We start from the raw sequence: 108551 nt of genomic DNA, 5'->3' as shown, positions 1-108551 counted from the left end.
TGGCGCGCACCCCGACCGGGTCCACCTGGGCATTGCGGTAAGACTGCTGCGGAGCAGGGCCTTCCGGCCCGGGTTTGCTGCCGGGGCTGTGTTTGCCGCCGTAACGCTGTGCCATCCGCTCAGCCCCCCACAATCCAGCCAGTGCTGAGGCCGAACATCAGGATCAATAGGGCGACATAGGCGATTTTCTGCACGCAAGCTCCCCCAGGAACGGCCAGCTAAGATTAACTGATTGGAAATCTAGGGGATAGCTGGCGCTGTTGCTAGGGGGAAGTCCGCGGTAAATGGCTCAGCGGCGGGGATTCTTGCCGGCGGGGCGTTTACCGCCGCCGCGCTGTTCCGGCCGGGCGCCGCGGGAGGGCGGGGCTTTGCCTGCGGGCCTGCCCGCTTTGCCAGGCGCCTGCGACGCCTGTTTCCCGCCTGGTTTGCCTGCGGGCTTGCCCATCGGCTTTCCTGCCGGCTTGCCGCCGCGCGCGCGGGTGGGGCGGGCGGCCGGTTTTTCCTCTTCCGGCTCCAGCCCCAACTGGTCGCGCACCACGCGGGCGCGCAGTTCCTCGACCTCGCCCGGTTTCAGGTTGCCCAGCTGGAACGGCCCGTAAGACACCCGCAGCAGCCGGTTCACGCTGAAGCCGATATCCTCCATCGCACGCCGGATCTCGCGGTTCTTGCCTTCGCGCAGGCCCACGGTCAGCCAGGCGTTTGCGCCCTGCTGGCGGTCCAGCGAGACCGTCATCGGCTGGAACCTCTCGCCCTCGATCACCAGGCCCTTGCGCAGAGGGGCGAAATCCTCGTCCTTGGGGCGGCCGTTGATCCGCACCCGGTAGCGGCGCAGCCAGCCGGTGGCGGGCAGCTCCAGCTTGCGCTTGATGCCGCCGTCGTTTGTCAGCAGCAAAAGCCCCTCGGAGTTGAGGTCGAGGCGGCCGACCGTCATCACCCGCGGCATGTCCTCCGGCAGCTCGTCAAAGATCGTCTTGCGGCCTTTTTCGTCGCTGTTCGAGGTCACCAGCCCGATGGGTTTGTAATACAGCCACATCCGCGGCGCTTCGGCCTCCGGCAAGGGCTGGCCGTCAACGCTGATCCGGTCTGCCGCGGTCACGTTCAGCGCCGGGCTGTCGATCTTCTTGCCGTTCACCGATACGCGGCCCTCGGCGATCATGCGCTCGGCTTCGCGGCGCGAGGCGATGCCTGCGCGCGACAGGACCTTGGCGATGCGGTCGCCCTCGGGCGCGGCGCCTTCAGGTTTGGCAGGGGCCTTGCGGGGCTGTGATTTCGGGGCCGGTTTGCCCTTGGGGGATGCGGGTGTTTTGCTCATGCCAGTGCCATAGAGCATTCCGCCGCCTTGCGAAAGCGGGCAATCGCGGGCAGGAAGGGGCATGGCATTCAAATCGCATATGGATAAGGCGCTGGACCAGGCGCGGGCGGCGGCAGGGCGGGGCGAGGTGCCGGTGGGCGCCGTTCTGATTGCGCCGGACGGACAGGTGGCGGCGCTGGCGGGCAACCGCACCCGCGAGCTGCACGATCCCACTGCCCATGCCGAGATCCTGACCATCCGCGAGGCCTGCGCCGCCTTGGGCAGCGAGCGGCTCACGGGCTACGACCTTTATGTCACGCTGGAGCCCTGCGCCATGTGCGCCGCCGCCATCGCCGCCGCCCGCATCCGCCGGGTTTACTATGGCGCCTCCGACCCCAAGTCCGGCGGCGTGGCGCATGGCGCCTGTGTGTTCTCCCACCCGCAATCGCATCACGCGCCGGAAGTTTATGAAGGGATTGCCGAAGGCGAGGCCAGCGCGCTGCTCAAGGGTTTCTTCACAGACAAGCGCTGAGCGGATGCCGGTGGTTTTACACCGGGCTTCGAGCGGTTGCGGAATTAGGACATTTGCCCTAAGAGGGATGTAGGTCGATTGTCCTAGGGGTTTGGATGACGCAGGAAACAACCAAAGACCGGATTGCGGAAGCAGCTGATCAGCTGTTCTATGAGCGCGGGTTCGAGGCCACGTCATTTGCGGACATTGCCGCTGCTGTCGGCATCTCCCGCGGCAATTTCTACTACCATTTCAAGACCAAGGACGAGATCCTTGACGCCGTGATCACACGCCGCATGGCCAGCACACGCGCTATGCTGAGCGACTGGCAAACGGCGTCCGCCAGCCCGCTGGACCGGATCGCTTGCTTTATCCGCATCCTGACCGCCAACCAGGCCAAGATCACCCTCTACGGCTGCCCGGTCGGCACGCTGGTGGCGGAACTTGGCAAGCTGGACCATACGGCGCAGGATCAGGCCGCTGCCCTTTTCACGCTGTTCCGCGATTGGCTCTGCCGCCAGTTCGAGGAGCTGGGTTGCGGCGAAGGGGCGGACGCCCTGGCCATGCACCTGCTGGCCCGCAGCCAGGGAGCGGCGACACTGGCGCAGGCGTTTGGCGACGCGGATTTTATCAGCCGTGAAGTGGCGCTGATGCAGGACTGGCTCCGGGATCAAATGCCAACGGATCACCCCGCCTAACACTCATCACAGGAGACACGCATGTATTTCATTTTGCTTTCGTTTGCGGCGCAGAAGGACCGTCTGGCCGAATTTCTGGAGGGCCACAAGGCCTGGCTTCAGCAGGGGTTTGAGGACGGGGTTTTCCTTGCCGCCGGGTCGATGACCGACGGCGAGGGCGGTGCAATCCTCGCTGTGGGGGAAAGCGAGGAGGCGCTGGCCGGCCGCGTCGCGCAGGACCCCTTTGTGACCGGCGGCGTCGTTGAGCCCGAAATCATTGGCGTGGCGCCGACCATGATGGATCCCCGGCTTGATTTTCTGCGGGCAGGGGAATGAGCAGTTTGTTCACCGCCCCCGACGGTTTGCCCCGCTGCGGCTGGAGCGCCTCGGCGCCGGACTTTCTGCGCTACCACGACGAGGAATGGGGCTATCCGATGGGCGACGACATCCGCCTGTTCGAGAAGGTCTGCCTGGAAAGCTTCCAGTCCGGCCTCAGCTGGCGCACCATTCTGGACAAGCGCGAGAACTTCCGCGCGGCCTTTGCCGGGTTCGATTACAACGAGGTGGCCAAGTTCGGCGCGGCGGACGTGGAGCGGCTCTTGCAGGACAAGGGCATCATCCGCCACCGCGGCAAGATCGAGGCGGTGATCAACAACGCCGCCCGCGCGCAGGAGCTGGTGGCGGAGGCGGGCTCGCTAGCGGCGTTCTTCTGGAGCTTCGAGCCCAAGCTTGAAGACCTGCCGGAACCGCAGACCACCTCAACCAGCCCGGAGTCCGTGGCGCTGTCAAAGGCGCTGAGAAAACGCGGCTGGAAATTTGTCGGCCCCACCACGGCGTTCGCTTTCATGCAGGCGATGGGGCTGATCAACGATCACGCCCGCGGCTGCATCTGCCGCGGGAAGGCCGCCACCGCGCGCGCGGCCTTCGCCGTGCCGCAGATGAAACCGGCGGCCTGACGGCCGCCCGCGCCGGGCCGCAGGGCCCGGCGCCCGACCCAACGGGAGCGGATCTGCCCCGCAGATCCGGCGACGGGCGGGAGAACCCCGCCAGCCCGACGCGGCCTCAGATCTCGATCGCCTTCATCACCTCAGGCTCGATCACGTTCACCCCGGGCAAGCCTTCGATCAGGTCCTTGGCGTCCTGCTCCAGGATCGGGAAGCTCTTGTAGTGGCAGGGAATCACTGTCTTGAAATTGAAAAAGCGTTTCGCCGCATAGGCCGCCTGCTTCATGTCCATGGTGAAATGGCCGCCTGCTGACAGGATGCCCACGTCCGGCTTGTAATAATCCCCCATCCAATCCATGTCCGCCATGATCGCAGTGTCGCCGGACAGATAGACCGTCTTGCCCTCCGCCATCAGCATGTATCCCACTTCAGAGCCGCCGGTGCGCAAGCCATCTTCGGTGCTGAAGGTGGAGCTGTGCGACGCCGGCACCATCGCAACCTGCACACCGCCCAGGTCCACCGAGCCGCCCTTGTTGAAGCCGGTGGTCTCTACCCCTTCGGTCTCGCCCCAAAGCCCCATCAGATCGTATTGCCCGATCACCGGCACGTTCAGCCTTTTGGCCAGCGGCAGCACATCGACCACGTGGTCGAAATGCGCATGGGTCAGCAGGATGTGCGTGGCCCCGGAAACCGCCGCCTCGTGCTGCTCCTCAGGCAGCACCGGATTGCCGGTCAGCCAGGGGTCCACCAGCAGCACCTGGCCGCTTGTTTCGATGCGGAACGAGCCGTGGCCCAGCCAAATGATCTTCATCTGTCATCTCCTCCCGGTTCTAATGCCCGCAGCCTAGCAGGCTGAGGCCAAAATGATATCCAGACGTGCCGGAACTGCGGGCGCCGCCGTTTTCCCGGCCGCCGCACGCCGCAGCCGGCTTGCAGCGCAGGCGGCACGGCGGTAAATGCCTATCCAACACCAGATGAGGGTTTCCATGTCGATTGACCAAAGCACCGCCGCCAAGGTGGCCAAACTGGCCCGGATCAAGGTCGAGGATGACGCGCTGCCGGCGCTGGCAGACGAGTTCAACAATATCCTGGGATTCATCGAGCAGCTGAACAAGGTGGATGTCGAGGGCGTCGAGCCGATGACCTCGGTCACTCCGCAGCGCCTCAAGCGCCGCAAGGACGAAGTCACCGACGGCAACCAGCAGGACAAGATCCTGGCCAATGCGCCGGACGCCCGCGAAGGTTTCTTCGCCGTGCCCAAAGTCGTGGAGTGAGAGACATGAGCGATCTGAACAAACTGGGCCTGGCAGAGGCCCGCGACGCGCTGCGCAAGGGCGACACCACCTCCGTCGAGCTGACCGAAGCCTGCCTCAAGGCAATTGATGCGGCTGACGCGCTGAACGCTTTCGTGCACAAGACGCCCGAGATTGCGATGGAACGCGCCAAGGCGGCGGACGACCGCATCAAGGCGGGCGATGCGCCGTCCATGTGCGGCCTGCCGGTAGGCATCAAGGATCTGTTCTGCACCAAGGGCGTGCCCTCGCAGGCGGCCTCCAGGATTCTCGAAGGCTTCAAGCCGGAGTATGAATCGACCGTTTCTCAGAAACTGGCCGATGCCGGCTCCGTGATGCTGGGCAAGCTGAACATGGATGAGTTCGCCATGGGCTCCTCCAACGAAACCTCGGTCTACGGCAACGCCGTCAGCCCCTGGCGCCGCGGCAATGACGACGCCCAACTGACCCCGGGCGGCTCCTCCGGCGGCTCCGCCTCTGCCGTGGCGGCTGACCTCTGCCTGGCGGCCACCGGCACCGATACCGGCGGCTCGATCCGCCAGCCCGCCGCCTTTACCGGCACCGTCGGCATCAAGCCGACCTACGGCCGCTGCTCGCGCTGGGGCATCGTTGCCTTCGCCTCCTCGCTGGACCAGGCCGGGCCGATGACCAAATCAGTGCGCGACGCGGCGATCATGCTGGAAACCATGTGCGGCCACGACCCCAAGGATTCGACCTCTGCCGAACTGGCAGTGCCGGACTTCGAGGCGATGCTGACCGGCGACATCCGCGGCAAGAAGATCGGTATCCCCAAGGAATACCGGATGGACGGCATGCCGGGCGAGATTGAGAAGCTGTGGTCCGACGGCGCTGAAATGCTCAAGGCCGCGGGTGCGGAGATCGTCGACATCTCGCTGCCCCACACCAAGTATGCGCTGCCCGCCTACTATGTGATCGCCCCGGCTGAGGCCTCCTCGAACCTCGCGCGCTATGATGGCGTCCGTTATGGCCGCCGCGCCACGCTGGAAGCGGGTGACGGCATCACCGAAATGTACGAGAAGACCCGCGCCGAGGGCTTCGGCCACGAAGTGCAGCGCCGTGTCATGGTCGGCACCTACGTGCTGTCGGCAGGCTTCTATGACGCCTACTATAACCGCGCCCGCAAGGTCCGCACCCTGATCAAGAAGGACTTCGAGGACGTCTTTGCCGCCGGCGTCGACGCCATCCTGACCCCGGCCACGCCGTCCGCGGCCTTTGGCCTGGGCGAGATGACCGAGGCGGATCCGGTGCAGATGTACCTGAACGACGTCTTCACAGTCACCGTGAACCTGGCGGGCCTGCCGGGTGTGGCGGTGCCTGCGGGGCTCGACAAGCAGGGTCTGCCGCTGGGTCTGCAGCTCATTGGCAAGCCGTGGGACGAGGGCGATCTGCTGAACACTGCCTATGCGCTGGAGAATGCGGCCGGCTTTGTAGCCAAGCCGCAGCAATGGTGGTAAACCTCCGCCTCAGCACTTGAGCAGAGCAGACAGGTAACCCCATGCGCGCATTCGCATCTTACGCCGCCGCAGGCAGCCTTTTGGTGATGGCTGCCTGTTCGCCCCAAGTCCCCGACAGTGCCGCAGGCATTGATGGCGATCCCTTCGCGCCGCCGCCCGCCGCGGGCACGACCATCAACGGTGATCCGCTGGTGCCGCCGGCGCGGGTGTCGACGGAACCGGTGCCGGCAGCAACAGCCCCGCGCAGCCCAGGCTCGGCAGCTGCGGCGGGCACGTTCAATACCGCCAGCACTGCCGCCAGCGGCGCGGACATCGCCCGCGAAACCGCCGCAGCGCTGGCGGCCTCCGGTACCGGCTCCGGCGCTGAGCCGCTGCAGGCAAGCCCCGCGAACCCGGCACCGCAGATGGCCGGCGATGGCCGGATTTCGGACGAGAACGACTTTCAGGCGGTCTCCGCCCGGCAGTCGATCGAGAGCGACGCCGCCCGGCTGGAGCGCCAGCGGGCGCAGTACCAGCAGGTGCAGCCGGTTGCAGTGCCGCAGCGCACGGAGGAGGCAGGCCCCAACATCGTGCGCTATGCCCTCGGCACCAGCAATCCCAAGGGCGTGCGCGTCTACAGCCGCTCCGGCATCAACCTGAAGGCCCGCAACCAGCGCAACTGCGCAGAGTTTGCCTCCCCCGACCAGGCCCAGGTCGCCTTTCTTGACGCCGGCGGGCCGGAGCGCGACCGCAAGGCTCTGGACCCGGATGGCGACGGCTATGCCTGCGGCTGGGACCCGGCACCTTACCGGCTGGCCGTCCAGAACTGATGGCCGCGGATCCGCGCGGGCCTGATCAGCCGGGTGCCCTCTGGCACCCGAGCCCGAACTTCGGGCCCCGCAGGAACGGCTTGAAGCCGTCCCTGATCGTTTTGCACTACACCGCCATGAAGGGCGCGCAGGCCGCGCTTGAGCGGCTCTGCGACCCGGCGGCGGAGGTTTCCGCCCACTATCTGATCGGCACTGACGGCACCCTGTGGCAGATGGTGGCGGAAGAACACCGCGCCTGGCACGCCGGAGCCGGCGAATGGCGGGGGCAGGCGGATATCAACTCCCGCTCCATCGGCATCGAACTCGACAACCTCGGCTCGCACCCGTTCAGCGCGCCGCAAATGGCCGCGCTGGAAGAGCTGATGCGCGGTGTGATGCAGCGCTGGAGCATCCCGGCCGCGGGTGTGATCGGGCATTCCTGCATGGCGCCGGGGCGCAAGTCCGACCCGGGCCCGCGGTTTGACTGGAACCGCCTGGCGCGGCAGGGGCTGGCGGCAGCGGCCGGCAAGGGCCAGGTGCCGCAGGACCCATCCTTTGCGGAGTTCCGCAAGGCCGCCGCTGCAGCCGGTTTCACGGCGCAAGCGGAGGATGAGGCGCTTCTGGCCGCCATCCGCCTGCGGTTCCGCCCCTGGGCGCGCGGCCCGCTGACGCTAGCGGATTTCGCCCCCCTGGGGGCTGACGCGCTTGAACCCTGATAATATGCCAGGCTCTGCCTCGCGCTCCGGGATATTTCCGGCCAGCTGAATAAAGGATCCGGTCTTCATCTGGCTGAAAATATCCTGGGGTGAATTGGCCGTGAGGCCAAGAGGGGCAATGCCCCTGAATCTGCACTATCCGCTTGACGCCGCACGCTTATGTTTCTACGCCTCCAGTCGCGCAGAAGGCTGGACGGCCGCGCGGGGCGCGCAAGCCTCCCTCGAGGAAAGTCCGGACTCCATGAAGCAACGGTGCCGGGTAACGCCCGGGCGGGGAAACCCGACGGAAAGCGCCACAGAAAACAGACCGCCCGCCGGACCGGAGGTCCGCCAAAGGAGCATCCGCGCGGGTAAGGGTGAAACGGTGGGGTAAGAGCCCACCGCGCTGCTGGCAACAGCGGCGGCACGGCAAGCCCCACCGGGAGCAATGCCAAATAGGGCCCCCGCGCGGGCAGGTCCCGGGCAACCGGGAAACCGCCGCTAGGTTCGCTTCAGCCGAGAGGGGCCGGGTTGGCAGCTTGAGCGGCGCAGCAATGCGCCGCCTAGATGAATGGCCGTCGAACCCGGGATTACGGTCCCGGGGGGACAGGATCCGGCTTACAGGCCTTCTGCGCATAAATCCCTTGGGGAATGGGGGCGAATCCTATTGACTTGGGGGCTGAGCCGGGTAAAAGCCGGGCTTCATATAGGAATTTACCGAGAGGCCCCTGCCTTTTCGGACGCAGGAGAAGCACCATGGCGAAGCCGACCACCATCAAAATCCGCCTGAACTCGAGCGCGGGCACCGGCCACTTCTATGTCACCAAGAAGAACGCACGCACCATGACCGAGAAAATGGTTGTGCGGAAGTACGACCCGGTTGTGCGCAAGCACGTCGAGTACAAGGAAGGCAAAATCAAGTAAGCCTTTCCTTCGGGATGATTTCCGGAAACGGGTCGCGCCAGGCGCGGCCCGTTTTCTTTTGCAGCTGCCCAGGCGGCATGAAAATGAATGCCTTTAATTCCCGGTAAAAGCTGTTTTGATTGTCCGCGTCTTCCTGCCGCCGCGGCATCTTCCTGCCGCAATTCTGCTCTAGGCTGACACTTGTGGGTTAATGAGCAAACGGGTGGATGAGCTGTGAAGACATTTGCGATCGCCGCGGCGCTGACAGCGGCCTCGGCACCGGTTTCAAGTTCCTTTGATACAACAGCGGCGGCAGTCCCGCTGCCGCCAGCGGTGACGGCGGTTCACCTGCATTCCGCGCCTTCAGCCCCGGTTCCGGCGGCGGAGCCCGCAGGCCGGGACCACGCTGTGATAGACAGGATCGTGGAGTTCCAGGGACGGGAACTTGCCTTGTGCCTGGTCCGGTCCGGCAGCGCAGGAATGGCAGTGCTGAGCGTGCCTGAGGACAGTGCGGTGCCCAGCCTGCCGGACATCGCCGAAGCGGATTTCCGCGGCCTGGTGACCGGGGCGTCGGGCTGCCGCCTGGAGGGTGATATCCGCGAGGTGGCGAGCAGCCGCGGCACCATTGCCATTTCCACAGGCCTGGACTGCTCCGGCGCAGGGTCCTGAATTCACGGGCCTTAAGCCGTTAACGGGCCTCAGGCGCGCCATTCCGCCATGGTCAGCACCGGCTCCATTCCCATTCCCTTCATCAGCGCGGCTGAGGCGGTGTTGAAGGGCGCATAGGTGGCCGCGATCACCGTGGCCCCGGCGTTCAGCGCGCGGGCCTGCATTGCCTCTACCAGTGCCTTGCCGACGCCCATCCGCCGCCAGGCCTCCGTGACTGAAATATGGTGCAGCATGGCGCGTGTCTCGGCCGGGCGGACCGGCAGGGCAGGGCGCTCCTGCAACTCATAGATCAGATAGCCCAGCAGGGTGCCCTGCGGGCTCTCCGCGGCCAGCGCAAAGACATCTTCCCCGCTCAGCCAGTCCTGCAGCCATTTGGCCAGACCGTCACTGCCCGGTGCCGGAATGTGGCGCTCCGGCTGATGGATGACGTGCAGCGCGTGCAGGTCCTGCAGCATCGGCACCAGGCGCTCGGCCTCTTTGGCCGGAACCTCAATAATGTTCATGGGGAATACCTTGTTTTTGTTGTTGAAATAAGAAGGGGCGGATCTTTGCGATCCGCCCCTTGCAATGCCTGAAATGGAGGTGCGCTTATTCGCGGTTGCCAAGCAGCTGGAGCAGCATCATGAACATGTTGATGAAGTCCAGATACAGGCTCAGCGCGCCCATGATTGCGGATTTCGCCAGCCACTCCTGGTCGCCCGCATGGGCCATCTGCAGGTAGTCGTTCTTGATCCGCTGGGTGTCATAGGCGGTCAGGCCCGCAAAGATCAGCACGCCGATCACCGAGATCGCAAATGCCATGGCGGAGGATGCCAGGAAGATGTTTACAATCGACGCCACGATCAGGCCGATCAGGCCCATGATCAGGAAGGCGCCCATGCCGCTGAGGTCCTTCTTGGTGGTGTAGCCCACCAGCGACAGGCCCGCAAAGGCGATAGAGGTGATCAGGAACACCTGCACGATGCTTTCGCCGGTGAAGACCAGGAAGATCGAGCTGATCGACAGGCCCATCACCGTGGCAAAGACGTAGAACAGCAGCTGCACGCCGGCTGCGGACATGCGGTTTGCGGCGGCGCCGATGCCGAACACAAAGGCCAGCGGGGCAAACATGATGACCCACTTCAGCGGCGAGGCATAAAGCGCATACCCGACGTTGGTCAGGTACTTGTCAGCGCTCAGCTGCGCCACGGCGTTTGCCGGATCGGTGGTGACAGCCAGCCCGGCGATTGCCCAGGCGGCCAGGAAGGTGATGAACGTGCCTGCCGCCATGGTGGCGTAGACTTTGTTCATATGGGCGCGAAGGCCCTCATCAATCTGCGCGGCGCGGGCGCCGGCAGCAGACCGGATGGTGTCAAACTGTGCCATTCTCAATGGTCTCCGTAATCTACTCCCTTGCTGCCCGCGCGCGAACGGAGCCGCGGCCGGCAGCTTTCCCGGTAAATATCGGGCTAACCGCCTTGCGGTTCAAGTATTTCGGACCAAGAAATACATGAAAAAAGCAAGTTAGCGGGCCGCTTTTCGGCAGCCCGCGGGAAAAGGCAGGCAGGGGCGGATTTTCCGCTCAGCGCAGCCAGTGGTCCGGCGCGCTCCAGAACCCGCGGCGGGCTTCGGCCTCGGCTTGTGACCGGGTCAGCCCGATGTCTTTGAGCGCCCGGTCATCCAGCGCTGCCAGCTGGTCCCGCTGGCGCCGGACAGACCAGAGCAGGCGCAGGCGGCTGAACAGCGAATGCTGCGGCTTACGGGCGGTGCAGCTGGCGGGGCATGAGGCTGTTGCATGGGTCATGTCGGCGGATCCTTCAGTTGAGTTTGTGATGTTTACCCTTTGGGTGATCAATGGTATTGATGAATATGGCTCCCTGTGGCATATTTTGAAAACGAATGTTTTTGATACAATGCATCAGGTGTTGTGATGGTAAGAAATCTCGATATCACCACGCTCCGCTCCTTTGCAGCGGTGGCAGACAACGGCGGCGTGACACGGGCGGCGGGGTTCCTGCATCTCACCCAGTCGGCGGTCTCCATGCAGCTGAAGCGGCTGGAGGAGCTGCTGGGCGTGGCGCTGCTGGACCGATCCGGCCGCACCATTGCGCTGACGGCAGAGGGCGAGCAGTTGCTGGGATATGCCCGCAGAATGGTGGCGCTGAACGACGAGGTGATCGGCAGGCTGACCGATCAGGCCTATGAGGGCGAGGTGCTGCTCGGGGTGCCGCATGACGTGGTGCACCCGGTGATCCCCACGGTTCTGAAACGGTTCAACCTCAGCTATCCGCGGGTGAATGTGAATCTTTGCACTTCCAACACCCGTGATCTCAAGACAGAGTTCGGGCGCGGCGCCTTTGACCTGATCCTGACCACCGAAACTGGTGCGGGTGAGGGCGGTGAAACGATCCACAGCATGCCGCTGCGCTGGGTCGGCGCGCCGGACGGGTCGGTCTGGCGGCAGCGCCCGCTGCGGCTCGGCTTCTGCCGCAACTGCAGCTTCCGTCCGGTGGCCACGGCCGCGCTGGATGAGGCGGGCATCGAATGGGAGATGGCGCTCGACAGCGATTCCGACCGGACGGTCGAGGCGACGGTCAGCGCTGATCTAGCCGTTGGCGTGCTGCTCGAGGGCACCCAGCCGGGCTATCAGGAGCTGATCGACCAGGGTTGCGGCCTGCCGGACCTGCCGATGCAGCACATCAATCTCTACGGGGCGGAGCGCGTGCGTGCGCCTTACGTCGAAGAATTGGCCGAGTTCATCCGCCAGGGCTTCCAGGGGCTGTGGGCGGCACCGTTGCGGGCTGCCGGGTGACATGCGGCATCCCCGGCACGGGGCGGATCCGGTTGCCGGGGCATTGAGCACACAGTGACCGCGGAAAAGGCGGCCGCATCTCCCGCGCCCGCAGGCCGCCCTGGCTTTGCCAGCGCGTCCCTAACGGCCTTGGGCCAGGCGAATTGGCAGATGCACCGGCGGCGGGCGGGCGCCTTCGCGCAGGCAGCTGTTCGGCCGTCAGCCCTCCCTTGCAATCAGCTGCCGGTGCCTGTGGTGATTACGACCTTGCCAGTGGATTTGCGGCTGCGCAGCAGCTCCAGCCCTTCACCAGCCTGTTCCAGCGGCAGCACGTGGCTGATGTGCGGCTTGATGCGGCCCTCACCGTGCCAGGCAAACAGCGTCTCAAAGGACCGGCGCACCGCTTCGGGACGGAATTTCATGTAGCCGCCCAGATAGAATCCGATCACCGTCAGGTTCTTCACCAGCAGGTGGTTGGCCGGGATCTGCGGCACCTCGCCGCCGGCAAAGCCCACCGGCAGCAGCCGCGCACCGGGATTGGCGGACCGGAAGGCGGCCTTCCACACGTCGCCGCCGATTGCATCGTAAACAACATCCGCGCCGCCAAGCGCCTTCACCGCACTGCGCAGGTCCTCGCCCGCGTCGATCAGGTGATCCGCCCCGGCGGCTGCGGCCACCTCCAGCTTCTCCTGGCCGCGGGCCTGGGCAATTACCGTTGCCCCCATCAGCTTGCCGATCTCGACCGCTGTCAGGCCGACACCGCCGGCAGCGCCCGTCACCAGCAATGTCTCGCCAGGCTGCAGCCGGGCGCAGTGATCCAGCGCCATATGGCTGGTGCCATAGGCGATCTGCATCGCCGCGGCATGTTCGAAACTCATTTCATCGGGGATCCGGATCAGCCGCGCGGCATCGAACACGCCCGCCTCCGCCAGCCCGCCGCAGCCGCCGAACACAGCCACCCGGTCGCCAACGGCAAATCCTTCGGTTCCCTCTCCCAGCGCCGTCACCACGCCGGCGGCCTCCAGCCCCAGGGTGAAGGGCGGTTCCGGCGTGTCCTGATAGCTGCCCTTCATCATCAGCAGATCGGCAAAGTTCAGGCCGCAGGCCCGCAGCGCAATAGCCGCTTCTCCCGGGCCTGGCTGCGGGCATCCGGTTTCCGTCAGGGCTGCCGGTCTGTCGAAGCCGGAAACTTGGTAAGCCAGCATATTTCTTCCTCACCTTTTGCGGGAATCGGGGTGATTCGAAGCGGTACACTGCCGGGCCTCCGCACCCGGGCACACCTCGCTATTTTTGGGGAGGTACGCGATCTGCAGCCGCTTGGCAATAAAACGTTTATAAAAATGATACATGAAATCATGCGGTTGAGCTTTCGGGCCCCGCCGGGGGCGACGGCAGTCTTGCAATCAACCGCAAGGGTTGTACACTTTTGCTTAGAGGTTGATCTCAGATCGCTCTGATGGGGAACCGTGTTCCGGCAAAGATTTGAAGGCGCCAGAACAGGTTATAGGAATGCAGCGGTCCGGGGTGCAGCCGGATTTTGAGACTAGGAGAAACGCATGGCTCATCCCGTTGACGTGCATGTGGGAAAGCGCATCCGCCACCGCCGGTGGCTGATCGGCATGACGCAGCAGCAGCTAGCCGAACAAGTCGGCATTAAATTCCAGCAAATTCAGAAGTATGAGACCGGTGCCAACCGGGTCAGCGCGTCGCGGTTGTGGGATATTTCCGACGCCCTCGAGGTGCCGGTGAGCTTTTTCTTCGAAGGCTTGCAGGAAGAAGGCAAGGCCCCGGCCGAAAAGACCGCCGTGCCGGAGGATCTGATGGGCGACAAGGAAGCGCTCGATCTGGTGCGGTCCTACTACGCGATCCCGGAAAACCAGCGCCGCCGCCTGTTCGAACTGGCGCGGGTGCTGAGCGACGCCGCCTGAAAGCTGGACGGGTCCTGACGGCCATTGCGGCGCAAAACCGGCTTCGCGGCGGGATTTGCGCTTGCAATAAAACCGGCCGGGTGGCACCCGTTCACGCATGACACAGGCCGCTTTTTCCGATCTCGATGTTGCGCACAGGATGGCAGACGCGGCCCGCGCTGCCATCCTGCCGCATTTCCGCACCACCTCCCTGAACACCGAAAACAAGCTGGCTGGCGGGTTTGATCCCGTCACCGTGGCCGACCGCGCGGCAGAGCAAGCAATGCGCGCCGTGCTGGCAGAGCTGCGCCCTGCGGACGGCATCCTGGGCGAGGAGTTCGGCTCAGAACCCGGCACCTCCGGCCGCACCTGGGTGCTGGACCCGATCGACGGCACCCGCGGCTTCATCAGCGGCACGCCGACCTGGGGCGTTCTGATTGCGCTGGCGGATGAAAATGGCCCGTTCCTGGGGGTGATCGACCAGCCCTACACCGGCGAGCGTTTTTGCGGCGGCCCTGAGACCGCCATGATGACCGGCCCGCTGGGCGAGAGGCCGCTGGAAACCCGCGCCACCGCCGCGCTGGAGGACGCCATCCTGTTCACCACCTTTCCGGAGGTCGGCACCGCCGAGGAGCGCGCCGGGTTCGAGCGGGTGTCTGCCCGCGCCAAGCTGACCCGTTACGGCACCGATTGCTATGCCTATGCGCTGGTGGCCGCAGGACAGGTTGATCTGGTGATTGAGGCGGGCCTCAACGCCTATGACATCCAGGCGCCGATAGCATTGATCCAGGCGGCGGGCGGCATCGTGACAGACTGGCAGGGCAACCCGGCGCATCAGGGCGGCCGTGCCTTGGCCGCCGCCAATCCACGGATTCACGCCGCTGCGCTGGAGCTGCTGCGCCAGGCCTGACAGGCTTGAAACCGGCGGAGCCTGCTTGTAATCTGCGCAACAGGCCGGTTCTTCGCCCGTTTTCCATCGGCCAATCACACATTCCACTGAAGCGGGCTGCCAAAAGGAGTGTGTGACGATGGCAGAAATCCTGATTCAAAATGCCGATACCGTCCTGACGATGGACGATGCGCGGCGGGTGCTGCACGGGGCGGATGTGCTGATCCGCGGCGGCCAAATTGCCGCGGTAGGGCAGGGGCTGGAGACCAGCGGCGAGACCGTCTCCGGCCGCGGCTGCGTGGTGACGCCCGGTCTGGTCAACACCCACCACCACCTTTACCAGAACCTCACCCGCGCAGTGCCGGGCGCGCAGGACGCGCTGCTGTTCGGCTGGCTGCAGCGGCTGTATCCGGTTTGGGCGCAGTTCACTCCTGACGAGATGTTCGTCTCTGCCCAGCTGGGCCTGGCCGAACTGGCACTGTCGGGCTGCACCCTCAGCTCCGACCACCTGTATCTCTACCCCAACGGCTCCCGGTTGGAGGACACCATCCACGCCGCCCGTGACGTGGGCCTGCGCTTCCACCCGACCCGCGGCGCGATGAGCATCGGCGAAAGCGACGGCGGCCTGCCGCCGGACAGCCTGGTCGAAGACGAACGGGCCATCCTGGACGACATGATCCGGGTGGTGGACGCCTTCCATGACCCGGCTGAAGGCTCCATGTGCCGGGTTGGCCTGGCACCTTGCTCGCCGTTCTCAGTCAGCCGGGAGCTGATGCGCGACGCCGCGCTGCTGGCCCGCGACAAGGGAGTGATGCTGCACACCCACCTGGCCGAAAACGACGAGGACATCGCCTATTCCCAGGCGCAGTTCGGCTGCCGCCCCGGCCAATACGCCGAGGAACTCGGCTGGACCGGCGATGATGTCTGGCACGCGCATTGCGTCAAGCTCGACGTGCAAGAGATTGATCTTTTTGCCAGAACCCGAACGGGAGTTGCCCATTGCCCCTGTTCCAACTGCCGCCTGGGAAGCGGTATCGCGCCGGTGCGCGCGATGCGCGACGCAGGCGTGCCGGTCGGGCTGGGGGTGGATGGCTCTGCCAGCAACGATATGGCCAGCCTCAGTGCCGAAGCACGCCAAGCCATGCTGCTGCAAAGGGTCGCCAATGGCGCGGACGCGATGAGCGCCTATGAAACCCTGGAGATCGCCACCCGCGGCGGCGCTGATGTGCTGGGCCGCCCCGACTGCGGCCGCCTCGAACCCGGCAAGCGCGCGGATATTGCGATCTGGGACGCCACCGGCATCGCCTCCAGCGGCAGCTGGGACCCGGCGGCCTTGCTGCTGGCCGGCCCCACGCAGGTCAAACACCTGTTCGTCGAGGGCAAGCAGATCATCCGCGGCGGCGAACTCACCACACTGGACCTGCCGCGCCTGATCGAGCGCCACGGCCAGCTGGCGCAACGGTTGATGCAGTAGAGGATCCGTCCTTCATCTGGCTGAAAATATCCCCGCCGGAGGCAGAGGCGCGCCAGCGCCTCTCCTAAACCCGCTTGCCGCCGATCCAGGTCTCGGCAATGGCGCGGTCATCACCCATCATGATGGTCGGGAACACCGCTTCCCAGACATCTTCGGCCCTATCGGCGCGCTGCGCAATGGCCGGGGTGGAGGCCAGGTCCAGCACCACCAGATCCGCCTCCATGCCTGCCGCGATATTGCCGATCTTCCCATCCATCCGCAGCGCCGTGGCTGATCCTTGGGTCGCCAGCCACAACAGCTGCGCCGCGTGCAGCGGCGTGCCGCGCAGCTGGCCGATCTCATAGGCCGCCGCCATCGTGCGCAGCATCGAAAAACTCGACCCGCCGCCGGTGTCGGTGGCAAGGCCGATCCGCTGCCCCTCCGCCATCAGCCCGGCCATGTCAAACAGGCCGGAGCCGATGAAGGTGTTTGACGTCGGGCAATGGATCAGCGCCGCGCCATAATCGCGCAGCCGGTGCCGCTCGCGCTCCTCCAGGTGGATGGCGTGGCCATAAAGCCCCTTGGCGCCCAGCAGGCCGAACTCCTCATAGGTGTCCAGGTAATCCCGCGCCTGCGGGAACAGCTCCCGGACCCAGGCAATCTCATCTGTCTGCTCGCTCAGGTGCGTCTGCATCAGGCATTCCGGATGCTTGCCCCACAGCGCGCCCATCGCCTCGAGCTGCTCCGGCGTCGAGGTGGGGGAGAACCGCGGGGTGATGGCGTACTCCAGGCGGTCCACTCCGTGCCAGCGTCCGATCAAAGCCTCCGAGTCGTCATAGGCCGACTGCGCCGTGTCCCGCAGCCCCTCCGGCGCGTTGCGGTCCATGCAGGTTTTGCCCGCCGCCACCCGCTGGCCGCGCGCCTGCGCCGCGGCAAAGAACGCATCGACGCTTTCGGAATGGATAGTGCAATAGCTGCAGACCGTTGTGGTGCCATGCGCCGCGGTCAGGTCCAGATAGCGCGCGGCGATTTCATCGGCATAGGCCCGGTCCGCAAACCGCATTTCCTCCGGGAAGGTATAACTGTTCAGCCAGTCGATCAGCCGCTTGCCCCAGCTGGCGATGATCGCGGTCTGCGGGTAATGCACATGGGCATCGACAAAGCCCGCCATGATCAGCTTGCCGCTGTGATCCACGGTCGCCGCCTCTGGCAGAAGCGCCTGCATTTCCGCCAGCGTGCCGGCACCCGCGATCCGCCCGTCCTGCACCGCCACCGCCTCCTGCAGCCGGGCCGCGTATTCCGGGCGCTCCCCGTCAAAAGGCGAGCCGGAGAAGGACAGAACCTGTCCCTTCAGGATGAAACCGGTGGCCATATTTCCAACCCTTTCCTTGCAAATGCACCCCGCGCAGGGTACCCGCCGCATCAGCTCCGGACAGATTATGCCATTGTCATTGTTTTCCGGTAGCGGCTTCTTCTATTTTGCAGGCAAATACTCACAAAATACTCCGGGGGCATCACATGAGCAGCGGCGACAACATCTCCGGCGACCTGTCTCAGGACGACGCCTATGACCTGGACCGCAAGCTGGTGGCCCAGATTCTGGAGGCGGTGGAGCAGGGCGACCAGCAGGCCCTGACTGAGCTGCTGGAAGGCCTGCACGCGGCTGACATCGCCGACCTTCTGGAACAGATCGAATCGGCGGAGCGGACCAGGCTGATCCGCCTCTATGACCGGGAATTCGACGGCGAAATCCTGTCGGAACTGGATGAAAGCATCCGCGAAGAGGTCATCGAAATCCTCAACCCGCTGGTCTTGGCCGATGCGGTGCGGGAGATGGAAAGCGACGATGTCGTCGATCTGCTTGAAGACCTGGAGGTGCCGCAGCAGGAAGCCATCCTGGATGCGCTTGAGGATGCCGACAGGGTCGCGGTCGAACAATCCCTGAGCTTCCCGGAAAACTCTGCCGGCCGTCTGATGCAGCGCGAGGTGGTGATGGCGCCCGAGCATTGGAATGTCGGGCAGGCCATTGATTTCATGCGCAACTCCGAGGACTTGCCGGAGCAGTTCTACCATGTGGTTCTGGTTGATCCGCGCCTCCATCCGGTTGGCAACGTCACCCTGGGCCGGATCATGGCCGCCAAGCGCGAAGTGCCGCTGACCGATCTGCTGGAGGAGACGTTTCAGGTCATTCCCGCCGATCAGGACGAGGAAGACGTGGCCTATGCATTTAATCAGTACCACCTGATCTCGGCCCCTGTGGTGGACGACGAGGGGCGGCTGGTCGGCGTGATCACCATCGACGATGCGATGATCGTGCTGGACGAGGAACACGAGGAGGACATTCTGCGCCTGGCTGGCGTCGGCGAGGAAAGCTCGCTCGCCGACCGGGTGATTGAGACCACCAAGCGCCGCTTTCCCTGGCTGGCGGTCAACCTGGTGACGGCAGTGCTGGCCTCGCTGGTCATCGCTCAATTCGAGGCGGCGATTGCCCAGATCGTGGCGCTGGCCGTGCTGATGCCGATTGTCGCCTCCATGGGCGGCAATGCGGGCACCCAGTCGCTGACGGTGGCGGTGCGCGCCATCGCCACCCGCGACCTCACAGGCTCCAACGTCTGGCGGGTGATCCGCCGCGAGGTTCTGGTGGGGCTGGTCAACGGTGTGATCTTTGCCATCGTGATGGGGCTGGTGGGCCTGGCCTGGTTTGGCTCGCCGATGCTGGGTGTGGTGATCGCCGTCGCTATGGTGGTCAATCTGGTCGTGGCGGGGCTGGCGGGCACCGTGATCCCGGTTCTATTGGAGAAGACCGGAATTGACCCGGCCCTGGCTTCCGGCGCCTTTGTAACCACGGTGACCGACGTGGTGGGCTTCTTCGCCTTCCTGGGCCTGGCCGCCGCCGTACTGCTGTAGGAGACCGCTATGACGGATCTGACCGAAATCAAGGCCGCCGCCCGCAAGGCCGCCTTTGCCCGCCGCAAGGAGGCGCATGCCCGCAACATTCCCGGCGCTGCGGGCCACCTGTCGGAGGTGCTGGCCGGCTACCGGGGCGTGCCGCTGTCAGGTTTCTTGCCAATCCGCACCGAGATTGACCCGGTGCCTGCCATGGCAGAGGCCGCAGCACACGGGCCCGTCGGCGTGCCGGTGATCATGGGCGCGGGCAAGCCGCTGAAGTTCAGCCGCTGGCAGCCCGACGGCCCGCTGCGTGACGGCCCGTTCGGCGCCATGGTGCCGGAGGTTGACGATTTCTTTGAACCGGAAATCCTGGTGGTGCCGCTGGTTGCCTTTGATGCCACTGGCGGGCGGCTGGGCTATGGCGGCGGCTTTTACGACCGCACGCTGGAACTGCTGCGCGGCAAGCGGGCGACGCTGGCGATCGGCTTTGCCTTTGACGCGCAAGAGGCCGAAGACCTGCCGCTGGAACCCACCGACCAGCCGCTCGACATGATCGTGACCGAAAGCCGCATTTTGCAGTTCAAACGCTGACGCCGGCCCCCGGCAGCCAGGATTTTTCTGAAAAATCTTGGCAAAACTTTTCAGAAAAGTTTTGCGCGCCCGCCGCGGGACTTGTCCTGGCGGGCGCATCCGCGTACCACGCCGCAATGCGAATTCTGTTTCTAGGCGATGTGATGGGCCGCGCCGGGCGCCGTGCCGTCACCGAAAATCTGCGGCGGCTGCGGCAGGAGTGGCGGCTCGATTTTGTCGTGGTGAACGGCGAAAACGCCTCCAACGGCATGGGGCTGAGCGGCGAGCACGCCAAGCTGCTGCTGGACGCCGGCGTCGACTGCCTGACACTGGGCGATCATGCCTTCGACCAGAAGGACATGCTGCAGTTCATCGAGAAGGAACAGCGCATCATCCGGCCGCTGAACTTTGCCAAGGGCGCGCCGGGCCGCGGCTTCCGGCTGTTCAATGCGCCGGGCGGGCGCAAGGTGCTGGTGGTGCAGGTGCTGGGGCAGGTGTTCATGAAACGCGCCTTTGACGACCCCTTCGGCGCGGTGGAGGCTGTGCTGAAAGCGCATCCGCGCGGCGGGCTGGCGCAGGCGGTCATTGTCGACATGCATTGCGAGGCGACCTCAGAGAAGATGGCAATGGGCCATTTCTGCAACGGCCGCGCGTCGCTGGTTGCAGGCACCCATACCCATGTGCCGACCGCCGATGCGCAGATCCTGTCCGAAGGCACCGGCTATCTGACCGACGCGGGCATGTGCGGCGATTACAACTCGGTCATTGGCATGGACAAGGCCGAACCGATGCGCCGCTTCCTGACCGGCATGCCGAAAACGCGCTTTACCCCGGCAAACGGCGAAGCGACCCTGTCCGGCGTGTTTGTGGAAACCGACGACCGCACCGGCGCTGCGAAACAGATTCGGATGGTGCGCAATGGCGGGCTGCTGCAGGAATCGGCGCTCTGACCGGCGGCCGCATGTCCTCTTGCGCTGCCTGAGGCGGAAAGTTCGGCCGGAATGGCAGCGAATTGCTGCCAATTTTCCTGATTGGCACCGGATCAGCCCCAGCGGGTGCGGTAATTCTTGCCCCGCCAAAAAGTTTCAGGGAAACTGCGCGATGGCACAGCGCTGTCCCGCGCGCTAAACCCGCCTTAATCAATATGGGCATAGTCACGGCACATGCAGTTTTTCCAACTTGGTGACACCGGCAGCGCGGTCCTGGCGCTTGCAATTGTCCTGGCCATGTTCTTGGCGTTCCTGCGGGAAACCTACCCGACAGAGGTTGTGGCGCTGACCGGCGTGGCGGCGATGCTGGCCACCGGCATTCTCCCCTACAGCGAGGCGCTGCCGGTGCTGGCAAACCCGGCGCCCTGGACCATTGCGGCGATGTTTATCATCATGGGCGCCCTGGTGCGGACAGGCGCCCTCGACGCCTTCACCCAGATTGCCAAGAAGCAGGCGGAGGTGAACCCCAGGCTCGCCGTGGCCTTGCTGATGGCCTTTGTGGTGTCCGCCTCGGCCGTGGTGTCCAATACGCCGGTGGTGGTGGTGATGATCCCGGTGTTCATCCAGATCGCACGGACGTTGAAGGTTTCGGCCTCCAAGATGCTGATCCCGCTGAGTTATGCCGCAATCCTGGGCGGGACGCTGACCCTGATCGGCACCTCGACCAACCTTCTGGTGGATGGTGTTGCCCGGGCGCAGGGCTTGAAACCCTTCACCATCTTCGAGGTCACCCCGCTGGGGCTGATCCTGATCGTCTACGGCATGGTCTACCTGCGCTTCATCGCGCCGCGGCTGCTGCCGGAACGCGACAGCATGGCGGCGATGCTGAGCGACAAGTCGAAAATGAAGTTCTTCACCGAGGCGGTAATCCCGCCGGAAAGCAACCTGATCGGCCGCGAAGTCACCGGCGTGCAGTTGTTCAAGCGCCCGGGCGTGCGGCTGATCGACGTGATCCGCGGCGACGATTCCTTGCGCCGCAACCTCAAAGGCGTCGAGCTGCAGGTCGGCGACCGCGTTGTTTTGCGCACAAGGATGACCGAACTTTTGAGCCTGCAAAGCAACAAGGAGCTGAAGCGGGTCGATCAGGTCTCCGCGGTGGAGACCCATACCGTCGAAGTGCTGATCACCCCCGGCTGCCGCATGGTGGGACGTTCGCTTGGCGCCATGCGTCTGCGCCGCCGCTATGGTGTATATACGCTGGCGGTGCACCGGCGGAACCAGAATATCGGCGTGCAGCTTGATGATCTGGTGGTGCGGATCGGCGACACGCTGCTGCTGGAGGGCGCCCCCGCCGACATCCAGCGTCTGGCGGCCGACATGGACCTGGCCGATGTCTCGCAGCCGACCCAGCGCGCTTACCGCCGCAGCCATGCGCCGATTGCGGTTGTGGCGCTGTTCGGCATCGTTGTGCTGGCGGCCTTTGGCGTAGCGCCGATCCTGATGCTGTCGGTGATGTCGGTATCACTGGTTTTTGTGACCCGCTGCATCGACGCGGATGAGGCGTTTTCCTTTGTGGACGGCCGGCTTCTGGCACTGATTTTCTCTATGCTGGCGATTGGTGCGGCGCTGGAAAGCTCCGGTGCTGTCAGCCTGATCGTCAACGCCATTGCGCCAGCCCTGTCGATGCTGCCGCCGTTCCTGCTGGTCTGGGCGGTTTACCTGCTCACGTCGGTGCTGACGGAGCTGGTCTCCAACAATGCTGTCGCGGTGGTCGTCACCCCGATCGCCATTGGACTGGCGCAGGCCATGGGCGTGGATCCGCGGCCGCTGGTGGTGGCGGTGATGGTGGCGGCCTCGGCCTCCTTTGCCACCCCGATCGGCTATCAGACCAATACGCTGGTCTACGGCCCCGGCGGCTACAAGTTCACCGATTTCCTGCGCGTCGGCATCCCGCTGAACCTGACTGTCGGCATGCTGGCTTCGCTGATCATTCCCTTCATGTGGCCGCTCTGATCAGCGCAAAAGGGACTGAAAGCGGCGGACACCCGCCGGACGTGCAGGTCTTTACGGGAAATTAGCGGCGCCCACCCCATATGGAACAGAGTAAGAGTCCAAAGGGGGTAAAGATGGAGACGAGGAGAATATTTCTGTTTGTTGTGCTGGCTGGTTCGACGGCCATCGCGCTGGCGTCGCAGGTTTGGGCGCCCGATGCCGGTCAGGCGGTTCTGGCTGCATCGCAGGCCGCAAAACCCTTCTGACGGGCTCTGGCCGACCTTCTGAGCAAACGTTCTCCGCCGCCGGCTACAGCGGCCAGAAGACCAGAATGGCCGGGATCGACACCGCGATGACCAGCACCTCCAGCGGCAGGCCCATGCGCCAGTAATCGCCAAAGCGATAGCCGCCAGGCCCCAGCACCAGCGTGTTGTTCTTGTGCCCGATGGGGGTCAGGAACGCCGCGGACGCCGCAACCGCTACCGCCATCAGGAACGGATCCGGAGAGACCCCCAGGGTGTTTGCCATCTCGATCGCCACAGGGGCCGCGACAATCGCCGTGGCGGTGTTGTTCAGCACATCCGACAGCGTCATGGTGACCACCATCAGCACCGCCAGCACCGCCCAGGCCGGCAGCCCCGCCGTCAGCCCGTTCAGCGCATTGGCAATCAGCGCGGTGCCGCCAGAGGAATCCAGCGCCGCCCCCAGCGGGATCATCGAGCCGAGCAAAACCACCACCGGCCACTCAACATGGTCATAGATCTCTGCCACCGGCAGGATCTTCAGCAGCACATAGCCCACAGCGACCAAACCCAGCGCAACCGGCAGATACAGCAGCCCAACCGAGGCCGCGACCACTGCCGCGGCAAACAGCCCGATCGCGGCCCAGGTCTTGTCATTGGCAGTCACCGACAGGCCGCGCGCGGCCAGCGGCAGGCAGCCCAGCCAATCAGCGACATCGGCGCTGCGCCCGCGCGGACACAAAAGCAGCAGGATATCCCCCGCCTCGATCTTGGTCTGGCGGATGTGGTGAGTGATCCGGCGGCCTTGGCGGGCAATCCCCAGCAGCACTGCGCTTTGCCGCCAGGACAGCCCGATGGCCTGGGCGCTGCGGCCGCGGATGCGCGCGGTCTCGGGCACTACCAGCTCCAGCAGCTCCAGCCCTTCACCCGCCGCGGTCAGCTTCTCCTGACGGGCGGCATCTGCAAAATCCAGCTTCAGCGCGCTGCGGAATTCATCCAGCGCTTCCGGCTCGGCCTCTATCACCAGCGCGTCGCCCTCCCGCAGAATGGCAGCGACAGAGCGCCCGTAGCGCCGCTTGCCGTCCCGGATCAGCCCGAGAATGGCGACATCCGCCTTCTCAGCCTCTTCTTCCAGCTCCCCCAGCCGCTTGCCGATGAGATCGGACTCCTCGCCCACCGTCAGCTCGGCGATATAAGGCGCCAGCTGCGCCTCCGAGGCGCCGGCCGCGTTCTCCCGCGCCGGGATCAGCCGCCAGCCGATCAGCGCCACAAATGCCAAGCCCGCCAGCGCCGCCGCACCGCCCACCGGGGCAAAATCGAACATCCGGAACGGCTCGCCCAGGGTTTCCTCGCGGATCGCAGCGATTATGATGTTGGGTGGGGTGCCGATCAGTGTCGCCATGCCGCCCAGGATGGTGGCAAAGGACAGGGGCATCAGGCTCAGCCCCGGGGCGCGGCCCGCCTTGCGGGCAGTCTGAATATCCACCGGCATCAGCAGCGCCAGCGCTGCCACATTGTTCATAAAGGCCGACAGCACAGCGCCGACCCCGCCCATCAGCGCGATGTGGGCGCCCAGGCCGCGGGCGCTGTCCACCAGCGTCCGGGTGATCAAGAACACCGCGCCCGACCGCACCAGCCCGGCCGAGACGATCAGCACCAGCGCCACCACCAGCGTTGCCGGGTGCCCGAAACCGGCAAACGCCTCGCCCGCGGGCACCACCCCCAGCACCACGCCTGCCATCAGCGCGGCAAAGGCCACCAGGTCGTATCGCCAGCGCCCCCACAGAAGCAGGCCAAAGACGGCGGCAAAAAGGGCAAATAAAACACTTTGATCGAATGTCATACCGCCACCTTAGCCGCTCAAAACCGCGGAACAAGGACCAAGACTGGGCGGCAGCGCTTGAAAGCGGGCCGCGCCCAAGGCTATATGAGCGCCAATTCAGATATTCAGCAGCAAGGATGCACCATGGCAGGCCATTCAAAATGGGCTAACATTCAGCACCGCAAGGGCCGTCAGGACGCGGCGCGGTCAAAACTGTTTTCCAAGCTGGCCAAGGAGATCACCGTGGCCGCCAAAATGGGCGACCCTGATCCCGACAAGAACCCGCGCCTGCGCCTGGCCGTGAAGGAAGCCAAAAGCCAGTCCGTCCCCAAGGACGTGATTGAGCGCGCGATCAAGAAGGCCGTTGGCGGCGACGCCGAAAACTACGACGAAATCCGCTATGAGGGCTATGGCCCCAATGGCGTTGCGGTGATCGTCGAGGCGATGACCGACAACAAGAACCGCACCGCCTCCAACGTGCGCTCCACCTTCTCCAAGAACGGCGGCAACCTGGGCGAAACCGGGTCCGTGGGCTTCATGTTCGACCGCAAGGGCGAAGTGACCTATCCGGCCTCTGTCGGCGATGCCGACACCGTGATGATGGCAGCCATCGAAGCCGGGGCCGAGGATGTCGAAAGCTCCGAGGACGGCCACATCATCTATTGCGCCGACACTGATCTGAACGATGTTTCCAACGCTCTGGAAGCGGAGCTGGGCGAATCCGAGTCGACCAAGCTGGTCTGGAAGCCGACCACCACCACCGAGCTGGACCTGGAAGGCATGCAGAAGCTGATGAAGCTGGTCGATGCGCTGGAGGACGACGACGACGTGCAGCGCGTCACCACCAACTTCGAAGCCACCGACGAGGTCATGGCGCAGCTCTGACCCGCCCCGGACCGGACATGCAAAGGCCCGCCTTCCGGCGGGCCTTTTTCTTTGCTGATGATACCTCTCTGGGCCGCTGCGGCCTCTCGGCTGCATCTTTCGGGGCCCTGACACCCCGGACAGAGGCCGAAGTCCGGGAGGCAGCGCCCCTGTGCCTCAATCCAATTTGCGGTACTGCAGGAGATTGCCGCGCGGCAGGAACATCAGCGTCAGTTCCAGATGGTCGACGTAGTCGATGACATAACAGTATTCTTCGCCGGTTTCCTCCTCCCGGGCATAAAGATACGGTCCGCTGCCGTCAAAGTCCTGGCACCATCCGGACACCGACAGATACTCCCGTCCGGCATAGGCGCCGTCATAGGTATTGTCCCGCTCAGCCCCCAGCACGGTGAACTGCGCGTTGGGATCGTCCACTGAATACCAATGTCCCTGCAGCTTGTTCAAAAGCCCGTCATGCTCCGTCCACGGCCGCACGGCCGCATCCCGCAGCACAACATCCGCAGTCCGGTCGTACACGGCCTCCAGATCACCTTCGACGGTCAGCGGTGTTCCGGGATCCAGCGCCTCCATCGCGGCAAAGACAAACTGCGGTGTGCGCCCGTCGTCATAGACAAAGAACTTGGTGCCGCCGGCATGAAAACTGCAGGCCCGCTGCCCGTCCGAATGGCAATCCTGCAAGATCACATTGTCCGTGTAAGGCTCGCCAAAGGTGCCCGGCGCGCTGCCTTGCGGCGCGGCCGGCGGCTGTTCGGCCGGTGCCCCTGCCGCGGCGTTCAAAGTCAGCGTGAAACGGGTCGCGGTCTCGCCGGTGTCGAGCTTGCGGAAACCCTGGGTTTCATAGCCGCGCGCGGCGCAGTTGCTGTCACCGTGAATTGTGAAGGCCTGCGAGGTGGTGCAAAAGCTGTACTCGCCGCTGGCAAACGCCGTGCCCCCGGCATTGGCCCGGTAATAGTAATAGCGTTTCTTCAAATCGCCGGTTACCGGCGTTTTGCACTCCCCTGCGGGAATGTTCCACCAGCCTTCTGAAATCCATTCTTCGCCGTTGGAATATCCGATGGCCAGGCTCAGGCTTTGGCCGGCATTGTTGCAGATTTCCAGTCCGGCCAGTGCCGGCGATGCTGCCAGCCCAATGGCCGCGGTCAGTATAATGCTCTTCATGCAATGTCCCCGGGATGACCGTAGGAGGCAAAGGCCGGTCCGGCAAGGAAAACCCGTTCCCGCGGCGGTCCGCCCGGTCAGTCGGTGATGACCCCGCCAGCCAGCAGTTCGCCGGCCTGAGGGATCCAGAGGCCGCTGAAGGGGACGTCAAAAATACTGCTTGCAAAGTCCGCACGCACGCCTTGCCCGACCAGGAAGGCGCGGTCCTTCTGCTGTTCCTTGCGGATGTCTATGTGCGGCAGCCCGCTGCTGGACTGCAGGGCATAGCTGTGGAACCCAAGCTGCCCTGCCGGTCCCAGGCTGCGGCGGCTGCCGGCTGCAAAGAGCAGCGTGCAGGCGGACGCGCACAGCCCGTCTGCGTAAGTGTTCCAGCCCTGATCCCGGATCACCCGGGCGGCGCCGCGGGCCTCTGCAATCAGCCCGCCGGGGCCAGCAAGCTCCATCTGCTCTATGTCCGGGTGGTCCTGGGCCAGTTGCCGCAGCCGCTTGGTCAGTCCATGGGTGATTTCGCCGTCAAAGATCAGCACCCGGCCATCGCCGGAGACCGCCAGGCTGTATTTGGCCTCGCGCTTCAGCCGCTGCTGTTCGGCATAGGCCGGCTCCGCCACCGTCCGGGCAATCAGCAGCGCGTCCCACCACAGGATCAGCGCGGCAAAGCCTGCAAACAGCAGCACCAGATAGCCGCCCCAGACCGGCATCATCGCCCCGGTGCTGCGCACATGCGCATCAGCGCTCAGCTGAAACGCCCGTGCCTGCCACAGCAGGAACAACCCGTCCGCCGCCATCAGCAAAAAAGCCAGCGGCACCGGCAGCCGGATCCATTGGTTCAGCGCCAGCCACCCCAGCACCAGACAGCCCCGCGGCAGCACGACCTGCAGCGCCAGGCTGCGCGGCAGGGGCAGGGCGGTCACCCGCCCGTTCCCGCAGCCGCCTTGGCACGGACAGCCCGCGGCTGCAGCACAGGCGGCGGTTTGCCTTCAATAATCATTGCGGCCCTTTCCGGCGCGGCGGGTCAGTCTTGCGTCAGGTACTGCCTAGCCGATTTCTGCACGGCGCGGGTGACTTCGGCAAGGGCAGGCGCCATCACCCGCGCCACCTGCCAGGTCAGCGGCACCGGCAGCGTGCTGTCCGGGATCAGCGGCACCAGCCGCCCGGTTCGGATATCCTGCGCCACCATCGCCAGCGGGTTCATGCCCCAGCCCAATCCGGCGGCGGCGGCGTCAATGAACGCCTGGGTCGAGGGCAGGAAATGCGCCGGTGGCGCCAGACCTGGCGCCACATTCCGCTCCAGCCACAGGCGCTGCAGATTGTCCTTTGCGTTGAAGATCATACAGGGCGCTTTTGCAGCGGCCTCGGGCGTCACCCCGTCCGCAAACCAGCGCGCCATGAACGCCGGGCTGGCGGTCGCCGCGTAATCCAGCGTGCCCAGCGGATAGGCCTCGAACCCGGTCACCGGCTTGGAACTGGCAGTCACCGCGGCAGAAACCTCGCCGCGTTTCAGCCACTCCGCGCTGTGGTCCTGGTCATCCACCAGCAGATCGAACAGCACCCCCTCCACCGCCGCCATCGCCCCTATGAACCAGCTGGCCAGGCTGTCGGCATTGACCGCAATCCGCAGCCGCACCGGGCCGTGACCCGCCTCCAGCGCCAGCTCGCGCGCCAGCTGCGCTTCCAAGAGGCCGATGTCCTCCGCGTGTTTGGCAATCCTGAGCCCCGCCGCGGTGCCGGTGCAGGGCGCGCCGCGCAGCACCAGCGCGGTGCCGGTCCGGTCCTCCAGCGCCTTGATCCGCTGGGATATGGCCGAGGGCGTCACCGCCAGCGCATGCGCCGCCGCTTCAAAGCTGCCAAGGCGCAGCACCGCGCTCAGCGCGGCCAGCTGGCTGGGATCCATATTCATTAGAAGCTCTAATCTAGCCTAAGTCTCTTTAACTGGATTAATGGCAGGGCGGGGGTTAGTCAAACTTCGTACGAATACGAGGAGACATCCATGCCCCCCAGCCTGATTGCCGGATTTGCCCTGGGCCTCAGCCTGATCATGGCGATTGGCGCCCAGAACGCCTTTGTCCTGCGCCAGGGGCTGCGGCGTCAGCATGTGTTCTGGATCTGCCTCACCTGCGCGGGCTCGGATGCGGTGCTGATCACCGCCGGCGTCTTCGGTTTCGGCTCCCTGGCACTGGCGGTGCCGTGGTTCGAACAGGCGATGCGGCTGGGCGGCGCCGCCTTTCTGATCTGGTACGGCGCCCGCGCCCTGCGCGCCGCCTGGCAGGGCGGGGAAAAACTGGAAGCGGCGCAGGAGGGCGCAGGCGCCGCGCTGCTGCCGGTGCTCGCCACCGTGCTGGCGCTCACCTGGCTGAACCCGCATGTCTACTTGGACACCGTGGTGCTCCTCGGCTCAATCTCCGCCCAGTACCCGCAGCCGCTGGTCTTTGCTGCCGGCGCCACCATCGCCAGCTTCACCTTCTTCTTCACGCTGGGCTATGGCGCCAGCCTGCTGGCCCCGGTCTTTGCCCGCCCGCGCGCCTGGCAGGTGCTGGACGCCGTAGTCGGCCTGACCATGTGGGCAATTGCCGCCAAGCTTCTCTTGATGTGACGAACAGCGCCTGTGCGCGTCCCGCCCTAACGCCTGCACTGAAATGCGCTACCTTGTCCCTGTAGCCACCGACAGGAGGGAAGGATGAGCTGGAACCCGGCACTGGAACCGCAATGCCCCGATGCGGGCGATCTCGACGCGATCGAAACGGTGATCATCCCGCGCGCCCGCGACATCGGCGGCTTCGAGGTCCGCCGCGCGCTGCCCGCGCCGCGCCGCCAGATGGTCGGGCCCTTTATCTTCTTCGACCAGGCGGGGCCTGCCGAGTTCCTGACCGGGCAGGGCATCGACGTCCGCCCGCACCCGCATATCGGCCTCGGCACCGTCACCTATCTGTACGAAGGCGAGTTCGAGCACCGCGATTCCCTAGGCACCCACCAGATGATCTATCCGGGCGAGGTGAACTGGATGGTGGCGGGCGAGGGCGTCACCCATTCCGAGCGCACCTCCGCCGCCACCCGCCAGGGCGCCAGCAGCCTGTTCGGCATCCAGACCTGGATCGCACTGCCGGAAAGCCACGAGGATGCGCCCGCAACCTTTGAACACCACGGCAAGGAGGCGCTGCCGCTGCTGGAGGGCGAGGGTAAGGCCGCCCGGCTGATCCTTGGCACGGCTTGGGGGGAGAAAGCGCCAGCTACGCTCTATTCCGACACCTTCTATGCAGATGTGGTTCTGCAGGCCGGGTCCAAGCTGCCCTTGCCCACGGATCACGAGGACCGGGGCATCTATGTCACCCAGGGCTCTGTCGAAATCGCAGGCGAAACCTTCGAGGCCGGCCGCATGATGGTGTTCCGCCCGGGCGATGAAATCACCGTGACCGCAGGCCCCGAGGGCGCCCGGCTGATGGCGCTGGGCGGCGAGACGCTGAACGGGCCGCGCTATATCTGGTGGAACTTCGTCGCCTCCTCCCGCGACCGGATCGAGGCCGCCAAGGACTCCTGGGCTGCCGGCGACTGGCAGCACGGGCGTTTTCAGCTGCCGCCCGGCGACGATCAGGAGTTCATCCCGCTGCCGTGACGCCGCAGCGTTTCCGGGGCGGAAAGCGGCCTGCCCAGAGATAATTCACATGTGAAGCCTTGTGCCGCCGCCCGAACGGGTGTTCTGTCACCTCATGAGCCAGACCGCAGACACCGCCCCAGCCCTCCAAAACCCGCTCAAAGGCGTGTTCTGGATGGTGGTGACGGGCCTGTGCTTTGTCGCGGTGACAGCGCTGGTCAAATACCTGGGCACCCGCATCCCGCCCGCCGAAAGCGCCTTTCTGCGTTATCTCCTGGGGCTGGTTTTTCTGCTGCCGATGATCGGCGCCCTGCGCAAGGCGCGCCTGACCCCGCGGCTGTGGGGGCTTTATGCGGGCCGCGGCGTGGTGCACTCCGCCGGGGTGATGCTGTGGTTTTACGCGATGACCCAGATCCCGCTGGCCGAAGTCACGGCGATGAACTACCTGTCGCCGGTTTACGTCACCCTGGGCGCGGCGCTGTTTCTGGGCGAGAAGCTGGCGTTCCGCCGCATCTCAGCCATTGCCGTGGCGCTGATCGGCGCGCTGATCATCCTGCGCCCGGGCTTCCGCGAGGTGTCGCCCGGCCACATTGCCATGCTGTTCACCGCGGTGTCCTTTGGCGCCTCCTACCTGATTGCCAAATTCACCGTCGGCAGCAACAGCCCGGCGGTGGTGGTGGCGATGCTCTCGGTCTTTGTCACCCTGGGGCTTGCCCCCTTTGCCTTGGCCGTTTGGGTGACACCCACCCTGGCAGAGGTCGCAATCCTGTTCGGCGTCGCCTGCTTTGCCACTGCGGGCCACTACACCATGACCCTGGCCTTTGCCGCCGCTCCGGTGACGGTGACCCAGCCAGTCACCTTTTTGCAGCTGGTCTGGGCCACCCTGCTGGGCGCCCTGGTGTTCGCCGAGCCGGTGGACATCTGGGTGGTCTCCGGCGGCGGGCTGATCCTGGCGGCAGTCAGTTTCATCTCCTGGCGTGAAGCCAGGATCAAAAAGAAAGCAGCTACACCTTCGGGTAACCCGGCTGGGCTTTGATCGTCTTATAGATGTTACATGCCCGGGGTAATCTCGCGCCCTTACAGATGTCAGCGGGGGCTGTGAATGGCGTTCTTCCTTTGGCTGCCCGCGCTGCTGCTGGCGGCCCTTACAGATCCGGCGGCCGCCAATGCCGGGACCAGTATCTGCAATGATACCGGTGCCCTGCATCAGCTTGCCGTGAGTGTCCGTACCGAGGGCAGCTGGGTCACCGAGGGCTGGCAGGCTCTGGCGCCCGGCGACTGCATCACTCCTTTGCCGGAGGGGCACCAGGGCCGGTTCTTCTACTTCCGCGCCGAAAGCCCGGGATACCAGTTCCGCGACGACAGCATCCGCTTCTGCACCAAAGCGGGGCCGTTCCGCGCCGGGGGCGGCGATTGTGCAGCCCGCGGTTATCGCGAGCAGGCATTTGCCAGGGTCCGTACCGCTGCGGACGGGCAGGAGATCCTGCTCAGCTCCCGCTCTCAGGCGGCCGCGGCGGCGGAGCACTCGGCCGCCGCCGCGGCAACGCCCTATGCGGCGGATGTGGTTTTCCAGGGCTGCCGCCAGCGCCAGCCAGGCGCAACAGTGGCTTGCCGCTTTGTCGGAGGCGGTATGGAGATCAGGGCCGCCAGCGGCGAAACGGCCGCCGCGCCGGTATTTGCCATGCTGATGGGGCTGCAGCAGGGGGCGCTGCTGGCGGTTGAGGGAGAGTTGACCAGTTTCTTCGGCTCCCACGGAGAGCTGGACCTGCACAGCGCTGCATTGCGCCAGCCCAAACGTCATGACCGGATTTTGCAGCAGATGCAGGGCAAATGGGTGTCAGCAGCAGACCCCGGCGACAGTTTCACGATTGCCGGCGCGGTCCGCCAGGTCAGCTACATGGGCAGCGCGATGCCGCCGGAATTCGTCTCGGTGCAGGACAGCTGCCGCGGTGCGGACGATGCCGGCGATTTCCTGATCGCCCGCGACAGCGAGCGCGGCACCAGCCTGTGCTACCGGATCCATTCCCTGAGCCCTGATGAGCTGACCCTGATCTACCTGCCGCGCGGCAACCGCCTGGTCTACCGGCGCCAGCCGGAGGGCTAGGGGCGGGGCCGCAGCCGTTCAGGGGATCACCAGATCCACCACCCGGTGCGCCGCCGCGCGCGCATCCTCCGGGTTCAGCGCTTCCTCGGATTGCGCCGCCTGAAGCCAGACACCGTCCATATAGCACTGCAGCGCCTGGCGCGCGGTCTCCAGCTGTCCCGCCGGCAGCAGCGCCCGCAGCTCGGCCAGGAAATGGCTGCGCACCCGGGAACGGTTGATTCGGTGCAGGCGGCTGAGGCGCGGCGAATAGGGGGCATTTGCCCAGAACTGCATCCAGATGCTGCACTGCGGAACGGTGAACAGATCGTCGGCAAAGTTCGCATCCATCACCGCATACAGCCGCTCGCGCGGGGTGCGCGCAGTGGCGTAACCTTCGCTCATCGCCCGTCGCAGCTTGCCTAAAAGATGCAGCATCGTGGCTTCCATCAGCCCTTCCTTGGAGCCGAAATAGTAGTTGATCGACGCCGCCGAAGCCCCGGCCTCCCTGGCGATTTCCGCCATGGTAACAACGCCGTAACCGCGCTTGTGCACGGCGACGATGGTCGCTTCGATCAGCTCTTCGTTGCGGATGTCCCGGATGCGTTTCCTGCTCATGACAAAGTTGTGCGGCAATTGGGGCGCCGTTTCAACTGTTGTTCGCGTGAATTGAAATCTTGAATGGTCATTCAAAAAACCATTTGGCCGATCAGCCGGCTGTGTTATGTACCCAATCCATGTCTAAGGGCGGATACCGCCCGGAAATGGGAGGGACAAATGACTTCAATCATCTCATTCGGGATTCTGCTGGCCTTTGCGCTGGTGGCGTTCTGCGTGATCAAGTGGTGGAACGTCCGCAACGTCGGCGTGACCCCCGTTCACCTTTTCACCTTCATCGCAATCCTGTTCACCTCCGGTCTGGATGTGGGCCTGATCATGTTCCCGCTGGCCTGGGACTTCCCGCTTTATGCGGATACCGCGGCAGAGCCCGCCTACGCCTTCACCAACCCGCTGGCGCTGGAGTTCGGCTTCTGGGGCTTCCTGATCTGGGGCTTCTACTTCCTGACCACCTTCTATTTCTGCGTGATCGAGCCGCGGGTGAAGTTCTTCGAGATCCCGCTGGTGAAATGGATCAACAACATCGTGATCATCGGCACCTGCGCCTTCACCGGCGCGCTGTTCCTGATCTACCTGCCGTATTACGCCACCTTCATGGGCGACGGTGAAACCGTGATCCCGGCCTTCTATGTCATTACCTTCCTGGTGATCCTGTTTGCCGCCTTCTCCTCCACCGACATCAAATACGTCCGCATCCTGTCGGTGGGCTCCACCGTTCTGTTCATGGCGCTGATCCTGGGCATGTGGGCCTATGCCGGCATGGGCCTGGGCGCCTTTGGTGATACCGCCTCCAACATCGGCGGCTATTTCTCCAACATCCACAAATTCATCCTGCCGCTGACCGACTATCATGAGTTCTACCTGTTCTGGTGGTTTGCATGGTCGATCATGATCGGCCAGTTCACGTCCCGCTTTGTCGGCGGCCTGCGCACCTGGCAGGTTCTGGCAGCGCTGCTGATCTTCCCGTCGATCCCGCTGGGGGTGTGGTTCTCGGTGCTGTACTACTACCACCTGAACAGCATCGAAACGACGCTGCTGATCAACGTCTCCATGGTCGCGGTGGGCATCATCTTCGTGGTCAACTCCTTTGACTCGCTGATCCGCCTTTACACCGACAACCTGAACCTGACGGCCAAGCGGTTCGGCACCATCCCTTACGTGCTGGGCAACGCGGTTGTGCTCTTCGGCCTCACTCTGGCCTTCCAAAGCCAGTGGCTGCAGATCCAGTGGATCGGCACCATCGTGATCGGCATCTATGTGGCCTGCCTGGCCTACATCATGATCGCCAAGCGCAGCGAAGTGATGAGCATCGACGCCTCGCCCGAGGAGAACATTCTCGACTTCGAAAAGATCAAGACGGCCCACTAAGGGCGGTCTCCCGGCTGGCCCCCAAGTTTCCCCGAATGACGGGACCAGCCACCAACTGCCTGGCAGCGCCTTCGGGCCTGCCAGGCGCCTTTCGAAGAAACATCGCCAATACTTGGGAGGTCCGCGATGAGTGCCCCGAATATCCTGATCCTGATGGTAGACCAGTTGAATGGGACGCTTTTCCCGGACGGCCCCGCCGAATGGCTGCATGCTCCGAACCTGAAAAAGCTGGCGGAACGCTCCACCCGCTTTGCAAACGCCTATACCGCGTCGCCGCTCTGCGCGCCGGGCCGCGCCTCCTTCATGTCCGGCCAGCTGCCCTCGCGCACCGGCGTCTATGACAACGCGGCTGAGTTCCGCAGCGACATCCCCACCTACGCCCACCACCTGCGCCGCGCGGGCTATTACACCTGCCTCAGCGGTAAGATGCACTTTGTCGGCCCCGACCAGCTGCACGGGTTTGAGGACCGCCTGACCACCGACATCTACCCGGCCGATTTCGGCTGGACACCGGATTACCGCAAGCCCGGTGAGCGGATCGACTGGTGGTATCACAACATGGGGTCGGTCACCGGGGCAGGGGTGGCGGAAACCTCCAACCAGATGGAATACGATGACGAGGTTGCCTATAACGCCACCGCCAAGCTCTATGAGCTGTCGCGCGGGTTGGACGACCGCCCCTGGTGCGTGACCGTCTCCTTCACCCACCCGCACGACCCCTACGTGGCGCGCCGCAAGTACTGGGACCTGTACGAGGACTGCGAGCATCTGCTGCCTGAAGTCCCGGCGATGGACTACGAGGACCACGATCCCCACGCCCAGCGGATCTTTGACGCCAACGACTGGCGCAGCTTCGACATTACTGAAGAGAACATCAAACGCTCCCGCCGCGCGTACTTCGCCAATATCTCATACTTGGATGACAAGATCGGCGAGATCCTGAACGTGCTGGAAACCACAAGGCAGGAGGCGATCATCCTGTTTGTCTCCGACCACGGCGACATGCTGGGCGAGCGCGGCCTCTGGTTCAAGATGAGCTTCTACGAGGGTTCCTCCCGCGTGCCGCTGATGATCTCGGCGCCTGATCTGCCCGCGGGCCTCATTGAAACCCCGGTCTCCACGCTGGACGTGACCCCGACGCTGGGCGCGCTGGCCGGTGTCGACATGGCAGAAATCGAACCCTGGACTGACGGCCAGAACCTGGTGCCGCTGGCCAACGGGACTGAACGCAGCGAACCGGTCGCCGTGGAATACGCGGCGGAGGCGTCTTATGCGCCGCTGGTGTCGCTCCGCTATGGCAAGTGGAAATACAACCGCTGCGCCCTGGACCCCGACCAGCTGTTCGATCTGGAGGCCGACCCGCACGAGCTGACAAACCTTGCGGACGACCCGGCCCATGCAGGCACCCTGCAAACCCTGCGCGCCAAGTCCGAAGCCCGCTGGAACCTGGAAACCTTCGACGCAGAGGTGCGCGCCAGCCAGGCCCGCCGCTGGGTTGTCTACGAGGCCCTGCGCCAAGGCGGCTATTACCCATGGGATTACCAGCCGCTGCAAAAAGCCTCGGAGCGCTACATGCGCAACCACATGAATCTCGACACCCTCGAGGAAAGCAAACGTTTTCCCCGGGGCGAGTAACCCGAAAACAGCATCCCGCCAGTTCTTCTGGCCCCAAATATCCCCGCTGGAGGCACGAAAATATGACACACCCCGCACAGCCCAAAGCCAGCCATTTCATCAACGGCGAATACGTCGAAGACACCGCAGGCACCCCGATCCCGGTGATCTATGCCGCCACCGGCGAACAGATCGCCACCGTCTACGCCGCGACGCCCGCAATCGTCGAACAGGCGCTCTCCACCGCTAAGGAAGCGCAAAAGGCATGGGCCAAGATGACCGGCACCGAGCGCGGCCGCATCCTGCGCCGCGCCGCCGACATCATGCGCGAGCGCAACCACGAACTCAGCGTCCTGGAAACCTACGACACCGGCAAGCCGCTGCAGGAAACCTTGGTCGCCGACGCCACCTCCGGCGCCGATGCGCTGGAATACTTCGGCGGTCTCGCCGCCTCGCTGACCGGCGAGCATATCCCGATGGGTGAGGACTGGGTCTACACCGTGCGCGAGGCGCTGGGCCTGTGTGTGGGCATCGGCGCCTGGAACTACCCGACCCAGATCGCCTGCTGGAAAGGCGCGCCTGCGCTGGCTTGCGGCAACTCGATGGTGTTCAAACCGTCTGAGACCACGCCGCTCTGCGCTCTGAAAGTCGCGGAAATCCTGATCGAGGCCGGCGCCCCCGCTGGTATCTACAACGTCGTTCAGGGCATGGGTGAGGTCGGCAGCGCTCTGGTCACCGACCCGCGCGTCGACAAGGTTTCGCTGACTGGCTCCGTCCCGACCGGCAAGAAGGTTTATGCCGCCGCCGCCGAGGGCATGAAGCACGTCACGATGGAGCTGGGCGGCAAGTCGCCGCTGATCATCTTCGACGACGCCGACATCGACAACGCCGTCGGCGGTGCCATCAACGGCAACTTCTACTCCTCCGGCCAGGTCTGCTCCAACGGCACCCGCGTGTTCGTGCAGAAAGGCATCAAGGAGAAATTCCTGGCCCGTCTGGCAGAACGCACCGGCAACGCCATCATCGGCGACCCGATGGATGAGGCCACCAGCTTTGGCCCGATGGTCAGCGAGAACCAGATGAACATCGTGCTGGGCTACATCGAGAAAGGCAAGGAAGAGGGCGCCCGCCTGGTCTGCGGCGGCAAGCGCGCCGACAAGGACGGCTTCTTCATCGAGCCGACCGTGTTCGCCGATGTGACCGACGATATGACCATCGCCCGCGAGGAAATCTTCGGCCCGGTCATGTCCGTCCTCGACTTCGACACCGAGGAAGAGGTAATCGCCCGCGCCAATGACACCGAATTCGGCCTGTCTGCCGGCGTCTTCACCAACGACTTCAGCCGCGCCCACCGGGTGATCGGCCAGCTGGAGGCGGGCAGCTGCTTCATCAACTCCTACAACGACGCGCCGGTCGAGGCGCCGTTTGGCGGGGTGAAGGCCTCCGGCGTGGGCCGCGAGAACTCGAAAGAGGCGATCAAGCACTTCAGCCAGGTGAAATCCGTCTACGTGCGCATGGGCGACGTCGAAGCGGCATTCTGAGCGCATCTGCCTGAAGGCAACGGCCGGGCAGGGCGCCCCGCGCGCCCGCCCAATCAAACGAAAACGGCAGCAATCCAGAACCTCCGGCTGCCGGATGGAGAGTAGAAATGAACGCGGATTATGTGATTGTCGGGGCCGGCTCTGCGGGCTGTGCCATGGCCTACCGGCTCAGCGAGGCCGGCAAGAAGGTGCTGGTGATCGAACACGGCGGCACCGATGCCGGGCCGTTTATCCAGATGCCGGGCGCGCTCAGCTACCCGATGAACATGCCGCTTTATGACTGGGGCTACAAATCCCAGCCCGAACCGCACCTGGGCGGCCGCGAGTTGGTCTGCCCGCGCGGCAAGGTGATCGGCGGCTCTTCTTCGATCAACGGCATGGTCTATGTGCGCGGCCACGCGGGCGACTATAACCACTGGGCCGAGTCGGGCGCGGCGGGCTGGTCCTATGCCGACGTGCTGCCCTACTTCAAACGCATGGAAACCTGGAACGACCGCGGCCATGGCGGCGACCCGGACTGGCGCGGCAAGGACGGCCCGCTGCACGTGACCCGCGGCCCACGCGACAACCCGCTGCACGACGCTTTCGTCCAGGCGGGCGAGCAGGCAGGCTACCCTGTCACCTCCGACTATAATGGCGAGCAGCAGGAGGGCTTCGGCCCGATGGAGATGACGGTCTACAAGGGCCGCCGCTGGTCCGCCGCCAACGCCTACCTGAAGCCGGCGCTCAAGCGTGAAAACTGCGACCTGATCCGCGCCTTCGCCCGCAAGGTGGTGATCGAGGACGGCCGCGCCGTGGGCGTCGAGATCGAACGCGGCGGCAAGGTCGAGGTGATCCGCGCCAATGCCGAGGTGATCCTGGCCGCCTCCTCGCTGAACTCCCCCAAAATGCTGATGCTGTCCGGCATCGGTCCGGCCAAGCACCTGGCAGAGCATGGCATCGACGTGGTTGCCGACCGCCCCGGTGTGGGCCAGAACCTGCAGGACCACCTGGAATTCTACTTCCAGTTCGCCTGCAAGCAACCGATCACCCTGTTCAAGTACTGGAACCTGTTCGGCAAGGGCCTTGTCGGTGCCCAGTGGATGTTCACCAAGACCGGACTGGGGGCCTCCAACCAGTTCGAAAGCGCCGCGTTCATCCGCTCCGACAAAGGCGTCGACTACCCGGATATCCAGTACCACTTCCTGCCGATCGCGGTCCGCTACGACGGCCAGGCCGCGGCCGAGGGGCACGGCTTCCAGGCCCACGTCGGCCCGATGCGCTCGCCGTCTCGCGGCGAGGTCACGCTGGCGTCGAACGATCCCAAGGACGCGCCGAACATCCTGTTCAACTACATGTCCACCGAGCAGGACTGGATCGACTTCCGCAAATGCGTGCGCCTGACGCGCGAGATATTTGCCCAGGACGCCATGAAGCCGTTCCTCAAGCACGAGATCCAGCCGGGCGCCGATGTGCAGACCGATGACGAGATCGACGGCTTCCTGCGCGAACACGTGGAAAGCGCCTATCACCCCTGCGGCACTTGCAAGATGGGCGCCGTGGAGGATCCGATGTCGGTGGTCGACCCGGAATGCCGCGTGATCGGCGTTGACGGCCTGCGGGTCGCTGACAGCTCGATCTTCCCGCGCATCACCAACGGCAACCTCAACGGCCCCTCGATCATGACCGGTGAGAAAGCCTCCGACCACATCCTGGGCCGCCGCCTGCCGTCCTCCAACGCAGAGCCGTGGTTCAACCCGAACTGGCGCGAAGCGCAGCGCTGATCCTGCTGCCAAGCCAGCAAGCCGCCCGCCACCTCCCCTTTGTGCGGGCGGCTTATTGGCCATAAAATTTTTTCTGAAAATCAGCGCGCCGCGCACATCTTTTGATCCGCGTCAAAGTGGCGGGGCAGGGGGCGGCATAATCTGCAACCGACCCTAGGAAAAAGGAGCGAGCAGGTGTCCAACACTCCCCATGAACTGTCCGAAGAATTCCCCGAAAAAGCGGCGCTGATGAGCCAGCTGAAACAGACGGATGCGCATTTCGCCAAACTGTCGGACGAATACCACGCGGTGAACCGCGCCGTGCACCGGGCAGAAACCAACGTGGAGCCGGTGAGCGCCCAGGCCGAAACCGAGATGCGCAAGCAGCGCGCTGCGCTGAAGGATGAGATCTGGGGGATCCTGTCCAACGCATAAGGCAAAGACGGGTTCGTGACCGAAGGGGGGCATCGCCGATGCTCCCCTTTTTTGCGCCGCTGCCACAGGTTCTGGCGTGCGCCGCGTCGCGCCGCGGCTGGCGCTGCCGGTCATTCGGCCTGAATGGACTCCAGGAACTTCACCAGCGCGGCCACGCGTCCGAACGCAAGCGCCTGCGCGTCGACGTCATGCGGAACCGACTTTGATTTTTCCATGCCCACGGCAAAGTAACGGTTTCCCCAGATAGGCATCCCCCGGTCGCCATGCGGGTTGACCATGTTCCGGCCATCCACGATCGCCTGAATCTCATCGGCCGGGAACTGGCCGCTGTAGCGCGCTGAAATAGCGGTAAGATCCGGCGGCTTCTTCACAAGCACCTGGGCCACGGGGCCGTCGCCCTTGCCCCTCGGACCATGGCAGGATGCGCATTGCGCCATGTATTCCGACTGCCCCAAGGCCACCTGCGCGGCTTCATCCAGCGCACTGCCCTGACCCGCGAAGGCAATCAGCGAAACACAAGCGTAAACGGCCACAGGCACCTTGCGCCCGATTTTCTTGGCAATAGTCATGTCATTCTCCCAAACCAGAAATACCCGTACCAAAACAAAAGCGTGAGACACCCAGGCGCGGCTGTTCCCTGTCTCGCAGGGGCTGCCGGAACTGCTGCGGCCGCGTCTGGCCGTGCCTGACAGGTGCAGTGTTCCACCGCCGGAATTCTGCCGCAATAACGCAGATCAATCCCGCAGGCCGGGCCGTGCGGCAGGCTGGGTCAGGCCGCGGCGGTGTCCCGCAGGAACGCTTCGCCCGCCGCCAGGCCAGCGTCCCAGGTCGCCTGGATCTTCGCCGGATCGGTAAAGTCGATCTTGTCCGCGGGCACTTCTTCTTCCGGCGCGACATACAGCCGTCCCGGGACGTCCGGCAGGCGCTTGTAATTGCGGGTCAGCAGCACCAGCGTGCGCCCCTCATCCGGCTCCGGCATCGGCGCCTGATCGGCCATGCCGCCGTCGATCACCGCCCGCCCGTTCCAGCGCGGCGGCTTGAACACCGGCGGAATGGTGGCGGCGAACCGCACCAGATCGGCCAGCCGCCCGTCGCGCGCCGCAGCGTTCGCGTCCACCAGGCTGGAGGTGACGCCGATCCGCTCTGCCCAGTTGAAATGCGGTGAGCCGACCATGTGCAGCTCCGCCTCATAGGCCAGCGTGGCCATACTGCCGCTCAGCCGCGCCCAGCGGTCTGAGGGCGGATGCCCCAGCAGGATCTGCGCCTGCGGCCCGTTGGCCACCCGCGCCATTGCATCGCCGTCCAAGGCCCGGCCCACCACCTCGCCATAGACCCGCTGGTGCGGTGTCAGCCCGCCCTCGCCGGGCTCATGCCAGCTGATGTTGCTGCCGGTCCTGCGGAAGGCATCCTTCATCTCTGCCAGCACCCGCTCGCCGCGGCCCGCCAGGAACCCGGCCAGCGTCAGGGCGCCGCCGGACACCCCGGTCACGCGGGCCGGGCTCAGCGGCAGCTTATCCTGCACCACGTGCAGAAAGCCGCCCTGCCAGAAACAGCGGCATCCACCGCCGGACAGGACCAGTTGTTCAAATGCTGCCATGAAACCTAACCTAGAACGCGCAGCGCATGCAGGCCAGCCGGGGCATCAGCTGACCTCATAGGGCAGCACGCCGCGCTGGTCGGTGTTGATGGTCAGCCGCCGCTCCAACGGCGGGACAGAGCGCTGATGGCAGTCCTTGCGCTCGCAGATGCGGCAGGAAATGCCAATCGGCTCATAGGCGCTGCCGTTGCTGACATCCAGCCCGTCGGCATAGACCAGCGCATCGGCGTGGCGCACCTCGCACCCCAAGGCAATCGCATAGCGGCGCACCGGCGCGCCGAAGGAGCCGCCGGGCTTCGACACATCCCGCGCCAGCGAGATATAGCGCACCCCGTCCGGCGTCTCTGCCAGCTGGCGCAGGAACCGGCCCGGCGTCTCAAACGCCCGGTGCACGTTCCACAAGGGGCAGGCGCCGCCGAAACGGGCAAACTGCAGCCGCGTGGCCGAATGGCGCTTGGTGATGGTGCCCGCCTGATCGACCCGCACGAAGAAAAACGGAACCCCCTTGGCGCCCGGCCGCTGCATCGTCGACAGCCTATGCGCAATCTGCTCGATCGAGGCGCCGAAACGGATCGCCAGCAGCTCCAGGTCGTGGCGGCAGGCCTGCGCCGCCTCCAGAAACCGGGTGTAGGGCATCAGGGCAGCCCCCGCGAAATAATTGGCCAGACCGATCTTGGCGATGGCGCGGGCCTCCTCGCTCTGGAACTTTGCAAAATCCAGCGTTGCCTCCAGCAGCTGGTTCTGCCGCAGCAGGGCGACCTGCAGCAGCATCTGGAACAGCTGCGTCTGCGGGGCGGAGCGGTTGGACAGATGCAGCACGCCCGCCTCCGCATCAAAGTGGCGCAGCCCCTCCATCTCGGTCTGCTTCACGGCAACCCCGCCGCGCTCCAGTTCCGCCACCGCGGCGGCGCGGATATCGCTGGTGGCGGCAAAATGCTCCGCCGCGCGGTCCACCGCGTCGATGTAGTTGTCGCAATAATGGAAGAAATCCCGCACCTCCTCCCAAGGGCTGGCCTGAATGCGCGCATCCTCCCGCCCCAGCGCCTCATCCAATGAGGCAAGGCGTTCATGGGTCTGGCGGTAGGCCTGGTGCAATGTCAGAAACGCCCGCGCCAGCGCCGGCGCGTTCGACGCGGTCAGCCGCAGGTCCGCCAGGGGCGGCGCGTCATCCGCAAACACCGGATCCGCCATCGCCTCGCGCATGTCGCTGACCAGCCGTTCGCTGTCCCCAGCCGACAATTCGGTCACATCCATGCCGAATTCCTGCGCCAGCGCCAGCACCACCGTGGTCGACACCGGGCGGTTGTTATTCTCCATCTGGTTCAGATAGGGCAGGGAGACGCCCAGCTTGGCGGCAAAATCCTTCTGCGTCAGCTCCAGCCGCTGCCGCATCTCGCGCAGCTTGGCGCCGGCATAAAGTTTCTGGGTGGCCATGAAGCGCGCCTTTGCAAATCAAACTCCTGCGAAGAGTATAATTGCAAAGGGCTGCCTGCAAGACCGCGGCGGCGCTTAAGCGCGGATCTGCCGCTCCCGCCAGACCACCAGCAGGATCGCAACCAGGCCGCACGCGGCAGTGGCGAACATGATCACCAGCAGCGGCACCGCGGTGGATCCCGGCACCAGCAGCATCCCCGCAAACGCGCTGAGCGCCGCGCCCGCGCCGATCATGATTGCGCCACTGAGGCCGGAGGCGGTGCCTGCCAGATGCGGCCGCACCGAAATCGCGCCGGCAGTGGCATTGGGGATCGCCATGCCATTGCCGAGGCCGACAAAGCACATGAGGCCGAAGAAGGTTATCACGCTGTCCGCGCCCGCCATTGCAATCAGCAGCGACAGCAGCACCCCGCCGCCATTGATCACGCAGCCCCACAGCACCATACGGTTGACCCCCAGCCGCATGGAGTAGCGGCCGGAAATGAAGTTGCCCGCAAAGTACCCCACTGCAGGCGCGGAGAAGTAAACGCCCAGCTCCGCCGTGTTCAGCCCGTAAACCTCGGTGCCGACAAACGGCGCGCCGCCCAGGTAGGCAAAGAACGCGCCCGAGGCGAGGCCCGAAGACAGCGAATAGCCCCAGAACCGCGGCGAGCGCAGCAGCTCGGGATACTCGCGGAACTGCGCCATCAGCGTCTTGCCGCTCTTGTGCGCGGTCTCGCCGAAATCGGTGAAGGTGATCATCAGCGTTGCCGCGCCGACCAGGAACAGCATCCAGAAATTCGCCTTCCATCCCATCCACTGATCCAGAAAGCCGCCGATTGCCGGGCCGATCATCGGCACGATTGCCATGCCCATGGTGACATAGCCGATCATGCTGGCGGCCTCGTTGGTGTCATAAAGATCGCGCACCGCGGCGCGGCTCAGCACCATGGTGGCCGCCACCGCCGTCTGGGCCACCCGGAACATCAGGAATATCTCTGCCGTCGGCGCACAGATACAGCCCAGCGTGGCCAGCAGGAACAGCACGATGCTGGTCAGGATTACCGGCCGCCGCCCCATCTGATCGGAAATCGGCCCCACAAAGATCTGCACCACCGCATTGCCCGCCAGATACAGCGCCACCGACAGCTGCATCACCCGGTAGTCGACCGCGTAATACTCGGACATGCCCGCCAGCGACGGCAGATGCAGGTTCATGCCAAGCGCCGACAGGCCTGCCAGCAGGATCAGGGTGAAGATGCGCGGAGGCGTCCGCTGGCCGGGGGCCCGGGTATCATATGTGGACATACAATCCGGTTAGAGCAGTCGGCCGGCGTTGTCCATCAATCCTCTGCGCAGCCACGCACACAGGTGCCGCAGCGTCAAAAGACCCTTGCAAGAAATTCGCGGCGCCGCCTATGGTTGCTCAGGCGCCGCATGTTTTCGCGCCTTTCCCAAGGCCGCCCCTTTTTTATGTCGAGGTGATACATGGCCAATACCCCGGATCCGCTTGCCAACAACCCGGCCATCCGCCAATGGGCAGAACGGTTTTATGCCGTCAAGGCCTGGACCATGCCGGATATGCCGGATCCCGGCGATGAGGAACTGGACGCCCGGCGTAAGGCGGCGCTGGCGGAACTGGCCAAGATCCCCATCCCCGCCGCGCTCAGCTCCGGCGCACGGCGCAGCCTGGCGGGCGGGCGCAAGGCGCTGAAAAAGGAAATCATAAGTGCGGGCGGGGTGGAGGCCTTCGGTCAGATCGACAGCGATATCCAGGACCTGTCCAGCCAGATCGCCGCGCAGCTGGCCACTGCCGCAGCCCGGGACAAGGCGCAGGCCGCCGTTGCCGCGGCGGAACAGAAATTCAAAGCAGTGCGCGACAGCCTCGACCAGGGCGCCTTCACCTATCTCGAAGGGCTGATCAAGGCGGCGCACAAGGCGATGGCGGCCGCTGTCACAGCGTCTGACTTCGAGGCTGTGGAGGCATCGGCCAAGGACATCACCGTCCAGGCGGAGGCCGCGCATGCCTACGGCCAGTTTTTCGACAACTGGACCCGCGGCACGCTGGCGCTGATTGCCGCGATGAACGGCGGCGCCAAGGACGCCGCAGAGGATGACCGCAGCGCCCGGATGAAAACCGCAGCCGGGCATTCCGAAACCGGCGCTTTCGGCGCTGCCAGGACGGCGCTGGAGGGCTGGAAGGCCAACCTCGGCGATGAAGGGGACCTGGCCAAGGCGCTCAGCTTTGACGCGCTGCTGGCGGACTATATGGCAAACGCCCATGACCGCTGCGAATTCATCCTTGCCAGTGCGGTGCCGGATGCCCGGGACTACCGCAACCACCTGAAGAACGCCAAGAAAAAGGCCTATAAGGAGCAGAAATTCACCGAAGCGGAGGCGCTGGTGCAGGAGCTGATCGCCTACAGCTCCCAGGAGCGCGGCGCACTGGCCCGCTACATGCGCAGCTTCGATGGCTCTCTCCGGGCGGACCAGGGGTTCCGCGATACCCTGGCGGCGGCCGAAACCAAGCAGAAATTCAAGGGCACCAATGACCCCGCCGGGGCGATGGCCGACCTCAAGGCCTGGGAGAAGTCCAACCGCGCCCTGATGCGCAAGAGCCTGTCCAAGCAGATCGTCAAGGCGCTGGAAAAGAAATACCAGGCCCTCAGCAAGGTCCTGACCGACCCGGAGCTGAGCGATCTGAAAGCCACCTGGGACGCGCATAAACTCCTGGCGGATGCGGACAACTTCGACAAGGACACCGGCGCGCCGCAGTATCACGCCAAACTTGACCAGCTGTTCAAGCTGGAGAAGGTGGTGGACGAACGCCGCGAGATGGCGCTGATCCTGCAGCGCCATCCAGCTGCTGCAGCATATGAATTTCAGAAACCGGTGGCGGACGCCCTGGCCGCGAAGAAATACCCGGAGGCGGTGGCAGCCGTGCCTGACGCTTTGGCAAAGCTGCGCGCGATGCCCGCCTATCTGGACACCAGAACGGCGGCCCGGGATCTGCTGGCGGTGCTGCCCGGCGATGCGGATGAGCTGACCGGCCCGCTGGATGCGGCAATCAAGGCGGCAGAGGTGACGGCGCGCGGCGGCGATCCGGCCAAGGCCGCCAGCGACCTGCAGGCGGTGCTGGACGGTACTGATTACATGGACCTGGTGCTGGCGATGGCGGACTACCGCGCCAAGCTGGCCAAAGTTCAGCAAGAGCACAGCCGGACCAAAAAATACCTCAAGCTGGCCCCGGCAGAGGATGCGCTGGATGCGTCACTGAAAACCGCCACAGACCGGGCGGACAGTGACAAGGAATACGGCGACGCCTTCCTGCTGCTGGACACCCACCAGAAACTGCTGGCAGAGGTCAAGCCGATGGCCACCGCCCGTTTCCAGGTGAATGGCATCCTCAAGGCGCTGGAGCGGGCAGGCACGGACGCCGCCAAGCTGACCCCCTTCAAGGAGCGGGTTGCGGCGGCTGAGGACGAGGCGAAGAAGCCGGATTTCACCACGGCCAAGACCGCGTTTGACGGCATCCGCACCGACTTGCAGGCGCTTTGCACGGAGGCCGCCGAGGACTGCGAGGCGAAGGATGGCGTAGGCAGCAACGCGGGCCACTCGCTGGACCGCCACGGCCCAGGGGTCAGCGACGATGACCTGATCGAGCGCCTGAAGACCGGCAAGCCGCCGAATGCAAAATCGGATGATGAGCGCTCCTACACCGGCGCGTCGTCCAAGTTCCACAGCGCGCAGGACTGGCTGGCAGGCCGCGAGCTGGCGGCCCAGGCGGCCAAGGCCAAGGGCATCGACATCGACGCGGCCGAAATGGACGTCTCGGGCGACCCGCTGGACTGGCCGGAAGAAAACGCCGATTTCACCGTCGAGCACGGCCGCGCGATCGACAAGGCCTACATCGGCCACAAGAAGCACGTCCGCATGGATGACGAACCCGTGCCCGACAAGACCTATGAAAGCTTCGAGGAAGTTGAGGGGCTGACCCGCGCCTATGTGAACTTCATCTGGGAACCGGAGGATCTGCCGGATGAGACCACCGGTCATCCTAATCCCGGGACCCACTACCCGGAGGAAGAAACCCAGGACAACGCGGATTACGCCGAGAAGTACAAGGCCCGGCACGGCACCGCCCCAACCAAGATCCCGGGCCGCTGGGTGATGATGCAGCAATACCCGGTCGCCGATGGCTGGGACAATGAAACCAAGACCTACACCAACGCCAATCCGGGGAACATGATCCCATGAAAATCCGCAAGGAACTGATCGCGGGCTACACGCGGCTGCTGACCATGGGCCGCGCCGTCAACGCGCCCGATCCGATGGCCGACCTCTCCCAGTTCGATGCCGACATCCGTGCGATGCACAAGCGCGCCCGCAACGAAGGCAACCTCGACTGGCTGCGGCTGGCGCTGGACTCCCTGATCGCCAGCCCGCGCGGCCGCATCGGCCAGTTCGCAGGCCAGCAGTACCCCTTTGACGAGGCGGAGCTGCAGGCGCTGTTCCGCCGCGCTTACGGGATGATCTGGCCGGACCAGCCGCTGTCGGAACCGGGCGATGAGGCGGATCTGGAGTTTGTTGATATGAGTGCTGAGGAGTGGGCCGCCGTTACCGGCGCCAGCTAGGGGGGATGCCATGCCAGACCAGGCTTTTGAGTCCGACGCCGTCCTGAAACTGCTGAAAAAGTCCAAGGCCAGCGGCAACGAGCTGCCCTTTGCTTTCGGACTGGCGGGCAAGCCGGAGAGTTGCGGCCTGATGATCGACCTGCGCAAGCCCGGCAAGGTGCTGCGCGGCGACATGAAGAAAATGCCGGGCATCAAGAAAACCTGCTTCGGCACCCTTCGGGTGGAGGAGAACGAGGTCTTCCTGCAGCCTGAAAAGCCCGTGAAGGGCATCATCAAGCAGTTGAAGAAGCGGTTCAAAGCCGAAGGCATGGTCAAGTTCAAGCCGGTGCTGGTCGGCCCCGACGGCAGCATCATCGACGAGGACAGCTTGCCGGATGACGACGCCGAAGCGGTTGAAGCCAGCGCGCCGCCGCAGGCGGATGATGGCGCGGCAGCCGCTCTGAAACAACGCATCGCCGCCGCTGCGGGCGCGGTCAAGGCGCTGGGCAATCCGGAGCTGGCGGGCAAGCTGGCGCCGGAAATCAAGGCCAGTGCCAAGCTGCTGAGGCAGGGCGACCACGACGGCTGCGCCGCCCGGCTCGACCGGCTGGAGGCCGCGCTGGCCAAGCTGCAGGCGCAGCCCAAACCGGCCCCGGCGCAGTCCGAACAGGCCGCCAAGCTCAGCAAGCTGCTGGCGGCGCAGGCGGCCCGGATCAAGACCCTGCCGCCGGAGCAGGCCGCACCGCTTGCGGAACAGGCGCGGGGCATCGCCGCCAGTCTGAAGGCGGGCGCCCTGCCGGCAGCTGCAGAGGGCCTCAAGGCGCTGGTCAAGGCGCTGGACGCCCCGGCAGAGGCGGCGGCGCCGCAGGCCGACCCGATGGAGATCTGGCAGGCCGCCAAGGAGGACGTCGACCGCGGCGTCTCCAGCCTGCAGGATGCGCTCAGGGCGCAGAACCACCCGGTGCTGGCGCAGATCGCCGATGCCGGTCTGGCAGGCGTCACCGACGGCAACCAGACCGCCCTGATGAAGGCGCTGTTCGAGATGAAATCCGCCACCGGCGATGCCCGCAAGGCCGCGGCGCAGGCGTTGCTGGCCCAGATTGCGGCCTATCTCAAGTTCCTCAAGGACGACCCGGTGATCGGCATGGTCGAGGACAACCCGTTTGGCGTCTCCGTCCCGGTCAAGGCGCCGCTGACCAGCGCGCTGCGGCAGATGGCGGACATCGCAAAAGCCGCCTGAAACCGCATTCCTTGCCGCCGGAACACGGCGGCGGGCTGCGCCGTGACTTTGCTGATTTTCAACTTTGCCAACAGCGTATGCAAACGGTTTGCAAATTTGCGATAATGTCCTTTGGCTCAGCGCCTGCGCAATATATGGTCCCGGTGACATCTACAGGGGACATGTGCCATGAAAGACATCCTTTCCGAGCTGGAAGACCGCCGCGAGGACGCGCGGCTGGGCGGCGGCCAGCGCCGCATCGACGCACAGCATGGGCGCGGCAAGCTGACGGCCCGCGAACGGATCGAGCTGTTGCTGGACGAGGGCAGCTTTGAAGAATTCGACATGTTCGTCAGCCACCGCTGCGCTGATTTCGGCATGGAAGACAACAAACCCGCGGGCGACGGCGTTGTCACCGGCTGGGGCACCATCAACGGCCGCCAGGTCTATGTCTTCTCCCAGGACTTCACCGTGCTGGGCGGTTCGGTCTCCGCGACCCACGCGCAAAAGATTTGCAAGATCATGGACATGGCGGTGCAGAACGGCGCGCCTGTGATCGGCATCAACGACTCCGGCGGCGCCCGCATCCAGGAAGGCGTCGACGCCTTGGCCGGTTACGCTGAGATCTTCCAGCGCAACATCATGGCCTCCGGCGTGATCCCGCAGATCTCCGTCATCATGGGCCCCTGCGCCGGCGGCGCGGTGTATTCACCGGCGATGACCGACTTCATCTTCATGGTGAAAGACACCTCCTATATGTTCGTGACCGGCCCGGACGTGGTGAAAACCGTGACCAACGAGGTGGTGACGGCTGAGGAGCTGGGCGGCGCCTCCACCCACACCCGCAAATCCTCCGTGGCAGATGGCGCCTTTGAAAACGACGTCGAAGCGCTGGCCGAAGTCCGCCGCCTGGTCGACTTCCTGCCGCTCAACAACCGCGAAAAGCCGCCGGTGCGCCCGTTCTTTGACGAGCCCGGCCGCCTGGAGACCAGTCTCGACACCCTGATCCCGGAAAACCCCAACAGCCCCTACGACATGAAGGAGCTGATCACCAAGGTGGCGGATGAGGGCGATTTCTATGAGATCCAGGAGGATTTCGCCAAGAACATCATCACCGGTTTCATCCGCCTTGAGGGCCAGACCGTGGGCGTTGTCGCCAACCAGCCGATGGTGCTGGCGGGCTGCCTCGACATCGACTCTTCCCGCAAGGCCGCCCGTTTCGTGCGCTTCTGCGACTGTTTCGAGATCCCGATCCTGACCTTCGTCGACGTGCCGGGCTTCCTGCCGGGCACTTCCCAGGAGTACGGCGGCGTCATCAAGCACGGCGCCAAGCTGCTGTTCGCCTATGGCGAAGCCACCGTGCCCAAGGTCACCGTGATCACCCGCAAGGCCTATGGCGGCGCCTATGACGTGATGGCCTCCAAGCACCTGCGCGGAGACTTCAACTATGCCTGGCCCACCGCTGAGATCGCAGTGATGGGCGCCAAGGGCGCCACCGAGATCATCCACCGCGCCGATCTGAACGATCCCGAAAAGATCGCCCAGAAAACCGCGGAGTACGAAGACCGCTTCGCCAACCCCTTCGTGGCGGCAGAGCGCGGCTTCATCGACGAGGTGATCATGCCCCAGTCCACCCGCAAACGGGTCAGCCGCGCCTTTGCCTCCCTGCGGGGCAAGCAGCTGAAGAACCCGTGGAAGAAGCACGACAACATTCCGCTGTAACAGCGGATGTCTCAGCGGGGGCTGTCTGCCCCCGCACCCCCGAGGATATTTTTAGCCAGAAGAAGAAGGATCCGGGAGCGTGACCCGCAGCCGTTGGCATATCATCCGCACGGACAGCAGCCTGACGCTGTCGCGCCGCCTGCCTGCGCGGTTTGATGTGGCGGCGGAGACTGCGCTGCCCGCGGGCGACCCGCTGCGGCTGGCGCATCAGATCCGTCAGGACATGTGGCGCAAGCTGCAGTCCTTGCGCGGCTTCTCCCCGGTGGTGGAAATCACCGCTGACGGGCAGGGCGTCAAAGTGCGCGCGGGCGGGCAGGTGACGGGCCGGGTGCCCGGCAATGCCGCCGGGCAAATCGCTGAGATCCTGGAGAACCCGGCCAGCCGGGCCCGCTGGGTCCGCCATGCCGGCAGACGGCAGGGGGCCGGGCTGCGTGATTCCCGGGCAGATGCGGGAGATTCGCACAGATTCGCGGCAAAAATTGACATGAAGAGCGAATCAGCGTCATGATCCGCTCCAGCCGATATCAGACAGCGCGCGCGACTTGCGCAGCGCCTGCAGCTCCGGCCGGAGGAGCCCGGGAAACCGGGGGCCGGGGCTGCGGATATCTGGCGGCCATCCCCTTTGCGCTCTTGGCCCAGGCCGCGCTGGCCGCAGACGTCATTGCCGTGCCCTCGGGCCAGCCCGTGACGCTGGCCGAAGTGCTGCTGGACCAGGCGCCCGGCCAGCCGGGCCAGACCTGGGCGCGGTTCCGTTTCCTGGCGCCGCAGATCGCCCGCGGCACCGGCACCGTCAGCTATGAAACCGCGGCCCCCGACATGGACCACCTGTGCGGCACTCTGGCGCTGCCTTACCTGGCCGACCGCGGGATGACGGCCGCGCGGGTGGTGATTTCGCTGTCCGACCGGGAGCTGCCCTTTGGCGCGCAGGACCCGGAGGCGACCCAGTTCTTTGAGGCCTACCGCCCCGACGGCGCGGCCTGCATGTGGGAGGCTTTCTGATGCGTCCACAATATCTTGCGGGGCAAAGCTCAGATCGGCGGAAACTTGCGGCATTGCAGCCACAGCGCTGCCAATTGCCGCGATTTGCATGTGACTCGGATGCAAACCGGGCTATCCTCGGCCCGGGCAGTCGTTTGGCTGCCTTCGCATTGAGGTTGAGGCAGGCGGCGGGCGCAGCCCCCGCAGGTTTCACAAATTTTATCAGGAGACAGAAATGTCCAAGAGCATCAAGCTTATCGCCCTGGCCGGCCTGCTGGCCGCCGTCACCGCCTGCGCCCAGCAGGAAGAAGAGTTCGTTGTGGTTGAGCCGCAGCCGGTCTCGCAAGAGCCGGAATTCACCGGCAAGTACAACTAATCACTACAGGGGTCCGGCCCTGCGGCCGGCCCCCGCCGCCCCGTGGGGTGCCGGACAGGAGGCACCCATATGCTGAAACACCGCGGGTTCCCGGGCCGTATGCCCGGCACTGATTTCCAATTCACCATCCGCCGCCCCAACCCCAAAGGGGTGACGCCGCTGATCCGGCGCGAGCGCTTCCGCGACCGCAAGAACGTCGACAGGCGCGTCGATGCCGTCTTCATGCAGGCGCTGTGGGAGCATTTCGGCGACCAGCCGTTTGAACGCGGCAACCTCGACGCAGGGCGTCTCAGCTGGCTGTTCGGCCGCGAGGTGATCCCGGCCGAAGATCCGTTTGATCCGGAAAGCTATGAGGCGCTGCTGGTCATTGACGAGTCCGCGGCGCGCGCCGCGTTCCCGGAGGCGTTCAGCTGATGCAGGCGCCCCGCACGCATATTACGCCCGCAACCCCGCAAGGTTTCTTGCGGGGCAGGGGTCTGCGCTGCGGGGCGGCCCGCCTTTCAGAAGTCCAGCTGCACCGCCAGCTGGATCCGGTCGCCGTCAAAGCTGTTGCCGGAGATCGTGTCGTTGCGCTCGCCAAAGATATATTCGGCGCTGAACGTCAGGTTGTCGGTCGGGCTGTAGAACGCATTCACGTGGATGGTTTCCAGCTCGGTGAACGACAGCGTGCCGGTCGAGGTCGGCAGATCGTAATCTTCGCGCCCGTAGGCGACGCCGACATTCCACTGGTCGTTGATCTGCTGCCGGAATTCCAGCGTATAGCCGTCCACGTCGTTGGCCTGGCCGCCGACAATGGCATCGCCAAGCCCGATCAGCAGCGGGCCGATCGCCTCGCCGGTGACATATGTGGCCTGGATCAGGCCGCCGGTCCACGGGGTGATCGCGCCCGACAGGGTGACGCCGGTCTGGTCGACTTCGACGGCGCCGCTCTCAGCATTGCCGACCAGTCCGGCAATCCGGGCCGTGAACAGGTCATTGCTGTACTGCGCCGCAGCGGTGAAAATCGGGTCGCTGGACGGAACCGCGCTTTCTTCGATCGACAGGCTGTAGTCGAAACCGTTGCCGAAGCTGTTGCTGTAGCGCACCTGCGGCTTGCGGGCGAAGGCGATGCCAACCGGGCCGTTGAATTCCACCGACACGGGATACTGGCCGATGGGCATGAAGTTGGTCCAGGTCTGGCCGATCAGCCAGTTGTCGCCGATCTGTATATTGGCGTGGCGCACCCGCAGTTCCGGGCTGCTGGCGGAGCCGCCGAACAGGTCCAGTTCGAGCTGGCCCTGAAGCAGGCCGATACCGGTTTGCGTGCTGGTGCGGATACCCAGCCGGGTTTGCCGGATGGTTGCGTCGAACCTGCCGTCGGTGGCGTTCACCGGTTCACCGATGTTGTTCACGAACGCGCTGTCGCCCTGGATGAAGTCGAAGTCATAGAAGAAATCGGCTTTGACATAGCCGTAGATATCGACCGACGTGCCGCCAAGCCGGAAGTCGCCGGGGATACTGCCGGCCTGCTGGTTTTCCGCCTCCAGCGCCTCGACGCGGGCCCGCAGGTCCAGCAGTTCGGACTGGGTGTCCGCCTGCGCCAGCCCGGCACTGGCGGCAAGGGCTGCAGCAGCCAGGGTGAAATGCCCTTTAAGCACTTTTTTCATGGGGTTATCCCTCCTCCTTATTTGGTGTTCTTCAAGGCTCCCATGCAGGTCAAACAGGGGGAAGTGACATCAAAGAGAGCAGCCGTGATCCACAGCGCCGCTAAAGGTGATGGAAACTCACGCTCTGCTGCCGGATTTGTGAACCCGTGCCCCAAGGCCATGCCTGGCAACCGGAATCCTGTCCCCGGCAAAGGGGTCTGTTCACGCGCGGCCTTGCGCGGCAGCCGCCGCGGTTCACGGCAGCGTCACCTGCGTCACGGATATGTGACGCCGCTGATGCGCTCCCGCGGCAGTTGCCGGGGTGCGGTCCGTAACATCGGCGTGAACTCGCACACGGCCCCTGTGAAACAGCGGGAATCTGCCCAAATCCGCGGCGCCGGATTTCAGGGGCTTACACCCGCGGCCATGGCGTGCATCGTGAGTCAAGCAGCGCAGCCACGCTGCTGTGCCGAGCATCTGTTCCGGCCCCTTCGCCTGAACGGGCAGGTACGCGACCCCATCCGCGGCCTGCCCGTCTTTTATCCCCTTCAGGCAGCGGCGGAAGCTTGCCGTTACGCCCCCCCGATACGGCAAGCCTCCGCCCAACAGAGGGTCCCTGCCGCTCGGCCGTTGCGCCTGACTGCCTTGCCTGCAAATTCCGCCGGGACACTTACGTCCCCGGAAGAAGGAACATGGACATGCGGGCAAAATCTCTTATCGCAGCGCTCTCGCTGTGCGGCCTGGCGGCGGCCTGCGGCGACACCACCGGCGAACGCGTCGTCTATGGCGCAGGCGCGGGCGCAGCGGGCGCTGCGCTCTTGGACGCCAACCTGGTCACCGGCGCCGCTGTCGGCGTTGCCGCAAACCTTGTCTACTGCGAACAAAACCCCCGCAAATGCTGAGGCTGCCGCCGCAGCTTTGAACAGCGGCCCCGCCGGGGCTGCACATCCTATCGCGCTTACGCCGTGCCTGGGCTTGCCCCGGGCGCGGCGTTTTGCATTCCGGAATACCAAGAAACAAGGGACTGCCTATGTTTGATAAGATCCTGATCGCCAACCGGGGCGAGATCGCCTGCCGCGTGATCAAAACCGCGCGGAAAATGGGCATCAAGACCGTTGCCATCTACTCCGACGCCGACAAACAGGCTCTGCACGTGCAGATGGCCGACGAGGCCGTCCACATCGGCCCGCCGCCGGCCAACCAGTCCTATATCGTCATCGACAAGGTGATGGAGGCGATCCGCCAGACCGGCGCCCAGGCGGTGCACCCGGGCTACGGCTTCCTCTCTGAGAACTCCAAGTTCGCCGAGGCGCTTGAGGCCGAAGGCGTTGCCTTTGTCGGCCCCCCGAAGGGCGCGATCGAGGCGATGGGGGACAAGATCACCTCCAAGAAGATCGCCCAGGAGGCCGGCGTCTCCACCGTGCCCGGCTACATGGGCCTGATCGCCGACGCAGACGAGGCGGTGAAGATTTCCAATGAAATCGGCTATCCGGTGATGATCAAGGCCTCCGCCGGCGGCGGCGGCAAGGGCATGCGCATCGCATGGAACGACGAAGAGGCCCGCGAAGGCTTCCAGTCCTCCAAGAACGAGGCCGCGAACTCCTTTGGCGACGACCGCATCTTCATCGAGAAATTCGTCACCCAGCCGCGCCACATCGAAATCCAGGTGCTCTGCGACAAGCACGGCAACGGCATCTACCTGGGCGAGCGCGAATGCTCGATCCAGCGCCGCAACCAGAAAGTCGTGGAAGAGGCCCCGTCGCCGTTCCTGGACGAAGCAACCCGCAAGGCGATGGGCGAGCAGGCCGTGGCTCTGGCCAAGGCCGTTGGCTACTCCTCCGCAGGCACCGTGGAATTCATCGTCGATGGCGACAAGAACTTCTACTTCCTGGAAATGAATACCCGCCTGCAGGTGGAACACCCGGTCACTGAGCTGATCACCGGCGTCGACCTGGTGGAGCAGATGATCCGTGTCGCCGACGGGGCGGAACTGCCGCTGCGCCAGGAAGATGTGAAACTTACCGGCTGGGCGATTGAAAACCGTCTGTATGCCGAAGATCCCTACCGCGGCTTCCTGCCTTCCATCGGCCGCCTGACCCGCTACCGCCCGCCGCAGGAAACCGCCGCTGGCCCGATGCTGGAAAACGGCAAATGGCAGGGCGATGCGCCGGCAGGCGAAACCGCCGTGCGCAACGACACCGGCGTCTATGAGGGCGGCGAGATCTCGATGTACTACGACCCGATGATCGCCAAGCTCTGCACCTGGGCGCCGACCCGCGAGGACGCAATCGACGCCATGCGGATCGCGCTCGACAGCTTCGAGGTGGAGGGCATCGGCCACAACCTGCCGTTCCTGTCGGCAGTGATGGATCACCCGATCTTCATCGACGGCTCGATGACCACCGCCTTCATCGAGGAGCAGTATCCCGAGGGCTTCGAGGGCGTCGAACTGCACAGCGACGACCTGCGCAAGATCGCGGCCGCCTGCGCCGCCATGCACCGGGTTGCCGAAATCCGCCGCACCCGCGTGTCGGGCCGGATGGACAACCACGAGCGCAAGGTTGGCACCGATTGGGTTGTCTCGCTGCAGGGCCAGTCCTTCGCCGTGGTGATCGACGCCGACCGCGAGGGCGCAACCGTCAACTTCGAGGGTGGCGGCAGCTACCGGGTGTCCTCCGACTGGATCCCGGGCGACCATCTGGCAACCCTGCAGGTGAACGGCGAAACCCTGGTGCTGAAGACCGGTAAGGTCACCCAGGGCTTCCGCATCCGGTCCCGCGGCGCCGATCTGAAGGTCCATGTGCGCACCCCGCGCCAGGCCGAACTGGCAGCGCTGATGCCGGAAAAACAGGCACCGGACACCTCCAAGATGCTGCTTTGCCCGATGCCCGGCCTGATCGTGAAGGTCGATGTCGAAGTGGGGCAGGAAGTCCAGGAGGGCCAGGCGCTCTGCACCGTCGAGGCGATGAAGATGGAAAACATCCTCCGCGCCGAGAGGAAGGGCGTCGTCTCCAAGATCAACGCTGCCGCGGGCGACAGCCTGGCGGTCGACGATGTGATCATGGAATTCGAATAATGCACTTCGGGGCAGGCGCATATGCAGCCGGGCAGGCGGGTTTCCCCGCCCCCGCTGCCGTGCCTGCCCCGGCCCCTGGTGCGCCATGCACCGAATCTTCAGGAATTACTGCCAGCTTGAGGGCGTTTGAAGACCTCAAGGTGCCGCATGACCCGTCTCCTGACCTGCCTGTTGACCGCTCTGGCGCTGCTGTCCGGCTGCGCGCTGGACAAGGAGGAGGCGCTGCGCGCCCAGCTGTCCGCCTGGGTGGACCTGGGGGAGACGTTTTTCTTCCAAAGCTCGATGAGCTGCACCGCCGCGGTGTTCCACACTGCGGAAAACCCGCGCATCACCTCGCTGGTGGGCCGGGCCCGCTCGCTCAACACCGGCATGAAGATGCTGGAGGCGGGCCAGCCGGTGCTGTTTGCGGTGTCCGGCAAATCCCCCAACGCGGTGACAGAGGACATCATGTCCCGCGACCTGCCGCAGGGGCTGGGGGTGCTGAACTCCGGTCTGGCAGGGGTCAGCTGCATGACCGACCTGGTCAAATCGGTGTACTATCAGGCGATCCGCAACCCGGCTTCCAGCCTGGTCTTCGTGCCGGAAACCGGCGCGATGGTGGTCTTGGACAAACAGGCAATGGCGCTGATCTACGTCCGGGGCAACGGCTGACCGGAGCTGCCCGGCGGGCTCAGCCGCCGCGCCGCTCTTCCACTTCGCGCAGCCGTTCCGGGAACTTGTCGATGGTGCGGGACAGTTCGCGCACCGTCCAGGGATGCGGCTTCCTCAGCTTGACGCCGCCGTCCTTGCCCACCAGCACCAGCATGAAACCGCGCGGCCGCAGCTTCTTCCGCAGGGCGGATTTGGCCGCCGGATCGGTGTCGGTCAGCACCACCACATCGCGCTCGCGCAGGGCGTCGGCGCCCTGCATCAGACGCTCGACCTGCTCGTGGAACCGCGGGTCCTCGGGGCTGTCGGCAAACACCACAACCGGGCGGTGCGTCCACTGGAACTCCTCCAGCTCCACATCATACCCGGGCTGGATCAAGTCGGATGTGCTGCCGTCGGCGGCCACTGACGCCAGCGGAATAAAGCCTGCCAAAACAACGGATAGGATTGCTTTCATGATCTCTCCTGTCCCGTTGAATATATGTGCGGCGGCGGCAAATGCGACCGTGAATTCCGCGGCCCGGCCAAAAAATATCATCGTTAACGGGATAATGAGGGGTTGCCGGCCATGATTGTGCAATTCCCCACGACCGGGCTGCGGCCTGCGGCCCTCCAGCAGAGGTCCCGTAACACGATGAAAGTCATCCTTCACACCGGCGCGCACCGCTGCGCAACCACATCGTTTCAGGAATACATGCGCCAGAACGCGCAGCCGCTGCACCGCCAGGGCGTTGGCTTCTGGGGGCCATTCCGCACCCGCGGCGGGGGGCTGTTCCATGGCATCCAGCCAGGCCCGGTTCCGGTCACCGGCCGTGACCTGGTGCAACGGGCCCAGGGGCGGCTGCAAATCCAGATGGCGGCCAGCCGCGACGCAGGTGTGCAGCAGCTGCTGGTCAGCGAGGAAAACATGCTTGGCGCGGTCCGCGCCAACCTGCGCATCGGCGACCTCTACAGCGGTGCGGGGGAGCGTATGGCGCGCTTCGCCGAGGCCTTCGGCGGTGCGGTGACCGATGTCGCGCTCAGCATCCGCAGCCTTGATGCCTACTGGACCTCGGCGCTGGCCTATGCCGTCGCGCGCGGCCACAAGATGCCCACGGAGGCCAGCCTGGACCGGCTGGCGCAGGCGCCGCGCAGCTGGCGCGACGTGATCACCGACATTGCCTGCGCGATGCCCGGTGTGCGCCTGCACGTGCTGCCGTTCGAAACCTTCGGCACCCGGCCCGAAGCGGCGCTGGAGGCCCTCACCGGCATTGAGGCGCCGCGCACCCACGCGCGGGTGCGCCTGAATGCGTCGCTCTGCCTGCAGGACCTGCGCGCCAGCCTGCCGTCCTCCGCGGCGGCTGAGCTGCCCGAGGGCACAGGCCGCTGGCGGCCCTTCACCGGCGCGCAGACCGCATATCTGCGCGAGGCGTATGCCGACGACATGATGTGGCTTGCGGGCGGGGCCGACGGCCTCGCCGCGCTGGCACAGGACCCGGATAAACAGGCGGCGGGCACGAACCCGCCCCGTATCGCACTGACAAGAGGAAGACCTGATGACAAACAAAGACGAATGGCGGGCTCTGGCTGAGAAAGAGCTGCGCGGACGGGCGGTTGACGACCTCAATTGGCAGACCCTGGAGGGCATCGAGGTCAAGCCGCTCTATACCGAAGACGACACCAAGGACCTGCCCCACATGGGCACGCTGCCCGGGTTCGGCCCCTTCACCCGCGGGGTGAAGGCCACCATGTACGCAGGCCGCCCCTGGACCATCCGCCAGTATGCGGGCTTCTCCACCGCGGAGGAGTCCAACGCCTTCTACCGCCGCAACCTGGCCGCGGGCCAGCAGGGCGTCTCGGTCGCCTTCGACCTCGCCACCCACCGCGGCTACGACAGCGACCACCCGCGCGTGGTCGGTGATGTCGGCAAGGCTGGCGTGGCCATCGATTCAGTCGAGGACATGAAGATCCTGTTCGACGGCATCCCGCTCGACAAGGTCTCGGTCTCGATGACCATGAACGGCGCGGTGATCCCGGTGCTGGCGTCGTTCATTGTCGCCGGCGAGGAGCAGGGCCACGACAGATCCCTGCTGGCGGGCACCATCCAGAACGACATCCTCAAGGAGTTCATGGTCCGCAACACCTATATCTATCCGCCGAAACCCTCGATGCGGATCATCTCGGATATCATCGAGTACACCTCGAACGAGATGCCCAAGTTCAACTCCATCTCGATCTCCGGCTACCACATGCAGGAGGCCGGCGCGAACCTGGTGCAGGAGCTGGCCTATACCATCGCGGACGGCCGCGAATACGTGCGCGCGGCGCTGGACGCAGGCATGGACGTGGACAAATTCGCAGGCCGCCTGAGCTTCTTCTTTGCGATCGGTATGAACTTCTTCATGGAAATCGCCAAGCTGCGCGCCGCCCGCACCCTGTGGCACCGGGTGATGACCGAATTCGGCGCCAAGTCCGAACGCTCCAAGATGCTGCGCACGCACTGCCAGACCTCCGGCGTCAGCTTGCAGGAGCAAGATCCCTACAACAACGTGATCCGCACGGCGTACGAGGCGATGAGCGCGGTCCTCGGCGGCACCCAGTCCCTGCACACCAACGCGCTCGATGAGGCCATCGCGCTGCCCACCGACTTCTCCGCCCGCATCGCCCGCAACACCCAGCTGGTGCTGCAGGAAGAAACCGGTGTGACCAACGTCGTCGACCCGCTGGCCGGCTCCTACTACATCGAAAGCCTCACCAACGAACTGGTCGAAAAAGCCTGGGCGCTGATGGAAGAGGTCGAGGAGATGGGCGGCATGACCAAGGCGGTCGAGTCCGGCATGCCCAAGCTGCGCATCGAGGAAAGCGCCGCCCGCCGCCAGGCGATGATCGACCGCGGCGAAGAGGTGGTCGTAGGCGTCAACAAGTACCGCAAGGACAAGGAAGACCCGATCGACATCCTGGATGTCGACAACCACGCGGTGCGCGAAGCGCAGATTGCCCGCCTTGAAACCATGCGCAAGACCCGCGACGAGGCCGCCTGCCAGGCGGCGCTGGAAGAACTCACCCGCCGCGCCAAGGAAGGCAGCGGCAACCTCCTGGAAGCCGCAGTAGAAGCCGCCCGCGCGCGGGCCTCAGTCGGAGAGATCTCCATGGCAATGGAAAAGGAATTCGGCCGCCACCGCGCCGAGGTGAAAACCCTGGCCGGCGTCTACGGCGCTGCCTATGAGGGCGATGAGGGCTTTGCCGCGATCCAGAAATCGATCGAGGACTTCGCTGAGGAAGAAGGCCGCCGCCCGCGTTTGCTGGTGGTGAAAATGGGCCAGGACGGCCATGACCGCGGCGCCAAGGTGATTGCGACGGCGTTTGCCGACATCGGCTTTGACGTCGACGTGGGCCCGCTGTTCCAGACCCCGGAGGAAGCCGCCCAGGACGCCATCGACAACGACGTCCACGTGATCGGCATCTCGTCGCAGGCCGCAGGCCACAAGACGCTGGCGCCGCAGCTGGTCGAGGCGCTGAAGGCCGAAGGCGCAGAGGACATCATCGTGATCTGCGGCGGTGTGATCCCGCAGCAGGATTACGAGTTTCTGTACTCCAAGGGCGTCAAGGCGATCTTCGGCCCCGGCACCAACATCCCGGAAGCGGCACAGGACATCCTGCGCCTGATCCGCGAGGCACGCGGCTAAGCAAACGAGGGCCGCGCGGGGCAGGGGAGCTCTCCCGCAGCCGCAGGTGCCCGCCCTACGGGCCGCCCCCTTGGCGGCTTTGGGTCCGGCAGCCCGCCCCGTTGGGGCGGGCTGCCTGCATCGCGCGGAGGCGCGATGCCGCGCCCAACGGGCGCGGATGTGCCTTCGGCACAGGCCGGCGCCGGGCGGGAGTGCCTGTTTTCACGGCCTCGGTACCGCGTGCCGCAGCTTTCTGCCGCGGCCAGCGCGCTGCGCCTTGGCAAACCCGTGGGGCGGTGGTTGAGTGGCGTCATGCTGCGCTCAAAACGCCCTCAGATCCTCATTGGCATGGCCCTCGGCGCCCTCTGGGGGGTTGTCGTCACCGGCCTGCCGCAATGGCTGGGCCTGCCGTACATCCCGGCCCCCATCGCCTTGCCGGGTGCCTTTCTTGCGCCGGGACTGGTGCTGGCCCTGATCATAGGCCGCCTGGCGCAGCGGCGGTTCTTCGATGACGCCATCATCGACGGCCAGCCCTTCGCGCCCGGCACCGCGGCGGAAATCGACCAGCGGGTGCTGGCCAACACCGTTGAGCAACTGGTGCTGGCGCTGGCCATCTGGCCCGTTGCTGCCGTCACTCTGGGCGGCGCCGTGGCCATCGCGCTTGGCCTCTCGTTTGCGCTGATGCGGGTACTGTTCTGGGCCGGCTACCACCTGTCGCCGCCCTTGCGGGGGCTCGGTTTCGCCGGGACGTTTTACCCGACGGTGATTGCCGGTATCTGGGCGGCGGCGGTCTGGGTCTGAAGAAACCGCCGCATCCGGCCGCATTTCCCGCCTTGCACCCCGCCGCCGTCCGGCTAGTCTCACGCGCAAAAGGGGGAGGGCGGATATGATACTCGATCATCTGGCGGTGGCAGGGCAGACGCTGCAAGAAGCTGTTGCCCATACAGAAGAGGCTTTGGGCATCCCCCTCGGCACCGGCGGCCAGCATGCCCGCTATGGCACCCATAACCGGCTGATCGGGCTGGAGGACGGCCTCTATCTGGAGGCCATCGCCATCAACCCGGATGCCCGGCCGGAAGAACAGCCGCGCTGGTTCAACCTCGACCGGTTTGAAGGCCCCGCGCGGCTCAGCAACTGGATCCTGCGCAGCGGCGATCTGGAAGCGGAGAAACACCTGCTGCCGCCCCACGCGCAGCGGCATGTCTCGATGCAGCGCGGCGGCTTGCGCTGGCTGATGACGGTGCCTGCGGACGGGCTGCTGCCGTTTGATAACCTCTTTCCTGCTGTCCTCCAGTGGCAGGCAGAGCCGCCCGCAGGCAAGCTGCCGCAGTCCGGCTGCCGGCTGACCCGTCTGGTTCTCAGCCACCCGGAGGCGGCAGAGCTGCAAACCGCACTGGACCGCATTCTCAATGACCCACGCCTCAAGGTGGAGGCCGGGGAGCCGGCAATGATGGCGGAACTCGCTACGCCGCACGGGCCACGGGTGCTGCGGTGATCATCCGCCCCGCAACCCCCGCCGATGCGGAGGCCGTCTGCGCCATCGCCAACTGGGTGATCCGCGACACGCTGGCCACCTTCAACACCATCGAAAAAACGCCCGAGCAGGTGCGCGCGCAAATCGCCGCCTGCAACGGGAGCTATCTGGTGGCGGAACAGGACGCCCGGATCCTCGGCCACGCGTATTTCTTCCCCTTCCGCTCCGGCCCCGGCTACCGCTTTACCGCCGAACACACCATCCACCTGCTGCCCGCGGCACAGGGGCAGGGCGCGGGGCGCAGGCTGATGCAGGCGCTGGAGGAGAAGGCAAAACAGGCAGAGATCCACGTGCTGATTGCCAGCGTCAGCAGCGCAAATCCCGGCGCCATCGCCTTTCACGCCGCCCTGGGCTATGCGGAAACCGCCCGGATGCCTGAACTTGGCTGCAAGCAGGGGCGCTGGCTCGACACTGTTTTCATGCAGAAAATCCTGACCCCGGGGATTCCCGCCCCTGACAGCGCCCCCAAACCCCGATAGGCTCGCTTCCATGTCACTTTGGACCCGCATATCCGACGCGCTGGCCGCGCTTGCCGCAGGCGAAAGCCTCAGCGAAGTCTTCGACCGCCTGCGCGCTCCGCCCGAACGCACCGTGGCCTTTGCCATTGCCGTCATTGCGCTTGGCGCCAAGATGGCCAAGGCCGACGGCCAGGTCACGCGGGACGAGGTCACCGCCTTCCGCGAGGTGTTCCAGATCGCCCGCGATGACGAGGCCGGCGCGGCGCGGGTTTTTGACATGGCGCGCACCGACGTTGCGGGCTACCAGGAATACGCCCGCCGCATCCAGAAGATGTTTGCCAACGACCCCACAACGCTGTGCGACCTGATGGAGGGGCTGTTCCACATCGCCATGGCGGACGGGTTCTACCACCCCGGCGAAAACGAGTTTCTGGAAGAGGTGAGCCGCATCTTCGGCCAATCCCCGCAGCAGTTCCAGGCCCTGCGCGCGCGCTTTGTGCCGGATGCGCCCAAGGATCCCTATACGGTGCTAGGCGTCTCTCCGGACATGCCGCGCGAGGAGATCCGCAAGCACTGGCGCAAGCTGGTGCGCGACACCCACCCGGATGCGATGATCGCCCGCGGGGTGCCGGAGGAAGCGGTGCGGCTGGCGGAAAAGCGGATGATCGACATCAACCGCGCCTGGGATGAAATAAGCGGGTGCGGCGGCAATGCGGCTGGCCACGTATAATATCGAATGGTTCGCCTACCTGTTCGACAAGCACGACCGGCTGATGCTGGACGGCAAGCCGTCCGGTGTGCACGGGGTGGACCGCTACACCCAGGGCCGGGCGATTGCCCATGTGCTGCGCCGACTGGATGCCGATGCCGTGATGGTGATCGAGGCCCCTAATACGGGACGCACCCAGCGCACCACCCGCGCGCTGGAGGCGTTCGCAGCGGAGGCGGGCCTGCGCGCGCGCGAAGCGGTCAGCGGGTTTCCCAATGACACCCATCAGGAAATCGCGCTGCTCTATGATCCCGATGCGCTGGATGCGGTGCATGACGCCCGCGCCAGCGCCGCCGCGCCGCAGTTCAACGGCGCCTTCGAGATCGACCTCGACGTGGACGACCATCTGGACACGGTCGCGTTCTCCAAACCGCCGCTGGAGCTGGCCGTCACCACCCGCGGCGGCACCGCGCTGCGGATGATCGGCGCGCATCTGAAGTCCAAGGCGCCGCACGGGGCCAACGGGCCGGAAGAGATCACAGCGCTGTCGATCGCCAACCAGCGCAAGCAACTGGCGCAGGCCAACTGGCTGCACCGGCGGGTGGCGGAGCATGCGGCGGCGGGCGAGCATGTGATTGTTCTGGGCGATCTGAATGACGGCCCCGGCGCCGACGAATACGAAAAGCATTTCGGCCAGTCCTCGATCGAGATCGTGCTGGGCGATCTGCTGAACGACCCCCACGCGCAATCCCTGCTGCAGCCGCGCGCCACCTCGCTGCCCAGCACCTCGCGGTTTTACAACCCTGACAGCAAACGCTATTTCCCGGCGCTCTTGGACTATGTGATGATCTCGCACAGCCTGATGCGCTTTGACCCGCAGTGGCGGATCTGGCACCCGTTCGACGACGCCGAATGCTACGCCGACGAGGAGCTGCGCGAGTCGCTGCTCAACGCCTCCGACCACTTCCCGGTGACGCTGGATATCGCGCTGGAGTGACAGGGCGGAGGCCGGGGCGGGCTGTATTCCAAGGCTATGCCACCGCCATAAAGAGCTTATTCAGCGATGGTTGTCGTGACGATCACTTCAGCCGCCGCAACGTCTCCGATACGATCCCAGGCTTCTTCTGGAACATCCAAGTCTGCGGCCTTCTCCACAAAATCTGCATCTTCTGACGCAAACAGCCGTTCCCTGTACCGGGTGAGGCTTTCTTCAGGCTGGTCGAGTCTTTCCCATAGCGACCAGATTTCTTTTTTGATGTCTGCCAGCAGGCCGGGCTCTTCGCCCGAAATATAGCTTTCGATCAACGCTTCCAGCTCCGCCCAGGTTTCCAGATTATTCTGAGCCAGCGCATAATAGTCCATCAGGGCGCGGCGGCTGATAAAGGCGGACTGCACAGCGATGCTGCCTTCCGGGCGAAGATGGGCAATGACGGATGTTGTGCTGGTGCTCGCATCCACTTCGCCGGTAACTTCCACGGGCAGCCCTCTGGGTGTCAGCTTGGCGCTGGCGTCAATCCCGGCTGCAATTTCGCTGTCGATTGCCTGCTGCGTGATCAGTTTGCCGGTGAATACGGACGACACCAGCAGTCCGGGGCCCATCGGAATGCTGGCAGGCGGAAAAAGCGCCTCGCAGTCAGCACTATCCGCCGTAGGGGACACCAATTCGATTGCACCGGCCATCGGGTAAGCCAGGGAGGTTCTCACCAGTACCGACTGGACGCTCCTGCGAACATTCCTGTTGAATTGAGCCTCGGCGGAAGCAGGGATCCCGTAAACACTTGCGCTCCCCCCAAGACCCAAGGCAACCGCCGATTTCCGCGACAGCGAAACTGATACGGATTCTGTTGTGCTGTCTTCCTCAATCTCAAGTCCCGGGTAGCATTTAGCGCTTTCGAACAGCCGCTGTTCATCCTGGATGCGGATGACTTCACCAACTTCCACGTCGTACCGGAGGTGCAGAGGCATGGCCTTGAAATGAGAAAAAGCCGTGCGCGCAAAGGACGCCCGAAGCTTTGTCAGTGCCTCGGCTATTTCACTTGCTTGAACCGCAGCAGGGGAAACGGCGAGGACCAAAGTTAATAGGGAAACCCAAAGGGAGCGCATGAAGTGGTCTCCTTGTACAAATAACATACCAAGTCAGATTACACTAATTTGTTGTGGCTTAGTATCTATAAGGTTGTGCCAGTGACAAAGTGCTCTGACTGTTTGCGGGCCGAGAACACGCCCGGCCCGCCCCCCCTTTGTTCCGCCCCCCTCTGTTCGCGCAGCGCGGGTGCCCCTATATTAGCCCCATGAAACAGATCCTTCTGCCCGCCGCCCTGATCGCCCTTATCTCCAGCCCGCTTGACGCCCAGGACGCGGACACGGAGGACAGCGGCCCCTCGCTGATGGAGCGCGGGGCGGAGCTGTTCTGGGAGGGCTTGCGCCAGGAGATGGCGCCGGCGCTGGAGGGCCTGCAGGGCATGATGGAGGAAGCCGGCCCCTCGATGGCTGAGTTCCTGTCGCAAATGGGGCCTGCGCTGGCCGGTATCGCCAAGGAGGTGGAGGACTGGAGCGCCTATGAGCTGCCCGAGATCCTGCCCAACGGCGATATCATCATCCGCAAAAAGCCCAAGGACAACGTGCCCGCCGACAAGGAAACAGCCGAAGAGGAAGGCGTCACCGAGATCTGACGCCCGCCGCCCGGGTTATGCCGCCTGGGTTATTCTGCCCCGGACTCCGTGTCCGGCGGCGGGGCGGGCTTGCTGAACTTCAGCTCAATCTCCGCCTCCAGGGCCTTGGCCAGCGATTTCAGCCGCGCCTCCGCAACCTCGCCGTAAAGCGGCCGCGCCGCGCCCGGCAGCTCCACGTGCAGAACCCGCTTGCGCGGCTGCCAGCGCAGCGATCCGATATCGCCGTTTCCGGTCATCATCATCATGGCGCCGAACCGCATCGCCTTGCCCAGCACCTCGGCCTCGTGCTGGTCTTTTTCGTCCAATAGCCCGTAAAGGTATTCGAATGAGCTGCCCTGCCGCTTGTTGCTGTAGCGGTGCAGCAGCGCCAGCCCCAGAAACACCCGCTCCGAATGCTTGAGCCCGCCGAGGTTGGCGCGGGTGGCGTTGTCGAAACAGACCTCGGCGCGGTAGTCGGGATGCGCCCGCCAGCTGACGTCATGCAGCAGGCAGGCGGCCTTGACCAGCCGCCGCTTGCTGTGGCGGGCGCCGCTGAACAGGGGGCTCACGAAATCAAAGAGCGTCTTGCCGAAACCGGGGACGCGCGCGTCCTTCATCTCGGCAAAGCGCGACGCCTCGATCAGCGGATCGCGGGCGCGCAGCCGCTGCGGCATCTGCTCGTACAGCAGCCCCTCGCGGATGCCATAGCTGGACACTGCAATGTCCTTGGGCTTGAAGGTCTTGATCAGCCGGGTCAGCACGTCGATGGCATAGGGCACCAGCGACATCCGGCTCGAGGAGACGCCGCAGGCCTCGCGCAGCTTGTCCAGGCTGCGGGTCTCGATATAGCGGGCGGTTTCGCGCACGTCCTTGGCGGTCATCCGGTATTCGTGCAGCACCTTCAGCGGATAGCCGCGCCGGTGCATGTCGATGCGGGCAATGGCGCGCCAGCTGCCGCCGACCAGGAACAGCCGGTCGCGCTGGGTGCCCATCTCTTCCTTCAGCTGCTCGATGACAGTCTTGATGTACTCCTTGCGGCCCTTGCGGCCGCCCTTGACGTCGCGCAGCTTCAGCGGCCCCAGCGGCGAGGTCACCCGGCGGCCGACGGTGTTTTCCTGGATCTCCGCCAGTTCCATCGAGGAGCCGCCGATATCGCAGACCAGCCCATAGGCACCGGGCCAGCCCAAGAGCACCCCCTGCGCCGACAGCCGCGCCTCCTCGCGCCCGTCGATCACGTGGATCTTGAGGCCGGTCTCGCGCAGCACTTCTTCGCAGAACTCCGGCCCGTCCTCGGCGTCGCGCACCGCGGCGGTGGCCACCGCGGACAGGGGCGGCAGCCCCATGCCCTTGGCCAGGTACTGGAACCGGTGCAAGGCCGACAGGGCGCGGGCGCGGCCCTCGGGGTTCAGGCGGCCCGATTCCGACAGGCCCGCGCCAAGCGCGCACATGATCTTTTCGTTGTAGAAATAGGCCGGGCTGCGGGCGGCGCCGTCGAACACCACCAGGCGGACCGAGTTGGAGCCGACATCGACCACCCCCACCCGGGACAGCGCCCGGGCGCCGGGATCGTGGAAAATCGGACGCCCGAAGGGGCCCCAATCGGTGCTGGCGGCGGCGGGGTCCTGGGTCACGGTCATGAGGGCTCCGTCTTGCAATCCGCGGTCAGGATCGCCGAAGGGCGGGCAGGGGTCAACCGCTTGCGGCTGCGTCATTTTCCGTGCCCTCTTCGCGGATCTCCGACAGCGCCCGCACCGCCAGAGGGCGGGACAGGCTGCGTTTTTCGGCCAGCGACAGGTGGTCCAGCCGCCGCACGATCTGCGCCGCGGCGGCAAAGGAGCGGTCCATATGCGCCACCAGATAGGGAATCACATCCGGCTTGGGGGTGATCTGGCGGTCGTTGAACAGCTTGGCCAGCACCACCGCCAAAAGCTGGTCGTCCGGCGGCTGCAGCTCTGCATGGGTGGCGGCCTGCACCCGGCTTTGCAGATCGGGCAGGCTGAGACCCCATAGGTTCGGCGCGGGCTGGCCGGTCATCACCAGCGCATGGCCCTGCGCCAGCACCAGGTTGTGCAGGTGGAAGAGGGCGTTCTGCCGTTCAGGGTCGCAGGCGATCTGCGGCACGTCCTCCACCGCGATGGGGCCGTGCGCCAGCTGCGGCACCGCCTCCGCCGTCAGCTCTGCCGCAGGAATGATGCGGGCGCCGGTCTGGCTGGCCCAGACATGCACCAGATGCGACTTGCCGGCGCCCTTGGGGCCGGTCAGCACCAGCTTGCCGCTGGGCCAGGCGAACTGCGGGTCCAGAAGCGCCACCGCCATCGCATTGGAGGGCGCGACAAAGAAATCCTCCCGCCCCAGCGCCGGTTTCGCCGGGAGATCAAAGCTCAGCTGCTGTGCCATCTGGTTCAGTCCGTTTCCGCGTCCCGGTGGCCCTGGCCCTGATACAGGCGGCTGTCCAGGTACTGCTCGGTCACAAAGCGGGCAACCACCCCCAGCGCTGCCGCCACCGGCACCGCGATCAGCATCCCGACAAAGCCGAACAGGGCGCCGAACACCGACAGCGCCAGCAGCAGCCAGACCGGGTGCAGCCCGACCGAGTCGCCCACCAGCTTGGGGGTCAGCAAGTTGCCCTCGACCACCTGGCCGACGACAAAAATCAGCGCCACCAGCCCGATCGAGATCCAATCGCCCCAGAACTGGAACAGCGCCAGCCCGATCGCCAGCGCGCCGCCGATCAGCGCGCCAAGGTAGGGAATGAAGGTGACCAGCCCGGCGATAAAGCCGACGGCGAGGCCGAAGTTCAGCCCGACCAGCATCAGCGCCACGGCATAGTAGGTGCCCAGAATCAGGCACACCGTGCCCATGCCGCGGATAAAGGAGGCCAGCGCCGCGTCGATGTCACGGGCCAGGCGGCGGATCACCGGCTGGTGGTCGCGCGGCAGCAGCTCGTCGATGCGGGCGATCATCCGGTCCCAATCCAGCAGCAGATAGACCGCCACCACCGGCACGATCACCAAAAGCACCACCACATTCAGCAGCGACACCGCGGAGCCTGCCACCGATTGCAGCACCTGCACCGCGCGCGATTGCAGGGTTTCGGCCAGGGCGGTGATTGCCTGATGCACGCGGCTGTCCTGTTCAAACACCGCCGGGAAGCGCTCATTGACGAAGCTGCGCGCATCGCCGATCAGCTTGGGCACCACGTTGAACAGGTCGATCATCTGATAGATCAGCGTCGGCACCACCAGCAGAATCACCAGCACGAACACCACCAGCGTGCCCACCGTGATGGTGGCGGTGGCGCCCGCGCGGCTCATGCCCCAGGCCTCCAGCCGGTCGGCAATCGGGTCGATCATATAGGCAATCGCGGCGCCCAGGATGAAGGGCAGCAGCACATGGCCAAGCGACCACATCACCACGGCAAAGACCAGGGCGGCAACGCCCCAGTATTTCAACTGTTTCTTTGCTGGTAGCGCCATGTTCAGACAACCCGCCCTTGGCCTGTTTGGTTCAGGATCCTTGGCGGTAGTCTTCCCTGATGGGGCAGGCGCTTGCAAGGGGCGCGGGCAAATCGCCTGTGGGCAAGGCGGGGATAAGGCGCAAAAGGCCGGGGGCAAATTCTGGATAGCCTCAGCCGTGCCGCGGGCTGCTGGCGTTCAACCTTCTGCTGCGGACCGCGCCCCGCGCCGGGGCGCGGTCCCTTATCAGTGAATTCTCACCCCTTGGCGCTGCAGCTCCCGCTGCAGATCGGAAATGTTCACTGCGTCAAACCCGCAGCCCGATTTCACCGACAGCGCCGCGGCGATGCCTGCGCCCTGTCCTGCAACGGCGCAGCAGGCCATGTTGCGGGTCGCCGCATGGGCGATCTTGCCGCCGCCGATGGCGCGGCCGGTGACCAGCAGCCCCTCCACCCCCTTCGGCAGCATCGACCGGTAGGGGATCTGCATGTAACGCCCTGTGGTCGGCAGGATCAGCACGCCGTAGCCGTCGATGAACTCCGGATAGATGCCGATGGTGTCCTCGAACCGGCCCTGATTGCGGGTCTCATCCTCGGTGATGTTGTGATGCGCGTCGATCTTGCGGGTGTCGCGGATGCCGATGGTCATGCCGAAGTTCCGCAGGCGCGCGCCTTCGCAGCCCGGCGTGTAGGCGCGCAGCGCGTCAATCGCGTGCATCGCCTGCTTGCGCCCCTCGATCTCGCCCTTGGTCATGCTGTCGGGGTCGGTGCCGTCGATGCCCGCCAGATGCACCAGGTTCATATAGGTCATCTCGCCGCTGTCATGCACCGCGCCCCAGGTGCCGCCGATGGTGTTCAGATGCGCCGGGATCACCCCGTCGCGGATCGCTTGCGAAAACGGCTTGGCCAGGAAGGGAGAGAACATCCCGTCCTCCTTGCCATCGGTCTCCACCTGCCATTCGCCGGTTGACCAGTTGGCATAGGTCTGCGGATCGGCCTTCACGCCCTCCATGAACTTCTGCTTGTCGACGCCTGCGATGTGAAACATCACGCTGGCCGCCTGCATCTGCTCGACCGGGGTTTTGACGGTCGGCGCGCCCATCATATGGGCGATGTCGGCGTCGCCGGTGGCGTCGATCACCCGTTTCGCCAGAATGGCCTCGCGGCCCGCCTTGCTCTCGACGATGACGCCGGTGATCCGGTTGCCCTCGCGGATCGGCGCCACGAACACCCGGTGCAGCATCGGGTGGATGCCGGCCTCCTCGACCAGTTTGTCCGCCACCAGCTTGAAGCCCTCGCTGTCCAGTTCATAGGACAGCGACTGGCTCTCCGGCACCGCCGCGCCCATCGCCTTGGCGCGTTCCTCGAACTCCCAGCCGATGCCGCCGGCCTCCACTGTTTCCTCGTGCCGGTACCAGGCAAAGCCCTCGACGCCGACGGTGGTGATATTGCCGCCAAAGCAGCCGAAGCGGTCCAGGAGGGTAACCTCCACCCCCGCCCGCGCCGCCGCCAAGGCCGCCGCCAGCCCGCCGGGGCCGGAGCCCACCACCAGCACCTCGGTTTCGTGGATGACCGGAATCTCGCGCGCCGGCTCATGGATGGTTCTGGTCACGTCTCTCTCCCCACGGACTCTTTGCGCCCCGGTCTGTCCGGGGCGTTTCCGCTAACACTTCCGAATCTTGAATGACGATTCAAGTTCTTTTGCGCCGGGGTGTTCCAAAAACGACATGCAGGGAGGAGCATTTTTCTGGGCCGTGCCGCGCAGCGGCACGGCCCGCGCCTGACCTTGTGTTCCGGTGGGGGCGCTGCGGCCCGGCGCCTTTAGCTTCATCCGGGGGAACTCGGCCCCTGCGGATTGGAACCCCCCGCCACCTCCGCCCTTGCCCGCACTCCTCACACCCACTAAACCGGGCGGGAACGAGAACCCACATCACCGATGGAGCCAAGATGCGCCTGTCCCGCTATTTTCTGCCGGTTCTGAAAGAGAACCCCTCGGAAGCCCAGATCGTCAGCCACCGGCTGATGCTGCGCGCCGGGATGATCAAGCAATCCTCCGCCGGGATCTATTCCTGGCTGCCGCTGGGCTTCAAGGTGCTGAAGAAGATCGAAAGCATCGTCCATGACGAGCAGATCCGCGCGGGCCACATCCCGATGCTGATGGCCACCATGCAGCCCGCCGACCTGTGGCGCGAGTCCGGCCGCTATGACGACTACGGCCAGGAGATGCTGCGCATCAAGGACCGCCACGACCGCGACATGCTGTTCGGCCCCACCAACGAGGAGATGATCACCGACATCTTCCGCGCCCATGTGTCCTCCTACAAGGACCTGCCGCTGACCATGTACCAGGTGCAGTGGAAGTTCCGCGACGAGATCCGCCCGCGCTTCGGCGTGATGCGGGGGCGCGAGTTCTACATGAAGGACGGCTACAACTTCGACCTCAGCAAGGAAGACGCGCTGCACGCCTACAACCGCCACCTGGTCAGCTACCTGCGCACCTATGAGCGCATGGGCCTGCAGGCGATCCCGATGCGCGCCGACGGCGGCCCGATCGGCGGCGATTACACCCACGAATTCCTGGTGCTGGCCGAAACCGGCGAGTCCGAGGTGTTCTATGACTCTGCGGTGACCGACCTCACCTTCGGCGACCGCGACATCGACTATGACAGCGTCGAGCAGTGCCAGGCGGTGCTGGAGGAATTCACATCCCGCTACGCCCGCACCGACGAGACCCACGACGAGGTGGTGTTCCAGGAGCAGGTTCCGGAAGAGCGCCGCCGCTTTGCCCGCGGCATCGAGGTGGGGCAGATCTTCTACTTCGGCACCAAGTATTCCGAGTCGATGGGCGCCACCGTGCAGGGCCCCGACGGCAAGCCGGTGCCGGTCCACATGGGCAGCCACGGCATTGGCGTCTCGCGCCTGCTGGGCGCCATCATTGAGGCCAGCCACGACGACAAGGGCATCATCTGGCCCGAGGGCGTGACCCCGTTCCACTGCGGTATCGTCAACCTCAAGCAGGGCGATGACGAGGCGGATGCCGCCTGCAACCAGCTCTATGCGGCGCTGAGCGCGGCCGGGCTGGATCCGCTCTATGATGACCGCAACGAGCGTGCGGGCGGCAAGTTTGCCACCATGGACCTGATTGGTCTGCCCTGGCGCATCACCGTCGGTCCGCGGGGCCTGAAGAACGGCGTGGTGGAACTGACCTCCCGCCGCACCGGCGAAAGCGAAGAGCTGAGCCCGGAAGAGGCGGTCAAGAAGGTGGTTGCCATCTACGAGAAGCACCGCACCGGCCGCGGGTTCTGAGCCGGTCCGGAAGTCAGGGAACAAAAGCCCCGCTGGCAAAAGCTGGCGGGGTTTCCTTATGCCAGGCAGGGCAGCGGACCGCTGACTGCGCACGGCCTTGCTGCTAGCCTTGTCATGATTCCAAGCGGGCGGAGCGCAAATGGCCAAATTCAGCGGTATAGAAGCGGACAGCGGGCTGACGCATGTGCTGTCATCCTTTCCGCGCAATTCCGAACAGCTCATGCGCCTGCTGGACAGCATCATGTGCGGCAGCGGCGCCCTGCCGCGGGGCGAGCGGGAGGCAATTGCTGCCTATGTCTCCGGTCTGAACGGTGTGGCTTACTGCGTCCATTTCCACAGTCTGTTCTCCGAGGTGTTCTGCTGCAGCCCGGCGGCGGCACAGGACCGGATCAGGCCCCTGCTGGACTATGCCCGCGCCCTGCACGCCGGAAAGGACGATGGCATCTCTCAGGCTTTTGCCGCCGCCATGGACGCGGGCTGGAGCGAGGCCGCGCTTTATGAGGTGGTTGAGGTCTGCGGCGTCTTCAGCTTTATCAACACCATCGTCAAGGCTGCCGGGCTGGCCGCGCCGGGACAGGCGCCGGACCCGCGGCCAACGGCAGAGGAGCTGGAAAACTCCTATTCCGCGATGGCGGCGGCGGTGCGCGGTAACTAGGTCTTTACACGGCGGAAATCGCCGCCAGCGCAACGGCGCCCGCGGGCGGATGGGGCAGGCAAGACGCGCTCATCCCGGGTATCGGCAGGCCCGCCGCCAGTGCCCGCCAGGCACCGGTCAGCAGTAACAGGCAGAGAACCCGGTGCTGCCGCCAAGAGTTTTAGGAAAAACTCTTGGCAAATCTTTTCCTTAAAAAGATTTCCGCGTGCGGCGGCGGCCTGAACCTGCCGCGGCAGGCGGATATCCGGGCGGATATGCAACCGCACCTTGACCCCGCGCGTTATGCAGCACAGGTTGCAGGCAAATTTCCCGGGCAGGACCCCCACATGGCCACGACACCACCGCCGTTTTCCCGTTTCGAATGGATCATCGCCTGGCGCTACTTGCGCGCCCGCAAGGCCGAGGGCGGGGTCAGCGTGATGACCTGGATCAGCCTGATCGGCATCACCCTTGCGGTCTTTGCGCTGATTGCCACGCTGGCGGTGCGCTCCGGCTTCCGGTCGGAATTCGTTGGCACCATCCTGGGCGCCAACGCCCATGTGACCCTCTATTCCTATGGCGAGGTGAACGAGGCGGGCGTGCTGGACCGCTCGCTGAAGGATTACGAGGCGCTGGCGGAGACCGTGGCTGCGGTGCCGGGCGTCACCCGCGCCGCGCCGCTGGTCAAGGGGCAGGTGATGGCAAACCTGCGCCAGCGCAATGCGGGCGTCGAGGTCTATGGCATCTCCGCCGCTGACATCCAGGGCATCCCGGGCGTGGCCCAAAGCGAAGAGGCCGTGGGCGATCTGGCCCGCTTCGAAGACGGCATCGCCATCGGCTCCGGCGTCGCGCGGGAGCTGGGGGTCTCGGTCGGGGACAAGATCAAGCTGATCTCGCCCAATGGCGTCAAAACCGCCTTTGGCACCAGCCCGCGGGTCAACGCCTATGAGGTGGTCTATGTCTTCACCGCCGGGCGCTGGGACATCGACCGCACCCGGGTCTACCTGCCGTTTGCCGAGGCGCAGGCCTTTTTCAACCGCGAAGGCATCGCGGATGAGATCGAGGTGATGGTGGAAGATCCCGAAAACGTTGACGCAATGGCGCTGGCGATCCAGCAGGCGGCGGGCGGCACCGCGGGTGTGTGGACCTGGCGCGATGCCTCCGGCGGCTTCCTGCGGGCGCTGGAGGTCGAGGACAACGTGATGTTCATCATCCTTTCGATCCTTGTATTGATCGCGGCGATGAACATCGTCTCGGGCCTGATCATGCTGGTCAAGAACAAGGGCCGCGACATCGGCATCCTGCGCACCATCGGCCTCAGCGAAGGGTCTATCATGCGGGTGTTCTTCATCTGCGGCGCCTTCACCGGCGTGATCGGCACCATCTGCGGCGTGGTGCTGGGCTGCCTGTTTGCGCTTTATATCGACCCGATCTTCTCCTTTGTGAACTACGTCATGGGCGGCGGTGTCTGGGATCCGTCGATCCGCGGCATCTATGCTCTGCCGGCACAGCTGCGGCTGGCGGATGTGGTCTCGGCCACGGCGCTGTCCTTGGGGCTGTCGTTCTTCGTGACCATTTTCCCGGCCCGCCGCGCGGCGCGCCTCAACCCGGTGGAGGCACTGCGCTATGAGTGAGATCACGCTGGAGCTGAAGGGGATCACCAAATCCTACCTGACCGGCACGCCGGGGCAGGTCGACGTGTTGCGCGGTGCGGATCTGAGCCTGCAGGCGGGCGAGGTCGTGGCGCTGGTGGCACCGTCCGGTGCGGGCAAGTCGACGCTCTTGCACATCGCAGGGCTTCTGGACACGCCGGACGCGGGCGAAGTGCACGTGGCGGGCGAGGACGTGACCCGCAAGGGCGACCGCCGCCGCACCCGTGTGCGCCGCCAAGAAGTTGGCTTTGTCTACCAGTTCCACCACCTGCTGCCGGAGTTTTCAGCGCTGGAGAACATTGTGCTGCCGCAGCTGGCGAATGGCGCTTCGCAGAAGGCCGCGGTGTCGCGGGCGGCGGATCTTTTGGGCACCGTGGGCCTTGCAGGGCGCGCAGATCACCGTCCGGCGGCGCTGTCGGGCGGCGAGCAGCAGCGGGTCGCCTTCTGCCGGGCGCTGGCCAATGCGCCGCGGGTGCTGCTGGCGGATGAGCCGACCGGGAACCTGGACCCCGGCACCTCCGACCAGGTGTTTGCGGCGCTGATGGAGCTGGTGCGCGGCACGGGGTTGTCGGCGCTGATTGCCACCCACAACCTGGAGCTGGCGGCGCGGATGGACCGGCAGGTGAAGCTGGAGAACGGGCTGCTGGTGCCGGTTTAGGCGGAGAAGGGCCAACCTGTTAATGTTCCACCATCACGCCCGGAACAAGGCACGCAGCGCCGCCGGGCGATTTGACCCAGGCTGTAGCGCTGGTTCACAGTGGCATCGTAGGGTTCCAGTGACGGTGGGTTCAGATGCAGAAGACGGTTTCGGTCCTGAAGGACCTCGTGGTTCTTTTGCGCGATGCCTCGGTGATTGCGCTGTTTGCGGTCTTCCTGCTGTTTCCGCAGACGCTGAACGGCATTCTGGTCAGCGCGGGGTTTGAGGAGGGCAGCTTTGCCGGCTTCAAGTGGAAATCCAAGCTGGTGGAATACGACGCCGCCGTGGCCGAGCTGCAGACCGCGCTGGCGGAGGCGCAGAAGGTGAACGCCCGGCTGACCCAGGCGCTGCAGGCCGCCGGGGGCGGCACCGGGGAGCTGGAGCGCGAGGCCGAGCTGGTACAGCAGGACGCCGCCGTGGCGCTGGAGGCGGCCAGCAAGACGGTGGCAGTCAATCAGCAGCTGGTCGAACAGGCCCGTGCCCAGCTGCAGGAGGAAGCGATCCGCTATTGCTATCAGGAGGACAGCGGCAAGAAAGGGCCGCAGGCCTATCTGGTGGCCTGCCACAGCACGCCGGAACGCTGCGAGCGGGCCAAGGAAAACCCGGCCACAAGATCCTCGCCCTGCGCGGCGCTGGACATGAACAGCGCGCCCTGGCAGCCCAGCCCGGGCGGGTTCTGGGGATCGCTCTACCAATACAGCGCCGCACCGCTGCCAGCCCCCTTTCCGCAGGTGGAGTAGACCCGCAGCAGGGCGGGGCGGCGGAACCTTGCCTGCCAGGGCGGGGCGGCTTTGGCCCCGGGGCGGCAGTTTGCTATCTGCTGTTCAAATTGGCCCCGGCGGGCTAGGCTGTCCGGGGATGCGCAGAAAGGGCTGAGACGTGGTGAATTCGGTAATCGAAAAAGATGTGACGGTCGAAGGCAATATCACCTCCAGCAAAGGCAGCGTCGAGGTCCGCGGCCGCGTCGTGGGGGATGTGTCGGCGCAGGCGGTGACGGTGCTGGAAGGCGGCACCGTGGATGGTGCGCTGAGCGCCAAGTCTGTCACCGTGGAGGGCATCTACAGCGGCAAGATCCAATGCGAGGACCTGCAGCTGGCGGCCAGCTCTCAGGTGCAGGCGGATGTGTCGGCGCAAAGCATGTCGACCGAAAGCGGCGCCCAGCTGCAGGGCAATATCAAGGTCAGCGGCAAGTCGGCCTCCTAAGCCGCGCAGAGGAAGCTGCAGGTCAGCATCCGCCGCTCGCGAAGGGCGCGCAGCTGGTTTTGAACCATCTCCCTGTAGCTGGTGCCGAACAGCAGCTTGGCGGTAACCGGCACCGCCTCCGCGGTACCGCCGCTTGCGGTCCGCTGCTCCAGCCAGCGCAGGCTGTCATGTGTTGAATCGATGGTTTTCAGCAGTGTGAACCCGGCCCCCTGCAACAGGGTTCGCATCTCCTGCGGGGTGGCCAAGTGGCTGATTGACGGCTCCGCCGCCCAAGGCGCGGGGTACAGCATGGCCCCGCCTTCGCCCTGCAGAATATCATAGGCAACAAAACTCCCGCCCGGCCGCAAAACCCGCCGCGCCTCAGTATACATCCGGTCTTTGCGGGGGATGTTCATGGCCGCGTGCGCCGTGATGGCGGCATCAAAGGCACCGTCCGCAAACGGCAGGCTTGTTGCGTCGCCTTGAACAAACTCCGTTTGATCTGACATGCCAAGCCAGCCGGAAATCTCTGCCGCCGCTGCGCACAGTTCTGGCGTCAGGTCGATGCCAGTGACATGGCAGCCGGCTGTTTCCGCAAGGGTCCGTGCAACGCCGCCAAGCCCTGCGCCGATGTCGAGCACCTTGGACGACGCTGTCAGCTGCATGAGTGAAGCCAGTTCCAGAGTTGCGGCCCGGCCGCGGAAGTGGAATTCATCCACCGCCTCGAAATCGGCGGGCGTGAGGCTTGAGGGCTCCAGCCCCTTGGCGCGCAGCGCACCGGCGATCCGGTCCGCCAGGCTGCCGCTGCCGCTGTAATGTTTTTTCACACCGCCGGTCATGATCCTGGCCCTCCGCTGGTCCGGGGCAGTCTAGCACAGGCGGGCCCGGGCGGATCTGTCTCTGGCCTTGCGCCGGGTTCCGGGCTATTGGCGGGGCATGACTGATACCTTGCCGCCGTGCCCCGAATGTTCCTCTGCCTATACCTATCAGGTGGATGCCCTGCTGATCTGCCCCGAATGCGCCCATGAATGGGCGGCCGGGGAGGCCGCGGGCGAGGCCAAGGAGGTGCGCGACAGCGTTGGCAATGTGCTGGCGGACGGCGACACCGTGACGGTGATCAAGGATCTGAAGCTGAAGGGCACGTCCTCGGTCATCAAGGTCGGCACCAAGGTGCGCGGCATCCGGCTGGTGGACGGCGATCACGACATTGACTGCAAGGTGCCGGGGGTGGGGCCGATCGGGCTGAAATCGCAGTTCGTGAAGAAAGTGTCCGGTTAGGCCATCTGGGTGATCCAGACCCCCAGCGCCATCACCGAAATGCCTGCGGCGCGGGTGAGCGTCAGCGGGCTGACCTGGGCGCCGAACCAGCCGAAATGGTCGATGGCGGCGGCGGAGATCAGCTGGCCGATCAGCACGAAGAACACCGCGTTGCCGACGCCGAAATGCGGCGCCACATGGGTGATCGACAAGACGTAGAAGGCCACCAGCACACCGGCCAGCAGCAGGTGCTTGGGTGCGGCGGGGATTTGCGCCAGGGCCTGCGGGCCGGAGATCAGCGCATAAAGGATGGTGGCAACCAGCGCGATCAGGAACAGCACCACCGCGGCCGAGGCGGGGGAGCCGATCAGCTTGCCGAGCGCAGCGTTCAGCGCCGCCAGCACCGGGATGCCAAGGCCTGCGGCCAGCATGATGAGGGCGTATTGGGTCATGGTGCGGCTCCTGCAGGGGTGTCAGCAAAGTTGTGGCCGCAACCCTGGTGGTAAGACAAGTGCAACGTTGCGGCGCGGCGCCGGAATCCGGCCTGGATTCCGGCCACAAAAACCGATTGTCTTAGCCGTTTTCCGCGGCGGAAAACGGCGGGTCAATTGCAGATGCCGTCCAGCTCTGCCCCCTTCCACGGCAGGTAGACATCGCTTTCGCGGCTTTGCGGCAGCGGGCTGACCGGCATCGCGGCGGCCAGCATGCTGTGCAGCCGTCTGGTGCGCGCGGCTTGCGGGGCCAGGGCGCGGCAGCAGACGTATTCCTCCATGATTGCGCCTTGCTGTTCAAATCCGTAGGCGAGGTAGTCGGCCTCCCCCTCCAGGTCGAACAGGTAGGGGTCGCGGTCCGGGCCGTGCTCTGCCGCTGCCCGCAGCGGGGAATACCCTGTGCGGCCGCGGTTCTGCCATTGCCAGACGTGGGTGGCCTCATGCGCCAGCAGCATCGCCTCCACCAGGTGCAGCCGCTGCGGGTATTCCGGCAGGTAGTTGTCCACGTACCACTCCCGGGTGAAGAAGATCCGGTTGAACAGGGCGACGGCGGCGGGTTTGGTGGTGATGATCTCGTCCCTGACCGGGGGCAGGATGCGCTCGCGGCAGGTGACGCGGGGCCGCGGGGTGCGGCGCAGGGTGACAGGCCCCAGGGGGGCGCCGTCCACGACGCGGACCCTGTCCGGGTTCAGGCTGGTCCCGTGCAGGGTGCCCAGATAGGCGCGCTCTGTCTCTGTCAGCGGGCGGCCGCAGGCGGCGAGGAGCAGGAGCGCGAGGAGCAGGCAGCGGATCATGGGCATCGCCTCAGCTCAGCAGCTCAGCGCCAGCACGCGGCTGATTTCGGTGAGCGAGCGGCCCGACTGCTGCATCCATTCGTTGAAGGCCGCCTGCACCGCTTTCAGCGCGGTTTTGGAGGCGGCGGGCTTGTCGATCACACCCTCGGCGATCAGCCGGGCGGTGACGTCCTGGCTGAGGATGAAGCTGTCGCGGCCGGCAAAGCGCATGGCGTATTGGCCGGTGTTGCCGCCCAGACGGCTGCCGCGTTTCTTGAGCATCTCCAAAAGACCGGTGTAGTCGGCGGAGGGCCAGCCGCCCAGCACCTGGCCTGCGCCGCCCTGGTCGCGGAGTTCCATCAGGAAGGCGGCGTTTGCGCGCACTGTGGCCAGTTTGGCGCCGTTGCGGACCACGCGGGTGTCGCTGAGGATCCGGTCGAATTCATCCTCGCTCATGAAGGCGCAGGCGCCGGGGTCGAAGCCGTGGAAGACCTCCTCGAAGCCGTCCCATTTCGCCTCGATCACTTTCCAGTTGAAGCCCGCCTGGAAGATGCATTTGGTCATCACGGACAGCCAGCGGTCCTCGGGCAGCTCCGTCACATCGGGATCGGGTTTGCTGAGCTTTGCCTCCAGCGCCTCCGGCCCGCCGTGGCGGTCTGCGGAAATGGCGTGGATCTCGTCAAAGCTGCGCATGGGCGGGGTCCTGTTGGCGGTCCGGTCAGGTTAGCGGGGGCGGCGCAGCTCGACAATGGATTTGCCGAGGCGGAAGGGGGCGGCGAAGCTGACCAGGCACAGCGCGATGATCTGCAAGACCAGGATATGGGCGTTGTCCTGCAGGTATTCCCACTCGTCCTTGAGCTTGGACACATGGGCGATGAGGTCGTCATAGGCCCGCGCGATGATCAGGTAGTCGCCGGCGATGGCGGGCACCTTGCGGCGCATGTTGTCGACCGCGGCCTGGGCGGGTTCGTCGAGCGAGGTGAAAACCAGAAACGCCGCGGGGTCAAAGGCGCTGGCCTGGGCTTCCATTTCCGACATCTCCTCCATCCCGCTGCGGCTGCCGAACAGGAAGCTGAGGCCCTGCAGGGGCGCGACTTCATCGGTGACCGCGATGAACAGCGGCAGTTCGGCGTTGCCCGCAGTGGAAGCCGACAGGAATTCGACCTTTTCGCACAGCACCGCGATGTCGGCGTCATAGGCGGGGTCGCAGAAGCGCAGGCGGAAGCGGGCGGCGTCACGGTCGAAGGCCGCGGTGGCGGCATAGGCGATGTCGATCTGGCGTTCGAGCTTGGAGCTGTCGGCGGCGTAAATGCCGGAGATCACCGCCACCAGCGCGCCGAAGCCGCCCAAGACCACCCAGACGAGGTCCGCCAGTTTCCAGGCGCGGTGGCCTGCGGGTTTGCGGAACAGAAAGGCGGTGCCGATGAGGCCGGTGAGGAAGAACAGGATCAGCAGGGGCAGCTGGTTGTCCGCGATGAAGCTCATGACCGTTCCCGTGCTGTGAATGCCTGGCCTAACCTTAGGAACGGACAGGGGTTTCAGGCAACAGCCCTCACGAAGCTGTCACCGGATGCGCGGGTTCGGCCGGGCGGGAGGGCATCCCTGTCCGGTGGCTGGCTGTCTGGGGCCGGTGGGCCGTTATGCTGCTTGGCCGTGTCGTGCTGGCCGGTTAAGAGGTGGCGGCGCCGCCAGATGGCGGAGGGCCGGCGGGGGTCGCAAGCCCCCATGTCCGCTCGAAAGCTCTCGTTTTGCGGAGACCCCCTGCACCCGATGAAGATGTGGTCTTGGGGGTTCCCGTATCTCCTGGTGGTGCGGGGTGTCAGCCCGCACCGGTGTCGCGACGCATTGGAGTATGGCAGAGCGGGGTTAAGGGCGCGCAAGCGGGGCGTGCGGTGGATTGGGGTTTGGCGCAACGGGTGCGAGCCGTCTTGACCGGGTCGCTTGCGGCCCGGTCTGCGCCTGCCTGCCCGTCAAACCGGAGGTTTGCCTCCGGCAAAACGGACAGGCGCATTCGCGCCCGCCCAGGCAGGTGCAGACCTATCGTGGGATGCCTCCGGCGGGAGTATTTTGCAAAGGTGAATAGGGGCGCGGTGTGCCCCCTTGGGGCGTGGCGCGCAGCGGTAGGGCCTGTGTGTGGCCTTACCTTCGGGAGTTCACGCCGGTTCCCACAGGGACAAACAGTCCGGGGACTGTTTGAGACGTGGACGGGCGGAGCCCTTCGCTGGTGCCGGTGCTTTGGAACGTGACGGTGGCGGTGTGTGCCTTTGGGGCGTGGTGCGCAGCGGCACGGCCCGCGCCTGACCTTCCCCCCGGGAAGGCGCTTCACGCCTCCCCAAGGTCAGGCGCGGGCCTTGTGGTGCATGACCTGTGCAGGAAAACGCGCCTTGGGCTCCGCCCGTTCAGGCCTGAAACGCTCCCCCGGAGCGTTTCCGAGACGGCCTTCACTCCCCCCGGGAAGGCGCTTCGCGCCCTCCCAAGGTCAGGCGCGGGCCTTGAGTCACTGGAGGGTGGCAAGAAAGCGTGCTACGAGATTGAAAATAGTATCAAACGCAAAATAAGTGTGAACCGGGTTTTGAGTGAGCGAAAGTAAGATTTTACTGTTACCCTCTAGGAGCGTAGTGCATTTTTACCCAAGTGATTAACTGTTCGATATTGCTGGCCCCATACATACTACTTGGAGCGTCTGGTCCTATCTGGGCAACATATTCGCCGCCCAGTCTTGCGATTTCAATTTTCTGATCGTGAACAAACTCGAAAGTTTTTTCAGGGCATCGCCGGAAATCGTGGTAACGTTCCATGCGCTGATTGACTGAAGACGAAAACGTGTTGGCAAAATATAGCCAAGGGCCGTTTATTCTCGTGTAAGTATCAGCCTCGGCTTGTAGTAATGGTGCAACTCTGCCTTTCTTCGGGTCATTGAAAGAGACAATGTTGACTTTGCAGCCGGCGTCGCTGACAGCCTCAACTAAAGGGATAAAGTCGCCGTCCGCACCGAATAGAGTGCAAGAGCGCATTGTCGAAGTGTAAGCAAATCTTGTTGCGTCAATCGCCAGTTTGACGTCAACACCCTCTTGTTTGATTTGCTTACCTTTCTTTGTGAGCGTTCCTAGCTTCAAAACAAAGCCATCTTGAGATCGTATCTCTTCCAGCCAGTCTGGGAGGTTGTTCATGTCCTCAACAGCTGAATAAAAATAAACTCGATCAAATCGGTGAGCCGTGAAAAGCTTGGGAAAAGAGAAGTATTTCTTTTGTTCTGACGGGACCTTGAAATTGTCCAGCCAGCTCGAAAAGCTTTTGTGCATGTTGTCAGCATCCACAAAAGCAAAGTGCGGTAGTCGATGTTGGTCAACTTCAAGAGTCTGCTGAAGCCGTTCGAGTTTTCTAAGATTCAAACATCCAGCTCCTCCACGAACTTCGCGTTTTCCTGGATATACTGGAAGCGGAGCTCGGGTTTCTTGCCCATCAGGCGCTCGACCAGGTCGCCGGTCTCGCCGGGCTCGTCCTCGTCGATGGTGACGCGGATCAGCTTGCGGGTCTTGGGGTCCATCGTGGTCTCCTTCAGGTCCTTGGCGTCCATTTCGCCAAGACCCTTGAAGCGGGAGACGTCGATCTTGCCCTTGCCGCCCAGGCCCTTTTCCAGCCAGTGGTCGCGCTCGGCCTCGTCCAGGCAGTAGACGCGGCGCGCGCCCTGGGTCAGGCGGAAAAGCGGCGGGCAGGCGAGGTAGAGGTGGCCGTTGTCGATCAGCGGGCGCATCTGGGTGAAGAAGAAGGTCATCAGCAGCGAGGCGATATGGGCGCCGTCGACGTCCGCGTCGGTCATGATGATGATCTTGTCATAACGCAGATCGTCGAGGTTGAACTTGGTGCCGAGGCCGACGCCAAGCGCCTCGCAGAGGTCGTTGATTTCGGCGTTTGAACCCAGTTTATTGGAGGCCGCGCCAAGGACGTTCAGGATCTTGCCCTTGAGGGGCAGCAGCGCCTGGTTTTCGCGGTTGCGCGCGCCCTTGCCGGAGCCGCCCGCGGAGTCGCCCTCGACGATGAACAGTTCGGTGCCGGCGCGGTTCTTGGCGGTGCAGTCGGTGAGCTTGCCGGGCAGGCGCAGCTTCTTGGTGGCGGACTTGCGCTGGGTCTCTTTCTCCTGCTTGCGGCGCAGGCGTTCCTCGGCGCGCAGGATCAGGAAGTCGAGGATGGCGCCCGCGGATTTGGTGTCGGCGGCGAGCCAGTTGTCGAAATGGTCGCGGACCGAGTTTTCCACCATCTTGTTGGCGGCCTCGGTCGACAGGCGGTCCTTGGTCTGGCCGACGAATGCCGGGTCGGCGATGAAGCAGGACACCAGCGCGCAGCCGCCCGTCATCAGGTCGTCGCGGGTGATATTGCCGGCCTTCTTGTTGCCCACCAGCTCGCCATAGGCCTTGATGCCCTTGAGAATCGCGGCCCAGAAGCCCGCCACATGGGTGCCGCCCTCGGGCGTGGGGACGGTGTTGCAGTAGGACTGGGTGAAACCGTCGCGCGAAGGCGTCCAGTTGATCGCCCATTCGACATAGCCCGGCGCGTTGAATTTCTCGCGGAACTCCACCTTGCCGGCAAAGGGCGCCTCTGCGTAGACGGAGGATTTGCCAAGCACCTCTGTCAGGTAGTCCTTGAGGCCGCCGGGGAAGTGGAAGGTGGCCTCGGTCGGGGTCTCATTGTCGTCGATTTCGGATTTCCAGCGGATTTCGACGCCGGAGAACAGATACGCCTTGGAGCGCACCAGGGTGAACAGGCGCTTGGGCTTGAAGCGGTGGGAGCCGAAGATCTGCTCATCGGCGTGGAAGGTCACGAAGGTGCCGCGCTTGTTGGGGGCGGCGCCGATCTTCTCAACCGGGCCAAGCGGCAGGCCGCGGGAAAAGCGCTGTTCGAACAGTTCCTTGTTCTTGGCAACTTGCACGACCATCGAGTCCGACAGCGCGTTCACCACAGAGGAGCCGACGCCGTGCAGGCCGCCGGAGGTCTGGTAGGCCTTGCCGGAGAACTTGCCGCCCGCGTGCAGGGTGCAGAGGATCACCTCCAGCGCGGATTTGTCGGGGAACTTGGGGTGCGGGTCGATCGGGATGCCGCGGCCGTTGTCGGAGATGGTGACGGAATAGTCCGCGTGCAGTGTCACCTCGATGCGGTTGGCGTGGCCCGCGACGGCCTCGTCCATGGAGTTGTCGAGGATCTCTGCCACCATGTGGTGCAGCGCGCGCTCATCGGTGCCGCCGATATACATGCCGGGGCGCTGGCGGACCGGTTCGAGGCCTTCCAGAACCTCGATGGAGGAGGCGTCATAGGTATCGGCTGCAGGCGTGCTGAGGAGGTCGTCGGCCATGTGCGGGAACTGCTCTTCCTTGGTGTTGATTGGCGGCCATTATGGCAGGTGTCGCAGCCGGGTGGAAGAGGGGGGCTCGGGGCTGTGGATAAGGCGCTGGGGCGGGCAGCCTGTCAACCGCAGGGCTACTTCTTTGAAAGGAAAGTGCAACTGTGGTAAGATGCCGGTCTGTTAACCATTCATCTTTTACCAGTAACTCAAGGGAGGGAGCCATGCAGTTTGCACGGGCAATTTCCGTATTTCTAGTTGCAGTTTCACTGGCACTGCCAGCTGCAGCCGGTCCATCCTTTTCAAAGAAAGAAGTAAGGAAGCTGCTGACCGGCAACACATATCCGTTGGGCAAGAACAACGAGGGGGCGATGTATGTCAAACCTGACGGGACCATGGATGTGATATGGGAAGGTCAAACTGAGACCACCACCTACAAGTTGAGGTCCAGAGGGCGCATTTGTTATGAGCTGAAGATGTTTGGAGGCGCCGAGTGTATCGGTTTCGAGAAGATCGACGAGCAGAGCTTCTATCAGGTTTTCGGCACTACGAAGCGCAAGAAGCAGTATTCCGAAATCAGGCCAGGCAAGGCGTTCTGACGCCGCCGCAGCCGCATATTCTACGGCGTTCCGCCGTTTCGGCCCAGATCTGAGTTTCGGATTTTTCGAAGCGCGCCTGCGGTTATCCGGGTGCGTCGATATTTTCCGTGCGGCGCAAGGGGCTGCGCGTTAGACCTCTGCCAGCGAAGGGCATGAGGAGGGCGCGCGGGTGGCTGAGAAGGGGATCAAGACGCAGGACTGGGCGGCGTTCCGGGCGGAAGCACAGCGGATGCTGGAGGCGGCGCTGGACCAGATGCAGCAGGCTGCGGAGCGCCCCTGGCAGCCGGTGCCGGACGACATTGATGCGCGTTATGCGGTGACGGCGGAGGCGCTGGGGCCGCAGGCGGCGGTGGACCGGATCATCCGCGATGTGCTGCCCTATCATGGCGGCAATACCCATCCGCGGTTCTGGGGCTGGGTGCAGGGGTCGGGGCTGGCCTCGGACCTGATCAGCAGCGTGGCCGCGGCGGCGGTCAATGCTAACATGGGCGGGCGCGACCACGGCGCGAATTACATGGAGCGCGCGGTGGTCGACTGGACCCGCCGCAAGATGGGGATGCCGGAGGGGGCCAGCGGCATTCTGGTGACGGGCACCTCGCAGGCGACGGTGATTGCCTTTCAGGCGGCGCGGCTGCGGGTCTTGAAGGATTTGCGCAAACAGGGGCAGGGCGATGTGCGGCTGACCGCCTATGCGGGCGAGGGCGTGCATAATGCGACGCTGAAGGCGGTGGAGCTTCTGGGCATCGGCTCGGACAACCTGCGCAAGGTGCCGTTGGCGGATGGGTGCATGGATTGCAGCGCGCTGGCGGCGATGGTGGCCGAAGACAAGGCTGCAGGCGCGGTGCCCTTCCTCGTGGTGGGCAATGCCGGCACGGTGGACCTGGGGCTGTTTGATGATCTGAACGCCTTGGCGGATGCGGCGGCGTCGCTGGGGCTGTGGCTGCATGTGGACGGGGCCTTTGGCGCCTGGACGCGGATCGCGGCAGAGCCTTTCCGGTCGCTGTCCGACGGCATCGGGCGGGCAGACAGCATCGCGCTGGATTTCCACAAGTGGATGTATGTGGGCTATGACTGCGGCATGGCGCTGCTGCGCAACGAGGAAGAGCACAGGGCAGCCTTTGCGGCGCGGCCTGCGTATCTGGAGGGCGCTGAGCGCGGGCTGGCGGGCGGCGAGCCGTGGTTCTGCGATTACGGCATCGACCTGAGCCGCGGCAACCGGGCGCTGAAGGTCTGGACGGCGCTGGAGACCTATGGCGAAGCGGCGTTTTCGGAGGCGATCACCGGCAATTGCGAATTGGCGGCGTTTATGGCCGCTGAGGTGGAGGCGCAGCCCGGCATGGCGCTGGGGGCGCCGGTGGTGTCGAATGTCTGTGTGTTCACTGCGCGCAGCGATCTGCCGCGGGAGGCGCAGTCGGAGGTGAATGCCCGCATTGCCCAGACCCTGCAGGAAAGCGGCGAGGCGGTGTTCTCGACCACCCGGGCAGGCGGCCGGGTGATGCTGCGCGCCGCGATCACCAACCACCGCAGCCGCGAGGCGGACGTGCGGGCGGCCATTGCGGCGGTGGCGCGGGAAGCGGCGGAATAAGGCATGCTGTTAACACGCCGCGACACAAGGCCAGCGCCTGACCTTGGGGAGGCGTGAAGCGCCTTCCCGGGGGGAAGGTCAGGCGCGGGCCGTGCGGCTGACGCCTCACGTCCCAAGAGAAATTCTGCCAGTACCGTTCTTTGATTTGCGCGGTTGGTTGCGAGGGGCTCCGCCCGTCCACGCCTCAAACAGTCCCCCCGGACTATTTGTCCCTGCAGGAACCGGCGTGAACTTCCGGGGGAAGGTCAGGCGCGGGCCGTGCGGCCGGCGCCTCACGTCCCAAGGCCAGGTGGGATCTGACGCTCCGTTTTTCCTTCCATTGCCGTTGGCAGCCGCTACTCTCCCGGCCAAACAGTCAGGGAGAGAGACATGGCCTGGATCAGGACCGTTCCGTTTGAAGAGGCAACCGGCAAGCTGAAGAAACTCTATGAGCGGGTGACCGGGCCGGGCGGCAATGTCGACAACATCATGATGGTGCATTCCCTGCGGCCGCATTCGATGGAAGGCCATATGGCGCTGTACAAGAACGTTCTGCACCATACGGGCAACAAGGTGCCGAAGTGGTTTTTGGAGGTGCTGGGGGTGTGGGTGTCGTCCTTGAACGACTGCGCCTATTGCGTCGAGCATCACTTTGCGGGCTTGCAGCGGCTGTTGGGGGACGAGGCGCGCGGGCAAGCGATCCGGGCGGCGATCGAGGCGCGCGAGCCGGAGGCGGCGCCGCTGGAGCCTGCGCAGGTGCTGGCGATGGGGTATGCGCGGATGCTGACGGAGGAACCCGCCAGCGTGACCGCGGCGGATATCGAGGCGCTGCGGGAGGCGGGGTTCGAGGATGGGGAGATCCTGGAGATCAATCAGGTGACCGCCTATTTCGCCTATGCCAACCGGACGGTGCTGGGGCTTGGGTGCTCCACCAAGGGGGATGTGCTGGGGCTGAGCCCGAACAATTCCGAGAACCCGGACGACTGGGGCCACACCTGAGGGGCGCTGCCCCTCGGCCCCTGCGGGCCTCACCCCGTGATATTTGCAGCCAGATGAAGCGGATCAAGCGGCCCGGGGGGCCGCTTTTGATGTGCAAACCGCATATCTTTTGATGCAGGTCAGGGCAGGGCGGCGGCGGCGGCGGTATGGTTGCGGCGCAGATTGGAAGAGGGAGTTTTTTATGGACGCCGCAGCAGAGAAGATTGTGAACAGCGCCGCAGGGACAGCGGTAGGGACAGTGCAGGAGCCGGTGCCGGCCGCGCCGCGGGCGCCAAGCGCGGAGGATATCCGGCGGGCCTTTGAAAGCGGCGAGTATCCTTACCCGCGCAAGATGGCGCGCCGGGCCTATGAGGCGGAGAAGGCGCGGCTGCAGGCGGAGCTTTTGAAGGTGCAGCTGTGGGCGCAGGAGACCGGGGAAAAGTTCGTGATGCTGTTCGAGGGTCGCGATGCGGCGGGCAAGGGCGGCACCATCAAGCGGTTCACCGAGCACCTGAACCCGCGCTCGGCCCGGGTGGTTGCGCTGAACAAACCCTCGGACGAGGAGCGCGGGCAATGGTATTTCCAGCGCTATGTGCAGCATCTGCCGACCAGCGGCGAGATCGTGTTCTATGACCGCTCCTGGTACAACCGCGCAGGCGTCGAGCGGGTGATGAGCTTTTGCGAGCCTTACGAGTATCTGGAGTTCATGCGCCAGGCGCCGGAGTTCGAGCGGATGCTGGTGCGCTCGGGCATCCGGCTTTACAAATACTGGTTCTCGGTCACCCAGGAAGAGCAGAAGCGGCGGTTCGACTCGCGCGAGACCGACCCGCTGAAGCAGTGGAAGCTGTCGCCGATCGACAAGGCGTCCCTGGGCAAGTGGGATGACTACACCGAGGCCAAGGAGGCGATGTTCTTTTACACCGATACCGCGGATGCGCCCTGGACGGTGATCAAGTCGAACTGCAAGAAGCGGGCGCGGCTGAACTGCATGCGGCACTTCCTGGCGTCGCTCGACTATCCGGGCAAGGACCCGGCGATTGTGCAGGCGCCGGATCCGCTGATTGTCGGGCAGGCGCATCACGTGATCCATCAGTCCGACCACATCCTGGGCAAGGCGCTGCATCCCGAGACCCGGGCGCGCTGATCCTTGCCTGCGGCGCGGCCCTGCGGTTGCGGGGCTGCAGCCGGGCGCGTAAAGCTTTGAGCCATGAAGCGTATTGTTCCCTTGCTTGCCGCCGCAGTGCTGGCCCCGCAGGATGCCGGGTCGCATCCGCATATCTTTGTCGATACTGCCATGAAGGTGATTGTCTCGGACACCGGCCAGCTGGAAGCGGTCGAAATCACCTGGGCCTATGACGAGTTCTATTCGCTGCTGATCTTTGAGGACCGGGGGCTGGATGGCGATTTTGATGGCGCGCTGACGGCGGATGAGCTGTCAAAGCTGCAAGGCTTCGACATGGCCTGGACTGAGGGGTTTCAGGGCGACACCTATCTGACCCGCGCGGGTGAAGCGCTGGCGCTGGGGGCGCCGGTGCATCTGGCCACCGAAGTGGCGGACGGGCGCATCACCACCCGGCACCGGCGGGTGCTGGCAGAGCCGCAGGCGGCGGACGGTGTGGTGATCAAGGCCTTTGATCCGACCTATTACACCGCCTACACGCTGACAGGCGGGCTGGAGGTCACCGGCGGCTGCACTGGCGAGGTGACACCGCCAAACCTGGACGCGGCGTACACCAAGGTGGAGGAGCTTCTGTATGCGATGCCGGCCGGTCAGGCGGAGGAGGCTTATCCGGAGGTGGGCGAGGCCTTTGCCGATACCGTGCGGTTGAGCTGCGGCGCGTAAGGTGAAGATTTTATTAACGATAGCGGCGCTGGGCGTGGCGGTCTTGGCGGTCTGGCTATGGGGCTTTGGCGGCGCAGGGACCATTGCGGTTTGGGCTGCTGAAGGCCAGCGGGAGGCACAGAACGCGATGGCGCGGGGGCTGCGGGCCTTGCGTGCGGGCGAGCCGGGGGCGCTGACGGCGCTTTTGTCCCTGTGCTTTGCCTACGGGTTTTTCCACGCCGCGGGGCCGGGGCATGGCAAGCTGGTGATCGGCGGCTATGGCATGGGCAAGCCTGTGCCCTTGCTGCGGCTGGCCGGGCTGGCGCTGGCGTCCTCTTTGGCGCAGGCGGCGACGGCAGTGCTGCTGGTCGCGGGCGGGCTGATGCTGCTGGACTGGGGCCGCGAGCAGCTGACCAGCGCGGCCGAGGATGTGCTGGCGCCGCTGTCCTATGGGCTGATTGCGCTGGTGGGCCTGTGGCTGCTGGCGCGGGGCCTGCGGCGGCTGCTGGGCAGCCGGGCTGGCGCACATGGCGCTGATGACCATCACCACCACCATGATGAGACCGGGGAGGTCTGCGCCTCCTGCGGGCACCGGCACGGGCCGACGGCGGAGGAAGCGGCCAATGTCCATTCGCTGCGTGATGCGCTGGCGATTGTGGGCGCGGTGGCGCTGCGTCCCTGCACCGGCGCGGTGTTCCTGCTGCTGCTGACTTGGCGCATGGGCGTGCTGTGGTCCGGGATCGCCGGAGCCTTTGCCATGGGTTTAGGGACGGCCACTGTCACCGTTGCCGTGGCTGTTGCTGCCGTCACCATGCGCAAGGGGACGCTGGCGCAGATGCAGGGCACCGGCGCCCTGCGCGCAGCCGCGGTGCTGGAGATCCTGGCGGGCGGGGTGGTGGCCGTGCTGGCCAGCCAGATCATGCTGCGGGCGCTGTGACGGTTACGCCTCCAGCGCCTCCTGCAGCAGAGTGAACATCGGCTCCAGCGTCAGATAGGCGGACATCAGTGCTGCCATCGGAGCGGCCTGTTCGCGCGGGCTCATCTCATGCCAGAAGGTGAGGGACTTGCGCTGCAGCAGGTGGCCGTGGGGGTGCGCCTTGCCATAGGGGGCGGGGACGCGCTTCAGCTCGGGTTCATTCGTGGCAAAACCCTTGAGCGCGAGGATATCCACCAGGGCTGCGGCCTCGTCCCCGGTTTCACCGTCCACCGCCTCGCGCCAAAGGGGGATCTGCGGCTTGGTGAAGTTCATGATGCCGCCGCCGGTGGTGCAGGAGCCGGGGTCGATGCCGAAGAACAGCGCGCAGCCCGCGCCATTGACCGTCCACATCATGTGCAGATGGGTCTTGTAGGGCGTCTTGTCTTTGGAAAACCGGATGTCGCGCTGGGGGCGGAACAGCCTGGGCACGGCCTGCACACCGGTCCGTTTGGTGATTGCCTGCGCGACCTCGTCCAGCAGCAGCAGGGCGGGGGATTTGAGCTGCGCCTCATAGCGGTCCTTGTGCGCAGTGAACCAGTCGCGGCTGTTGTTCTGCGACAGCTCCGTCAGAAAGGCGCGGGCGTCGGGGATCAGCTGCGCAAAGGGGTTGGTCATTTGAAAAGGCTCCTGCAAGCGGTGGGGCGGTCTGTGCAGAATACCAACATGGGCCTGTACGGGGGGCAAGGAGACTCTGCTCTTGCCGGAACCGTCCGGCGGGCCTAAGGCTGGCATTATGAGCACGTTAACCACCAGACACACCGAAATGTCACCGGGCGGCCATGCCCGGGCGATTGCCGTTCTTGGCCTGCCGCTGATCGGCGGCCATGTGGCGCAGTTTGCCATCGGCCTGACCGATACGGTGATGCTGGGCTGGTACGGGGTGGAGGAGCTGGCGGCGGTAACGCTGGGCGCGACCTATTTCTTCTCGATCTTCCTGTTGGGGTCCGGATTTGCCTTTGCGGTGATGCCGATGGTGGCGGCGGCGGCCGGCGCGGGCGAGGAGCGGCAGATCCGCCGGTCCACCCGCATGGGGCTGTGGCTGTCGCTGGCCTATGGCGCGCTGGCGATGCCCTTGCTGTGGTGGTCCGAGCCGATCCTGCTGCTGCTGGGGCAGGAGCCGGAGGTGGCGTATGCGGCGGCGGCGTATCTGCGGATTGCCGGCTGGGCGATTTTCCCTGCGCTTCTGTACATGGTGGCCAAATCCTATCTGGCGGCGCTGGAGCGGACCCAGATCGTGCTGTGGCTGTCGGTGATCGGCGCGGTGCTGAATGCGCTGGTGAACTATGCGCTGATTTTCGGCAACTGGGGCGCGCCGGAGCTGGGCATAACCGGGGCGGCGATTGCGTCCCTGGTGACCAACGGGGTGTCCTTTGTTCTGGTGCTGGCCTATGCGCTGAAGGCGCTGCCGGAGCATGAGCTGCTGAAGAATTTCCAGCGCCCCGACTGGGAGATGCTGGGCCGGGTGTTCCGGATGGGCACTCCGATTGGCCTCACCACGCTGAGCGAGAGCAGCCTGTTTGCGGCCTCGGCGATGATGATGGGGTGGCTGGGCACGGTGCCGCTGGCGGCGCATGGGATTGCGATCTCGCTGGCGGGGCTGACGTTCATGGTGCACCTGGGGCTGTCCAATGCCGCCACCATCCGGGCAGGAAACGCCTTCGGGCGCGGCGACCGGGCGCATATGGCGCGCGGCGGCAAGGTGGTGACGGCGATGTCGCTGGGGGTTTCAGTGGTGGGGATCACCCTGTTCCTGACCATTCCCGGCCCGCTGATGTCGCTGTTCCTGGATTCGGCCGACCCGCAGAAGGATCAGATCCTGCTGATCGGTGCGGGCCTCTTGGCGGCGGCGGCGCTGTTTCAGATGATGGACGGGATGCAGGCGATTGCGCTGGGCCTGTTGCGGGGCGTGCAGGACACCGGCGTGCCGATGGTGATTGCCGCGCTCAGCTATTGGGCGGTGGGCATCCCGGCCTCTTATGTCATGGGGTTTGTGCTCGGCTGGGGCGGCGTCGGTGTCTGGATGGGACTGGTTGCGGGCCTGTCGGCGGCAGGGCTGTTCCTGATGCGGCGGTTCTGGGGCAAGTCGATCAAACGGGTGGGTTTGCAGGCCGCGTAAGCCGGGCGGCGCTGTTCCCTGCGTCTCAGCCCCCGGCGGTGCTGCGGCCCATTGTGTGAATGGGAGAGAACGCGCCCAGGATCAGGCGGCGGTGGTCAAAGGGGATTTCGACCGGGATGTCGAACCGGGTGTCTTTGGCGATCCGGGCTTCGGCCTCCTCCATCTCCTTCCGGCTGGGCCAGACCTGCCAGGAGAGGACGATGCGCTCCCCCTTACGGGCGGCAACGGCGCGGCGGAAATCGGTGTGCTGGCCGTCCGGCACGTTGTCCTCCCAGGAGTCGACGATCTCCAGACAGCCGTATTCGCGGAACAGTTCGGCGCTGGCTTGGGCCCAGGCCTTGTACGCCTCGAAGTTTTCTTCGGGGACGGGGATCACGAATCCGGCGACATACATGGCGGCCCTCCCAAGGCTTGGCCCGGGCAGCCCCCGGCCTTGGCGAGTGTGGCATGGGGAGGCGTTTCACTCCAGCCTCTTGCTGAGGAGCGCGGGGCAGGGTTGACCGCCATCTGCGCTGGGGGCAGGGTCTTTGAACAGTCTGATTTTGCAACCGGAAGGCCCATTGCCCATGATGACCGACGACGACAAGCGCCTGCTGCGGATCGCCTATGAAGAAGCCAAGGCGGGATTTGATGAGGGCGGCTGCCCGATCGGATCGGTGCTGGCGCGGGGCGGCCAGGTGGTGGCGCAGGGGCGCAACCAGCGGGTGCAGAAGGGCGACCCGATTGCCCACGGCGAGATGGATGCGCTGCGCAAGGCGGGGCGGCAGGCGTCCTATCGCGATACGGTGCTGTACACCTCGCTGTCGCCTTGCATGATGTGCAGCGGCACCATCGTGCAGTTCGGTATCCCGCGGGTGGTGATCGGCGACGCGCAGAATTTCGGCGGCAACGAAGAGTTCCTGCGCTCCCGCGGGGTCGAGGTGGTGATTGCCGAGGACCCGGACTGCATCGCGCTAATGCAGCGGTTCATCCGCGAAAAGCCGGAGCTGTGGGCGGAGGACATCGCCGAATAGGGGCGCCGGGCTGGGGCTGGGCGATCAGAACCAGTAATAGGGTACGTGGTAATGGTCGTAGATGCTTTCCTCGTGCTTGCGGTCACGGTGCCAGCCCTCGTACTGGGCCGGGGCGCTTTCCAGCTGGTCCGGGGTAATGCTGGTGCGGTACCCGTCCAGGCCGCTGTCGTATGAAAGTGCACCCCAGGGAATGACGAATTCCTGTTCGCCAAGGCCCAGGAAGCCGCCGAATGTCATGATTGCATAGGCTGCCTTGCCCGACGTCTTGTCGATCATCAGGTGGTCAATGGTACCGGCTTTTTCGCCGGTTTCGCCGTAGACCGCGGTGCCGGTGATCTCATTTGTCGAGACGAGGCTGCCGCCAGAGCCGTGTTGAGCCTGTTGCATGGTCTTGCTCCTGTTTCTCGTGTGGATGGAAAACCAACGTCCCGGCTGGCTGATTGTTCCGGCGGGGCGGTCTGGCCGGGGGCAGAAACCGCAGGGTTTGCAGGGCGGCTGCGCTGGCCGCGCGGCATTTGTGTTAGTCTGGCAGCAGCCGCGCAGCAGTGGCGGTAAGGAGGCTGCGATGACATTCAGATGTGCTGAAAAAGGCGCAGGCCGGCTGCTGGCCGTGCTGCTGGCCTGCCTTGTGCCGCTGGCACTGATGGCAGCGCCGCCGCGGGCCGGGCTGATGTGGAACCGCACCGGGCTGCCCGCGGTGTTTCCGCTGCAGGTCAGGACGCCGGCGGGGGCGGATTATTACCTCATCCTCAGCGATGCGGGAACCGGCGCGGCGGCTTTGGGGGCCTATATCGAGGGCGGCAAGTTCTTCAAGGTGCTGGTGCCGCCGGGGCGCTATGTGCTGCGCTTTGCCAGCGGCAAGCGCTGGCAGGGCGAGGAGCGGCTGTTCGGGCCGGGGGCGCAAACGCAGCGGTTTGAGCTGCCGTATCCGCTGGAATTTGCCATCCGCGGGGCCGGTATCAAAGGCGGCCATGTGGTGACCCTGTCGCGGGAGCCGCCGGGCGGCGGCCTGCAAGCGGCGGTGAAGGCGCAGTACATCTGCCAGATCGCCAGCCTGGAGGCGCCGGAGCTGCTGCCAGGGCGCGCGCAGCCCTTGCGCCAGTTCCATTTGGGCGGCGATGCGCGGTCACGGGGCATATTGCATCTGCAGTGGCGGCTGCAACTGGGCGGGCCGCGGGCCGGAACGCCGCTGGAGCAGTGGCAGCGCAGCCTGTTTCTGCTGGGCAACCCGCTGCTGCCGCCGCGTGCTTCGGGGCTGGAGAGCCGGGTCGGGCAGCGGCCGCCGGCGCGGTTCCGGTCTTATACGGTGCGCTCGCTGTTCTGCGGCTGAACCGGCCGCGCGCCGGATGGCTTATGCGCCGCCTCGGGCCTTGATCAGCCGGTCGGCCTTCTTGCGCACCAGCACGCTTCGCAGGTCGTGCATTGCCAGCAGCAGGGCGTCGGTGACGTCTTCCAGTTGCTCATCCGTGGCGCGGCTGTTGGCCCAGTGGGCGGTCAGGTTCAGATGGTCGATGGCCCGGTGAATGTCGTCGGTATCGCGGGCGGCGAGGGTGGCGGTGCGGGCCGCCATCCACGACTTGATCTCGGCCATGTCCTGATCGCTGAGCTGGCGCTGGCCGTGCGGTTTGATCTCGCCGTTGCGGATGTTCACAACGGCGATCTGGTCCATCTCGATCCGCCGCTGGCGGTTCTCGGTATCGACGCGGAAGACAAAAGCGCCGTTTTCACGGACGCGGAAATAATACTCCGGCAGATCTGCGCTCATGCCTGGTCTCCTGTTTACGTCAGCGCAGCGCAGAATTTCTGGATGCGGCGGCAGGCCTCTTCCAGTGCTGCGTCAGAGGTGGCGTAGCTGACGCGGAAGTTCGGCGACAGGCCGAAGGCGGCGCCGAAGACCACGGCGACGTCCGCCTCTTCCAGAAGGGCGGTGGCAAAATCCTCATCCGTTTCAATGCGTTTGCCCGCGGGGGTGGTCTTGCCGATCAGCCCGGCGATGGAGGGGTAGACGTAGAACGCGCCCTCCGGCGTAGGGCAGGAGATGCCGTCGATGTCATTCAGCATCGAGACCACCAGATCGCGGCGGCGGACGAACATCTCATTGTTCGGGGCCAGGAAGTCCTGAGTGCCATCGAGCGCCTCCACCGCGGCCCATTGGCTGACCGAACAGGGGTTGGAGGTGGACTGCGACTGCACCTTGCGCATCGCTGCGATCAGTTTCTCCGGGCCTGCGGCATAGCCGATGCGCCAGCCGGTCATAGCATAGGCCTTGGAGACGCCATTGCAGGTCAGGGTGCGGTCATAAAGCCGCGGCTCCACCTGGGCCGGCGTGCAGAACTCAAACCCGTCATAGGCGAGGTGTTCATACATGTCGTCGGTCATCACCCAGACATGCGGGTGGCGCATCAGAACGTCTGTCAGCTCCTTCAGTTCCGCCCGGCTGTAGCCCGCGCCGGTTGGGTTGGAGGGGGAGTTGAAGATGAACCATTTGGTGTTCGGGGTGATTGCCGCTTCCAGCTGATCGGCGGTCAGTTTGAAATTGGTCTGCAGTGATGTTTCGGCAATCACCGGCGTGCCGCCGGCCAGCAGCACCATGTCGGGGTAGGAGACCCAGTAAGGCGCGGGAATCACCACCTCGTCGCCTTCGTTCAGGGTGGCCATCAGCGCATTGTACAGCGTCTGCTTGCCGCCGGTGCCGACGGAAACCTGGGCCGGGGTGTAGTCGAGCCCGTGGTCGCGCTTCATTTTTGCGCAGACCGCCTGCTTCAGCTCCGGGATGCCGTCGGGGGCGGTGTATTTGGTTTTGCCCGCAGCGATGGCGGCGACGGCTGCGTCCTTGATGTTCTGCGGCGTGTCAAAGTCCGGCTCGCCGGCGCTGAGGCCGATGACATCGCGTCCGGCAGCCTTCAGTTCGGCGGCCTTGGCCGTCATTGCGATGGTCGGTGACGGTTTGACGCGGGATAAGGTCTCGGACAGGAAAGACATGGTCTGCGGCCTCGGTTTGTATGTTGCTCGCAACTGTCATAGGGTGCGGCTTAACGGCGATCAAGCCGCGTTCAAACTGGATTAGGAGAACTGGCAATGACGGAGCAGACTACAGACTGGTACGGCCCGGACGCAGCGACATTTGGCGACCGCGTGGCGGCTGCACGGGAAGCTGCCGGGATGACCCAGGGCCAGCTCGCGCGCCGGCTTGGGATCAAGAAGTCCACGCTCAGCGCCTGGGAACGCGACCTGGCGGAGCCGCGCGCCAACAAGCTGACGATGCTGGCCGGCGTGTTGAACGTGTCGATGTCCTGGCTGCTGACCGGCGAAGGCGAAGGCATGTCGGAACCGGCGCCGCTGGAGCTGGAAGCAGGCGATTTCACAAGCGTTCTGAACGAGTTGCGTGATCTGCGCAGCGAAATGCGCCAGAATGCGGAGCGGGCTGCACGCCTGGAGAAGAAGCTGCGGACCCTGCTTCAGGTCAATGACGGCCAGACCACAGAAGTCGCCTGAGACCAGGATGCAGGAAGACCGGACCATCCGCCTGAAGCGGCTGCAGATGCGCTCTATGCGCCGGGGTATCAAGGAAATGGATATCCTGCTGTCGGCCTTTGCAGCCGCGAATCTGGAGCAGATGGACGCTGCGCAGCTGGATCTTTATGACCAGCTGTTGCACGAAAACGACCAGGATCTGTACCAGTGGGTGACCGGCCAGGCGGAGCCGCGAGAGCGGTTCCGCGCACTGGTCGCGGACATAGCGCAAACCTACCAAAAATAATAAAATACCGGCTTAACCGATTTTTCGGGAATTGTTGGCATCTTGTCTTAGAAGCAAATTCGAGTCGGAGATGCGAATGAGTATGGAAATGCCAATTGGCCAGACAGACCGGAAAGGTTTCATGACTGGCTACCTGGAGGCGCTGGCCCTTGTCGAGCGTCTCCACCGTCTGCTGCTGGATGTCATCAAGGACGAGTTTGAACGCGTTGGCGTGCTGGAAATCAACGCGGTTCAGGCGCTTTTGCTGTTCAACATCGGTGACAACGAGGTGACTGCCGGGGAATTGAAGACCCGCGGTTACTATCAGGGCAGCAATGTCAGCTACAACCTGAAGAAGCTGGTCGAGATGGGCTATATGCACCACCAGCGCTGTGAAATCGACCGCCGCTCGGTGCGGGTGCGGCTGACCCCGCGCGGCCGCGAGATCCGCGATATCGTGTCGGCGCTGTTCTCCCGCCATGCCGAGGGGCTGGAGGGCAAGAACGTGATCTCCTCGCAGGGGATTGAGGATATCACCGCCTCGCTCAAGCGGGTGGAGCGCTACTGGTCGGATCAGATCCGCTATATCTACTAAGGCGCTGGCCGGGAGAGGGTTCCGGTGGGCAACGGGCCGCAAAACACCGGCAAAGCACCGGCAGGCCAAATCGGGGCATGAGGGGAAACCGTGCTCCGGCTGTATTGAAGGGCAAAGCGCCGGGACCCGCACGGGGCCACGGCTGAAGGTTGCAGAAGTGACCGCCCTTGCTGCCGCGAGAGGATTTTGTCCCGGGGCGGCTGGTCCTGCTTAGGCGGGAAATTGTTATTGGTTTGTGTTTTTCAGAAAACCGGAAGGCGGGTCATTGCACCGCCAGGCACGGACAGCACCGGACAGGCGCTGTGCCGGTTTTTTGCGTTATGCGGGGTCATTTGCGTTTTACGGCGTCATGCGGCTGCTGACGCCTGCGCGGCTCCGGCCGCCGCGCTTGCAACGCCCGGACGGGCCGGGGCGGGCCGGCAGCGGGCCGGGTTCCGTCCGGTCCCCCAGGCCCAAGGGGGCAGCTGCGGCTGCCAGTGGCGGCAGCAGACTGAGACTGGCTGAGGGCAGCCCGGCGGCGGTGCCACTCTGCCTTACAAAATCACCTGATTGGCAAACTCCTGCTCGATGACGCTGCGGATGAAATCTGCAAGCATTAGGAAGGCAGGCGGGCTGCCGCTGCTGCGGCGCCAGGCGAGGCCTGCCTGCCGGTAAAGCAGCGGTTGCATGGGAACCACGGCGACATCGCCTTCGCCGCGTTTCACCTCGGACTCGACATAAAGCGCAGGCAGCAGGGTTGCGCCCATGCCGAGCGATACCATCTGGCGGAGCGCATCAAGGCTGGTGCCTTCGAAATCCTCGCGCAGGTTCGCCCCCGATGCCGCGCAGAGCTGCGATACCTGGCGGCTCAGCGTGTAAGACGGGTTGAGGCTGAGCAGGTTCTCCCCGTCCAGATCCGCGGTCTTCACCCGGCTCCGGCCGGCCAGGGGATGATCCCGGGCCACGGCCAGGCTCAGCGGCTCCCGGAACAGGAAGGTGTGGCGGATGTCATCGCGCGGCACCGGCAGCTGGGTCAGGATCAGATCGTGCCGGCCCGCCAGCAGATCCTCGGTCAGCTCGCGCGGGGGAGCGTCGCGGATGACCAGCTTGAGGTCCGGAAAAGACTGATGCAGGCGCCGCAGCACCCGCGGCAGCAGGTAGGGGCCGATTGTCGGCGAAGACCCCAGCCGCAGGGTGCCGTCCAGAGCGTTGCCGGAGGCGCCGGCGGTTTGGCTGAGCCGTTCCACGTCCTGCAGGATCCTTTCGGCCTGGGCCGCGGTGTTGCGCCCTGCCGGGGTCAGGATCAGGCCGTTGCGCCGCCGTTCGATCAGCCGGGTATCCAGGGCTTTCTCCAGGGCGGCGATCTGCAAGCTGAGGGAGGGCTGGCTGATCCCCAGTTGCCGGGCTGCGCTGCGGTACTGCAAGGCGTTGCTGAGGACGGCGAAATAGCGGAGCTGGCGCAGGGTGATTTCCGGCATCTGTGGCTCTCCTCGCAAGATATAGGAAAAACCTATCTTAAAGGACAATAGTATTGGGTTCTTAAAATGCAATGCCTGCCCATCTTGACTGTGAGGCCGCGGCTTGCCGCGCCGCCTGACACAGGAAAAAGGAGGCAATTGATGAACAACAGTCCACGGGTAAAGGTTTTCTCGCTGCAGGTGAGGCTGGCGAAGCTGCGCCTGAAACATCAGTCGCTGAAGGCGAAAATCGCCAAGGAGCTGAAACGCCCGTCGCCGTGCAGCATGATGCTGCAAGGGCTGAAGCGCCAGCGCCTGCGGACCAAGGATGAGATCATGCGCTGCCTGGGTCAGTTGCGCCGCAGCGGGCTGCCGGGCTTCAATCAGCAGCAATCGGCATAGGGAGGCGGCGGTAATGTTCCAGTTCACCCATCCGCTGAGCGGCGCGGGCTTTCTGCACAGCGCCGATCTGGAGGATATGCAGGCGGCCCTGCTTGATGATGGAGAAGAGGAGGACGATGACGGTCCCGATGGCGGCAGCCCCTGCATCGCAGGAAAGCGCACGCAAGTGACGCTGACGTTCGGATACCAGAACCGCCGGGCGTGACGGTCCGGACAGAAGCGCGGCGTGCGAAGCCGCCTGATCGCCCTCCGGTGCAAGCCGGAGGGCTGATTTCTTTTAAGCCGATCCAAAACACAGGCCGCACCCGGGGCCCTGCCGGGCCCCGCGGCCTGCCGGCTCTTACCAGTGGCCGGTGTTTTCCATGCTCGCCCAAGGTTCCGCCGGGGCCAGCGAGTCGCCGTTCTGCAGCAGCTCGATCGACACATTGTCGGGCGAGCGCACAAAGGCCATATGCCCGTCGCGCGGCGGCCGGTTGATAGTGACGCCATTGTCCATCAGGTGCTGGCAAGTGGCATAGATATCGTCCACCCCATAGGCGAGATGGCCGAAATGGCGGCTGTCATCGGGCAGCGCGTCGTCGCCATCCCAGTTGTAGGTCAGCTCCAGCGGGGTTTCCTCCTGGCCCGGCGGTGCCATGAAGATCAGGGTGAAGCGGCCCTGTTCGTTTTCCCAGCGGCGGGTCTCCTTGAGGCCCAGCAGTTCATAGAAAGCCATGGATTTCTCCAGATCCTTCACCCGGACCATGGTGTGCAGGTATTTGAGGGGCATGGGGGTCTCCTGTTATCGCTGTCAGGGACTTTAGCGGGCCACGGCGCGAAGGCCAGCAAAAGCGCCGGGGCGGTCTTAGAATTTTGACTCGATCCCCAGCGAGACGGAGAATTCCGAACTGTCAAAGCGGCTGTGGTTGGAGCTGCGCTTGCCGGCCCGGACCCGCAGCATCGGCGCAAAGCCTGCATAGTCGTAGTCTTCGAAGAACAGGTTCAGATCGGCATAGACGGAATGGTCCTGGCGGCCGCCCGGGATGGGCTGCCAGTCGCTGCCGTCAAAGAAGGTGTGGTCGGGGTAATCCGCGGTTCCCAAAATCAGGCCGGTGCTGATCCTGGCAGGGCCGACCAGCTGCCCGAAGGCATAGCCGACGTGAACGGTGGCGGTATGGCCGCTGGAGTTCACGCTGTTTGCCCGGGTGTCGCGCAGGCCGAGGGTGAAGCTGAGGCTGTCGCCGTTTTCGAGCTTGCGCGACAGCGACGCCCCAAGGCCGAAGACATCGGCTTCCAGGCTTTTCAGGCGCGGATCCAGCCGGTGCTCGGCGCTGCCGTTGAGGGTGAGGCGGCTGCGGGGCGAGAGGGCCCAGCTGCGGGCGGCAGACAGTTTTGCAAGATTGTAGTTTCGCTGCCCGCCGTACCAGGAGGTGGCGGCAGTGAGGGCGATCCGGGCGTTGCCGCCCTTGTCTGCAGGCCCGGCGGCGAAGGCGTGGCTGAGGGTGATCTCGCCGTAGGTGGATCCGAATTCCGAGTTCCGCGGTGCTGTGGTCATGGTGCGGGCTGCAAGGTCTGCCGCCTTTGCCTTGGCGCTGGAGGACAGAGCCACGCGCTGCACGTAAAGGCGTCCGCTGAGCGTGGTCAGGCTGGCGTCGCTCTGGCGCAGGCGGCGGGTTATGCCGGCATCAAGGGTACCGGTGAGGCCGGACAGCGCAATCGCCCGCGGCCCGAACCTGTTTTCATGCGAGGACAGCCCGTCGATTTCCTGCGTCGCGGCGTCAGAGCCGTTGTTCACGTTGTTCGATGGCTTCAGGCCGCCGCTCAGCCGGAAGGACCAGGGGCTGATGCGGCGCAGCGCCTGATAGTCCTTGGCGATCAGCTCTTCGGCTTTGCTGTCGGGGGCGTAGACGGCCGTGCGGCGCAGCCAGTACTGGGACAGGACCGCGCTGCCGCCCTGAAACGCCAGGCGCGAGGCAAGCTGGGCCATCTGGTACTTGGTGGCGTCGTCGGGGGCAAAGCGGAAGGCGCGGGCGGCGGATTTGCGGCCCTTGGCGGGCTGCCCGGCCTGGGCATAGGCGGCGGCCTGAAGATGCCAGGCCAGGTGGTTCTTGCGGTCGGCCTGCAGCAGCGCGTCCGACAGCCGCAGCGCCAGCTGCGGGTTGCCGGAATTCAAGGCGTGCACCGCCAGAATATGCCCCTGCTGGAGCGACAGGTGAGCCTGTTGCCGTCCGGTTTCCTGCGCTTGGGGCTGCGCAGAACACAGCCCCAGTCCCAGCAGCGCGGCGGCGGCTGCCTTCCGCATGATTTAAGGCGTCGGCTGGTCGCAAAGCGGGTCGCTGCTGGCGCCCCCGCATTGGCCAAGCACAAAGACGCCGTATTCCTCGATATCCGAACCGTATTCGGTGATATGGCCGGTGGCGTGGACACCGCCGGCGACCGACGCGGCATTCGTTCCGGAGAACACACCGCCATATTCGCCGACAGATTGCTGCCCGATCGTTGCCGAACCGGAGAAAGTGCCGTCCGAAGCAATGGCAGTCGGCGCCAGTTCCAGATTTGTCGGCGACACTGATCCGTCATCCCTGACGGCGCGGTTGTAGATCAGGCCATTGACCACATTGTCGGTGAAGTCTGCGTTGACCAGAACGTCGCCAGTGATTTCGGCGGCTTGCGACGGCAGCACGTCGGTTGGAGTGCCGGGCGTCACGGGCAGCAGGTCCTCGCCGCTGCCGGCGGTATTCAAAAGGCCGACGTAGGACCCTGCGTAGCTGACGAGACCGCCGGAGGGCTGATCTGTGACGGGCGCGGAATAAGCGCCGCTGCGGCCGTAGTTGGCGCCGGCGAAATAATAGCCGAACTGACCGCCCGTTGCGACAACAACAGCATACCCGCCCTCGATCTCGCGCGCATAGGCGGTGGAGTGGCGGTCGAGCGAAGAATCCTGAACCGTGTAGGCCTCGTAGCCGTTGCGGTCCAATGACGGTTTGCGCACGTAGGTGGCGGAGAAGGGCGTTTCGTCCAAGCTGACGCCAGTCACGGTCAGGGTCTGGCTTGCGGGATTGTAGCTGACGCTGTCGAGATCGTTTGCAACAGCTTCCGGGATCGTGCCGGTGACGTCATCCGGATCATCTGTCCCGGTGGTAAACGGGTTGCCCCCGCCGCACGCGGACAGCGCGGACGCCGCCGCGATCCCTAGCCAAAAGCGCCTCATCTGCCTTTACCTCAATATCTTTATCGTTTTGCGCCACCATCGGGCGCGGCCGTGGCAAAGTCAATTGAACACTTCTGTTTCCGGCGCAACCGTGGCGGATGCGCTACCTGTATATAGGTCTTTTTGGGGTCGGTCTGAGCATATCTTGTGCTGCGGGGCAGGCGCAAAGGTGATTTTTGCTCTTGGCGGCTGGCGGTGCAGGGGGTATTCCGGGACGTGACATTCAGGGCAAAGCCAGGGGGGGCTCCATGCAGCATTATCTGGATCAGCTGCGCCATATTCTGGACAATGGCGTACCGTCGGACGACCGCACCGGCACCGGCACGCTGAGCTGTTTCGGGATGCAGGCGCGCTACAGCCTGGCCGACGGGTTTCCGCTGGTCACCACTAAGAAGCTGCATCTGCGGTCGATCATCCATGAGTTGCTGTGGTTCCTGTCGGGGGACACCAACATCCGGTACCTGAAGGAAAACGGCGTTTCGATCTGGGACGAGTGGGCGGATGAGAACGGCGATCTGGGTCCGGTTTACGGCCACCAGTGGCGCCGGTTCCCCAAGCTGGAGCTGGCCGAAGGCACCACCGGGGATGAGCCGCTGTACCGGGCGGGCAGTGTCGATCAGATCGCGGATCTGGTGGAGATGATCCGCAAAAGCCCCGACAGCCGCCGCCTGATCGTTTCGGCCTGGAATCCGGCGGACGTGCCGGACATGGCGCTGCCGCCGTGCCATACGCTGTGGCAGGTGCGGGTCGCGGGCGGCAAGATGCATTTGCAGCTGTACCAGCGGTCTGCCGACATGTTCCTGGGCGTGCCGTTCAACATCGCCTCTTATGCGCTGCTGCTGGCCATGCTGGCGCATGTGACCGGATACGAGGCGGGGGATTTCGTGCATACGATGGGCGATGCGCATATCTATTCCAACCATGTGGAGCAGGTGAAGCTGCAGCTGTCGCGCAGCCCCAAGCCGCTGCCGCAGCTGCGGATCAAGCGGCAGGTCAGCTCGATCTTCGATTTCAAGTACGAGGATTTCGAGATCCTGAACTATGACCCGGATCCGGGCATCAAAGCGCCGGTCGCGGTCTGATTTCAAAGGAAAACATCCATGATTACCCTGATCGCTGCGCGGGCGCGCAACGGGGCCATCGGCAAGGACAATGATATCCCCTGGTTTGCGCCGGAGGATTTGAAGGCGTTTCAGCGCGAGACCCTGGGCGGCGCCATCATCATGGGCCGCAACACCTGGGACAGCCTGCCGGTGAAACCCTTGAAGAACCGGCTGAACCTGGTGGTGTCCTCGAACCCCGAGGCGGCAGATATTGTGCTGCCGTCAATCGAAGCGGCGGTGGAAGAGGCCCATGCGCAGGGGCACCGGCGCGTCTACGGCATTGGCGGTGAGGGGATCTACCGCGGGATGCTGGGTATGGCGGACCGGCTGCTGATCACCGAGGTGGATTTGACCATTGAAGAGGCGGATGCCTTTTTCCCGGAGTTCGATCCGGACAATTGGGTCAAGGCCGGTGAAACGGTCCTGCGGGACAGCGATCCGGCCTGCGTGATGGTTGAATATCTGAGGCGGGCGTGACAGGGGCAATATCCCCGGCCCGTCAGTGCCTGCGCCCAGCCCAAGTCCGGGCGCAGTGCGTAATCAATTGATCAAAGCGCTTTAAGCTCTGCAGCCATTTTCCGGCCGTCGCGGCCTTCGGACAGCTCGTAGCCGACTTTCATATTGTCGGCGAGGCCGGTCATGCCCGACCGCTCCACCGCTGAAATGTGCACGAACACATCCTTGCCGCCTTCATCGGGTTCAATAAACCCATACCCCTTGGTGGTGTTAAACCACTTCACGGTGCCGCTTGGCATTTCCCGTGTCTCCTTCTACTTTGCACTCTGCCTTGGGGGCTGCCCAGGGCATCCGGCCGGTTCCTTGGGTCGTTCTGCAAGGCGAGGCCGGACAACCTTGAGTGTTGCACGGGATGCATGAAAATCAAGAGAAACTGGTGAATTCTACCATAAATTGTGTTCGCCGCTTTGCGGGACATAGGGGGAAGCATGAAAATCTACGGGCTTAAAAACTGCGATACCTGCCGCAAGGCTTTGAAACAATTGCCGGATTCCAGTTTGGTCGATATCCGCGCGGATGGAATGCCGGACGGCTTGCTGGAGGCGGCCTATGCTGAATTCGGTGCCAAACTGGTGAATACGCGGTCAACCACCTGGCGCGGGCTCAGCGAGGCGGAGCGGGGCGGTGAACCGCTGGCCCTGCTGCGGACGCATCCGGCGCTGATGAAGCGGCCGCTGATCGAGCGCGACGGGGAATTATTCCTTGGTTGGGATCAGAACACGCGGGCCGCCCTTGGTGCTGCTTGACCGGCTGACTATGTCGGTACGGCAGGTTTTGGGAGAATAAAGATGCGCAATGCAGCCCTGGTTCTGGGGATTGTCGCCGGAATTTTCGGCATGATCGTGGGTTTTTTCGGTTACGGCTACACCGCAGCGGTTGAGCATTTCGGCGAGGTTGAGGGGCTGGCGGAACAGGTCGGCAATGTGCAGCAGCTGCGGCTGCTGGCAGTGCTGTCGCCGCTGCTGGCGATTGCCGGCGGTGCAATGGCGCGGGCGCGGGCCCTGTGGGGCGGCGTTCTGCTGCTGGGCTCGGCCGCTGGCATGTATGGGGGGTTCGGCTTTAATGTCTTTACCATCTTCCCGATCAGCTTTGCCGTCACTGCCGGGCTGATGGCGCTGGCCGCGGGTCAGCCGGATGAACCCAAGGCGCATTTCTGACACCTGCCAAGGGACGGAAAAAGGCGCCGCTGCCGGGGCAGGGCGCCTTGTTCTTTGCCTGGCAGGGCAGGTCAGGCAGCGGCCGGTTTGGCCACCCGCCGCAGCAGCGCGTCGAGGGACAGCGGGCCTGCGCCCTTGACCACCAGCACAAGCAGCAGGAAGGTCCACATCACACGCTGGTCGATCAGGCCGATGCTGTTGTCGAACAGGCTGCCAAGCTTGACGCCGTGGCCGGTGACATCGACCAGGGTCTGCACCCAGATGAATCCGATGGTGCCAAGCGCGGCCAGGCGGGTCAGAAGACCGATCAGGATCAGCGCGGGCAGCACATATTCAGCGACAGTGCCGGCAAAGATCACCAGCCGCTGGAAGATATTCATCTGGGAGACGTCATAGAGGACCTCCTCAGCCGCCTTGGGGAAGATCTGCCCGAAAGCGCCGGCCGAAGGCGTGAAGATAGAGCCGTCGATCTTCAGCCCGGCGGAGTTCCAGTAATAGACCAGGAGGACGGCCGCGAAAACCAGCCGTGCCAGGGTCGGGACCAGGAAGTCCGACGTTCTGTCGGCCTTGCTGGTGATGGAATAGTACGTGGAGACAAGTGCGTGCATGGTCTTACCCTTTGCTGTCCAGGCCGGTTACCGCGCCGCCCTGCAACAGCAGGGCCAGCGTGGCGCCGAGGTCGAATGCTTCGTCTTCGGCGGCGGCGTGTTCCGTCGCTTCGCCGATGGTTGCGCCCGCCATCAGGGCGCTGATCCAGACCGCGCCGGCGGGCGGCAGGATCTGGGGGATGGGGTCGAATTCGGGGCGTGTTATCAGCACGTCCTGGGCTTGCGGTTCAGGCTTGGGCGCGCCGTCTTCGGTGTTGTAGCGCCAGATGGCGTGAATGGGCCAGGGAGAGCGCAGCACCTGCGCCGCCGGCGCCAGTTCCAGCCGGGTGTTCAGCAGCGTATCCGGTGCCATCGCGCCGAGCGCCTCCGGTGCGATGGGGGCGGCATCGGCGGCGTGGTAGGCGCGGCGCAAGGCCAGCTCCAGTCGGGCCACATCGCCGAGGTAGCCCAAGTGCTTGAGCTGCTCCATCCCTTCCAGGAAGGCCGGGAAGTGTCCGCCGTAGAACATCATCAGCGGCGAAGAAGGCGGGTGCTGGCGCAGGTAGAGGCCCGCCAGCCCGTCCATGTTCTGCTTGCCCAGGAGCTTGGCAATCACCGGAAAGGCGCTGTGCATCGCCTCGGTCAGCGAGACCGCGACATTGTTGCGGTAGACGCTGAACCGGCGGCCCGCAGGCGCGCCCAGATGATCGGTGAGGCCGTCCGGCACCGGCTGGCCCGCATCCATCATGGCGCGGGTGAAGTCTGCCTGGGTCACACTCATGCCGGGATGCGCTCCAGCGCTTTTGCGGCGCGGGCGGCCTCGGCCTCCAGCACCGGCCAGTCCGGCACGTCGTTGTCCCATTCGATCAGCACCGGCTTGGGGCCGGATTTGACCAGCGTATAGTCCAAGAGCGCCCAGACCGGGTCCACCACGGCGCGCCCGTGGCTGTCGATCAGCAGCGGGCGGCCCTGGCCGTCCTCATCCTCGTCATGGCCGCCAAGGTGGATTTCGCCGACCTTGTCCAGCGGGAGGGCGTCGATGTAGCCCTGCGGCGAGAAATCGAGGTTGGTGGCGGAGACAAAGACATTGTTCACGTCCAGGAGCAGCCCGCAGCCTGTGCGGCGGGAGATTTCCGCCAGGAAGTCCGGCTCGGACCAGGTGCTTTCTGCAAAGGCGAGGTAGCTGGAGGGGTTTTCCAGCAGCATCCGCCGCCCGATGGTCTCTTGCACCTCGTCGATGTGATCGCAGATCCGCTGCAGGCTGGCATCCGTGTAGGGCAGCGGCAGCAGGTCGTTATAGAAATGGCTGTCGTGGGTGGACCAGGCCAGATGTTCGGAGAAGCTGGCCGGGTTCAGCCAGCCAATCAAATGCTTGAGCCGGGCGAGGTGGTCTGCATCCAGCGGCCCTACGCCGCCGATAGAGAGGCCAACGCCGTGCACCGACATGGCAAAGCGTTCCGCCAGGTGGCGCAGCTGCGCCAGCGGGCGGCCGCCGTCGCCCATGTAGTTCTCCGCGTGGATTTCCAGCCATTTGACCGCGCCGGCATCGGTGGTGATCCGGGCAAAGTGCTGCGGCTTGTAGCCCACGCCGGGGGCGGCGGGCAGTTTGTCATGGGCAGCGGCGTCAAGCATGGCGGGTCCTGTTAACGGGGGCAGCCGGGGCGGGAGTTTGCGCTCCCGCCCCTGAACTTCAGCGGCGATTATGCCGGCAGGTCGCGCTCCAGCGGCTCCAGCGAGCCGTTGCGCTCAGTGCCGTCTGCCATGGCCGGCAGCTCCATGCCTTCGCAGGTGCCTGCGTCAACCAGGGTCCAGGCGTTGCCTTGGTAATCGACGGTCGAGGTGCCTGCGCAAGTGGTGCCGGGGCCTGCGGCGCAGTCGTTCTGGCCTGCCAGCGATACGCCATAGCACTTTTCCTTGGTGCCGGCGGCGGCGGGGATGGTGGAAGCTGCGGTCAGAGCGGCGGCTACGGCACCCGCAAC

General features: G+C 64.9%; 119 protein-coding genes and 1 other RNA gene (2 of these 120 only partly in view). 74 read left to right on the top strand and 46 right to left on the bottom strand.

The genetic code is table 11. The annotated features are described in order from the left end of the window. Window positions 1–115 carry the 5' portion of a 5-bromo-4-chloroindolyl phosphate hydrolysis family protein gene (locus tag CAER_RS0126500; RefSeq protein WP_027238208.1) on the bottom strand. Its footprint begins 779 nt before the window's first position, so 115 of the gene's 894 nt are visible here — the first part of the coding sequence; its start codon is at window positions 113–115; its stop codon lies beyond the left edge, outside the window. Window positions 116–289: 174 nt separating this feature from the next. Next, complete coding sequence (locus tag CAER_RS0126495; RefSeq protein WP_036798067.1) at window positions 290–1312, bottom strand: pseudouridine synthase; 1023 nt, start codon at window positions 1310–1312, stop codon at window positions 290–292. A gap of 61 nt (window positions 1313–1373) precedes the next feature. On the opposite strand from CAER_RS0126495, the gene CAER_RS0126490 reads away from it, so the two are divergent. The 4 genes from CAER_RS0126490 to CAER_RS0126475 all read left to right on the top strand — a co-directional run bounded on the left by CAER_RS0126490 (window position 1374) and on the right by CAER_RS0126475 (window position 3435). Then, window positions 1374–1823, top strand: a complete 450-nt coding sequence (locus CAER_RS0126490; RefSeq protein WP_027238206.1) for a nucleoside deaminase — start codon at window positions 1374–1376, stop codon at window positions 1821–1823. A 95-nt stretch (window positions 1824–1918) separates the two neighbouring features. Continuing rightward, window positions 1919–2500, top strand: a complete 582-nt coding sequence (locus CAER_RS0126485) for a TetR/AcrR family transcriptional regulator (RefSeq protein WP_027238205.1) — start codon at window positions 1919–1921, stop codon at window positions 2498–2500. Window positions 2501–2521: 21 nt separating this feature from the next. Then, entirely contained in the window at window positions 2522–2815 is a 294-nt protein-coding gene (locus tag CAER_RS0126480; RefSeq protein WP_027238204.1) for a YciI family protein, read from the top strand. Continuing rightward, complete coding sequence (locus tag CAER_RS0126475) at window positions 2812–3435, top strand: DNA-3-methyladenine glycosylase I (protein WP_027238203.1); 624 nt, start codon at window positions 2812–2814, stop codon at window positions 3433–3435. The genes CAER_RS0126480 and CAER_RS0126475 overlap by 4 nt, the downstream gene beginning before the upstream one ends. A 106-nt stretch (window positions 3436–3541) precedes the next feature. Here CAER_RS0126475 and CAER_RS0126470 read toward each other — a convergent pair whose 3' ends face one another. Further along, window positions 3542–4234, bottom strand: a complete 693-nt coding sequence (locus tag CAER_RS0126470) for a metal-dependent hydrolase (protein WP_027238202.1) — start codon at window positions 4232–4234, stop codon at window positions 3542–3544. Window positions 4235–4409: 175 nt separating this feature from the next. Between CAER_RS0126470 and gatC the strand changes: the two genes are divergently transcribed. The 6 genes from gatC to rpmG all read left to right on the top strand — a co-directional run bounded on the left by gatC (window position 4410) and on the right by rpmG (window position 8597). Further along, the gene (gene gatC, locus CAER_RS0126465) at window positions 4410–4697 is read left to right on the top strand and encodes an Asp-tRNA(Asn)/Glu-tRNA(Gln) amidotransferase subunit GatC (RefSeq protein WP_027238201.1); all 288 of its coding nucleotides are present in this window, start codon (window positions 4410–4412) and stop codon (window positions 4695–4697) included. A gap of 5 nt (window positions 4698–4702) precedes the next feature. Further along, window positions 4703–6190: an Asp-tRNA(Asn)/Glu-tRNA(Gln) amidotransferase subunit GatA gene (gene gatA / locus CAER_RS0126460; RefSeq protein WP_027238200.1), complete on the top strand. Its 1488-nt coding sequence runs from the start codon at window positions 4703–4705 to the stop codon at window positions 6188–6190. A gap of 41 nt (window positions 6191–6231) precedes the next feature. Then, window positions 6232–6999, top strand: coding sequence for an excalibur calcium-binding domain-containing protein (locus tag CAER_RS0126455; protein ID WP_027238199.1), 768 nt, complete (start codon window positions 6232–6234; stop codon window positions 6997–6999). Beyond that, window positions 6999–7694, top strand: coding sequence for an N-acetylmuramoyl-L-alanine amidase (locus tag CAER_RS0126450; RefSeq protein ID WP_027238198.1), 696 nt, complete (start codon window positions 6999–7001; stop codon window positions 7692–7694). The genes CAER_RS0126455 and CAER_RS0126450 overlap by 1 nt, the downstream gene beginning before the upstream one ends. Window positions 7695–7875: 181 nt before the next feature. Continuing rightward, an RNA gene (gene rnpB, locus CAER_RS29020) (RNase P RNA component class A) lies at window positions 7876–8310 on the top strand. A gap of 119 nt (window positions 8311–8429) precedes the next feature. Continuing rightward, on the top strand, window positions 8430–8597 hold the full coding sequence (gene rpmG, locus CAER_RS0126445) for a 50S ribosomal protein L33 (RefSeq protein WP_008554190.1): 168 nt from the start codon (window positions 8430–8432) through the stop codon (window positions 8595–8597). Here the strand turns inward: rpmG and CAER_RS29945 are convergent. Beyond that, a complete protein-coding gene (locus CAER_RS29945) occupies window positions 8590–8745 on the bottom strand; it encodes a hypothetical protein (protein WP_154667868.1) in 156 nt (51 codons plus the stop codon). The two genes, rpmG and CAER_RS29945, sit on opposite strands and share 8 nt — an antisense overlap. A gap of 65 nt (window positions 8746–8810) precedes the next feature. Here CAER_RS29945 and CAER_RS0126435 point away from each other — a divergent pair, with 65 nt between their 5' ends. Beyond that, complete coding sequence (locus CAER_RS0126435; protein WP_027238197.1) at window positions 8811–9245, top strand: hypothetical protein; 435 nt, start codon at window positions 8811–8813, stop codon at window positions 9243–9245. A 29-nt stretch (window positions 9246–9274) separates the two neighbouring features. Here the strand turns inward: CAER_RS0126435 and CAER_RS0126430 are convergent, their stop codons facing one another. The 3 genes from CAER_RS0126430 to CAER_RS0126420 form a co-directional block, all read right to left on the bottom strand. Next, entirely contained in the window at window positions 9275–9748 is a 474-nt protein-coding gene (locus CAER_RS0126430; RefSeq protein WP_027238196.1) for a GNAT family N-acetyltransferase, read from the bottom strand. A gap of 85 nt (window positions 9749–9833) precedes the next feature. After that, on the bottom strand, window positions 9834–10610 hold the full coding sequence (locus CAER_RS0126425) for a Bax inhibitor-1/YccA family protein (protein ID WP_027238195.1): 777 nt from the start codon (window positions 10608–10610) through the stop codon (window positions 9834–9836). Between the two features lie 196 nt (window positions 10611–10806). Further along, window positions 10807–11028 (bottom strand): DUF1127 domain-containing protein, encoded by a 222-nt coding sequence (locus CAER_RS0126420; RefSeq protein WP_027238194.1) that lies wholly within the window; start codon window positions 11026–11028, stop codon window positions 10807–10809. Window positions 11029–11154: 126 nt separating this feature from the next. Between CAER_RS0126420 and CAER_RS0126410 the strand changes: the two genes are divergently transcribed. After that, the gene (locus CAER_RS0126410; RefSeq protein ID WP_027238193.1) at window positions 11155–12036 is read left to right on the top strand and encodes a LysR family transcriptional regulator; all 882 of its coding nucleotides are present in this window, start codon (window positions 11155–11157) and stop codon (window positions 12034–12036) included. A 215-nt stretch (window positions 12037–12251) separates the two neighbouring features. On the opposite strand, the gene CAER_RS0126405 is transcribed toward CAER_RS0126410, so the two are convergent. Beyond that, window positions 12252–13220, bottom strand: coding sequence for an NADPH:quinone oxidoreductase family protein (locus CAER_RS0126405; RefSeq protein WP_027238192.1), 969 nt, complete (start codon window positions 13218–13220; stop codon window positions 12252–12254). Between the two features lie 351 nt (window positions 13221–13571). Here CAER_RS0126405 and CAER_RS0126400 point away from each other — a divergent pair, with 351 nt between their 5' ends. The 3 genes from CAER_RS0126400 to CAER_RS0126390 all read left to right on the top strand — a co-directional run bounded on the left by CAER_RS0126400 (window position 13572) and on the right by CAER_RS0126390 (window position 16285). Then, window positions 13572–13943 (top strand): helix-turn-helix domain-containing protein, encoded by a 372-nt coding sequence (locus tag CAER_RS0126400; RefSeq protein WP_027238191.1) that lies wholly within the window; start codon window positions 13572–13574, stop codon window positions 13941–13943. A 97-nt stretch (window positions 13944–14040) separates the two neighbouring features. After that, window positions 14041–14832, top strand: a complete 792-nt coding sequence (gene hisN / locus CAER_RS0126395; protein WP_027238190.1) for a histidinol-phosphatase — start codon at window positions 14041–14043, stop codon at window positions 14830–14832. A 118-nt stretch (window positions 14833–14950) separates the two neighbouring features. Then, window positions 14951–16285: an 8-oxoguanine deaminase gene (locus CAER_RS0126390; RefSeq protein ID WP_027238189.1), complete on the top strand. Its 1335-nt coding sequence runs from the start codon at window positions 14951–14953 to the stop codon at window positions 16283–16285. 64 nt (window positions 16286–16349) lie between these two features. On the opposite strand, the gene guaD is transcribed toward CAER_RS0126390, so the two are convergent. Beyond that, a complete protein-coding gene (gene guaD, locus CAER_RS0126385; RefSeq protein ID WP_027238188.1) occupies window positions 16350–17636 on the bottom strand; it encodes a guanine deaminase in 1287 nt (428 codons plus the stop codon). Window positions 17637–17782: 146 nt separating this feature from the next. Between guaD and mgtE the strand changes: the two genes are divergently transcribed. The 5 genes from mgtE to CAER_RS30380 all read left to right on the top strand — a co-directional run bounded on the left by mgtE (window position 17783) and on the right by CAER_RS30380 (window position 22910). After that, a complete protein-coding gene (gene mgtE / locus CAER_RS0126380) occupies window positions 17783–19171 on the top strand; it encodes a magnesium transporter (protein ID WP_027238187.1) in 1389 nt (462 codons plus the stop codon). A gap of 9 nt (window positions 19172–19180) precedes the next feature. Next, window positions 19181–19744 (top strand): 5-formyltetrahydrofolate cyclo-ligase, encoded by a 564-nt coding sequence (locus tag CAER_RS0126375; protein ID WP_027238186.1) that lies wholly within the window; start codon window positions 19181–19183, stop codon window positions 19742–19744. Window positions 19745–19860: 116 nt separating this feature from the next. Beyond that, window positions 19861–20673 carry a TIGR00282 family metallophosphoesterase gene (locus tag CAER_RS0126370; RefSeq protein ID WP_027238185.1) on the top strand — a complete coding sequence of 271 codons (813 nt, stop codon included), beginning with the start codon at window positions 19861–19863 and terminating at the stop codon, window positions 20671–20673. Between the two features lie 213 nt (window positions 20674–20886). Further along, window positions 20887–22665, top strand: a complete 1779-nt coding sequence (locus tag CAER_RS0126365; protein ID WP_027238184.1) for an SLC13 family permease — start codon at window positions 20887–20889, stop codon at window positions 22663–22665. Window positions 22666–22745: 80 nt separating this feature from the next. Next, window positions 22746–22910, top strand: coding sequence for a hypothetical protein (locus CAER_RS30380; protein ID WP_209320226.1), 165 nt, complete (start codon window positions 22746–22748; stop codon window positions 22908–22910). 43 nt (window positions 22911–22953) lie between these two features. On the opposite strand, the gene CAER_RS0126355 is transcribed toward CAER_RS30380, so the two are convergent. Then, window positions 22954–24729: an SLC13 family permease gene (locus CAER_RS0126355; protein WP_027238183.1), complete on the bottom strand. Its 1776-nt coding sequence runs from the start codon at window positions 24727–24729 to the stop codon at window positions 22954–22956. 123 nt (window positions 24730–24852) lie between these two features. Here CAER_RS0126355 and CAER_RS0126350 point away from each other — a divergent pair, with 123 nt between their 5' ends. Then, window positions 24853–25593 carry a YebC/PmpR family DNA-binding transcriptional regulator gene (locus CAER_RS0126350; RefSeq protein ID WP_027238182.1) on the top strand — a complete coding sequence of 247 codons (741 nt, stop codon included), beginning with the start codon at window positions 24853–24855 and terminating at the stop codon, window positions 25591–25593. A 156-nt stretch (window positions 25594–25749) separates the two neighbouring features. On the opposite strand, the gene CAER_RS29005 is transcribed toward CAER_RS0126350, so the two are convergent. From CAER_RS29005 to CAER_RS0126330, 3 genes are all read right to left on the bottom strand, one after another. Then, entirely contained in the window at window positions 25750–26751 is a 1002-nt protein-coding gene (locus tag CAER_RS29005; RefSeq protein WP_051357894.1) for a DUF1036 domain-containing protein, read from the bottom strand. Between the two features lie 77 nt (window positions 26752–26828). Then, on the bottom strand, window positions 26829–27662 hold the full coding sequence (locus tag CAER_RS0126340; RefSeq protein ID WP_027238181.1) for a COG3904 family protein: 834 nt from the start codon (window positions 27660–27662) through the stop codon (window positions 26829–26831). Between the two features lie 101 nt (window positions 27663–27763). Then, window positions 27764–28648 (bottom strand): LysR family transcriptional regulator ArgP, encoded by an 885-nt coding sequence (locus tag CAER_RS0126330; protein WP_027238180.1) that lies wholly within the window; start codon window positions 28646–28648, stop codon window positions 27764–27766. A gap of 90 nt (window positions 28649–28738) precedes the next feature. Here CAER_RS0126330 and CAER_RS0126325 point away from each other — a divergent pair, with 90 nt between their 5' ends. The 4 genes from CAER_RS0126325 to CAER_RS0126310 all read left to right on the top strand — a co-directional run bounded on the left by CAER_RS0126325 (window position 28739) and on the right by CAER_RS0126310 (window position 32441). Next, complete coding sequence (locus CAER_RS0126325; protein ID WP_027238179.1) at window positions 28739–29341, top strand: LysE/ArgO family amino acid transporter; 603 nt, start codon at window positions 28739–28741, stop codon at window positions 29339–29341. An 84-nt stretch (window positions 29342–29425) separates the two neighbouring features. Then, window positions 29426–30358 carry a pirin family protein gene (locus tag CAER_RS0126320; RefSeq protein WP_027238178.1) on the top strand — a complete coding sequence of 311 codons (933 nt, stop codon included), beginning with the start codon at window positions 29426–29428 and terminating at the stop codon, window positions 30356–30358. Window positions 30359–30452: 94 nt separating this feature from the next. Continuing rightward, window positions 30453–31373, top strand: a complete 921-nt coding sequence (locus tag CAER_RS0126315) for a DMT family transporter (protein ID WP_051357906.1) — start codon at window positions 30453–30455, stop codon at window positions 31371–31373. A gap of 66 nt (window positions 31374–31439) precedes the next feature. Then, entirely contained in the window at window positions 31440–32441 is a 1002-nt protein-coding gene (locus tag CAER_RS0126310) for a DUF1036 domain-containing protein (RefSeq protein WP_027238176.1), read from the top strand. An 18-nt stretch (window positions 32442–32459) separates the two neighbouring features. Here CAER_RS0126310 and betI read toward each other — a convergent pair whose 3' ends face one another. Continuing rightward, complete coding sequence (gene betI / locus CAER_RS0126305; RefSeq protein ID WP_027238175.1) at window positions 32460–33035, bottom strand: choline-binding transcriptional repressor BetI; 576 nt, start codon at window positions 33033–33035, stop codon at window positions 32460–32462. Window positions 33036–33194: 159 nt separating this feature from the next. On the opposite strand from betI, the gene CAER_RS0126300 reads away from it, so the two are divergent. The 5 genes from CAER_RS0126300 to CAER_RS0126280 all read left to right on the top strand — a co-directional run bounded on the left by CAER_RS0126300 (window position 33195) and on the right by CAER_RS0126280 (window position 39735). Beyond that, window positions 33195–34403: a choline transporter gene (locus tag CAER_RS0126300; protein WP_027238174.1), complete on the top strand. Its 1209-nt coding sequence runs from the start codon at window positions 33195–33197 to the stop codon at window positions 34401–34403. 126 nt (window positions 34404–34529) lie between these two features. Continuing rightward, window positions 34530–36038: a choline-sulfatase gene (betC, locus tag CAER_RS0126295; protein WP_027238173.1), complete on the top strand. Its 1509-nt coding sequence runs from the start codon at window positions 34530–34532 to the stop codon at window positions 36036–36038. 62 nt (window positions 36039–36100) lie between these two features. Then, window positions 36101–37558, top strand: coding sequence for a betaine-aldehyde dehydrogenase (gene betB / locus CAER_RS0126290; protein WP_027238172.1), 1458 nt, complete (start codon window positions 36101–36103; stop codon window positions 37556–37558). Window positions 37559–37665: 107 nt separating this feature from the next. Next, window positions 37666–39321, top strand: coding sequence for a choline dehydrogenase (gene betA, locus CAER_RS0126285; protein ID WP_027238171.1), 1656 nt, complete (start codon window positions 37666–37668; stop codon window positions 39319–39321). Window positions 39322–39495: 174 nt separating this feature from the next. Continuing rightward, window positions 39496–39735, top strand: coding sequence for a YdcH family protein (locus tag CAER_RS0126280; protein ID WP_027238170.1), 240 nt, complete (start codon window positions 39496–39498; stop codon window positions 39733–39735). Window positions 39736–39845: 110 nt separating this feature from the next. Here CAER_RS0126280 and CAER_RS0126275 read toward each other — a convergent pair whose 3' ends face one another. The 4 genes from CAER_RS0126275 to CAER_RS0126260 all read right to left on the bottom strand — a co-directional run bounded on the left by CAER_RS0126275 (window position 39846) and on the right by CAER_RS0126260 (window position 44053). Continuing rightward, entirely contained in the window at window positions 39846–40304 is a 459-nt protein-coding gene (locus tag CAER_RS0126275) for a c-type cytochrome (protein ID WP_051357893.1), read from the bottom strand. 200 nt (window positions 40305–40504) lie between these two features. Next, complete coding sequence (locus tag CAER_RS0126270) at window positions 40505–41332, bottom strand: patatin-like phospholipase family protein (protein WP_027238168.1); 828 nt, start codon at window positions 41330–41332, stop codon at window positions 40505–40507. A gap of 45 nt (window positions 41333–41377) precedes the next feature. Beyond that, complete coding sequence (locus tag CAER_RS0126265; protein ID WP_027238167.1) at window positions 41378–42766, bottom strand: helix-turn-helix domain-containing protein; 1389 nt, start codon at window positions 42764–42766, stop codon at window positions 41378–41380. 75 nt (window positions 42767–42841) lie between these two features. Then, the gene (locus CAER_RS0126260) at window positions 42842–44053 is read right to left on the bottom strand and encodes a multidrug effflux MFS transporter (protein WP_027238166.1); all 1212 of its coding nucleotides are present in this window, start codon (window positions 44051–44053) and stop codon (window positions 42842–42844) included. A 180-nt stretch (window positions 44054–44233) separates the two neighbouring features. On the opposite strand from CAER_RS0126260, the gene CAER_RS0126255 reads away from it, so the two are divergent. The 8 genes from CAER_RS0126255 to CAER_RS0126220 all read left to right on the top strand — a co-directional run bounded on the left by CAER_RS0126255 (window position 44234) and on the right by CAER_RS0126220 (window position 52067). Further along, window positions 44234–47002 (top strand): hypothetical protein, encoded by a 2769-nt coding sequence (locus CAER_RS0126255; RefSeq protein WP_027238165.1) that lies wholly within the window; start codon window positions 44234–44236, stop codon window positions 47000–47002. Beyond that, a complete protein-coding gene (locus CAER_RS0126250; RefSeq protein WP_027238164.1) occupies window positions 46999–47379 on the top strand; it encodes a hypothetical protein in 381 nt (126 codons plus the stop codon). Before CAER_RS0126255 ends, CAER_RS0126250 begins: the two co-directional genes overlap by 4 nt. 10 nt (window positions 47380–47389) lie before the next feature. Beyond that, entirely contained in the window at window positions 47390–48598 is a 1209-nt protein-coding gene (locus CAER_RS0126245; RefSeq protein WP_027238163.1) for a hypothetical protein, read from the top strand. A gap of 168 nt (window positions 48599–48766) precedes the next feature. Beyond that, entirely contained in the window at window positions 48767–50299 is a 1533-nt protein-coding gene (locus tag CAER_RS0126240) for an acyl-CoA carboxylase subunit beta (RefSeq protein ID WP_027238162.1), read from the top strand. Window positions 50300–50378: 79 nt separating this feature from the next. Then, complete coding sequence (locus tag CAER_RS0126235) at window positions 50379–50807, top strand: hypothetical protein (RefSeq protein WP_027238161.1); 429 nt, start codon at window positions 50379–50381, stop codon at window positions 50805–50807. Then, window positions 50804–51298, top strand: a complete 495-nt coding sequence (locus CAER_RS0126230; RefSeq protein ID WP_027238160.1) for a DUF6497 family protein — start codon at window positions 50804–50806, stop codon at window positions 51296–51298. The genes CAER_RS0126235 and CAER_RS0126230 overlap by 4 nt, the downstream gene beginning before the upstream one ends. Before the next feature lie 214 nt (window positions 51299–51512). Further along, complete coding sequence (locus CAER_RS30255) at window positions 51513–51653, top strand: hypothetical protein (RefSeq protein ID WP_008556504.1); 141 nt, start codon at window positions 51513–51515, stop codon at window positions 51651–51653. A 69-nt stretch (window positions 51654–51722) separates the two neighbouring features. Beyond that, entirely contained in the window at window positions 51723–52067 is a 345-nt protein-coding gene (locus CAER_RS0126220) for a hypothetical protein (protein ID WP_027238159.1), read from the top strand. Between the two features lie 86 nt (window positions 52068–52153). On the opposite strand, the gene CAER_RS0126215 is transcribed toward CAER_RS0126220, so the two are convergent. Continuing rightward, window positions 52154–53299, bottom strand: coding sequence for a DcaP family trimeric outer membrane transporter (locus CAER_RS0126215; RefSeq protein ID WP_027238158.1), 1146 nt, complete (start codon window positions 53297–53299; stop codon window positions 52154–52156). 677 nt (window positions 53300–53976) lie between these two features. On the opposite strand from CAER_RS0126215, the gene CAER_RS0126210 reads away from it, so the two are divergent. The 3 genes from CAER_RS0126210 to CAER_RS0126200 all read left to right on the top strand — a co-directional run bounded on the left by CAER_RS0126210 (window position 53977) and on the right by CAER_RS0126200 (window position 57005). After that, a complete protein-coding gene (locus CAER_RS0126210; protein WP_008555836.1) occupies window positions 53977–54180 on the top strand; it encodes a hypothetical protein in 204 nt (67 codons plus the stop codon). A gap of 128 nt (window positions 54181–54308) precedes the next feature. Further along, window positions 54309–56354 (top strand): acetyl-CoA carboxylase biotin carboxylase subunit, encoded by a 2046-nt coding sequence (locus CAER_RS0126205; RefSeq protein ID WP_027238157.1) that lies wholly within the window; start codon window positions 54309–54311, stop codon window positions 56352–56354. 147 nt (window positions 56355–56501) lie between these two features. Beyond that, window positions 56502–57005, top strand: coding sequence for a hypothetical protein (locus CAER_RS0126200; RefSeq protein WP_027238156.1), 504 nt, complete (start codon window positions 56502–56504; stop codon window positions 57003–57005). Window positions 57006–57024: 19 nt separating this feature from the next. Here the strand turns inward: CAER_RS0126200 and CAER_RS0126195 are convergent, their stop codons facing one another. After that, window positions 57025–57459: a DUF4174 domain-containing protein gene (locus CAER_RS0126195; protein WP_027238155.1), complete on the bottom strand. Its 435-nt coding sequence runs from the start codon at window positions 57457–57459 to the stop codon at window positions 57025–57027. Between the two features lie 177 nt (window positions 57460–57636). Here CAER_RS0126195 and CAER_RS0126190 point away from each other — a divergent pair, with 177 nt between their 5' ends. The 7 genes from CAER_RS0126190 to CAER_RS0126160 all read left to right on the top strand — a co-directional run bounded on the left by CAER_RS0126190 (window position 57637) and on the right by CAER_RS0126160 (window position 64344). After that, window positions 57637–58572 carry a hypothetical protein gene (locus CAER_RS0126190; protein ID WP_027238154.1) on the top strand — a complete coding sequence of 312 codons (936 nt, stop codon included), beginning with the start codon at window positions 57637–57639 and terminating at the stop codon, window positions 58570–58572. Continuing rightward, the gene (gene scpA, locus CAER_RS0126185) at window positions 58538–60667 is read left to right on the top strand and encodes a methylmalonyl-CoA mutase (RefSeq protein WP_027238153.1); all 2130 of its coding nucleotides are present in this window, start codon (window positions 58538–58540) and stop codon (window positions 60665–60667) included. Before CAER_RS0126190 ends, scpA begins: the two co-directional genes overlap by 35 nt. Window positions 60668–60958: 291 nt before the next feature. Continuing rightward, window positions 60959–61447: an MAPEG family protein gene (locus tag CAER_RS0126180; RefSeq protein ID WP_027238152.1), complete on the top strand. Its 489-nt coding sequence runs from the start codon at window positions 60959–60961 to the stop codon at window positions 61445–61447. Window positions 61448–61532: 85 nt separating this feature from the next. After that, window positions 61533–62141 carry a VOC family protein gene (locus CAER_RS0126175; RefSeq protein ID WP_027238151.1) on the top strand — a complete coding sequence of 203 codons (609 nt, stop codon included), beginning with the start codon at window positions 61533–61535 and terminating at the stop codon, window positions 62139–62141. Further along, window positions 62138–62659 carry a GNAT family N-acetyltransferase gene (locus tag CAER_RS0126170; RefSeq protein WP_027238150.1) on the top strand — a complete coding sequence of 174 codons (522 nt, stop codon included), beginning with the start codon at window positions 62138–62140 and terminating at the stop codon, window positions 62657–62659. The genes CAER_RS0126175 and CAER_RS0126170 overlap by 4 nt, the downstream gene beginning before the upstream one ends. A gap of 10 nt (window positions 62660–62669) precedes the next feature. Continuing rightward, entirely contained in the window at window positions 62670–63368 is a 699-nt protein-coding gene (locus CAER_RS0126165; RefSeq protein ID WP_027238149.1) for a molecular chaperone DjiA, read from the top strand. Then, window positions 63349–64344 carry an endonuclease/exonuclease/phosphatase family protein gene (locus CAER_RS0126160; protein ID WP_027238148.1) on the top strand — a complete coding sequence of 332 codons (996 nt, stop codon included), beginning with the start codon at window positions 63349–63351 and terminating at the stop codon, window positions 64342–64344. The genes CAER_RS0126165 and CAER_RS0126160 overlap by 20 nt, the downstream gene beginning before the upstream one ends. A gap of 56 nt (window positions 64345–64400) precedes the next feature. Here CAER_RS0126160 and CAER_RS29940 read toward each other — a convergent pair whose 3' ends face one another. Beyond that, window positions 64401–65450 carry a hypothetical protein gene (locus CAER_RS29940; RefSeq protein WP_154667867.1) on the bottom strand — a complete coding sequence of 350 codons (1050 nt, stop codon included), beginning with the start codon at window positions 65448–65450 and terminating at the stop codon, window positions 64401–64403. A 188-nt stretch (window positions 65451–65638) separates the two neighbouring features. Between CAER_RS29940 and CAER_RS0126150 the strand changes: the two genes are divergently transcribed. Continuing rightward, window positions 65639–66019, top strand: a complete 381-nt coding sequence (locus CAER_RS0126150; RefSeq protein ID WP_027238146.1) for a hypothetical protein — start codon at window positions 65639–65641, stop codon at window positions 66017–66019. A gap of 29 nt (window positions 66020–66048) precedes the next feature. Here the strand turns inward: CAER_RS0126150 and CAER_RS0126145 are convergent, their stop codons facing one another. The 4 genes from CAER_RS0126145 to CAER_RS0126130 all read right to left on the bottom strand — a co-directional run bounded on the left by CAER_RS0126145 (window position 66049) and on the right by CAER_RS0126130 (window position 71064). Beyond that, window positions 66049–67635 (bottom strand): Ppx/GppA family phosphatase, encoded by a 1587-nt coding sequence (locus CAER_RS0126145; protein WP_027238145.1) that lies wholly within the window; start codon window positions 67633–67635, stop codon window positions 66049–66051. 52 nt (window positions 67636–67687) lie between these two features. Further along, entirely contained in the window at window positions 67688–68395 is a 708-nt protein-coding gene (locus CAER_RS0126140; RefSeq protein ID WP_027238144.1) for an HdaA/DnaA family protein, read from the bottom strand. Between the two features lie 5 nt (window positions 68396–68400). Then, window positions 68401–69474, bottom strand: coding sequence for an AI-2E family transporter (locus CAER_RS0126135; protein ID WP_027238143.1), 1074 nt, complete (start codon window positions 69472–69474; stop codon window positions 68401–68403). A 225-nt stretch (window positions 69475–69699) separates the two neighbouring features. Continuing rightward, a complete protein-coding gene (locus CAER_RS0126130; protein ID WP_027238142.1) occupies window positions 69700–71064 on the bottom strand; it encodes an FAD-dependent oxidoreductase in 1365 nt (454 codons plus the stop codon). Between the two features lie 335 nt (window positions 71065–71399). Between CAER_RS0126130 and proS the strand changes: the two genes are divergently transcribed. The 6 genes from proS (at window position 71400) to CAER_RS0126100 (ending at window position 76944) form a co-directional block, all read left to right on the top strand. Continuing rightward, window positions 71400–72758 (top strand): proline--tRNA ligase, encoded by a 1359-nt coding sequence (gene proS / locus CAER_RS0126125; protein ID WP_027238141.1) that lies wholly within the window; start codon window positions 71400–71402, stop codon window positions 72756–72758. 139 nt (window positions 72759–72897) lie between these two features. Next, the gene (locus tag CAER_RS0126120; RefSeq protein WP_027238140.1) at window positions 72898–73413 is read left to right on the top strand and encodes a carboxymuconolactone decarboxylase family protein; all 516 of its coding nucleotides are present in this window, start codon (window positions 72898–72900) and stop codon (window positions 73411–73413) included. 326 nt (window positions 73414–73739) lie between these two features. Continuing rightward, window positions 73740–75026 (top strand): lipoprotein-releasing ABC transporter permease subunit, encoded by a 1287-nt coding sequence (locus tag CAER_RS0126115; RefSeq protein ID WP_027238139.1) that lies wholly within the window; start codon window positions 73740–73742, stop codon window positions 75024–75026. Beyond that, the gene (locus CAER_RS0126110; RefSeq protein ID WP_027238138.1) at window positions 75019–75702 is read left to right on the top strand and encodes an ABC transporter ATP-binding protein; all 684 of its coding nucleotides are present in this window, start codon (window positions 75019–75021) and stop codon (window positions 75700–75702) included. Before CAER_RS0126115 ends, CAER_RS0126110 begins: the two co-directional genes overlap by 8 nt. 134 nt (window positions 75703–75836) lie before the next feature. Beyond that, window positions 75837–76481, top strand: coding sequence for an efflux RND transporter periplasmic adaptor subunit (locus CAER_RS0126105; protein ID WP_027238137.1), 645 nt, complete (start codon window positions 75837–75839; stop codon window positions 76479–76481). Window positions 76482–76620: 139 nt separating this feature from the next. Beyond that, window positions 76621–76944 (top strand): bactofilin family protein, encoded by a 324-nt coding sequence (locus CAER_RS0126100; RefSeq protein ID WP_027238136.1) that lies wholly within the window; start codon window positions 76621–76623, stop codon window positions 76942–76944. Here CAER_RS0126100 and CAER_RS0126095 read toward each other — a convergent pair. Beyond that, on the bottom strand, window positions 76941–77762 hold the full coding sequence (locus tag CAER_RS0126095) for a class I SAM-dependent methyltransferase (protein WP_027238135.1): 822 nt from the start codon (window positions 77760–77762) through the stop codon (window positions 76941–76943). The two genes, CAER_RS0126100 and CAER_RS0126095, sit on opposite strands and share 4 nt — an antisense overlap. Before the next feature lie 97 nt (window positions 77763–77859). On the opposite strand from CAER_RS0126095, the gene CAER_RS0126090 reads away from it, so the two are divergent. Further along, window positions 77860–78201, top strand: coding sequence for a zinc ribbon domain-containing protein YjdM (locus CAER_RS0126090; protein ID WP_027238134.1), 342 nt, complete (start codon window positions 77860–77862; stop codon window positions 78199–78201). Here CAER_RS0126090 and CAER_RS0126085 read toward each other — a convergent pair. The 6 genes from CAER_RS0126085 to parE all read right to left on the bottom strand — a co-directional run bounded on the left by CAER_RS0126085 (window position 78198) and on the right by parE (window position 84791). Then, a complete protein-coding gene (locus tag CAER_RS0126085) occupies window positions 78198–78632 on the bottom strand; it encodes a DMT family transporter (protein ID WP_027238133.1) in 435 nt (144 codons plus the stop codon). The genes CAER_RS0126090 and CAER_RS0126085 overlap by 4 nt on opposite strands. A 152-nt stretch (window positions 78633–78784) precedes the next feature. Continuing rightward, on the bottom strand, window positions 78785–79465 hold the full coding sequence (locus tag CAER_RS0126080; RefSeq protein ID WP_027238132.1) for a hypothetical protein: 681 nt from the start codon (window positions 79463–79465) through the stop codon (window positions 78785–78787). Between the two features lie 15 nt (window positions 79466–79480). Further along, window positions 79481–80137, bottom strand: coding sequence for a DNA-3-methyladenine glycosylase I (locus CAER_RS0126075; protein ID WP_027238131.1), 657 nt, complete (start codon window positions 80135–80137; stop codon window positions 79481–79483). 30 nt (window positions 80138–80167) lie between these two features. After that, window positions 80168–80929 (bottom strand): hypothetical protein, encoded by a 762-nt coding sequence (locus CAER_RS0126070; protein WP_027238130.1) that lies wholly within the window; start codon window positions 80927–80929, stop codon window positions 80168–80170. A 1115-nt stretch (window positions 80930–82044) separates the two neighbouring features. Next, the gene (locus CAER_RS0126065; RefSeq protein WP_027238129.1) at window positions 82045–82836 is read right to left on the bottom strand and encodes an NYN domain-containing protein; all 792 of its coding nucleotides are present in this window, start codon (window positions 82834–82836) and stop codon (window positions 82045–82047) included. Continuing rightward, window positions 82833–84791 (bottom strand): DNA topoisomerase IV subunit B, encoded by a 1959-nt coding sequence (parE, locus tag CAER_RS0126060; RefSeq protein ID WP_027238128.1) that lies wholly within the window; start codon window positions 84789–84791, stop codon window positions 82833–82835. Before parE ends, CAER_RS0126065 begins: the two co-directional genes overlap by 4 nt. Window positions 84792–85003: 212 nt before the next feature. Between parE and CAER_RS0126055 the strand changes: the two genes are divergently transcribed. The 6 genes from CAER_RS0126055 (at window position 85004) to CAER_RS0126030 (ending at window position 90679) form a co-directional block, all read left to right on the top strand. Beyond that, on the top strand, window positions 85004–85378 hold the full coding sequence (locus tag CAER_RS0126055) for a hypothetical protein (protein WP_154667866.1): 375 nt from the start codon (window positions 85004–85006) through the stop codon (window positions 85376–85378). 169 nt (window positions 85379–85547) lie between these two features. Further along, entirely contained in the window at window positions 85548–86963 is a 1416-nt protein-coding gene (locus CAER_RS0126050; RefSeq protein ID WP_027238126.1) for a pyridoxal phosphate-dependent decarboxylase family protein, read from the top strand. 369 nt (window positions 86964–87332) lie between these two features. Continuing rightward, the gene (locus CAER_RS0126045; RefSeq protein WP_027238125.1) at window positions 87333–87941 is read left to right on the top strand and encodes a carboxymuconolactone decarboxylase family protein; all 609 of its coding nucleotides are present in this window, start codon (window positions 87333–87335) and stop codon (window positions 87939–87941) included. Window positions 87942–88122: 181 nt separating this feature from the next. Further along, on the top strand, window positions 88123–89064 hold the full coding sequence (ppk2, locus tag CAER_RS0126040; RefSeq protein ID WP_027238124.1) for a polyphosphate kinase 2: 942 nt from the start codon (window positions 88123–88125) through the stop codon (window positions 89062–89064). A 63-nt stretch (window positions 89065–89127) separates the two neighbouring features. Continuing rightward, window positions 89128–89763, top strand: coding sequence for a DUF1007 family protein (locus tag CAER_RS0126035; protein ID WP_027238123.1), 636 nt, complete (start codon window positions 89128–89130; stop codon window positions 89761–89763). 1 nt (window position 89764) lies between these two features. Continuing rightward, window positions 89765–90679, top strand: coding sequence for a nickel/cobalt transporter (locus tag CAER_RS0126030; RefSeq protein WP_027238122.1), 915 nt, complete (start codon window positions 89765–89767; stop codon window positions 90677–90679). Between the two features lie 3 nt (window positions 90680–90682). Here the strand turns inward: CAER_RS0126030 and CAER_RS0126025 are convergent, their stop codons facing one another. Then, entirely contained in the window at window positions 90683–91333 is a 651-nt protein-coding gene (locus CAER_RS0126025; protein WP_027238121.1) for a TIGR02453 family protein, read from the bottom strand. A gap of 118 nt (window positions 91334–91451) precedes the next feature. Here CAER_RS0126025 and CAER_RS0126020 point away from each other — a divergent pair, with 118 nt between their 5' ends. Further along, on the top strand, window positions 91452–92834 hold the full coding sequence (locus CAER_RS0126020; RefSeq protein WP_051357892.1) for an MATE family efflux transporter: 1383 nt from the start codon (window positions 91452–91454) through the stop codon (window positions 92832–92834). Window positions 92835–92859: 25 nt separating this feature from the next. Here CAER_RS0126020 and CAER_RS0126015 read toward each other — a convergent pair whose 3' ends face one another. Beyond that, window positions 92860–93228: a DUF1428 domain-containing protein gene (locus CAER_RS0126015; protein WP_036798033.1), complete on the bottom strand. Its 369-nt coding sequence runs from the start codon at window positions 93226–93228 to the stop codon at window positions 92860–92862. 175 nt (window positions 93229–93403) lie between these two features. On the opposite strand from CAER_RS0126015, the gene CAER_RS0126010 reads away from it, so the two are divergent. Next, a complete protein-coding gene (locus tag CAER_RS0126010) occupies window positions 93404–93847 on the top strand; it encodes a nucleoside deaminase (protein ID WP_027238118.1) in 444 nt (147 codons plus the stop codon). A 24-nt stretch (window positions 93848–93871) separates the two neighbouring features. Here CAER_RS0126010 and CAER_RS0126005 read toward each other — a convergent pair whose 3' ends face one another. Then, entirely contained in the window at window positions 93872–94234 is a 363-nt protein-coding gene (locus tag CAER_RS0126005; protein ID WP_027238117.1) for a PRC-barrel domain-containing protein, read from the bottom strand. 178 nt (window positions 94235–94412) lie between these two features. Here CAER_RS0126005 and CAER_RS0126000 point away from each other — a divergent pair, with 178 nt between their 5' ends. Continuing rightward, window positions 94413–95177 (top strand): hypothetical protein, encoded by a 765-nt coding sequence (locus CAER_RS0126000; protein WP_027238116.1) that lies wholly within the window; start codon window positions 94413–94415, stop codon window positions 95175–95177. A gap of 21 nt (window positions 95178–95198) precedes the next feature. Here CAER_RS0126000 and CAER_RS0125995 read toward each other — a convergent pair whose 3' ends face one another. Next, a complete protein-coding gene (locus CAER_RS0125995; protein WP_027238115.1) occupies window positions 95199–95612 on the bottom strand; it encodes a hypothetical protein in 414 nt (137 codons plus the stop codon). Window positions 95613–95626: 14 nt separating this feature from the next. After that, on the bottom strand, window positions 95627–96829 hold the full coding sequence (locus tag CAER_RS0125990; protein ID WP_027238114.1) for a pyridoxal phosphate-dependent aminotransferase: 1203 nt from the start codon (window positions 96827–96829) through the stop codon (window positions 95627–95629). 96 nt (window positions 96830–96925) lie between these two features. Between CAER_RS0125990 and CAER_RS0125985 the strand changes: the two genes are divergently transcribed. The 3 genes from CAER_RS0125985 to CAER_RS0125975 all read left to right on the top strand — a co-directional run bounded on the left by CAER_RS0125985 (window position 96926) and on the right by CAER_RS0125975 (window position 98181). Then, window positions 96926–97342, top strand: coding sequence for a helix-turn-helix domain-containing protein (locus tag CAER_RS0125985; protein WP_027238113.1), 417 nt, complete (start codon window positions 96926–96928; stop codon window positions 97340–97342). A gap of 7 nt (window positions 97343–97349) precedes the next feature. Continuing rightward, window positions 97350–97607 carry a succinate dehydrogenase assembly factor 2 gene (locus CAER_RS0125980; protein ID WP_027238112.1) on the top strand — a complete coding sequence of 86 codons (258 nt, stop codon included), beginning with the start codon at window positions 97350–97352 and terminating at the stop codon, window positions 97605–97607. 76 nt (window positions 97608–97683) lie between these two features. Continuing rightward, window positions 97684–98181, top strand: coding sequence for a MarR family winged helix-turn-helix transcriptional regulator (locus tag CAER_RS0125975; protein WP_209320225.1), 498 nt, complete (start codon window positions 97684–97686; stop codon window positions 98179–98181). Window positions 98182–98714: 533 nt separating this feature from the next. Here the strand turns inward: CAER_RS0125975 and CAER_RS0125970 are convergent. After that, window positions 98715–99638, bottom strand: coding sequence for a hydrogen peroxide-inducible genes activator (locus CAER_RS0125970; protein WP_027238110.1), 924 nt, complete (start codon window positions 99636–99638; stop codon window positions 98715–98717). A 141-nt stretch (window positions 99639–99779) separates the two neighbouring features. On the opposite strand from CAER_RS0125970, the gene CAER_RS0125965 reads away from it, so the two are divergent. Next, entirely contained in the window at window positions 99780–100019 is a 240-nt protein-coding gene (locus CAER_RS0125965; protein ID WP_027238109.1) for a YdcH family protein, read from the top strand. Window positions 100020–100032: 13 nt separating this feature from the next. Next, entirely contained in the window at window positions 100033–100224 is a 192-nt protein-coding gene (locus CAER_RS0125960) for a hypothetical protein (protein ID WP_027238108.1), read from the top strand. Window positions 100225–100359: 135 nt separating this feature from the next. On the opposite strand, the gene CAER_RS0125955 is transcribed toward CAER_RS0125960, so the two are convergent. The 3 genes from CAER_RS0125955 to CAER_RS0125945 form a co-directional block, all read right to left on the bottom strand. After that, window positions 100360–100788 carry a VOC family protein gene (locus tag CAER_RS0125955; protein ID WP_027238107.1) on the bottom strand — a complete coding sequence of 143 codons (429 nt, stop codon included), beginning with the start codon at window positions 100786–100788 and terminating at the stop codon, window positions 100360–100362. Window positions 100789–100863: 75 nt separating this feature from the next. Continuing rightward, window positions 100864–102300, bottom strand: a complete 1437-nt coding sequence (locus tag CAER_RS0125950) for a porin family protein (RefSeq protein WP_027238106.1) — start codon at window positions 102298–102300, stop codon at window positions 100864–100866. Window positions 102301–102303: 3 nt separating this feature from the next. Next, on the bottom strand, window positions 102304–103209 hold the full coding sequence (locus tag CAER_RS0125945) for a hypothetical protein (RefSeq protein WP_027238105.1): 906 nt from the start codon (window positions 103207–103209) through the stop codon (window positions 102304–102306). Window positions 103210–103457: 248 nt separating this feature from the next. On the opposite strand from CAER_RS0125945, the gene CAER_RS0125940 reads away from it, so the two are divergent. Beyond that, window positions 103458–104291, top strand: coding sequence for a thymidylate synthase (locus CAER_RS0125940; protein ID WP_027238104.1), 834 nt, complete (start codon window positions 103458–103460; stop codon window positions 104289–104291). 18 nt (window positions 104292–104309) lie between these two features. Continuing rightward, the gene (locus tag CAER_RS0125935) at window positions 104310–104789 is read left to right on the top strand and encodes a dihydrofolate reductase (RefSeq protein WP_027238103.1); all 480 of its coding nucleotides are present in this window, start codon (window positions 104310–104312) and stop codon (window positions 104787–104789) included. A 71-nt stretch (window positions 104790–104860) separates the two neighbouring features. Here the strand turns inward: CAER_RS0125935 and CAER_RS0125930 are convergent, their stop codons facing one another. Further along, window positions 104861–105067: a cold-shock protein gene (locus CAER_RS0125930; RefSeq protein WP_027238102.1), complete on the bottom strand. Its 207-nt coding sequence runs from the start codon at window positions 105065–105067 to the stop codon at window positions 104861–104863. 189 nt (window positions 105068–105256) lie between these two features. Here CAER_RS0125930 and CAER_RS0125925 point away from each other — a divergent pair, with 189 nt between their 5' ends. Further along, window positions 105257–105574, top strand: coding sequence for an arsenate reductase family protein (locus CAER_RS0125925; protein WP_027238101.1), 318 nt, complete (start codon window positions 105257–105259; stop codon window positions 105572–105574). A 42-nt stretch (window positions 105575–105616) separates the two neighbouring features. Continuing rightward, entirely contained in the window at window positions 105617–105985 is a 369-nt protein-coding gene (locus CAER_RS0125920; protein WP_027238100.1) for a hypothetical protein, read from the top strand. A gap of 71 nt (window positions 105986–106056) precedes the next feature. Here the strand turns inward: CAER_RS0125920 and CAER_RS0125915 are convergent, their stop codons facing one another. From CAER_RS0125915 to CAER_RS0125900, 4 genes are all read right to left on the bottom strand, one after another. Then, window positions 106057–106593 (bottom strand): DoxX family protein, encoded by a 537-nt coding sequence (locus tag CAER_RS0125915; RefSeq protein WP_027238099.1) that lies wholly within the window; start codon window positions 106591–106593, stop codon window positions 106057–106059. Between the two features lie 4 nt (window positions 106594–106597). Then, window positions 106598–107353 (bottom strand): HvfC/BufC N-terminal domain-containing protein, encoded by a 756-nt coding sequence (locus CAER_RS0125910; protein ID WP_027238098.1) that lies wholly within the window; start codon window positions 107351–107353, stop codon window positions 106598–106600. Continuing rightward, complete coding sequence (gene bufB, locus CAER_RS0125905) at window positions 107350–108204, bottom strand: MNIO family bufferin maturase (RefSeq protein WP_027238097.1); 855 nt, start codon at window positions 108202–108204, stop codon at window positions 107350–107352. The genes CAER_RS0125910 and bufB overlap by 4 nt, the downstream gene beginning before the upstream one ends. A 68-nt stretch (window positions 108205–108272) precedes the next feature. After that, a protein-coding gene (locus tag CAER_RS0125900; protein WP_027238096.1) for a BufA1 family periplasmic bufferin-type metallophore crosses the window boundary here: on the bottom strand, window positions 108273–108551 show its 3' portion. 27 nt of this gene lie beyond the right edge of the window; 279 of the gene's 306 nt are visible here — the last part of the coding sequence; the start codon falls outside the window, past its right edge — the gene reads right to left on this strand; its stop codon occupies window positions 108273–108275.

It is taken from the genome of Leisingera caerulea DSM 24564 (assembly GCF_000473325.1).
In the GTDB taxonomy this organism is placed as follows: domain Bacteria; phylum Pseudomonadota; class Alphaproteobacteria; order Rhodobacterales; family Rhodobacteraceae; genus Leisingera; species Leisingera caerulea.
This window is presented reverse-complemented; position numbering and strand designations above follow the sequence as displayed.

Excerpts from the sequence above, each read along its gene's own strand:
- CAER_RS0126495 (WP_036798067.1), bottom strand. The coding sequence starts at position 1,312 with ATGAGCAAAACACCCGCATCCCCCAAGGGCAAACCGGCCCCGAAATCA.
- CAER_RS0126490 (WP_027238206.1), top strand. The coding sequence starts at position 1,374 with ATGGCATTCAAATCGCATATGGATAAGGCGCTGGACCAGGCGCGGGCG.
- CAER_RS0126485 (WP_027238205.1), top strand. The coding sequence starts at position 1,919 with ATGACGCAGGAAACAACCAAAGACCGGATTGCGGAAGCAGCTGATCAG.
- CAER_RS0126480 (WP_027238204.1), top strand. The coding sequence starts at position 2,522 with ATGTATTTCATTTTGCTTTCGTTTGCGGCGCAGAAGGACCGTCTGGCC.
- CAER_RS0126475 (WP_027238203.1), top strand. The coding sequence starts at position 2,812 with ATGAGCAGTTTGTTCACCGCCCCCGACGGTTTGCCCCGCTGCGGCTGG.
- CAER_RS0126470 (WP_027238202.1), bottom strand. The coding sequence starts at position 4,234 with ATGAAGATCATTTGGCTGGGCCACGGCTCGTTCCGCATCGAAACAAGC.
- gatC (WP_027238201.1), top strand. The coding sequence starts at position 4,410 with ATGTCGATTGACCAAAGCACCGCCGCCAAGGTGGCCAAACTGGCCCGG.
- gatA (WP_027238200.1), top strand. The coding sequence starts at position 4,703 with ATGAGCGATCTGAACAAACTGGGCCTGGCAGAGGCCCGCGACGCGCTG.
- CAER_RS0126455 (WP_027238199.1), top strand. The coding sequence starts at position 6,232 with ATGCGCGCATTCGCATCTTACGCCGCCGCAGGCAGCCTTTTGGTGATG.
- CAER_RS0126450 (WP_027238198.1), top strand. The coding sequence starts at position 6,999 with ATGGCCGCGGATCCGCGCGGGCCTGATCAGCCGGGTGCCCTCTGGCAC.
- rpmG (WP_008554190.1), top strand. The coding sequence starts at position 8,430 with ATGGCGAAGCCGACCACCATCAAAATCCGCCTGAACTCGAGCGCGGGC.
- CAER_RS29945 (WP_154667868.1), bottom strand. The coding sequence starts at position 8,745 with ATGCCGCGGCGGCAGGAAGACGCGGACAATCAAAACAGCTTTTACCGG.
- CAER_RS0126430 (WP_027238196.1), bottom strand. The coding sequence starts at position 9,748 with ATGAACATTATTGAGGTTCCGGCCAAAGAGGCCGAGCGCCTGGTGCCG.
- CAER_RS0126425 (WP_027238195.1), bottom strand. The coding sequence starts at position 10,610 with ATGGCACAGTTTGACACCATCCGGTCTGCTGCCGGCGCCCGCGCCGCG.
- CAER_RS0126420 (WP_027238194.1), bottom strand. The coding sequence starts at position 11,028 with ATGACCCATGCAACAGCCTCATGCCCCGCCAGCTGCACCGCCCGTAAG.
- CAER_RS0126410 (WP_027238193.1), top strand. The coding sequence starts at position 11,155 with ATGGTAAGAAATCTCGATATCACCACGCTCCGCTCCTTTGCAGCGGTG.
- CAER_RS0126405 (WP_027238192.1), bottom strand. The coding sequence starts at position 13,220 with ATGCTGGCTTACCAAGTTTCCGGCTTCGACAGACCGGCAGCCCTGACG.
- CAER_RS0126400 (WP_027238191.1), top strand. The coding sequence starts at position 13,572 with ATGGCTCATCCCGTTGACGTGCATGTGGGAAAGCGCATCCGCCACCGC.
- hisN (WP_027238190.1), top strand. The coding sequence starts at position 14,041 with ATGACACAGGCCGCTTTTTCCGATCTCGATGTTGCGCACAGGATGGCA.
- CAER_RS0126390 (WP_027238189.1), top strand. The coding sequence starts at position 14,951 with ATGGCAGAAATCCTGATTCAAAATGCCGATACCGTCCTGACGATGGAC.
- guaD (WP_027238188.1), bottom strand. The coding sequence starts at position 17,636 with ATGGCCACCGGTTTCATCCTGAAGGGACAGGTTCTGTCCTTCTCCGGC.
- mgtE (WP_027238187.1), top strand. The coding sequence starts at position 17,783 with ATGAGCAGCGGCGACAACATCTCCGGCGACCTGTCTCAGGACGACGCC.
- CAER_RS0126375 (WP_027238186.1), top strand. The coding sequence starts at position 19,181 with ATGACGGATCTGACCGAAATCAAGGCCGCCGCCCGCAAGGCCGCCTTT.
- CAER_RS0126370 (WP_027238185.1), top strand. The coding sequence starts at position 19,861 with ATGCGAATTCTGTTTCTAGGCGATGTGATGGGCCGCGCCGGGCGCCGT.
- CAER_RS0126365 (WP_027238184.1), top strand. The coding sequence starts at position 20,887 with ATGCAGTTTTTCCAACTTGGTGACACCGGCAGCGCGGTCCTGGCGCTT.
- CAER_RS30380 (WP_209320226.1), top strand. The coding sequence starts at position 22,746 with ATGGAACAGAGTAAGAGTCCAAAGGGGGTAAAGATGGAGACGAGGAGA.
- CAER_RS0126355 (WP_027238183.1), bottom strand. The coding sequence starts at position 24,729 with ATGACATTCGATCAAAGTGTTTTATTTGCCCTTTTTGCCGCCGTCTTT.
- CAER_RS0126350 (WP_027238182.1), top strand. The coding sequence starts at position 24,853 with ATGGCAGGCCATTCAAAATGGGCTAACATTCAGCACCGCAAGGGCCGT.
- CAER_RS29005 (WP_051357894.1), bottom strand. The coding sequence starts at position 26,751 with ATGAAGAGCATTATACTGACCGCGGCCATTGGGCTGGCAGCATCGCCG.
- CAER_RS0126330 (WP_027238180.1), bottom strand. The coding sequence starts at position 28,648 with ATGAATATGGATCCCAGCCAGCTGGCCGCGCTGAGCGCGGTGCTGCGC.
- CAER_RS0126325 (WP_027238179.1), top strand. The coding sequence starts at position 28,739 with ATGCCCCCCAGCCTGATTGCCGGATTTGCCCTGGGCCTCAGCCTGATC.
- CAER_RS0126320 (WP_027238178.1), top strand. The coding sequence starts at position 29,426 with ATGAGCTGGAACCCGGCACTGGAACCGCAATGCCCCGATGCGGGCGAT.
- CAER_RS0126315 (WP_051357906.1), top strand. The coding sequence starts at position 30,453 with ATGAGCCAGACCGCAGACACCGCCCCAGCCCTCCAAAACCCGCTCAAA.
- CAER_RS0126310 (WP_027238176.1), top strand. The coding sequence starts at position 31,440 with ATGGCGTTCTTCCTTTGGCTGCCCGCGCTGCTGCTGGCGGCCCTTACA.
- betI (WP_027238175.1), bottom strand. The coding sequence starts at position 33,035 with ATGAGCAGGAAACGCATCCGGGACATCCGCAACGAAGAGCTGATCGAA.
- CAER_RS0126300 (WP_027238174.1), top strand. The coding sequence starts at position 33,195 with ATGACTTCAATCATCTCATTCGGGATTCTGCTGGCCTTTGCGCTGGTG.
- betC (WP_027238173.1), top strand. The coding sequence starts at position 34,530 with ATGAGTGCCCCGAATATCCTGATCCTGATGGTAGACCAGTTGAATGGG.
- betB (WP_027238172.1), top strand. The coding sequence starts at position 36,101 with ATGACACACCCCGCACAGCCCAAAGCCAGCCATTTCATCAACGGCGAA.
- betA (WP_027238171.1), top strand. The coding sequence starts at position 37,666 with ATGAACGCGGATTATGTGATTGTCGGGGCCGGCTCTGCGGGCTGTGCC.
- CAER_RS0126275 (WP_051357893.1), bottom strand. The coding sequence starts at position 40,304 with ATGACTATTGCCAAGAAAATCGGGCGCAAGGTGCCTGTGGCCGTTTAC.
- CAER_RS0126270 (WP_027238168.1), bottom strand. The coding sequence starts at position 41,332 with ATGGCAGCATTTGAACAACTGGTCCTGTCCGGCGGTGGATGCCGCTGT.
- CAER_RS0126265 (WP_027238167.1), bottom strand. The coding sequence starts at position 42,766 with ATGGCCACCCAGAAACTTTATGCCGGCGCCAAGCTGCGCGAGATGCGG.
- CAER_RS0126260 (WP_027238166.1), bottom strand. The coding sequence starts at position 44,053 with ATGTCCACATATGATACCCGGGCCCCCGGCCAGCGGACGCCTCCGCGC.
- CAER_RS0126255 (WP_027238165.1), top strand. The coding sequence starts at position 44,234 with ATGGCCAATACCCCGGATCCGCTTGCCAACAACCCGGCCATCCGCCAA.
- CAER_RS0126250 (WP_027238164.1), top strand. The coding sequence starts at position 46,999 with ATGAAAATCCGCAAGGAACTGATCGCGGGCTACACGCGGCTGCTGACC.
- CAER_RS0126245 (WP_027238163.1), top strand. The coding sequence starts at position 47,390 with ATGCCAGACCAGGCTTTTGAGTCCGACGCCGTCCTGAAACTGCTGAAA.
- CAER_RS0126240 (WP_027238162.1), top strand. The coding sequence starts at position 48,767 with ATGAAAGACATCCTTTCCGAGCTGGAAGACCGCCGCGAGGACGCGCGG.
- CAER_RS0126230 (WP_027238160.1), top strand. The coding sequence starts at position 50,804 with ATGATCCGCTCCAGCCGATATCAGACAGCGCGCGCGACTTGCGCAGCG.
- CAER_RS30255 (WP_008556504.1), top strand. The coding sequence starts at position 51,513 with ATGTCCAAGAGCATCAAGCTTATCGCCCTGGCCGGCCTGCTGGCCGCC.
- CAER_RS0126220 (WP_027238159.1), top strand. The coding sequence starts at position 51,723 with ATGCTGAAACACCGCGGGTTCCCGGGCCGTATGCCCGGCACTGATTTC.
- CAER_RS0126215 (WP_027238158.1), bottom strand. The coding sequence starts at position 53,299 with ATGAAAAAAGTGCTTAAAGGGCATTTCACCCTGGCTGCTGCAGCCCTT.
- CAER_RS0126210 (WP_008555836.1), top strand. The coding sequence starts at position 53,977 with ATGCGGGCAAAATCTCTTATCGCAGCGCTCTCGCTGTGCGGCCTGGCG.
- CAER_RS0126205 (WP_027238157.1), top strand. The coding sequence starts at position 54,309 with ATGTTTGATAAGATCCTGATCGCCAACCGGGGCGAGATCGCCTGCCGC.
- CAER_RS0126200 (WP_027238156.1), top strand. The coding sequence starts at position 56,502 with ATGACCCGTCTCCTGACCTGCCTGTTGACCGCTCTGGCGCTGCTGTCC.
- CAER_RS0126195 (WP_027238155.1), bottom strand. The coding sequence starts at position 57,459 with ATGAAAGCAATCCTATCCGTTGTTTTGGCAGGCTTTATTCCGCTGGCG.
- CAER_RS0126190 (WP_027238154.1), top strand. The coding sequence starts at position 57,637 with ATGAAAGTCATCCTTCACACCGGCGCGCACCGCTGCGCAACCACATCG.
- scpA (WP_027238153.1), top strand. The coding sequence starts at position 58,538 with ATGACAAACAAAGACGAATGGCGGGCTCTGGCTGAGAAAGAGCTGCGC.
- CAER_RS0126180 (WP_027238152.1), top strand. The coding sequence starts at position 60,959 with ATGCTGCGCTCAAAACGCCCTCAGATCCTCATTGGCATGGCCCTCGGC.
- CAER_RS0126175 (WP_027238151.1), top strand. The coding sequence starts at position 61,533 with ATGATACTCGATCATCTGGCGGTGGCAGGGCAGACGCTGCAAGAAGCT.
- CAER_RS0126165 (WP_027238149.1), top strand. The coding sequence starts at position 62,670 with ATGTCACTTTGGACCCGCATATCCGACGCGCTGGCCGCGCTTGCCGCA.
- CAER_RS0126160 (WP_027238148.1), top strand. The coding sequence starts at position 63,349 with ATGCGGCTGGCCACGTATAATATCGAATGGTTCGCCTACCTGTTCGAC.
- CAER_RS29940 (WP_154667867.1), bottom strand. The coding sequence starts at position 65,450 with ATGCGCTCCCTTTGGGTTTCCCTATTAACTTTGGTCCTCGCCGTTTCC.
- CAER_RS0126150 (WP_027238146.1), top strand. The coding sequence starts at position 65,639 with ATGAAACAGATCCTTCTGCCCGCCGCCCTGATCGCCCTTATCTCCAGC.
- CAER_RS0126145 (WP_027238145.1), bottom strand. The coding sequence starts at position 67,635 with ATGACCGTGACCCAGGACCCCGCCGCCGCCAGCACCGATTGGGGCCCC.
- CAER_RS0126140 (WP_027238144.1), bottom strand. The coding sequence starts at position 68,395 with ATGGCACAGCAGCTGAGCTTTGATCTCCCGGCGAAACCGGCGCTGGGG.
- CAER_RS0126135 (WP_027238143.1), bottom strand. The coding sequence starts at position 69,474 with ATGGCGCTACCAGCAAAGAAACAGTTGAAATACTGGGGCGTTGCCGCC.
- proS (WP_027238141.1), top strand. The coding sequence starts at position 71,400 with ATGCGCCTGTCCCGCTATTTTCTGCCGGTTCTGAAAGAGAACCCCTCG.
- CAER_RS0126120 (WP_027238140.1), top strand. The coding sequence starts at position 72,898 with ATGGCCAAATTCAGCGGTATAGAAGCGGACAGCGGGCTGACGCATGTG.
- CAER_RS0126115 (WP_027238139.1), top strand. The coding sequence starts at position 73,740 with ATGGCCACGACACCACCGCCGTTTTCCCGTTTCGAATGGATCATCGCC.
- CAER_RS0126110 (WP_027238138.1), top strand. The coding sequence starts at position 75,019 with ATGAGTGAGATCACGCTGGAGCTGAAGGGGATCACCAAATCCTACCTG.
- CAER_RS0126105 (WP_027238137.1), top strand. The coding sequence starts at position 75,837 with ATGCAGAAGACGGTTTCGGTCCTGAAGGACCTCGTGGTTCTTTTGCGC.
- CAER_RS0126095 (WP_027238135.1), bottom strand. The coding sequence starts at position 77,762 with ATGACCGGCGGTGTGAAAAAACATTACAGCGGCAGCGGCAGCCTGGCG.
- CAER_RS0126090 (WP_027238134.1), top strand. The coding sequence starts at position 77,860 with ATGACTGATACCTTGCCGCCGTGCCCCGAATGTTCCTCTGCCTATACC.
- CAER_RS0126085 (WP_027238133.1), bottom strand. The coding sequence starts at position 78,632 with ATGACCCAATACGCCCTCATCATGCTGGCCGCAGGCCTTGGCATCCCG.
- CAER_RS0126080 (WP_027238132.1), bottom strand. The coding sequence starts at position 79,465 with ATGATCCGCTGCCTGCTCCTCGCGCTCCTGCTCCTCGCCGCCTGCGGC.
- CAER_RS0126075 (WP_027238131.1), bottom strand. The coding sequence starts at position 80,137 with ATGCGCAGCTTTGACGAGATCCACGCCATTTCCGCAGACCGCCACGGC.
- CAER_RS0126070 (WP_027238130.1), bottom strand. The coding sequence starts at position 80,929 with ATGAGCTTCATCGCGGACAACCAGCTGCCCCTGCTGATCCTGTTCTTC.
- parE (WP_027238128.1), bottom strand. The coding sequence starts at position 84,791 with ATGGCCGACGACCTCCTCAGCACGCCTGCAGCCGATACCTATGACGCC.
- CAER_RS0126055 (WP_154667866.1), top strand. The coding sequence starts at position 85,004 with ATGCAGTTTGCACGGGCAATTTCCGTATTTCTAGTTGCAGTTTCACTG.
- CAER_RS0126045 (WP_027238125.1), top strand. The coding sequence starts at position 87,333 with ATGGCCTGGATCAGGACCGTTCCGTTTGAAGAGGCAACCGGCAAGCTG.
- ppk2 (WP_027238124.1), top strand. The coding sequence starts at position 88,123 with ATGGACGCCGCAGCAGAGAAGATTGTGAACAGCGCCGCAGGGACAGCG.
- CAER_RS0126035 (WP_027238123.1), top strand. The coding sequence starts at position 89,128 with ATGAAGCGTATTGTTCCCTTGCTTGCCGCCGCAGTGCTGGCCCCGCAG.
- CAER_RS0126025 (WP_027238121.1), bottom strand. The coding sequence starts at position 91,333 with ATGACCAACCCCTTTGCGCAGCTGATCCCCGACGCCCGCGCCTTTCTG.
- CAER_RS0126020 (WP_051357892.1), top strand. The coding sequence starts at position 91,452 with ATGAGCACGTTAACCACCAGACACACCGAAATGTCACCGGGCGGCCAT.
- CAER_RS0126015 (WP_036798033.1), bottom strand. The coding sequence starts at position 93,228 with ATGTATGTCGCCGGATTCGTGATCCCCGTCCCCGAAGAAAACTTCGAG.
- CAER_RS0126010 (WP_027238118.1), top strand. The coding sequence starts at position 93,404 with ATGACCGACGACGACAAGCGCCTGCTGCGGATCGCCTATGAAGAAGCC.
- CAER_RS0126005 (WP_027238117.1), bottom strand. The coding sequence starts at position 94,234 with ATGCAACAGGCTCAACACGGCTCTGGCGGCAGCCTCGTCTCGACAAAT.
- CAER_RS0126000 (WP_027238116.1), top strand. The coding sequence starts at position 94,413 with ATGACATTCAGATGTGCTGAAAAAGGCGCAGGCCGGCTGCTGGCCGTG.
- CAER_RS0125995 (WP_027238115.1), bottom strand. The coding sequence starts at position 95,612 with ATGAGCGCAGATCTGCCGGAGTATTATTTCCGCGTCCGTGAAAACGGC.
- CAER_RS0125990 (WP_027238114.1), bottom strand. The coding sequence starts at position 96,829 with ATGTCTTTCCTGTCCGAGACCTTATCCCGCGTCAAACCGTCACCGACC.
- CAER_RS0125985 (WP_027238113.1), top strand. The coding sequence starts at position 96,926 with ATGACGGAGCAGACTACAGACTGGTACGGCCCGGACGCAGCGACATTT.
- CAER_RS0125980 (WP_027238112.1), top strand. The coding sequence starts at position 97,350 with ATGCAGGAAGACCGGACCATCCGCCTGAAGCGGCTGCAGATGCGCTCT.
- CAER_RS0125975 (WP_209320225.1), top strand. The coding sequence starts at position 97,684 with ATGAGTATGGAAATGCCAATTGGCCAGACAGACCGGAAAGGTTTCATG.
- CAER_RS0125970 (WP_027238110.1), bottom strand. The coding sequence starts at position 99,638 with ATGCCGGAAATCACCCTGCGCCAGCTCCGCTATTTCGCCGTCCTCAGC.
- CAER_RS0125965 (WP_027238109.1), top strand. The coding sequence starts at position 99,780 with ATGAACAACAGTCCACGGGTAAAGGTTTTCTCGCTGCAGGTGAGGCTG.
- CAER_RS0125960 (WP_027238108.1), top strand. The coding sequence starts at position 100,033 with ATGTTCCAGTTCACCCATCCGCTGAGCGGCGCGGGCTTTCTGCACAGC.
- CAER_RS0125955 (WP_027238107.1), bottom strand. The coding sequence starts at position 100,788 with ATGCCCCTCAAATACCTGCACACCATGGTCCGGGTGAAGGATCTGGAG.
- CAER_RS0125950 (WP_027238106.1), bottom strand. The coding sequence starts at position 102,300 with ATGCGGAAGGCAGCCGCCGCCGCGCTGCTGGGACTGGGGCTGTGTTCT.
- CAER_RS0125945 (WP_027238105.1), bottom strand. The coding sequence starts at position 103,209 with ATGAGGCGCTTTTGGCTAGGGATCGCGGCGGCGTCCGCGCTGTCCGCG.
- CAER_RS0125940 (WP_027238104.1), top strand. The coding sequence starts at position 103,458 with ATGCAGCATTATCTGGATCAGCTGCGCCATATTCTGGACAATGGCGTA.
- CAER_RS0125935 (WP_027238103.1), top strand. The coding sequence starts at position 104,310 with ATGATTACCCTGATCGCTGCGCGGGCGCGCAACGGGGCCATCGGCAAG.
- CAER_RS0125930 (WP_027238102.1), bottom strand. The coding sequence starts at position 105,067 with ATGCCAAGCGGCACCGTGAAGTGGTTTAACACCACCAAGGGGTATGGG.
- CAER_RS0125925 (WP_027238101.1), top strand. The coding sequence starts at position 105,257 with ATGAAAATCTACGGGCTTAAAAACTGCGATACCTGCCGCAAGGCTTTG.
- CAER_RS0125920 (WP_027238100.1), top strand. The coding sequence starts at position 105,617 with ATGCGCAATGCAGCCCTGGTTCTGGGGATTGTCGCCGGAATTTTCGGC.
- CAER_RS0125915 (WP_027238099.1), bottom strand. The coding sequence starts at position 106,593 with ATGCACGCACTTGTCTCCACGTACTATTCCATCACCAGCAAGGCCGAC.
- CAER_RS0125910 (WP_027238098.1), bottom strand. The coding sequence starts at position 107,353 with ATGAGTGTGACCCAGGCAGACTTCACCCGCGCCATGATGGATGCGGGC.
- bufB (WP_027238097.1), bottom strand. The coding sequence starts at position 108,204 with ATGCTTGACGCCGCTGCCCATGACAAACTGCCCGCCGCCCCCGGCGTG.